This is a genomic window from Pararhizobium sp. (genome assembly GCF_965279435.1).
Taxonomy (GTDB): domain Bacteria; phylum Pseudomonadota; class Alphaproteobacteria; order Rhizobiales; family Rhizobiaceae; genus Pararhizobium.
In genome coordinates this window covers 226,411-341,753 of the sequence record NZ_CBDIHY010000003.1, presented here as the reverse complement: position 1 = coordinate 341,753, position 115,343 = coordinate 226,411, and the positions used below count along the sequence as shown (strand labels likewise).

96 protein-coding genes, 1 tRNA gene and 2 rRNA genes (2 of these 99 only partly in view) are annotated in these 115,343 nt (G+C 60.4%); 73 read left to right on the top strand and 26 right to left on the bottom strand.

The features are described from left to right. From ACQY8Q_RS07265 to ACQY8Q_RS07255, 3 genes are all read left to right on the top strand, one after another. Window positions 1-1,174, top strand: a 23S ribosomal RNA gene (locus ACQY8Q_RS07265) (it extends 1,633 nt beyond the left edge of the window). A 248-nt stretch (window positions 1,175-1,422) separates the two neighbouring features. Then, window positions 1,423-1,537: ribosomal RNA gene (gene rrf / locus ACQY8Q_RS07260) — 5S ribosomal RNA — on the top strand. A gap of 407 nt (window positions 1,538-1,944) precedes the next feature. Beyond that, window positions 1,945-2,021 (top strand) — tRNA-Met (locus ACQY8Q_RS07255). A gap of 356 nt (window positions 2,022-2,377) precedes the next feature. On the opposite strand, the gene ACQY8Q_RS07250 is transcribed toward ACQY8Q_RS07255, so the two are convergent. Next, window positions 2,378-2,941: a dual specificity protein phosphatase family protein gene (locus tag ACQY8Q_RS07250; protein WP_428429696.1), complete on the bottom strand. Its 564-nt coding sequence runs from the start codon at window positions 2,939-2,941 to the stop codon at window positions 2,378-2,380. Window positions 2,942-3,279: 338 nt separating this feature from the next. Here ACQY8Q_RS07250 and ACQY8Q_RS07245 point away from each other — a divergent pair, with 338 nt between their 5' ends. The 9 genes from ACQY8Q_RS07245 to ACQY8Q_RS07205 all read left to right on the top strand — a co-directional run bounded on the left by ACQY8Q_RS07245 (window position 3,280) and on the right by ACQY8Q_RS07205 (window position 14,962). Beyond that, window positions 3,280-4,308 carry a substrate-binding domain-containing protein gene (locus ACQY8Q_RS07245; protein ID WP_428426000.1) on the top strand — a complete coding sequence of 343 codons (1,029 nt, stop codon included), beginning with the start codon at window positions 3,280-3,282 and terminating at the stop codon, window positions 4,306-4,308. Between the two features lie 167 nt (window positions 4,309-4,475). Next, window positions 4,476-6,014 (top strand): sugar ABC transporter ATP-binding protein, encoded by a 1,539-nt coding sequence (locus tag ACQY8Q_RS07240; RefSeq protein ID WP_428425999.1) that lies wholly within the window; start codon window positions 4,476-4,478, stop codon window positions 6,012-6,014. Window positions 6,015-6,042: 28 nt separating this feature from the next. Continuing rightward, a complete protein-coding gene (locus ACQY8Q_RS07235) occupies window positions 6,043-7,035 on the top strand; it encodes an ABC transporter permease (protein WP_428425998.1) in 993 nt (330 codons plus the stop codon). A gap of 1 nt (window position 7,036) precedes the next feature. Beyond that, window positions 7,037-8,041: a sugar-binding transcriptional regulator gene (locus ACQY8Q_RS07230; protein ID WP_428425997.1), complete on the top strand. Its 1,005-nt coding sequence runs from the start codon at window positions 7,037-7,039 to the stop codon at window positions 8,039-8,041. After that, window positions 8,038-9,033, top strand: coding sequence for an aldo/keto reductase (locus ACQY8Q_RS07225; protein WP_428425996.1), 996 nt, complete (start codon window positions 8,038-8,040; stop codon window positions 9,031-9,033). Before ACQY8Q_RS07230 ends, ACQY8Q_RS07225 begins: the two co-directional genes overlap by 4 nt. 12 nt (window positions 9,034-9,045) lie before the next feature. Then, entirely contained in the window at window positions 9,046-10,794 is a 1,749-nt protein-coding gene (locus ACQY8Q_RS07220; RefSeq protein ID WP_428425995.1) for an FAD-dependent oxidoreductase, read from the top strand. Beyond that, entirely contained in the window at window positions 10,767-11,609 is an 843-nt protein-coding gene (locus tag ACQY8Q_RS07215) for a class I fructose-bisphosphate aldolase (RefSeq protein ID WP_428425994.1), read from the top strand. The genes ACQY8Q_RS07220 and ACQY8Q_RS07215 overlap by 28 nt, the downstream gene beginning before the upstream one ends. Window positions 11,610-11,810: 201 nt before the next feature. Beyond that, the gene (locus tag ACQY8Q_RS07210) at window positions 11,811-13,340 is read left to right on the top strand and encodes an FGGY-family carbohydrate kinase (RefSeq protein WP_428425993.1); all 1,530 of its coding nucleotides are present in this window, start codon (window positions 11,811-11,813) and stop codon (window positions 13,338-13,340) included. A 2-nt stretch (window positions 13,341-13,342) separates the two neighbouring features. Beyond that, complete coding sequence (locus ACQY8Q_RS07205) at window positions 13,343-14,962, top strand: GMC family oxidoreductase (RefSeq protein WP_428429695.1); 1,620 nt, start codon at window positions 13,343-13,345, stop codon at window positions 14,960-14,962. A 378-nt stretch (window positions 14,963-15,340) separates the two neighbouring features. Here the strand turns inward: ACQY8Q_RS07205 and ACQY8Q_RS07200 are convergent, their stop codons facing one another. The 3 genes from ACQY8Q_RS07200 to ACQY8Q_RS07190 all read right to left on the bottom strand — a co-directional run bounded on the left by ACQY8Q_RS07200 (window position 15,341) and on the right by ACQY8Q_RS07190 (window position 17,513). Continuing rightward, window positions 15,341-16,204, bottom strand: coding sequence for an SDR family NAD(P)-dependent oxidoreductase (locus ACQY8Q_RS07200; RefSeq protein ID WP_428425992.1), 864 nt, complete (start codon window positions 16,202-16,204; stop codon window positions 15,341-15,343). 68 nt (window positions 16,205-16,272) lie between these two features. Continuing rightward, window positions 16,273-16,845: a TetR/AcrR family transcriptional regulator gene (locus ACQY8Q_RS07195; RefSeq protein ID WP_428425991.1), complete on the bottom strand. Its 573-nt coding sequence runs from the start codon at window positions 16,843-16,845 to the stop codon at window positions 16,273-16,275. 56 nt (window positions 16,846-16,901) lie between these two features. Then, window positions 16,902-17,513, bottom strand: a complete 612-nt coding sequence (locus tag ACQY8Q_RS07190) for a TetR family transcriptional regulator (RefSeq protein WP_428425990.1) — start codon at window positions 17,511-17,513, stop codon at window positions 16,902-16,904. 156 nt (window positions 17,514-17,669) lie between these two features. Between ACQY8Q_RS07190 and ACQY8Q_RS07185 the strand changes: the two genes are divergently transcribed. Then, entirely contained in the window at window positions 17,670-18,497 is an 828-nt protein-coding gene (locus ACQY8Q_RS07185; protein ID WP_428425989.1) for an NAD(P)H-binding protein, read from the top strand. Further along, window positions 18,497-18,979 carry a DUF1772 domain-containing protein gene (locus ACQY8Q_RS07180; RefSeq protein ID WP_428429694.1) on the top strand — a complete coding sequence of 161 codons (483 nt, stop codon included), beginning with the start codon at window positions 18,497-18,499 and terminating at the stop codon, window positions 18,977-18,979. Before ACQY8Q_RS07185 ends, ACQY8Q_RS07180 begins: the two co-directional genes overlap by 1 nt. A 3-nt stretch (window positions 18,980-18,982) precedes the next feature. On the opposite strand, the gene ACQY8Q_RS07175 is transcribed toward ACQY8Q_RS07180, so the two are convergent. Then, window positions 18,983-20,209, bottom strand: coding sequence for an ROK family protein (locus ACQY8Q_RS07175; protein WP_428425988.1), 1,227 nt, complete (start codon window positions 20,207-20,209; stop codon window positions 18,983-18,985). Between the two features lie 236 nt (window positions 20,210-20,445). Between ACQY8Q_RS07175 and ACQY8Q_RS07170 the strand changes: the two genes are divergently transcribed. From ACQY8Q_RS07170 to ACQY8Q_RS07135, 8 genes are all read left to right on the top strand, one after another. Further along, complete coding sequence (locus ACQY8Q_RS07170; RefSeq protein ID WP_428425987.1) at window positions 20,446-21,684, top strand: extracellular solute-binding protein; 1,239 nt, start codon at window positions 20,446-20,448, stop codon at window positions 21,682-21,684. Between the two features lie 117 nt (window positions 21,685-21,801). Continuing rightward, the gene (locus ACQY8Q_RS07165) at window positions 21,802-22,686 is read left to right on the top strand and encodes a carbohydrate ABC transporter permease (RefSeq protein WP_428425986.1); all 885 of its coding nucleotides are present in this window, start codon (window positions 21,802-21,804) and stop codon (window positions 22,684-22,686) included. Next, window positions 22,686-23,531, top strand: coding sequence for a carbohydrate ABC transporter permease (locus ACQY8Q_RS07160; protein WP_428425985.1), 846 nt, complete (start codon window positions 22,686-22,688; stop codon window positions 23,529-23,531). Before ACQY8Q_RS07165 ends, ACQY8Q_RS07160 begins: the two co-directional genes overlap by 1 nt. Window positions 23,532-23,533: 2 nt before the next feature. Continuing rightward, complete coding sequence (locus tag ACQY8Q_RS07155) at window positions 23,534-24,550, top strand: SIS domain-containing protein (RefSeq protein ID WP_428425984.1); 1,017 nt, start codon at window positions 23,534-23,536, stop codon at window positions 24,548-24,550. Window position 24,551: 1 nt separating this feature from the next. Then, the gene (locus ACQY8Q_RS07150) at window positions 24,552-25,487 is read left to right on the top strand and encodes a PfkB family carbohydrate kinase (protein WP_428425983.1); all 936 of its coding nucleotides are present in this window, start codon (window positions 24,552-24,554) and stop codon (window positions 25,485-25,487) included. Next, the gene (locus ACQY8Q_RS07145) at window positions 25,484-26,563 is read left to right on the top strand and encodes an ABC transporter ATP-binding protein (RefSeq protein ID WP_428425982.1); all 1,080 of its coding nucleotides are present in this window, start codon (window positions 25,484-25,486) and stop codon (window positions 26,561-26,563) included. The genes ACQY8Q_RS07150 and ACQY8Q_RS07145 overlap by 4 nt, the downstream gene beginning before the upstream one ends. An 84-nt stretch (window positions 26,564-26,647) precedes the next feature. After that, window positions 26,648-27,751, top strand: coding sequence for a glycosyltransferase family 4 protein (locus ACQY8Q_RS07140; protein WP_428425981.1), 1,104 nt, complete (start codon window positions 26,648-26,650; stop codon window positions 27,749-27,751). Beyond that, window positions 27,741-28,502 (top strand): polysaccharide deacetylase family protein, encoded by a 762-nt coding sequence (locus ACQY8Q_RS07135; protein WP_428425980.1) that lies wholly within the window; start codon window positions 27,741-27,743, stop codon window positions 28,500-28,502. The genes ACQY8Q_RS07140 and ACQY8Q_RS07135 overlap by 11 nt, the downstream gene beginning before the upstream one ends. Before the next feature lie 6 nt (window positions 28,503-28,508). Here ACQY8Q_RS07135 and ACQY8Q_RS07130 read toward each other — a convergent pair whose 3' ends face one another. Next, window positions 28,509-29,339 (bottom strand): MBL fold metallo-hydrolase, encoded by an 831-nt coding sequence (locus ACQY8Q_RS07130; RefSeq protein WP_428425979.1) that lies wholly within the window; start codon window positions 29,337-29,339, stop codon window positions 28,509-28,511. A 228-nt stretch (window positions 29,340-29,567) separates the two neighbouring features. On the opposite strand from ACQY8Q_RS07130, the gene ACQY8Q_RS07125 reads away from it, so the two are divergent. Continuing rightward, window positions 29,568-31,334, top strand: coding sequence for a metallophosphoesterase family protein (locus ACQY8Q_RS07125; RefSeq protein WP_428425978.1), 1,767 nt, complete (start codon window positions 29,568-29,570; stop codon window positions 31,332-31,334). Here ACQY8Q_RS07125 and ACQY8Q_RS07120 read toward each other — a convergent pair. From ACQY8Q_RS07120 to ACQY8Q_RS07110, 3 genes are all read right to left on the bottom strand, one after another. Next, window positions 31,331-31,792: a cyclic nucleotide-binding domain-containing protein gene (locus ACQY8Q_RS07120; RefSeq protein ID WP_428429693.1), complete on the bottom strand. Its 462-nt coding sequence runs from the start codon at window positions 31,790-31,792 to the stop codon at window positions 31,331-31,333. The two genes, ACQY8Q_RS07125 and ACQY8Q_RS07120, sit on opposite strands and share 4 nt — an antisense overlap. A gap of 123 nt (window positions 31,793-31,915) precedes the next feature. After that, a complete protein-coding gene (locus ACQY8Q_RS07115) occupies window positions 31,916-34,633 on the bottom strand; it encodes an ABC transporter transmembrane domain-containing protein (protein WP_428425977.1) in 2,718 nt (905 codons plus the stop codon). Window positions 34,634-34,640: 7 nt separating this feature from the next. Next, window positions 34,641-35,240 carry a hypothetical protein gene (locus ACQY8Q_RS07110; protein WP_428425976.1) on the bottom strand — a complete coding sequence of 200 codons (600 nt, stop codon included), beginning with the start codon at window positions 35,238-35,240 and terminating at the stop codon, window positions 34,641-34,643. 38 nt (window positions 35,241-35,278) lie between these two features. On the opposite strand from ACQY8Q_RS07110, the gene ACQY8Q_RS07105 reads away from it, so the two are divergent. Beyond that, window positions 35,279-35,956, top strand: a complete 678-nt coding sequence (locus ACQY8Q_RS07105; RefSeq protein WP_428425975.1) for a class I SAM-dependent methyltransferase — start codon at window positions 35,279-35,281, stop codon at window positions 35,954-35,956. A 7-nt stretch (window positions 35,957-35,963) separates the two neighbouring features. On the opposite strand, the gene ACQY8Q_RS07100 is transcribed toward ACQY8Q_RS07105, so the two are convergent. The 8 genes from ACQY8Q_RS07100 to ACQY8Q_RS07065 all read right to left on the bottom strand — a co-directional run bounded on the left by ACQY8Q_RS07100 (window position 35,964) and on the right by ACQY8Q_RS07065 (window position 47,221). Next, window positions 35,964-37,109 carry a glycosyltransferase family protein gene (locus tag ACQY8Q_RS07100; RefSeq protein WP_428425974.1) on the bottom strand — a complete coding sequence of 382 codons (1,146 nt, stop codon included), beginning with the start codon at window positions 37,107-37,109 and terminating at the stop codon, window positions 35,964-35,966. Further along, entirely contained in the window at window positions 37,106-38,353 is a 1,248-nt protein-coding gene (locus tag ACQY8Q_RS07095; RefSeq protein ID WP_428425973.1) for a glycosyltransferase family 4 protein, read from the bottom strand. Before ACQY8Q_RS07095 ends, ACQY8Q_RS07100 begins: the two co-directional genes overlap by 4 nt. After that, window positions 38,350-39,570 (bottom strand): glycosyltransferase family protein, encoded by a 1,221-nt coding sequence (locus tag ACQY8Q_RS07090; protein ID WP_428425972.1) that lies wholly within the window; start codon window positions 39,568-39,570, stop codon window positions 38,350-38,352. Before ACQY8Q_RS07090 ends, ACQY8Q_RS07095 begins: the two co-directional genes overlap by 4 nt. Before the next feature lie 72 nt (window positions 39,571-39,642). Then, on the bottom strand, window positions 39,643-40,818 hold the full coding sequence (locus ACQY8Q_RS07085; protein WP_428425971.1) for an ABC transporter permease: 1,176 nt from the start codon (window positions 40,816-40,818) through the stop codon (window positions 39,643-39,645). Next, window positions 40,815-41,813, bottom strand: coding sequence for an ABC transporter permease (locus ACQY8Q_RS07080; protein WP_428425970.1), 999 nt, complete (start codon window positions 41,811-41,813; stop codon window positions 40,815-40,817). Before ACQY8Q_RS07080 ends, ACQY8Q_RS07085 begins: the two co-directional genes overlap by 4 nt. 2 nt (window positions 41,814-41,815) lie before the next feature. Beyond that, entirely contained in the window at window positions 41,816-43,717 is a 1,902-nt protein-coding gene (locus ACQY8Q_RS07075) for an ABC transporter substrate-binding protein (RefSeq protein WP_428425969.1), read from the bottom strand. Next, window positions 43,714-45,615 carry an ABC transporter ATP-binding protein gene (locus ACQY8Q_RS07070; RefSeq protein WP_428425968.1) on the bottom strand — a complete coding sequence of 634 codons (1,902 nt, stop codon included), beginning with the start codon at window positions 45,613-45,615 and terminating at the stop codon, window positions 43,714-43,716. The genes ACQY8Q_RS07075 and ACQY8Q_RS07070 overlap by 4 nt, the downstream gene beginning before the upstream one ends. 256 nt (window positions 45,616-45,871) lie before the next feature. Then, window positions 45,872-47,221, bottom strand: coding sequence for an adenylate/guanylate cyclase domain-containing protein (locus tag ACQY8Q_RS07065; protein WP_428425967.1), 1,350 nt, complete (start codon window positions 47,219-47,221; stop codon window positions 45,872-45,874). 281 nt (window positions 47,222-47,502) lie between these two features. On the opposite strand from ACQY8Q_RS07065, the gene ACQY8Q_RS07060 reads away from it, so the two are divergent. Then, on the top strand, window positions 47,503-48,828 hold the full coding sequence (locus ACQY8Q_RS07060) for a nucleotide sugar dehydrogenase (protein WP_428425966.1): 1,326 nt from the start codon (window positions 47,503-47,505) through the stop codon (window positions 48,826-48,828). A 6-nt stretch (window positions 48,829-48,834) separates the two neighbouring features. On the opposite strand, the gene ACQY8Q_RS07055 is transcribed toward ACQY8Q_RS07060, so the two are convergent. Beyond that, window positions 48,835-50,013, bottom strand: coding sequence for a DUF3095 domain-containing protein (locus ACQY8Q_RS07055; protein WP_428425965.1), 1,179 nt, complete (start codon window positions 50,011-50,013; stop codon window positions 48,835-48,837). Window positions 50,014-50,214: 201 nt separating this feature from the next. On the opposite strand from ACQY8Q_RS07055, the gene ACQY8Q_RS07050 reads away from it, so the two are divergent. After that, window positions 50,215-50,697 (top strand): class I SAM-dependent methyltransferase, encoded by a 483-nt coding sequence (locus tag ACQY8Q_RS07050; protein ID WP_428425964.1) that lies wholly within the window; start codon window positions 50,215-50,217, stop codon window positions 50,695-50,697. A gap of 38 nt (window positions 50,698-50,735) precedes the next feature. Here ACQY8Q_RS07050 and ACQY8Q_RS07045 read toward each other — a convergent pair whose 3' ends face one another. Continuing rightward, complete coding sequence (locus ACQY8Q_RS07045; RefSeq protein ID WP_428425963.1) at window positions 50,736-51,599, bottom strand: FkbM family methyltransferase; 864 nt, start codon at window positions 51,597-51,599, stop codon at window positions 50,736-50,738. Window positions 51,600-51,682: 83 nt separating this feature from the next. Further along, window positions 51,683-52,759 carry a LacI family DNA-binding transcriptional regulator gene (locus ACQY8Q_RS07040; protein WP_428425962.1) on the bottom strand — a complete coding sequence of 359 codons (1,077 nt, stop codon included), beginning with the start codon at window positions 52,757-52,759 and terminating at the stop codon, window positions 51,683-51,685. A gap of 177 nt (window positions 52,760-52,936) precedes the next feature. Between ACQY8Q_RS07040 and ACQY8Q_RS07035 the strand changes: the two genes are divergently transcribed. The 17 genes from ACQY8Q_RS07035 to ACQY8Q_RS06955 all read left to right on the top strand — a co-directional run bounded on the left by ACQY8Q_RS07035 (window position 52,937) and on the right by ACQY8Q_RS06955 (window position 72,971). Further along, window positions 52,937-53,920 (top strand): ABC transporter substrate-binding protein, encoded by a 984-nt coding sequence (locus tag ACQY8Q_RS07035; protein WP_428425961.1) that lies wholly within the window; start codon window positions 52,937-52,939, stop codon window positions 53,918-53,920. A gap of 84 nt (window positions 53,921-54,004) precedes the next feature. Continuing rightward, window positions 54,005-55,501, top strand: a complete 1,497-nt coding sequence (locus ACQY8Q_RS07030; protein ID WP_428425960.1) for a sugar ABC transporter ATP-binding protein — start codon at window positions 54,005-54,007, stop codon at window positions 55,499-55,501. 1 nt (window position 55,502) lies between these two features. Then, window positions 55,503-56,501, top strand: a complete 999-nt coding sequence (locus tag ACQY8Q_RS07025) for an ABC transporter permease (protein ID WP_428425959.1) — start codon at window positions 55,503-55,505, stop codon at window positions 56,499-56,501. 6 nt (window positions 56,502-56,507) lie between these two features. Next, on the top strand, window positions 56,508-57,491 hold the full coding sequence (locus ACQY8Q_RS07020) for an ABC transporter permease (protein WP_428425958.1): 984 nt from the start codon (window positions 56,508-56,510) through the stop codon (window positions 57,489-57,491). Window positions 57,492-57,949: 458 nt separating this feature from the next. Further along, window positions 57,950-58,915, top strand: a complete 966-nt coding sequence (locus ACQY8Q_RS07015) for a sugar-binding transcriptional regulator (protein WP_428425957.1) — start codon at window positions 57,950-57,952, stop codon at window positions 58,913-58,915. Between the two features lie 202 nt (window positions 58,916-59,117). Further along, the gene (locus tag ACQY8Q_RS07010; protein ID WP_037099260.1) at window positions 59,118-60,554 is read left to right on the top strand and encodes an extracellular solute-binding protein; all 1,437 of its coding nucleotides are present in this window, start codon (window positions 59,118-59,120) and stop codon (window positions 60,552-60,554) included. Between the two features lie 154 nt (window positions 60,555-60,708). Further along, window positions 60,709-61,632, top strand: coding sequence for a carbohydrate ABC transporter permease (locus tag ACQY8Q_RS07005; protein ID WP_426126472.1), 924 nt, complete (start codon window positions 60,709-60,711; stop codon window positions 61,630-61,632). Window positions 61,633-61,642: 10 nt separating this feature from the next. Continuing rightward, complete coding sequence (locus tag ACQY8Q_RS07000) at window positions 61,643-62,500, top strand: carbohydrate ABC transporter permease (protein WP_428425956.1); 858 nt, start codon at window positions 61,643-61,645, stop codon at window positions 62,498-62,500. Window positions 62,501-62,503: 3 nt separating this feature from the next. Then, window positions 62,504-63,622: an ABC transporter ATP-binding protein gene (locus ACQY8Q_RS06995; protein WP_428425955.1), complete on the top strand. Its 1,119-nt coding sequence runs from the start codon at window positions 62,504-62,506 to the stop codon at window positions 63,620-63,622. Beyond that, the gene (locus ACQY8Q_RS06990; RefSeq protein WP_428425954.1) at window positions 63,619-64,743 is read left to right on the top strand and encodes an ABC transporter ATP-binding protein; all 1,125 of its coding nucleotides are present in this window, start codon (window positions 63,619-63,621) and stop codon (window positions 64,741-64,743) included. Before ACQY8Q_RS06995 ends, ACQY8Q_RS06990 begins: the two co-directional genes overlap by 4 nt. After that, a complete protein-coding gene (locus tag ACQY8Q_RS06985; RefSeq protein ID WP_428425953.1) occupies window positions 64,743-66,305 on the top strand; it encodes an FGGY-family carbohydrate kinase in 1,563 nt (520 codons plus the stop codon). Before ACQY8Q_RS06990 ends, ACQY8Q_RS06985 begins: the two co-directional genes overlap by 1 nt. A 10-nt stretch (window positions 66,306-66,315) precedes the next feature. Further along, window positions 66,316-67,353 carry a 2-hydroxyacid dehydrogenase gene (locus ACQY8Q_RS06980; RefSeq protein ID WP_428425952.1) on the top strand — a complete coding sequence of 346 codons (1,038 nt, stop codon included), beginning with the start codon at window positions 66,316-66,318 and terminating at the stop codon, window positions 67,351-67,353. Window positions 67,354-67,363: 10 nt separating this feature from the next. After that, window positions 67,364-68,035, top strand: coding sequence for a class II aldolase/adducin family protein (locus ACQY8Q_RS06975; RefSeq protein WP_428425951.1), 672 nt, complete (start codon window positions 67,364-67,366; stop codon window positions 68,033-68,035). 207 nt (window positions 68,036-68,242) lie between these two features. After that, complete coding sequence (locus ACQY8Q_RS06970) at window positions 68,243-69,757, top strand: glycerol-3-phosphate dehydrogenase (protein WP_428425950.1); 1,515 nt, start codon at window positions 68,243-68,245, stop codon at window positions 69,755-69,757. Window positions 69,758-69,772: 15 nt separating this feature from the next. Then, window positions 69,773-70,828 (top strand): class II aldolase/adducin family protein, encoded by a 1,056-nt coding sequence (locus ACQY8Q_RS06965; RefSeq protein ID WP_428425949.1) that lies wholly within the window; start codon window positions 69,773-69,775, stop codon window positions 70,826-70,828. Further along, window positions 70,825-72,114, top strand: a complete 1,290-nt coding sequence (locus tag ACQY8Q_RS06960) for an FGGY-family carbohydrate kinase (RefSeq protein WP_428425948.1) — start codon at window positions 70,825-70,827, stop codon at window positions 72,112-72,114. Before ACQY8Q_RS06965 ends, ACQY8Q_RS06960 begins: the two co-directional genes overlap by 4 nt. Next, window positions 72,111-72,971, top strand: coding sequence for a TIGR01459 family HAD-type hydrolase (locus ACQY8Q_RS06955; protein WP_428425947.1), 861 nt, complete (start codon window positions 72,111-72,113; stop codon window positions 72,969-72,971). Before ACQY8Q_RS06960 ends, ACQY8Q_RS06955 begins: the two co-directional genes overlap by 4 nt. A gap of 33 nt (window positions 72,972-73,004) precedes the next feature. Here the strand turns inward: ACQY8Q_RS06955 and ACQY8Q_RS06950 are convergent, their stop codons facing one another. Beyond that, window positions 73,005-74,738, bottom strand: coding sequence for a chemotaxis protein (locus ACQY8Q_RS06950; protein ID WP_428429691.1), 1,734 nt, complete (start codon window positions 74,736-74,738; stop codon window positions 73,005-73,007). 375 nt (window positions 74,739-75,113) lie between these two features. Between ACQY8Q_RS06950 and ACQY8Q_RS06945 the strand changes: the two genes are divergently transcribed. The 9 genes from ACQY8Q_RS06945 (at window position 75,114) to ACQY8Q_RS06905 (ending at window position 84,623) form a co-directional block, all read left to right on the top strand. Beyond that, complete coding sequence (locus tag ACQY8Q_RS06945; protein WP_428425946.1) at window positions 75,114-75,443, top strand: STAS domain-containing protein; 330 nt, start codon at window positions 75,114-75,116, stop codon at window positions 75,441-75,443. Next, the gene (locus ACQY8Q_RS06940; RefSeq protein WP_428425945.1) at window positions 75,440-75,808 is read left to right on the top strand and encodes a response regulator; all 369 of its coding nucleotides are present in this window, start codon (window positions 75,440-75,442) and stop codon (window positions 75,806-75,808) included. Before ACQY8Q_RS06945 ends, ACQY8Q_RS06940 begins: the two co-directional genes overlap by 4 nt. Further along, window positions 75,805-77,850, top strand: coding sequence for a chemotaxis protein CheA (locus ACQY8Q_RS06935; RefSeq protein ID WP_428425944.1), 2,046 nt, complete (start codon window positions 75,805-75,807; stop codon window positions 77,848-77,850). The genes ACQY8Q_RS06940 and ACQY8Q_RS06935 overlap by 4 nt, the downstream gene beginning before the upstream one ends. A 14-nt stretch (window positions 77,851-77,864) precedes the next feature. Further along, window positions 77,865-78,353: a chemotaxis protein CheW gene (locus tag ACQY8Q_RS06930; protein WP_113312508.1), complete on the top strand. Its 489-nt coding sequence runs from the start codon at window positions 77,865-77,867 to the stop codon at window positions 78,351-78,353. A 55-nt stretch (window positions 78,354-78,408) separates the two neighbouring features. Beyond that, entirely contained in the window at window positions 78,409-80,103 is a 1,695-nt protein-coding gene (locus tag ACQY8Q_RS06925) for a methyl-accepting chemotaxis protein (protein ID WP_428425943.1), read from the top strand. 196 nt (window positions 80,104-80,299) lie between these two features. Beyond that, the gene (locus ACQY8Q_RS06920) at window positions 80,300-82,120 is read left to right on the top strand and encodes a methyl-accepting chemotaxis protein (protein ID WP_428425942.1); all 1,821 of its coding nucleotides are present in this window, start codon (window positions 80,300-80,302) and stop codon (window positions 82,118-82,120) included. Between the two features lie 2 nt (window positions 82,121-82,122). Beyond that, complete coding sequence (locus tag ACQY8Q_RS06915; RefSeq protein WP_428425941.1) at window positions 82,123-82,617, top strand: chemotaxis protein CheW; 495 nt, start codon at window positions 82,123-82,125, stop codon at window positions 82,615-82,617. A 10-nt stretch (window positions 82,618-82,627) separates the two neighbouring features. Beyond that, window positions 82,628-83,482 (top strand): CheR family methyltransferase, encoded by an 855-nt coding sequence (locus tag ACQY8Q_RS06910; protein WP_428425940.1) that lies wholly within the window; start codon window positions 82,628-82,630, stop codon window positions 83,480-83,482. A gap of 52 nt (window positions 83,483-83,534) precedes the next feature. Continuing rightward, on the top strand, window positions 83,535-84,623 hold the full coding sequence (locus ACQY8Q_RS06905; RefSeq protein ID WP_428425939.1) for a protein-glutamate methylesterase/protein-glutamine glutaminase: 1,089 nt from the start codon (window positions 83,535-83,537) through the stop codon (window positions 84,621-84,623). A 201-nt stretch (window positions 84,624-84,824) separates the two neighbouring features. On the opposite strand, the gene ACQY8Q_RS06900 is transcribed toward ACQY8Q_RS06905, so the two are convergent. Further along, window positions 84,825-85,988: a dihydrodipicolinate synthase family protein gene (locus ACQY8Q_RS06900; protein WP_428425938.1), complete on the bottom strand. Its 1,164-nt coding sequence runs from the start codon at window positions 85,986-85,988 to the stop codon at window positions 84,825-84,827. A 332-nt stretch (window positions 85,989-86,320) separates the two neighbouring features. On the opposite strand from ACQY8Q_RS06900, the gene ACQY8Q_RS06895 reads away from it, so the two are divergent. The 5 genes from ACQY8Q_RS06895 to ACQY8Q_RS06875 are packed head-to-tail and all read left to right on the top strand — an operon-like array spanning window position 86,321 to window position 92,275. Continuing rightward, on the top strand, window positions 86,321-87,370 hold the full coding sequence (locus tag ACQY8Q_RS06895) for a LacI family DNA-binding transcriptional regulator (RefSeq protein ID WP_428425937.1): 1,050 nt from the start codon (window positions 86,321-86,323) through the stop codon (window positions 87,368-87,370). After that, window positions 87,367-88,368 (top strand): Gfo/Idh/MocA family protein, encoded by a 1,002-nt coding sequence (locus ACQY8Q_RS06890; RefSeq protein WP_428425936.1) that lies wholly within the window; start codon window positions 87,367-87,369, stop codon window positions 88,366-88,368. Before ACQY8Q_RS06895 ends, ACQY8Q_RS06890 begins: the two co-directional genes overlap by 4 nt. 10 nt (window positions 88,369-88,378) lie before the next feature. Further along, a complete protein-coding gene (locus tag ACQY8Q_RS06885; RefSeq protein WP_428425935.1) occupies window positions 88,379-89,992 on the top strand; it encodes an acyl CoA:acetate/3-ketoacid CoA transferase in 1,614 nt (537 codons plus the stop codon). Continuing rightward, entirely contained in the window at window positions 89,985-90,764 is a 780-nt protein-coding gene (locus tag ACQY8Q_RS06880) for an enoyl-CoA hydratase/isomerase family protein (RefSeq protein WP_428425934.1), read from the top strand. The genes ACQY8Q_RS06885 and ACQY8Q_RS06880 overlap by 8 nt, the downstream gene beginning before the upstream one ends. Further along, window positions 90,764-92,275 (top strand): aldehyde dehydrogenase family protein, encoded by a 1,512-nt coding sequence (locus ACQY8Q_RS06875; RefSeq protein WP_428425933.1) that lies wholly within the window; start codon window positions 90,764-90,766, stop codon window positions 92,273-92,275. The genes ACQY8Q_RS06880 and ACQY8Q_RS06875 overlap by 1 nt, the downstream gene beginning before the upstream one ends. A gap of 281 nt (window positions 92,276-92,556) precedes the next feature. On the opposite strand, the gene ACQY8Q_RS06870 is transcribed toward ACQY8Q_RS06875, so the two are convergent. Further along, window positions 92,557-93,600, bottom strand: coding sequence for a LacI family transcriptional regulator (locus ACQY8Q_RS06870; RefSeq protein WP_428425932.1), 1,044 nt, complete (start codon window positions 93,598-93,600; stop codon window positions 92,557-92,559). A 372-nt stretch (window positions 93,601-93,972) separates the two neighbouring features. Here ACQY8Q_RS06870 and ACQY8Q_RS06865 point away from each other — a divergent pair, with 372 nt between their 5' ends. The 10 genes from ACQY8Q_RS06865 to ACQY8Q_RS06820 all read left to right on the top strand — a co-directional run bounded on the left by ACQY8Q_RS06865 (window position 93,973) and on the right by ACQY8Q_RS06820 (window position 104,585). After that, the gene (locus tag ACQY8Q_RS06865) at window positions 93,973-95,196 is read left to right on the top strand and encodes an ABC transporter substrate-binding protein (RefSeq protein WP_428429690.1); all 1,224 of its coding nucleotides are present in this window, start codon (window positions 93,973-93,975) and stop codon (window positions 95,194-95,196) included. A gap of 84 nt (window positions 95,197-95,280) precedes the next feature. Continuing rightward, window positions 95,281-96,162, top strand: coding sequence for a carbohydrate ABC transporter permease (locus ACQY8Q_RS06860; RefSeq protein WP_113245089.1), 882 nt, complete (start codon window positions 95,281-95,283; stop codon window positions 96,160-96,162). Then, window positions 96,159-97,040, top strand: coding sequence for a carbohydrate ABC transporter permease (locus tag ACQY8Q_RS06855; RefSeq protein WP_428425931.1), 882 nt, complete (start codon window positions 96,159-96,161; stop codon window positions 97,038-97,040). Before ACQY8Q_RS06860 ends, ACQY8Q_RS06855 begins: the two co-directional genes overlap by 4 nt. Window positions 97,041-97,044: 4 nt before the next feature. After that, window positions 97,045-98,157, top strand: a complete 1,113-nt coding sequence (locus ACQY8Q_RS06850; RefSeq protein WP_428425930.1) for an ABC transporter ATP-binding protein — start codon at window positions 97,045-97,047, stop codon at window positions 98,155-98,157. 8 nt (window positions 98,158-98,165) lie between these two features. Beyond that, complete coding sequence (locus tag ACQY8Q_RS06845) at window positions 98,166-99,665, top strand: FAD-dependent oxidoreductase (protein ID WP_428425929.1); 1,500 nt, start codon at window positions 98,166-98,168, stop codon at window positions 99,663-99,665. After that, window positions 99,662-100,435, top strand: a complete 774-nt coding sequence (locus ACQY8Q_RS06840; protein WP_428425928.1) for a 3-ketoacyl-ACP reductase — start codon at window positions 99,662-99,664, stop codon at window positions 100,433-100,435. The genes ACQY8Q_RS06845 and ACQY8Q_RS06840 overlap by 4 nt, the downstream gene beginning before the upstream one ends. A gap of 171 nt (window positions 100,436-100,606) precedes the next feature. Beyond that, window positions 100,607-102,262, top strand: a complete 1,656-nt coding sequence (locus tag ACQY8Q_RS06835; RefSeq protein ID WP_428425927.1) for a GMC family oxidoreductase — start codon at window positions 100,607-100,609, stop codon at window positions 102,260-102,262. A 9-nt stretch (window positions 102,263-102,271) separates the two neighbouring features. Continuing rightward, window positions 102,272-102,586: a Dabb family protein gene (locus ACQY8Q_RS06830; RefSeq protein WP_428425926.1), complete on the top strand. Its 315-nt coding sequence runs from the start codon at window positions 102,272-102,274 to the stop codon at window positions 102,584-102,586. A 6-nt stretch (window positions 102,587-102,592) separates the two neighbouring features. Beyond that, window positions 102,593-103,861: a glycerate kinase type-2 family protein gene (locus tag ACQY8Q_RS06825; RefSeq protein ID WP_428425925.1), complete on the top strand. Its 1,269-nt coding sequence runs from the start codon at window positions 102,593-102,595 to the stop codon at window positions 103,859-103,861. A 325-nt stretch (window positions 103,862-104,186) separates the two neighbouring features. Then, window positions 104,187-104,585, top strand: a complete 399-nt coding sequence (locus ACQY8Q_RS06820) for a response regulator (RefSeq protein ID WP_428425924.1) — start codon at window positions 104,187-104,189, stop codon at window positions 104,583-104,585. 19 nt (window positions 104,586-104,604) lie between these two features. Here ACQY8Q_RS06820 and ACQY8Q_RS06815 read toward each other — a convergent pair whose 3' ends face one another. Further along, the gene (locus ACQY8Q_RS06815; protein ID WP_428425923.1) at window positions 104,605-106,362 is read right to left on the bottom strand and encodes a sensor histidine kinase; all 1,758 of its coding nucleotides are present in this window, start codon (window positions 106,360-106,362) and stop codon (window positions 104,605-104,607) included. A 579-nt stretch (window positions 106,363-106,941) separates the two neighbouring features. Between ACQY8Q_RS06815 and ACQY8Q_RS06810 the strand changes: the two genes are divergently transcribed. The 4 genes from ACQY8Q_RS06810 to ACQY8Q_RS06795 all read left to right on the top strand — a co-directional run bounded on the left by ACQY8Q_RS06810 (window position 106,942) and on the right by ACQY8Q_RS06795 (window position 111,280). Continuing rightward, window positions 106,942-107,859, top strand: a complete 918-nt coding sequence (locus tag ACQY8Q_RS06810) for a transglutaminase-like domain-containing protein (protein WP_428425922.1) — start codon at window positions 106,942-106,944, stop codon at window positions 107,857-107,859. 175 nt (window positions 107,860-108,034) lie between these two features. After that, window positions 108,035-108,184 carry a hypothetical protein gene (locus ACQY8Q_RS06805; protein WP_428425921.1) on the top strand — a complete coding sequence of 50 codons (150 nt, stop codon included), beginning with the start codon at window positions 108,035-108,037 and terminating at the stop codon, window positions 108,182-108,184. Between the two features lie 406 nt (window positions 108,185-108,590). Further along, the gene (locus ACQY8Q_RS06800; protein ID WP_428425920.1) at window positions 108,591-110,024 is read left to right on the top strand and encodes an aldehyde dehydrogenase family protein; all 1,434 of its coding nucleotides are present in this window, start codon (window positions 108,591-108,593) and stop codon (window positions 110,022-110,024) included. Window positions 110,025-110,371: 347 nt separating this feature from the next. After that, window positions 110,372-111,280, top strand: a complete 909-nt coding sequence (locus tag ACQY8Q_RS06795; RefSeq protein WP_428425919.1) for a DMT family transporter — start codon at window positions 110,372-110,374, stop codon at window positions 111,278-111,280. Window positions 111,281-111,292: 12 nt separating this feature from the next. On the opposite strand, the gene ACQY8Q_RS06790 is transcribed toward ACQY8Q_RS06795, so the two are convergent. Both ACQY8Q_RS06790 and ACQY8Q_RS06785 read right to left on the bottom strand, forming a co-directional pair. Further along, window positions 111,293-112,471, bottom strand: a complete 1,179-nt coding sequence (locus ACQY8Q_RS06790; RefSeq protein ID WP_428425918.1) for an aminotransferase — start codon at window positions 112,469-112,471, stop codon at window positions 111,293-111,295. A gap of 34 nt (window positions 112,472-112,505) precedes the next feature. Further along, a complete protein-coding gene (locus ACQY8Q_RS06785) occupies window positions 112,506-113,552 on the bottom strand; it encodes a LysR substrate-binding domain-containing protein (protein ID WP_428425917.1) in 1,047 nt (348 codons plus the stop codon). Window positions 113,553-113,808: 256 nt separating this feature from the next. Between ACQY8Q_RS06785 and speB the strand changes: the two genes are divergently transcribed. Further along, entirely contained in the window at window positions 113,809-114,870 is a 1,062-nt protein-coding gene (gene speB / locus ACQY8Q_RS06780; protein ID WP_428425916.1) for an agmatinase, read from the top strand. A gap of 217 nt (window positions 114,871-115,087) precedes the next feature. Then, window positions 115,088-115,343, top strand: partial view of a transporter substrate-binding domain-containing protein gene (locus ACQY8Q_RS06775; RefSeq protein WP_428425915.1) — the 5' end (the start) only. The gene runs 551 nt beyond the window's last position; only the first 256 of its 807 coding nucleotides appear in the window; it begins with the start codon at window positions 115,088-115,090; its stop codon lies beyond the right edge, outside the window.

Genomic DNA, 115,343 nt, shown 5'->3' with positions numbered 1-115,343 from the left:
TAACTTCGGAAGAAGCGTGACCTCTTCGTACGCAAGTATGGAGGGGTGGCACAGACCAGGGGGTAGCGACTGTTTATCAAAAACACAGGGCTCTGCGAAGTTGCAAAACGACGTATAGGGCCTGACGCCTGCCCGGTGCTGGAAGGTTAAAGGGAGAGGTGCAAGCTTTGAACTGAAGCCCCAGTAAACGGCGGCCGTAACTATAACGGTCCTAAGGTAGCGAAATTCCTTGTCGGGTAAGTTCCGACCTGCACGAATGGCGTAACGACTTCCCCGCTGTCTCCAGCATAGACTCAGTGAAATTGAATTCCCCGTGAAGATGCGGGGTTCCTGCGGTCAGACGGAAAGACCCCGTGCACCTTTACTATAGCTTTACACTGGCATTCGTGTCGGCATGTGTAGGATAGGTGGTAGGCTTTGAAGCGGGGACGCCAGTTCTCGTGGAGCCATCCTTGAAATACCACCCTTATCGTCATGGATGTCTAACCGCGGTCCGTTATCCGGATCCGGGACAGTGTATGGTGGGTAGTTTGACTGGGGCGGTCGCCTCCGAAAGAGTAACGGAGGCGCGCGATGGTGGGCTCAGAACGGTCGGAAATCGTTCGTCGAGTGCAATGGCATAAGCCCGCCTGACTGCGAGACTGACAAGTCGAGCAGAGACGAAAGTCGGTCATAGTGATCCGGTGGTCCCGTGTGGAAGGGCCATCGCTCAACGGATAAAAGGTACGCCGGGGATAACAGGCTGATGACCCCCAAGAGTCCATATCGACGGGGTTGTTTGGCACCTCGATGTCGGCTCATCGCATCCTGGGGCTGGAGCAGGTCCCAAGGGTTTGGCTGTTCGCCAATTAAAGCGGTACGTGAGCTGGGTTCAGAACGTCGTGAGACAGTTCGGTCCCTATCTGCCGTGGGTGTAGGAATATTGACAGGATCTGTCCCTAGTACGAGAGGACCGGGATGGACATATCTCTGGTGGACCTGTTGTGGCGCCAGCCGCATAGCAGGGTAGCTATATATGGAATGGATAACCGCTGAAGGCATCTAAGCGGGAAACCAACCTGAAAACGAGTATTCCCTTGAGAACCGTGGAAGACTACCACGTTGATAGGCCGGGTGTGGAAGTGCAGCAATGCATGAAGCTTACCGGTACTAATCGTTCGATTGGCTTGATTGTTCTCATTGCTTATGTTCATCGAAGATGAACTTAAGCCATCTGTTTTGTCCTCACGCTGTCGCCGCAAGGCGGCTGCGCTGCGGACGGCGCGCCAAACGATTGGCGACGCGCTCTGCGCTTGCGGTCTTCGACCGGAAGAAGAGCAACAAAACGTGTTCAAAGACTAAAAAGGAGAGAGGCAACGCCTCCCTCGCCAGCTTCTCATTTGGTTTTGCTCCGTCGCCGGAGCAATTCTTGCCCTTAGTTGACCTGGTGGTTATTGCGGGGTGGCTGCACCCGTTCCCATTCCGAACACGGCCGTGAAACGCCCCTGCGCCAATGGTACTCCGTCTTAAGACGCGGGAGAGTAGGTCGCTGCCAGGTCTATTAATGGCAAGAATTATACCAAATACACTATCTTCTCAGAACAAAACCCGGCCAAAGCCGAACAGCAGGCCGCCCTCAAGCGGCCTTTTTGCTTCGGTATAATGCCGGAAAATATACAAACCGGCTGTCTTTCGATCGAAAAACAGCCGGTTCCGCTAAAGGCCTCTGCCTGATACGGAACATCAAGGCGACAAATTCTGCGAATTTGCGCTGAAATGAACAAGGGAAGGCAAATACAGCCCAACCTGTAAGCGACAAACCTTCGGTTTGCGCTATTGACGAAAACCGCCAGAAGGCGGTTTCCTTGTCGCGATATTCGGCTTCGCCGAATACGCTGGTAACGCGACAAATCCTAACGGATTTGCACGGTTCCGACATTCGGCTAAAGCCGAATGCAGAGATAACGCGGGGTGGAGCAGCCCGGTAGCTCGTCAGGCTCATAACCTGAAGGCCGCAGGTTCAAATCCTGCCCCCGCAACCAAACTTAAAACCAAAAAAACACCCAAAAGCCCGCGATCCGGAAACGGATGCGGGCTTTTCCACGTTCAAAGGGGGATGGAAAAGCGGGACGGCAAGCGGCAGGAGCAAAGGCTACCTCAAGCCGTTGAACACGCATAACGCCCCGCACCCGTCTCTCCGTCAACACCCGATAAGCCAACGGCGTAACCCCACAAATGCCACGCGTGGCCAAGAAGGACGTTCAGCCGGGTAGGGCACGGGCACGTTAGCAGTGGCTGGTTGCCGAAGGGATGATGACGTCGCCCAGTCGCAGCGCTGTGTCCCGAGCTAAACAACGGAACGACGCTAGTTTTCGATGTATCCTGGCTTGTGCGATGTTCAGCCCGAAAGACCGTAGACCTTTTCGAGGGTTTCCCAGTTTTCGTCCATGGCATAGGTGGGCGAGAAGAATGGGATGCTGAAATGGCCGAAGCGGATCGACAGTTGCCGTTCGGCGGCGTCGGCAGTCTCGCCGGCGATCTGGTTGAGATAGAGCACGGCGGCAAGGCCGGTCCGGTCGGCGCCGGATTTGCAGTGGATGAGGATAGGTTTTGGGGCGTCGCGCAAAAGGGTGACGAGGTTGTTTGTTTCCTCGAGTGTTAAAGCCTTGGTTGCCGACATCTTGAAATCGATATGTTTGATACCGAGGTCGCGGGCCGCTGTGACCTCGTCCTTATACCAGGCAGCATCTTGGCTGCTTCCGCGCAGGTTGATGATGGTCTTGATGCCGTAACGCTGGGCATAATCGGCCACCTGCAGGGCTGTTGGCTGGTTCGAACGATAGAGCGCGCCCGGCACGACTTCGGCAAAATTACCGGTGATCTGAATAGCGAACAGATAGGTTCCAAGCCCGACAGCTGCTGCGCAGCCGACCAGTCCAACCCGCTTCAAAAATCTGCGCATCATGTCACCAGCGATCTCTTCGATGAGATCACTTTTGACGTTTTGGCTGACAACAGCCTGAACAGCATGCGATGATGGTCGAGGGAATGATCCGGCAGTGTCTCGTACAGTGAGGAGGGTGTCCACAGCGAGTGAGCCCGGTTTCCTACTTCGAACGGCTTTGGCACTTGATTGTGTGAAATATATTTCATAGCATGAATTATATTGACAGTGCTCTGCCATTGCGATTATCTGCCCATACCGGACTTCGAGGAGGAACTCCGGTCTTCATTGGATCATCGGCCGCCGTTCAGGCGCCGCCGGGTATTTGGGAGGGGCTTCGGCCTCAAGGAGGAATCTTGCGCAAATTTCTAAGCACGACCGCATTGGCGGTCCTTGCATCCACGCTCTTCGCCGGTGCTGCCAGCGCCGAAACGGAAAATCCGTTCCGCTGCAAGCCGGGCGAAAAATACGTCATGAATGTCATGGTTTCGGGCGTCGAATACTGGTTCCCGGTCTATGAAATGTTCAAGCAGGCGGGCCAGCAGCTCGGTTGCGAAACCGCCTATACCGGCACGCCGGAATACGACGTCAACAAGCAGATCGCTACCTTCGACCAGGCGCTGGCCCAGAACCCGGCCGGTATCCTCGTTCACCCGATGAACTCCGATCCGTTCATCGAGCCGATCAACCGCGCCATCGACCAGGGCACGGCCGTCGTTACCTTCGCTGCCGATGCGCCGCTCTCCAAGCGCATCTCGTTCATCACCTCGGACAATAGCCGCGAAGGCACCTACGCTGCCGATGCGATTGCCGAAAAGATGGGTGGCAAGGGTGAATATGCCGTTCTGGAAAACCCCGGTCAGGACAACCACGACAAGCGCATCGCTGCCTTCATCGCACGCATGACCGAAAAATATCCGGACATGAAGCTGGTCGGCCGTGCTGCGTCCAACCAGGATCCGACCAAGGCCTATCAGGCGCTGTCGAGCCTCATCCAGGCCAATCCGAACCTCGGCGCTGTGTTCATGCCGGAGGCCAACTCGGCCATCGGCGCATCACAGGCCAACAAGGAAAACGGCGGCAAGATTCTTGTCATGTGCGCCGACGTCAACGCCAACATTCTCGACATGATCAAGGCGGGCGAAGTGTTCGGCTCGATCAACCCCAACCAGGGCATGCAGGGTTATATGGGCTTCATGCTGCTCTGGCTTGCAAAACATCCGGAACTGATCGATCCGATGAATGACGCCAAGCGCGTCGGCTTCAATCCGATGAGCATTCCGTTCGTCGACAACGGCCTGTCGATCGTTACCGCCGACAACGCCGACGACTTCTACTGGGACAAGTACCTGAAGCGGCGTGGTACGAAAGGCATCGAGGAGTAAGCCCACTGCATAATCCTTAAATCGATATCGATTTAAGGACAAATTATGCAGCAGGCCAAAGCGTACAGCGACCTTTGCGCGTCTGAAAGACGCGCGGCGCTGTAGGTGCCGGCTGTCCGGGGCATTATGCTCCGGGCAGCCACCGCAAGCGTATGAGGGAGCATGTCATGGCGGCAGTGCCGGTCTTGGAAATTCGCAATGTCAGCAAGCACTTCGGTGCGGTGAAGGCATTGACGGATGTGAGCTTCCGCCTGGAGAAGGGCGAGGTTCATGCGCTTTGCGGCGAAAACGGCGCGGGCAAGTCGACGCTGATGAATATCATTGCCGGTGTGCTGCAGCCGACCGAAGGCGAAGTGCTCGTCGATGGCGCGCCTGTAAAAGTGACGTCGCCGGCCGTGGCGCAATCGCTTGGGCTTGGTCTGGTGCACCAGGAAATCGCCCTCTGCCCCGATGCCACGGTGGCCGAGAACATGTTCATGGCGGCCACCAACCGCCGCCGCTCGCCTTTCATGAACTATGGCAGGCTGGAGCGGGAGGCTCAAGGTGTGATGAACCGGCTGGCGCCGATCGACGTGCGCCAAAAGGTGGCCGAGCTGCCGATTTCCAGCCAGCAGCTGGTCGAGATCGCCAAGGCGCTGACACTCGACTGCCGCGTGCTGATCTTCGACGAACCAACAGCGGCGCTGACGGAAGCCGAAACGCAGGTGCTGTTCGGGATCATCCGCGATCTGAAGGCACAGGGCATCTCGATCATCTATATCAGCCATCGCATGGCTGAAATTTTCAGCCTCTGCGACCGGGTCACCGTGTTTCGCGACGGGCGTTATGTTTCAACGGAGAATGTCGCCGATCTGACACCGGACGATATCGTCCGCCGCATGGTCGGCCGCGAGATCACGCAGCTCTATCCGGAAAAGCAGGTGCCGGGAGAGCAGACGGGTGAGACCATTTTGAGCGTCCGCAATCTTGGTGACGGCGACCGATTTAAGGATGTCAGCTTTGAATTGCGCAAGGGCGAAATTCTCGGTGTCGGTGGGCTGATCGGCTCGGGCCGTACCGAGATTGCCGAGGGTATCTGCGGATTGCGGCCGGTGAGGGAAGGCGAGGTGCAACTGCATGGACAGCGGCTGCGGGCGCGGTCCTATGCGCAGGCCGTGCAGGCCGGCGTCGTCTATCTTTCGGAGGATCGCAAGGGTTCCGGCGTCTTCCTGGAGCTGTCCATCGCCCAGAATATTGCCGTTCTCGATCTGAAATCGCTGACCGGGCCACTGGGCCTGTTGAATTCGAAGGCCGAGGCGGATCGTGCGCGGGATTTGACAAAGCGGCTTGGTGTGCGGATGGGCGGAATCGATATGCCGGTCTCGTCGCTGTCGGGCGGCAACCAGCAGAAGGTGGCGATTGCCAAGCAGCTGGCGGTCAATCCCAAGGTTATCCTGATGGACGAGCCGACACGCGGTATCGATGTCGGTGCCAAATCGGAAATCCACAGGTTGCTGCGCGATCTCGCGCGCTCCGGCATCGGCATTGTCGTCATCTCGTCGGAGCTACCGGAGCTGTTAGGTCTCTGCGACCGGGTGCTGGTGATCCGCGAGGGCACGGTTGCAGGCGTGGTCGAAGGTGAGACGATGACGGAAGAGGCGATCATGCGGCTCGCGTCGGGCGTCGGCGGTCACAATAATTCGAAGGCATCAGAGCATGCCGCGTAAAGAACAAGCAGGGGCAGGAGACAAGGTCATGGCGGACGCTACAGTGGCAACGGCACATCAGGCACGCGCGCCGGGCTGGAAACGGTTAGGCACGATGCGCGAGGCGGGACTGATCGCGATCATCCTGGCGCTCTGCATCGCCATGAGCTTTGCCTCGCCGCATTTCCTGACGCTCGGCAACTTCCGGGCCATGCTGATGTCGTTCTCCGTCGAAGGCATCGTCGTGGTTGGCATGACTATCCTGCTCATCGTCGGCGGCATCGACCTGTCGGTTGGCTCGGTCGTCTGTTTCTCGATGGTGCTGTCGGGCTCGCTGTTCCTGATGGGGCTTGATCCGTGGAGCGCATCGCTGATCGGCATCATTGCCAGCGGCCTGATCGGTTGTGTCATGGGCTTCTTCGTCACGGTGGTGGGGCTCAACCACTTCATCACATCGCTGGCAGCCATGGTGATCGTGCGCGGCATCTGCCTGATCATCACCAAGGGCACGCCGTTGTCGCTGTTCACCTTGCCGCCCTCGTTCAAGGCGATCGGACAAGGTACTTTCAATGGCGTCCCCTATGTGATCCTGATTTTCGTTGCCATCGTCGTGCTGTTTGATTTCCTGCTGCGCCGGGCAACGGCCTTCCGCAAGGTGTTCTATACCGGTAGCAACGAGAAGGCGGCGCTCTATTCCGGCATCAAGACCAACCAGGTAAAATTCTGGGTGACGGTACTCTGCGCCACGCTATCGGGTGTTGCCGGCGTCATCTACATGTCCCGCTTCGGTGCTGCGACCCCGACCTTCGGTGTCGGTATGGAACTCAACATCATCGCAGCTGCGGTGATTGGCGGCGCCTCGCTGAACGGCGGCTCGGGTACGATCCTCGGCGCGATCCTCGGGATTGCCCTGCTCTCGGTCGTCACCAGTTCGCTGATCCTGCTCGACGTCTCCGTCTATTGGCAAGACATGATCAAAGGTTGCATTCTTCTCGCTGCCGTCTCAATCGACCATTTCCTGCACAAGCGGAAGGCTGCCTGATATGCCCATCGTCAAGCTCAAACCCGCCAATGCGCCGCGCGAGGAAATCGTCATCGCCCGGCAGATGCACCAGGCCCTGGTCCTGCATTTCCTCGAAGGACTGACGCAGGCGCAGATCGCCGATCAGCTCGGCCTCTCGCACGCCACCGTCAACCGGCTGATCAAGCGCGGCCGCCAGCTGGGCCTTGTCGAGATCAAGATCAAGTCACCGGTCGAGCCGCTGGTGGATATGGAAGAACGGCTTCTGGCGCTCGGCGGCATCAGCCGCGCCGTGGTCGTGCCGACCGTGTCCGACAATCCGCAGACAGCGCTTCAGGCCGTCGGCGAAGCAGCGGCAAGGCTGTTGCTCGAAGAGATCACGGATGGCGATACGATCTGCATTACCGGTGGCAAGGGCGTCAGCGCCGTGGTGGCCGGACTGCAGGCGCAGCGCCGCTTCGATGTCGAGGTCATCCCGGCAACCGGATGCGTCCAGGGTAAACACTATACCGACGTCAACCACGTTTCGACGATGATGGCCGATCGGCTCGGTGGGCGGTCCTATCAGATCCATGCGCCGCTGTTTGCCGATAGTGCGGCGGAACGCGGCATGCTGATCAACATGCGTTCCGTCGCCGACGTCTTCAAACGGGCGCGCGAGGCGAAGATCGCGGTGGTCGGCATCGGTTCGATCCTGTCGGATGACTCGAGTTACTACGACCTGCATCCGTCTTCGAGCACCGACCGTGCCGCCATCGAGCGCTCCGGCGCATCCTGCGAGCTGCTGGCACATCTGCTCGATAACCAGGGGCAGGTCTGCGACTACAGCCTCAACCGCTCGCTGGTATCGCTGACCCTGCCGGAGTTTGCCTCGATCCCCACCAAGATCGGTGTGGCGAGCGGGCCGAATAAGGCCGGGCCAATCCTCAGCGTTCTGAGGGGCAATCATCTGGATACGCTGGTGACCGACGAGGCGACGGGTGCGCGCGTGCTGGCATTGGCGAATGGCGAAGGAAAATGGGCATGAGCGGACAACAGTTGACACGCGAGATCGGCAAATCCGGCGTTTCCGCCTCGGCGGTCGGGCTGGGAACCTGGGCGATTGGCGGCTGGATGTGGGGCGGGACGGACGAGAAAGAGTCCATCGCCGCGATCCAGGTCTCGCTTGAGGCGGGCGTGACGCTGATCGATACAGCACCGGCTTACGGGCTGGGGCGCTCGGAAGAAATCGTCGGCAAGGCACTGGCTGGCCGCCGCGACAAGGCTGTCATCGCCACCAAATGCGGACTTGTCTGGCATACGCAGAAGGGCCAGCACTTCTTCGATCAGGACGGCAAGCCGGTCCACCGTTATCTCGGCCGCGATGCGATCCTGCACGAGGTCGAGGAAAGCCTGCGACGGCTCGGCACCGACCATATCGACCTCTACATCACCCATTGGCAGGACCCGACAACGCCGATCGAGGAGACGATGCGGGCGCTGGAAGATCTGCGCACATCCGGCAAGATCCGGGCGATCGGCGCGAGCAATGTCAGCAAGGACGACCTCGACGCCTATATTGCGGTTGGTGGTCTCGATGCCATCCAGGAGCGGTTCAGCATGATCGATCGCGAGATCGAGGTGGATCTTCTGCCGCTGACCCAAGCCAATGGCATTGCAACGCTCAGCTACTCGTCGCTGGCGCTGGGGCTGTTGTCCGGCGCCATCGGCCCGGACCGGGTGTTTTCCGGTGACGATCAGCGCAAGGACAATCCACGCTTTTCGGTCGGCAACCGTGAGAAGGCAACGGCGCTTGCCGATGCCATTCGGCCGGTCGCTGAAAAACACGGCGCAAGCATTGCCCAGACCGTGATTGCCTGGACGCTGGCCCAGCCGGGGGTGACCTTCGCGCTCTGCGGAGCGCGCAATCCGGCACAGGCGATCGACAATGCCCGGGCCGGGACCATCCGGCTGGATGCAGCCGACCTTGCCGCCATCGATACGGCCATAACGGCGAAACTGACTGATATGGACAGGTAGCGGATCGCCATCATGGAACGTCAAGAGATATTGGACGGGCTGCGCCAGAGCCCGAAGGTGGATGTGTGTGTCATCGGCGGCGGCATCAACGGCATCAGCGTCTTTCGGGAGCTGGCGCTGCAGGGGCTGAATGTACTGCTCGTCGAAAAGCACGACTACTGCTCAGGCGCCAGTTCGGCCCTGTCGCGCATGGTGCACGGCGGGCTGCGCTACCTGGAAAACGGCGAATTCAAGCTGGTGCAGGAATCGCTGGTCGAGCGCGACCGGCTGTTGCGCAACGCCCCGCATTATGTAGCGCCGCTGCCGACGACGGTGCCGGTGTTCGATATCTTTTCCGGTCTCGGCAATGGTATCGTCCGGTTTTTGGGCCTCAGCCGCCGTCCAAGCCGACGGGGTGCCGTCGCCATCAAGGCAGGGCTCAGCATCTATGATTTCCTGACGCGCAAGCGGGCGATGATGCCGCGCCATCAGTTTCGTGGACGGCGCACAACGCTGGAAAAATGGCCGGCCCTGCATCCGGGCATCAAGAGTTCCGCCACCTATTTCGATGCCTGGGTCAGCCATCCGGAACGGCTGGGTATCGAACTGCTGCAGGACGGTCTTTCGTCAAAGCTCGGAGCGGCAGCATTGAACTATGCGGAGCTGCGGCGCACGGAAAATGGCCAGTATCGTGTCGAGGACCAGCTTGGCGGCGCGTCCGTGGCCGTCGAACCGGCGCTGATCATCAACGCCACCGGCGGCTGGATCGACATCGCCAATCAAAGCCTGTTTTCGCCGGACGCGCGTCCGGCGCCGCTGATGGGCGGTACCAAGGGCTCGCATCTGATCATCGACAATGACGCACTGCGCGACGCGCTCGCCGATCACATGATCTACTACGAGAACGAGGACGGGCGGATCTGCATCCTGTTTCCCTATCTCGGCAAGGTTTTGGTCGGTTCCACCGATATTCGCGTCGATGATCCGGAAACGGTGCGCTGCGAGGCGGACGAGCGCGATTATATCCTGCAATCGCTCGCCTTCGTGCTGCCGGATATCAAGATCAAGCCCGAGGAGATCGTCTTCCAGTTTGCCGGCGTGCGGCCGCTGCCCGCTAGCAATGATAGCTTCACCGGCCGCATTCCGCGCGATCATTTCTGCACGGTCGTGGAACCCAAAGATGGTGGTCCGCCGGTGCTGTGCATGATCGGCGGCAAGTGGACAACGTTCCGGTCGTTTGGTGAACTGGCAGCCGACATGGCGTTGGAAAGACTGGGCAGGAAGCGTCGTGTTACGACAACCGACCGGCCGATGGGCGGCGGGCGGGCATTTCCCACGAACGCGCCGGTCTGGCTTGCCAGCGTGGCAACTGCCAAGGGCCTTTCCGGCCTGCGTATGGCTGAGCTGTTTTCCCGCTATGGCACGGATGCTGAGGTGGTTGCCAATTTCATCATCGCAGGCGCAGATATGGCGATGCCCCATGCCGGTTACTCGGTGCGCGAATTGCTGTTGCTGATCCGCGACGAGGCCGTCGAACATCTCGACGATCTGCTTTTGCGGCGCACGACGCTGGCCGTCTCGGGCGAACTCTCGCTCGACATGATGGACGCGGCGCTCGATCTTCTGGCGCAGGAAAAGCGCTGGGCACCCGCGCAGCGCGCCAGCGAGCGCGACCGGTTTCTCACCCTTCTCACCGGGCGCCATGGCGTCGATGAAGACATGCTTTCCGCAAGGAACGAACCAAGGAGTACAGAATGCGACACAACAGCAAAGTCCGGATGAACCGGCTGTTCGGCAACGGCCGCTGCCTAGACGTGGCGATCGATCACGGCGTCTGCAACGAACCATCTTTCCTTAACGGGCTTGAGGACATTCAGGTGGTCGTCAAGGCGTTGGTTTCGGCCGCGCCAGATGCGATCCAGATGAATTACGGCCAGGCGGACCTGTTGCAGGACGTTCCCGGCAAGGACAAGCCGGCGCTGGTCATGCGCATCGACATGGGCAATCCCTATAACCGTATCCGCCACCGCGACATGTGGGCGGTGCTGCAGAACGAGGCCGAGCCGCTGATCGGCGCGCTCGAAATGGATGCGGCCTGCGTCGTCGTCAACCTGTTCATGCTGCCGGACGAGCCGGACCTGTTTCGCCAGTGCGTGCAGAACATTTCCCGGGTGCGGGCCGATTGCGACAAGTATGGCATGCCGCTGATGATCGAGCCGCTGGTGATGCAGCCGGTCACCGAAAAGGGTGGTTACATGGTCGATGGCGATGCCGACAAGATCGTCACCTTGACGCGGCTTGCCCGCGAGATGGGTGCCGATATCGTCAAGGCCGATCCGACCGACAATGCCGAGGATTTCCATCGGGTAGTGGAAGCAGCCCGCTGCCCGGTTCTGGTGCGCGGCGGCGGCAAGGAAGATCTGCGCGCAGTGTTCGACAAATCTGCGGCCTTGATGCGTCAGGGCGCAATGGGCATGGTCTACGGACGCAACATCTATCAGCACGCCAATCCGAGTGCCGTGGTGCGCGGGCTGATGGCGATTATCCATGAGAACGCCAGCGGCGAAGAGGCTTTTGCTGTTTATCAACAGGGTTGATTGAGGCGCATTCCCTCTTCTCCCCGGCGGGGAGAAGTGCCGAGCGTATGCGAGGCGATGAGGGGGCGGCGAATTCGAAGCCTGCCGCCCCCTCATCCGGCCCTTTGGGCCACCTTCTCCCCGTTGGGGAGAAGAGGAAGTCAGGTCTGTGCTTTCGGCCCGAACCGCGCAAAACTGTCAGAGCCTTGGGAGGGGTTGAGAATGAAACACTATCTTTTGGGGCTCGACGCCGGAAACACTGTCATCAAGGCAGTGATTTTCGACCGTGAGGGCAACGAAATCGCGGCTGCGGCCGAAGAGGGACATAGCCGCATGCCGAACCCGGGTCATGTCGAGCGTGGTCTGGACGAGCTCTGGACCAATGCGCGGCAGGTTATTCGCGCCTGTATCGAAAAGGCAAAGATCCGGCCGGAGGAGATTGCCGCGATCGGTTGCGCAGGGCATGGCAATGGTCTCTATGCGCTCGATCGCGACGGCGCCCCGCTGCTCGGCATTCAGTCGATTGATACGCGGGCGACCGGCCTCGTCGAGCAATGGGCGGCGGAAGGCGTGGGCGAACGCACCCAGCCGATCGCCCGGCAGCGCCCGTGGCCATCGCAGACGCCGACATTGCTGGCCTGGCTGAAGCGCAACAAGCCGGAACAGTTCAGCCGGATCGGCACGGTGTTCTTCTCCAAGGATTTCATCGTCAACCGCCTGACCGGCGAGCGCGTCAGCGAAGTCTCCGACATGTCGGGTGCCGGGTTGCTCGATCTTGCGGCGCGCCGTTACGACAAGGCGCTGATGGAAGCCTACGGTCTTGGCGATTGTTTGGACCTCCTGCCGCCACTGATCGAAAGTGCTGATATTGCCGGTACGGTGACGGAAGAGGTCGCCAAGCAGACAGGGCTCGCTGCTGGCACGCCAGTGGTTGGCGGGTTGTTCGACGTCGTTGCCTCGGCGCTTGGCTCGGGCGTTACGCGCACCGGCAGCGCCTCGATCATCGCCGGGACCTGGAGCATCAACCAGGTGATCATCGACGGCCCCGACCTCGATGGACCTGTCTTCATGTCATCGACCTTCGATCGCACCCGCTACATGGCGATGGAAAACAGCGCCACTTCGGCCGCCAATCTCGAATGGCTGGTCAGGGAGTTCTTCGAAGGCGAGCATGCGGAAGGCGTTTCGCCCTTCGATGCAGCTTGCGCGCTGGCAGGCGCAGTCGAGCCCTCGGCAGACGATCCGCTCTACCATCCCTATCTCTACGGCGCCCAGCAGGACGGCCATGCGCGCGCTGGGTTCTACGGTATTGCCGGCTGGCACACCAAGGGGCATCTTGTTCGAACGCTGCTCGAAGGCGTTGCCTTTGGTCATCGCGCTCACATCGAGACGATCCGCAAGGCGGGTGCCGTGTTCAACGAAGCGGTTCTTTCCGGAGGCGGGTCTCGCAGCCTGATCTGGCCGCAAATCTTTGCCGATGTGCTCGGCGTTCCCGTGACCGTTGCCCGTTCGCGGGAAACCGGCGCGCTGGGGGCCGCGATTGCGGCCGGAACCGGCGTGGGTATCTTCGCGGATTTTGAAGCCGGTGCGGCGGCCATGGTGCAGACCGATCGGCATTATCGTCCGAACGTCTCGCTTGAGGCGCATTATGCGCGGCGCTACGCTCTCTATACCGATATTGCCGAGGCGATGGGCCCGCTCTGGCGGCGTCTGACGGCGGTGCAGCCTGTTGTTGCTGGAGTGGCGGCGTGACCATGCGTGTGAATGATGCAGCGATTGATGCGGGAACCTACGATTTTATCGTCGTCGGGGCTGGATCGGCGGGATGTGTTCTGGCCAACCGGCTCTCCGCCGATCCGAAGAACCGCGTGCTGTTGCTCGAGGCCGGCGGCAGCGACCGGTATCATTGGGTGCATGTGCCGATCGGCTATCTCTACTGCATGGGCAATCCGCGTACCGACTGGATGATGAAGACGGCGGCAGAAGCTGGATTGAACGGCCGGTCGCTGCCTTATCCGCGTGGAAAAGTGCTCGGTGGCTGCTCGTCGATCAACGGCATGATTTATATGCGCGGCCAGGCGGCCGACTACGACGGCTGGCGGCAGGCGGGCAATTCCGGCTGGGGCTGGGACGATGTGCTGCCCTATTTCCTGAAATCCGAAGACAATTATCGCGGTAGGTCTTCGATGCATGGGGCAGGCGGCGAGTGGCGGGTGGAAAAGCAGCGGTTGTCCTGGCCGATCCTCGACGCCTTTCGCGATGCCGCCGAAGAGCTGGGCATCCCGAAAACCGACGATTTCAACGACGGCGACAACGAGGGCTCGGGCTATTTCGAGGTCAACCAGCGCGGCGGCCTGCGTTGGAACACCACCAAGGCCTTCCTGCGCCCGGCGATGAAGCGGGCCAATCTGCGGGTGCTGACAGGCGCTGAAACCGAACGGCTGCAGTTCGATGGTAGAGTGGTGACCGGCGTGCGGTTCCGGTTAAACGGACAGACCCATGTCGCCCACGCCAGCCGCGAGGTCGTTCTGTCGGCGGGGGCGATTAATTCGCCGAAAATCCTGGAGCTTTCCGGCGTCGGCCGTCCCGATGTGTTGTCCCGTGCCGGAATCGAACCAACCCATGACCTTCCGGGTGTCGGCGAAAACCTGCAGGATCATCTGCAGATCCGCACGGTGTTCCGCATCGAGGGCGCCAAGACGCTGAACCAGCTCTATCACAACCTGTTCACCCGGGCGGGCATGGGCCTCGAATATATGCTGCGCCGGTCCGGACCGCTGTCGATGGCGCCGAGCCAGCTTGGTATCTTTGCCAAGAGCGATCCGGCCGTTGCCACCGCCGATCTCGAATATCATGTGCAGCCGCTCAGCACCGACCGGCTGGGCGAGCCGCTGCACAAATATCCTGCCGTTACGGTGTCGGTCTGCAATCTGCGGCCGGAAAGCCGGGGAACGGTGCATGTCGCGGGGGCGGAGCTTTCCGCCGCCCCGGAAATCCGCCCGAATTATCTCTCGACCGCAGGCGACCGGATGGTTGCGACCAACTCGATCCGTCACGCCCGCCGCCTGATGGAGGCCGGCGCCATCGCCAAATACCGGCCGCAGGAGATACTGCCCGGCAAGGAATACCAGAGCGAAGAGGAGCTGATCCGCCGCGTCGGCGACATCGCCACGACGATCTTCCATCCGGTCGGCACCTGCAAGATGGGTAGCGACACGATGGCGGTGGTCGATCCGCAGTTGCGGGTGCATGGGATCGCGAAATTGCGGGTGGTCGATGCCTCGATCATGCCGACGATCGTCTCGGGCAACACCAACTCGCCGGTGATCATGATTGCAGAGAAGGCTGCGGAGAGCATTTTGTCGGGGCCCTAGCGCAGGGCAGCCGTCCTTTTCTTCTCCCCAGCGGGGAGAAGGTGGCGCATAGCGCCGGATGAGGGGGCCAGACGTTCAGAGTGTGCCGGGCCGCCCCCTCATCGCCTCGCATCCGCTCGGCACTTCTCCCGCTGGGGAGAAGGGGGAGATCATTTCCAGGCCCCCCTTTCCACAGTGGATAGTCCTGAGGTCCGTAGGGTAAAAAGACCTTTCAGCCCAATAACTTGGGCTGACTGGATCTCTGTGACAAGCACAGAGATGACGGAGATTTTGGTGATCGCCTGAGCTCCCAAATAATCTCTCGATTTAGGAACGCCCTTCTCAGCTTATTTGACGGCGCGGACTTTCATCCGCGCCACAGTGTTCGAATGTTTAGCCCTAGACGTGCTCAGCGAAAACCGAGAAATCGCTGCCCTCGAAGTCGGTCGAGGCGCTGACGGCTGCCCAATCTTCGGCGGCTTTGCTGCGTGCTGCTTCGGTCTGCTTGTACATGTAGAGGGCATCGCTGCCGAGCAGCAGGTGCGCCGGAAGATCGGTGCGGCCGGCGAGGTCGATGATCACCTGCGCGATCTTGTCTGGATCGCCGAACTCCTTGCCGACATAGGCCGCGAGCAGGGTCGTTATTGCCCCAACGCTCGGTTCATAGTCCGGCAGGATCGCTGGAACGTTGCCGCGCGCCACTTGGCCCCAGTTGGTGCGCATGCCGCCGGGCTCAAGCGCGATGACCTTGACCCCGAAGGCTGCCGCTTCCATCGCCAGGACTTCGGTAAAGCCGCCGACCGCCCATTTGGCCGACTGGTAGGCGCTGAGGCCGGGTGTGCCGACGCGGCCGCCGACCGAGGAGATGTTGATGATATGGCCGGAGCGCTGGCCGCGCATGACGGGCAGGGCGGCGCGGGCGAGGTTGACGACGCCATAGAAATTGGTGTCGATCTGCGCCTTGAAAGCCTCGGCCGTGGTCTGTTCGAACGGTGCGACATTGCCGTAGCCGGCATTGTTGACGAGCACGTCGAGAGTCCCGAATGTATCGACGGCGAGCTTTACAGCCGCCTCTGCGGCGGAAGCGTCGGTGACATCGAGTGCTGCGGTCACGACCTGATCGCCGTACTTGTCCTTGAGGGCGGAGAGGCGTTGCGGGTCGCGGGCGGTGGCGACGAGGCGGTCGCCGTGTTCAAGGACTGCTTCGGCGATGTTGCGGCCAAGGCCGTTGGCGCTGCCGGTAATCAACCATACTTTCGACATGTCGTTTTCCTTCGTTGTTAAAATAATGAATGATTAATCACTCATTATTGAGATGAAAAATAAGGGTGCTATCGGGCCGCGATGGCCCCCCAGAAAGCGTCGAAGCCGGCGCTCTTGTAGGTATCCGTTTTGACCGGATCACCGGCGATGAATTCGAGGACCATTTCGGCGAGGGATTCGATGATGCCGCCGACGAAGGCGATCGGCTGGGGGCGCAGAACACCGGTAGAAAAACCCTCGTTCAGCATGGCTTCCATATCGCGAAAACCGTCTGCACCGGCCTTGCGGGTGGCTTGCGTGATCTTGCCGGACACTGCCAGCTGCCGCATTGCCTTGCGTTTTGCCGGGCTGATGGCGCCCCAGTCGATGGAGCGGCCCCACAGGTGACGGCAGCGATCCTTGACGCTGGCACCATCCGGATAACCGTCGATCAGCATCGTCCTGAACTCGGCCTTCAGGTGAAGGTAGAGATGGTTGAGCAGATCGTCCTTGTTGCTGAAATAGGTAAACAGCGACCCCTCGGCGACACCCGCGCCCTTGGCGATCCCAGCGGTTGACGCACCGGTGCCGAGGGCAGCCACGGCTTGCGTAGCGGCATTGAGGATGGCGTTGCGTTTGTCTTCGCTTAAGGGGCGGGCCAAGGAATTATCCAATGAGTGAGTACATACTCAGTTATATGGGAATGGATATTCCGGAGTCAAGGGCTGCGCAGAGTGGGAGCATCATCGAAGCTTCGATAGGCCATGCGCTTATAGGCCTCGATGAGGACGCGCCCTTCCGGCTCGCCGGTCGAGATCGCTAGCCGCATGACGCATTCGCAGAAATACATCACCAGCAACGCCGACGCCTGAAGCTTGCCGAGGTCTTCATCCGGCAACGCGCGCTTCAGCGCAGCAGTGAGAAGGATGGCATTCTGCCGGCTTGCCTCAAGCTCGATCTCCCGCAGTGTCTTGTCCGCCTGCATCGCCGACCAGATGTCGCGGATCACCGGTTCGGCCAGGAAGATCCCGTAATATTCGTCGATCAGAGCCGAGAAGGCCTGCTGCAGGCCTTCGATCGTCTTCACCTCAGTGAGGCCATCGGTGATGCAGGTGCGCGAGATGGCATTGTAGCGCTCGGCCAGCGTCCGGATGATCGCCGCCTTGTCGGGAAAATACTGGTAGAGCGAGCCGATCGAGATGCCGCTCAACTCGGCGACTTCGCTCATCCGCATCGTGTCGCTGCCACGCTCGGCGATCAGCCGGGAGGCGCTCATCAGAATATGCTCGACCCGTTCACGGCTGCGCTTCTGCATCGGTGATTTGCGCATCGCTCCGTCCTCTTCCGGTGCCGGCGAGGGGGCTGTCTGATCCAGGGCCAAGATTCGTCCTTTCGAAATTTCACTTGACGGCTAAAATACGAGGGTTTATCACATTTAGCAAATGTGAGGACTGCTCATATTATGGATATCAACCGGAGCGCGACAATGAGCAACGAAATTTTGATCCTGGGTGGCAGTGGCAAGACCGGACGCCGGGTGGCCGAACGTCTGGCGGCGAAGGGAAAAAACGTGCGGCTTGCGTCGCGATCGACCGTTCCGGCGTTCGACTGGACGGATTCGTCGGGCTGGGCAGTAGCGCTTGAGGGCGTTGACGCCGCCTATGTCAGTTACCAGCCGGACCTAGCTGTGCCGGGTGCTGTCGAGGCGATCGGTACGCTGTCGCGGCTGGCGGTTGAGAAGGGTGTCAAGCATCTGGTTCTGCTCTCGGGCCGCGGAGAAGACGAGGCCCTGGCGGCGGAAGAGGCATTGAAGCAGTCCGGGATTGGCTACACCATCATCCGCGCCAGCTGGTTCTTCCAGAATTTCAGCGAGGCATTCCTGCTCGACGGTATCCAGTCGGGCGAACTGGTTCTGCCGGTCGGCAATGTCAAGGAACCGTTCATCGATGCAGATGATATCGCAGATGTTGCGGTTGCCGCCTTGACGGAACCGGGACATGCCGGAAAAACCTACGCGGTGACGGGGTCGCAGTTGATGACATTCGGCGAGGCGGTGGCGGAGATCGCCCGGCAGACCGGACGCGATATCCGCTTCACGACGGTCGAGATCGGCGATTATGCCGCCATGCTGGAACAAGCGCAGATTCCGGCAGATTATATCTGGCTTGTGCGATACCTTTTCACCACCGTGCTGGACGGCCGCAACGAGAGCGTGACGGATGATGTCCTGCAGGTGCTTGGCCGCCCGCCGCGCGGTTTTGCTGATTTTGCGCGTGAGGCCGCTGCAACCGGTGTCTGGGAGGGCCTGAAATGATTGCCGCACTTTTCCCCTGGCTGATCTTTTCGGCCGTGATCGGGGCCGGGCTGAATGCGGGCCTGTTCTTCATATTCTCGGTCTGCATCATGGCGGCGCTCGCCCGTTTACCGGCTGAGCAGGGCATTGCCGCCATGCAGGCGATCAATGTGGTGATCCTCAATCCCTGGTTCCTGCTCGCCTTCATGGGAACGGCGGCGCTGTCGCTTGTCCTCGTCGCCGGCGGTTTCATCCATGGCGGCCCGGCGCGGTTTTATCTGATTGCAGGCGGGCTGCTGTTTCTGGGCGGCGTCATCCTGGTGACGATGATCGTCAACGTGCCGATGAACAATGCGCTCGAGGCGTTGCAGCCGGGCAGCGAAGAGGCTACGCGCCTTTGGACATCGACCACTCTTGTCGATTGGGTCTGGTGGAACCACGTGCGGACGCTGTCGTCGATCGGTGCGCTGGGCTGCTTCGTCATGGCCTTTCGCGCGGCCTGACCGTCAGTCCAGCGCATTGGCCCGCGTCTTGAGGATGGCTGAAAAACGTGGGTCGAAGGCGCGGCTGATCGGTTCGGCGGCCGCGCCGAGTGCCACCGACCACGGATCGGTCATTCCAAGTTGAAGGCGCGGTATCGAGCGTCCCGGACGGTTTGCGTTGGATGGAAGCAGCGGATGGATGGCCTGCAGAAGCTTGCGGGTCAGCGCCTCCGGGCCTGTGGAGCAGAGGATAACGGTCTGCGGATCGAAGATCGTCTCAATGATCTGCACGCCCCAGCGCAGTTCTTCGGCGGCCGCATCGATCCATGATGCCATCGTGGGATCGCCACTGTTAACCAGCATATTCAGGTGTTCCGGCAGGCCGGGATCGGACGGGTCGGCGCCGAGATGCTGGTAGAGTGAGGCGAGCGATGCGCGGTGTTCGAGTGACGTCTGGTCCGGGCGCCGCAGGGTCGGCGGCAAAAGCACCATGCCGATCTCGCCGGCATTGCTGTTGGCGCCAGCGTAAAGTTCGCCATTCAGAATGAGGCCTGCACCGATACCGAAGCCGACATAGAGGCAGACGGCGTGATCGATGCCGTGGGCCGCACCGACCATGCGTTCGGCGGTGGCGCAGGCGGCGGCGTCGTTCTGCAAGGCGACTTCCAGCCCGGTGCCCGCCGCCAGCGTTTCCAGCAGCGGAAAGTTCTGCCAGGCCGCCATCATCCACTGGTCGTCATTGTCTGTCGCAAGGCCAAACGGACCCGGCATGGCGACGCCGAGGCCGACGAGCCGTTTTTCGGCCTGTTCGGCACTGTTGGCGAGCTCCGTGCGGACCTGTTCGATCAGGTCGAGAATGACCTTGGCGCCATTGGCCGGGCCGCCCGGCGGCAGGTTGGCCTGGGCGCGTACCAGAACGGTGCCGACGAGATCAACCGCGATGGCGCGGGTGACGTGGCGGTCGATCTGCAGGCCGATGGCAAAGGCACCGTCCGGGACGAGGCGATAGGGTGTGGAAGGCTGGCCACGGCCGTTGCGCACGGCTGCAAGCGATACCACCAGCCCATCCCGCTCCAGATCCTCGATAATGTTGGATACGGTCTGCTTGGTCAGCTTCGTCGCCCGGGCGAGATCGGCGCGTGACAATTGCCCGTTCAGCCGCAGCGCATCGATCATGACGCGGCGGTTATGGGCACTGGTGCCCTCCTGATTGGTGCCGCTTTTTGCCCGGATCGGTCGCATCTCATTCATCCCGCGAAATCCTCTTGACACCATTAGAATATTGAACAAGAATTAAGTCAACGCAATTGACTTAATAAAAAGAGCCGCAGAGCTTTTAGGGAACAAACGGCGGTACAGGATCAGTCCTAGTGACCGCACAACACTTCGACAAGGCATGCCGGAGGCCGCTTTCAAGCGGTTTTGCGGAAGGCGCGTGTTTTCGCGGGCCGACGAGACGACCGTTGTTATCACTGGAGGGAAGAAAAATGCTGAAAGCCAAACGCAATGCGCTGATGGGGGCTGCCCTGGTCGGCGCCTTTTTTGCAACCAATGCCTATGCCGAAACGACGCTCAATGCGTTGTTCATGGCGCAGGCCGCCTATAGCGAAGCCGATGTTCGCGCCATGACCGATGCCTTTGCCAAGGCCAATCCGGACGTCAAGGTCAATCTCGAATTCGTGCCTTACGAAGGCCTGCACGACAAGACCGTGTTGGCGCAAGGGTCCGGCGGCGGCTACGATGTCGTGCTGTTCGACGTGATCTGGCCGGCCGAATATGCCAGCAACAAGGTTCTGGTCGACGTGTCCTCGCGCGTCACCGACGACATGAAGAAGAACGTGCTGCCCGGCGCCTGGACCACGGTGCAGTATGACGGCGCCTATTACGGCATGCCGTGGATTCTCGATACGAAATACCTGTTCTACAACAAGGAAATCCTCGAGAAGGCCGGCATCAAGACGCCGCCGAAGACCTGGGACGAGCTTGCCGAGCAGGCCAAGACCATCAAGGACAAGGGCCTTCTGGCCACCCCGATCGCCTGGAGCTGGTCGCAGGCGGAGGCTGCGGTCTGCGACTACACCACGCTGGTCAGCGCCTATGGCGGCGATTTCCTGAAGGACGGCAAGCCCGACTTCCAGACCGGCGGCGGCCTCGATGCCCTGAAATACATGGTGTCGAGCTACACGTCGGGCATCTCCAACCCGAATTCCAAGGAATTTCTGGAGGAAGACGTCCGCAAGCTGTTCGAGAACGGCGAGGCCGCTTTCGCGCTGAACTGGACCTATATGTACAACCTCGCCAATACCGGCAAGGACAGCAAGGTTGCCGGCAAGGTCGGCGTCGTTCCGGCACCGGGCGTTGCGGGCAAGAGCGAGGTTTCGGCTGTCAACGGCTCGATGGGCCTTGGCATTACCGCGACCAGCAAACATCCGGACGAGGCTTGGAAATACGTTACCTTCATGACCTCGCAGGCCGTGCAGAACCAGTATGCCAAGCTCAGCCTGCCAATCTGGGCATCGTCCTATGCGGACCCGGCCGTCAGCAAGGATCAGGAAGAGCTGATCGCTGCTGCCAAGCTGTCTCTGGCTGCCATGTATCCGCGCCCGACGACGCCGAAATACCAGGAGCTTTCGACAGCGCTGCAGCAGGCCATTCAGGAAGCACTGCTTGGCCAGGCCAGCCCGGAAGATGCGCTGAAAACCGCTGCCGAGAATAGCGGTCTCTAAAGCGCCGGGGTTTTCCCCCTTCGCTTACATCCACCGATCTCCGGGCGGCGCTATCGCTGCCGCCCGGAAGTTCGCATCACCCTTGCATCCCATGATTTTTTCAGGAAGAGTTGCCCCATGTCCGGGACATCGATGACCACACGTGCATGGCTGCTGATGCTACCGCTGCTCGCCGTCATGATCGCCGTCATCGGCTGGCCGCTCGCCGATACCGTCGGGCTTTCCTTCACCGATGCCAAGCTTGTCGGTACCGCCGGCAATTTCGTCGGCATCGACAATTACGTGAAGATGCTGACCAGCTCCAATTTCCAGCGCACGCTGACGACCACCACCATCTTTGCCGTTATCTCGGTCTTTGCCGAAATGGTTCTGGGCGTTCTGGCTGCCCTTCTGCTCAATCAGAAATTTTACGGCCGCACCGTGCTGCGCGGACTGATGATCCTGCCTTGGGCATTGCCGACCGTGGTCAATGCCACGCTCTGGCGGCTGATCTACAATCCGGAATATGGCGCGCTGAATGCGGCACTGACCCAGATCGGCATGCTCGATGCCTACCGCTCGTGGCTTGGCGAACCGGGCACCGCGCTGGCATCGCTGATCATCGCCGATTGCTGGAAGAACTTTCCGCTGGTGGCGTTGATCGCGCTGGCAGCCCTGCAGGCGGTGCCGCGCGATATCACCGCCGCATCGCTGGTCGATGGCGCGGGACCCTTTGCCCGCTTCCGCTTCGTCATCCTGCCTTATCTTGCCGGCCCGCTGATCGTTGCGCTGGTGCTTCGAACCATCGAAGCATTCAAGGTCTTCGACATCATCTGGGTGATGACCCGCGGTGGGCCTGCCAACAGCACGCGCACACTGTCGATCCTTGTCTATCAGGAGGCGTTTTCCTTCCAGAGGGCGGGATCCGGCGCTTCGCTGGCGCTGATCGTCACGCTCCTGGTGGCGGTGCTTGCTGCGGTCTATGCCGTTCTTGTCCGGCGCACGGCGGGGAGTACGGCATAATGGAACGCAAGACCTTCCTGTTTTCGTTCTTCATTCACGCCTGCGCACTTCTGCTTGCGGTGATCATTCTTGCGCCGGTGGCCTGGCTGTTCATCATGAGCATCTCGCCTGCCGCCGACCTGACGGCCCGGCCGCTTGTCTGGTGGCCGCAGACGGTTGATTTTTCGCGCTATGGAATATTGCTGTCCAGCGTCGAAAACAGCGCCGGTGCCGCCTTCGTTGCGTCGCTGACCAACAGCATTTTGGTTGCCGGCATGGCCACCATCGCGGCGTTGGCGCTTGCCATTCCGGCTGCCTGGGCCGTGTCACGGACGCCGTCGGTCGGCTGGTCGCTTTACATGGTGATTGCCACCTACATGCTGCCGCCGGTGGCGCTGGCGGTTCCGCTCTATTTCGGGCTTGCGCATCTCGGCCTGCTCAACAGCGTTTTTGGTCTGGCGCTGGTCTATCTGACTATCCTTGCACCGTTTACCACCTGGCTGATGAAATCCGGCTTCGATGCCATTCCGAGAGAAATTGAGGCGGCGGCGATGATGGATGGGGCGGGGCTGTTTGCGACGCTGCGGATCATCACCCTGCCGCTGGCAGCACCAGTGATGGCGACGTCGGCGCTGTTTGCCTTCCTGCTCGCCTGGGACGAATTCTTCTATGCGCTGCTGTTCACGTCCGACCTGCGTGCCAAAACACTGACCGTCGCCATCGCCGATCTCGCCGGTGGCCGTGTTTCCGATTACGGACTGATCGCAACCGCGGGCGTGCTTGCCGCCTTGCCGCCCGTGGTGATCGGTCTTGTCATGCAACGCGCCCTGATTTCCGGGCTGACCAGCGGCGGCGTCAAGGGATGACCATGGCTTCAAACGATTATCGCCCGATCGGACTTCAGGCGATCGACCGCGAAATGGCCCGCCAGAATGCCGACGCCATCGCGTCTTTCGAAGGCAATGGCGAGAGAGCCAAGGCTATCGCAACGTCGTTGCGCGAAACCGGTGGTCTGCTTTTGCTCGGGATGGGTGGATCGCATGCGGTCAACCGGGCGGTCGAGCCGCTTTACCGGGCGCTCGGCATCGAGGCGATTGCCGTCACCCTCTCCGAACAGCTCGGTATGCCGCTTGCGATCGAGGGCCGTACTGTTTTGATTACCTCGCAATCTGGCGAGAGTGCCGAGGTTCTGCGCTGGTTTTCGGAAACCGGCGGGTCTGAGGACACATTCGGTTTGACGCTGGAGGAGGCATCCTTTCTTGGCAGGACGGCGCCTTGCCTCGTTGGTGCGGGCGGCACGGAGCTTGCCTTTGCCGCGACGCGCAGCCTGACGGTGAGTTTTGCGCTGCATCTGGCGATCCTGTCAGCGCTTGGCGAAGACCCGGCACCGGCGCTGGCCGTGCTTGCAGCGCCTGCCAACAACGACATCAGTGCAGCGCTTGCCGTTTTTGACAGCGCCGCAACCGTAGTGACCTCCAGCCGGCGTCTGCAGGGACTGGCGGAAGCACTGGCGCTCGGGCTGACCGAGCTGTCGCGCTATCCCTGTTTTTCGCTGGAGGGCGGACAGCTTCGGCATGGCCCGATGGAAATGCTCGGTCCGAAGGTCGGCGTCGTGCTGTTTCGCGGCAATGACGTGACCGCCGATCTGGTGACGGCGATGGCGGTGTCAGTGGTGGAGACCGGGGCTCCGGTTGTTGTTTTCGATGCGTCCGGTCACGCGCCGGTGGAAGGTGCAACGACTCTACGCTTTGCGCCAGCAACGGGGCTTGCAGCCATCTTCTCGATGCTGCCGGTTGCCCAGCGTTTCATGATCGCCTTTGCCGAAGCCCGCGTCGACAATGCTGGAACGCCGGTGCGTTCCAGCAAGATTACCCGGAGCGAATGACATGCGTCCGCTTGCCGTGATCGGAAACGTCAATGTCGACCTGATCCTCGGTCCGGCGGAGCCCTGGCCGAAGGCGGGCACCGAGATCATCGTCGATCACGACGAATTGCGGGTCGGCGGTTCGGCCGGTAATGCCGCATTGGCCTGGAAGGCGCTTGGGGTTGATTTCGATATCGCCGCCAATACCGGTACCGACGAATTCGGCCGCTGGTTGCGCGAGGCCTTTGGGCGCCGGGCGGAAAAATGGCCGGTTCGGCCGGAGGGGACGACGCTTTCGGTCGGCATTACCCATCCCGATGGCGAGCGGACGTTCTTTACGACGCGCGGACATCTGCCGCGTTTTTCGCTCGATTGTGTCTTTGCCGCCCTCGACGGTGTCCGGCTGTCCGGCGGCTACGCGCTGCTCTGCGGCTCGTTCCTCACCGACGATCTGACGGCGGATTACCCCTCTCTGTTCGATTGGGCCGACACGCATAACATAACGCTGGCGCTCGATACCGGTTGGCCGCTCGATGGCTGGACGGAGACAAACCGGCAGGCGACGAGCGGCTGGCTTTCCCGCTGCGGCTGCGCGCTGTTGAACGAGGTGGAATCGACGACGCTGTCCGGCCTTGCCGATCCCGTCGAGGCCGCCCGCGAACTCAAGCGCCATATGCCGGCGAATGCGATCGTCGTGGTCAAGCGCGGCCCGGACGGGGCGCTGGCGATCGGTACCGATGGCACGCTGGTGTCCGCTGCGGCGCCGCGCGTTGAAGTCGTCGATACCATTGGTGCCGGTGATGTCTTCAATGCAGCGTTTCTGGCGGCGCTGGCAGACGGCAAGCCGCTTGCAGACTGCCTGGCAGCCGGAACCACAGTTGCCTCACGTGCCATTTCCACGCTTCCCCGCAACTATGGTGGCCCTTTGGCGACTGCTACCGGAGAGACCGCATCATGAGCGCGCTCGAAATCGAGAATATCCGCAAGACCTATGGCGCCCTCGAAACCCTGAAGGGCATCGATATCTCGCTGGAAAGCGGCGAGTTCCTGGTGCTGCTGGGATCATCGGGCTGCGGCAAGTCGACCTTGCTCAACATCATTGCCGGTCTTGCCGACGCTTCGGGCGGCGATATCCGGATCGGCGGGCGGTCGATCCTCGGCGTGCATCCGAAGGATCGCGACATCGCCATGGTGTTCCAGTCCTATGCGCTCTATCCGAACCTCTCGGTCCACCGCAATATCGGCTTCGGGCTGGAAATGCGCAGGGTTCCGGCCGCAGAGCGGGAAAAGGCGGTGCAGGAAACGGCCAAGCTGCTGCAGATCGAAAACCTGCTGGATCGCAAACCCGGTCAGCTTTCCGGCGGCCAGCGCCAGCGTGTGGCGATCGGCCGGGCGCTGGTGCGCAAGCCGCAGGTCTTCCTGTTCGACGAACCGCTTTCCAACCTTGATGCCAAGCTGCGCATGGAGACGCGCACCGAGCTGAAGCGCCTGCACCAGATGCTCGGCACCACAATTGTCTACGTTACCCACGACCAGATCGAGGCGATGACGCTGGCGACCCGGATCGCGGTGATGCGCAACGGCCGCATCGAGCAGCTTGGCACCCCCGAGGAGGTCTATGATCATCCGGCCACACTCTATGTCGCCGGTTTCGTCGGCTCGCCGCCGATGAACGTGCTGGACGGCGTGGTCGCGGGCGAGGGCGTAAAATTGGATGGATCAGATGCCATCATCGCCCTGCCGGCGCGGTTGAAAAATGCGGCGGCTGCAGGACGGCGGGTCAAGCTCGGTGTGCGCCCGGAAGCGCTTCAGCTGACGGGGAATGTGAGCCAAACGCCTGCGCTTGACGTCGAGATTGAGGTTGTCGAACTGACCGGCCCGGAACTGGTCGTCACCGGCCGGGTCAGCGGACAACGGGTCACCGCCTGCCTGCCGCCGCGCACCAAGCTGACTGTGGGCATGAAGCGCGCTTTCGGCTTTGACGAGGATGCGCTGCATCTGTTCGATGCGCAGACGGAACTGGCACTTGGCTGAGCGGGGTGGCCGGTCCGCGCTGGTTGCAAACAACAGCGCAGGACCGGTTCCCAAGGACGGGGCTATGTTCTAGAAACGCTTCTGATGAAGATCGCTTTTTATAGTCCGCTCAAATCCCCCAATCATCCCGTTCCTTCCGGCGACCGGTTGATGGCGCGCCTGTTGATGGCGGCGCTGGTTAAGGCGGGGCATGAGGTGGAGATCGCTTCGGAGCTGCGGGCTTTCCTGCCGGATGCTTCGGCGGATGCCATCGCGGTTCGCTCCGTGGCGATGGAGGTCGAGCGATCGCGGATTTCGGCGCTGTGGCGCGCGCGCGGCGCGCCGGATCTATGGTTTTGCTACCACCTTTATTACAAGGCGCCGGATCTGCTTGGCCCGGCGCTCGCCCGCGAATTTGGCCTTGGTTATGTGACGGCGGAAGCATCCTATTCGGCCCGCCGCAATACGGGGCAGTGGGCGGACATGCAGCAGCAAGTTCTGGATACGGTTCAGCAGGCTTTAGTGAATATCTGCCTGACCCGCCGGGATTTTGACGGGCTTGCAGCAGTGGCGCCCGAGGCATGTCTGGCGTTGCTGCCGCCTTTCATCGATCCGGCTCTGTTTCTGGAAAGACAGCCCGAACCCGAACCCGGGCGATTGATCACCGTGGCGATGATGCGGTCCGGTGACAAAATGGACAGCTATGTCATGCTGGCTGAGGCCCTGTTGCGGCTGACGCATTTGCCGTGGCAGTTGTCTGTCGTTGGCGACGGGCCGCGTGGTGCCGATGTGCGGGCGCTGTTTGCTGGGTTCGATGAAGGCCGGATCCTCTGGCACGGCGAAAAGACGGCCACCGATATCGCCAACCTTCTGTCGCAATCGTCGCTCTATGTCTGGCCGGGGTGCGGCGAGGCTTATGGTCTGGCCTATCTCGAGGCGCAGGCGGCCGGATTGCCTGTTGTCGCGCAAGAGATCGCTGGGGTGCCGGAGGTGGTGATGCACGGAAAAACGGGCCTGTTGACCCCGCCGGGGGATGCCGATGCCTATGCACAGGCGGTCGAGCGGCTGCTGACGGAGGATGATGAGCGGGCAACGTTTGCCCGTGCGGCAAGGTCCTTGGCAGGCGAGGAGCGCTCGCTCGCGCGGGCGGCGGTGCGGTTGAGTGCCATTCTGGACGCATACATAAAACGGGCGCGGCATGATGGATGAATTCAAAGCAGTGATTTTTGGTGAACTGGACCGCTGGCAGCGGGCGGGCAAGGTCGCGCAGTTCTGGCTGCGGGATGACGACGCCATTGAGCCGACTGAGCCGCTTGACCGGTTGCTGGAGATATCGGCCGCGTTTACGGTGCCGCTCACCCTTGCTGTCATTCCGGCCCATACCGGCGAGGCGCTTGCCGACAGGCTGCGGCGGGAGCCGTTGTGTTCCGTCGCCGTGCATGGCTGGTCGCACCGGAACCATGCAGGACCGGATGAAAAGAAGCAGGAGCTTGGCCGGCATCGTCCGGTGGCCGACGTACTTGCGGAATTGAAGCGGGGTTTTGACCAGCTCGCTGCGCTTTATGGCGAGCAGTTCGTGCCGATGCTGATCCCGCCGTGGAACCGGATCGATGCTGCGCTACTTCCGCAACTGGCAGGGCTCGGCTATCAGGCGCTGTCGGTCTATGGCCCGGAAAAGCCGGCAGCCTTGCCGCTGATCAATACCCATGTGGATGTGATGGACTGGCATGGAACGCGGGGAGGGCGTGATCCGCAGGCGCTGGCTGGCGAGATCGCCGCGCGCTTGCGGTCGATGTTCGAGCATGGCGGGGCGATGGGGCTTTTGACCCATCATCTGGTCCATGATGCCGCAGTCTGGGATTTCATGAAGGCGCTGTTTACCGTTACGGCGGATCATCCCGCCTGCCGCTGGACGGCGGTTACGGATATCCTGCGCGAACAGCAAGCGTCAGCCGGATAAGGCAACTCAGAGATCGATGACCTGGCCGTCGCGGGCGGTGATGGCGCCGTTGAATTCCCGGCCGGCGAGCCGCTGGATGTCGTCGAGTTCATTGTCGGTGCGCAGCGGCGAATGATGGATGAAGGCGACCTGCTTGGCTTTTGCAGTCTTGGCGAGCCGGATGCCTTGCTGCCAGGAGGAATGGCCGTAGCCGACATGGCGCTGCATTTCGTCATCGGTATACATGCAGTCATAGAGGAAGAGATCGCAGCCATCGATCAGGTCGAGCACGGCGGGATCGAGCGTGCCGGGTTTGTGTTCGGTATCCGTGACCAGCGCCACCGCGCGGCCGCCCCATTCGACGCGGTAACCGATGGCGCCGCCCGGATGGTTGAGACTGCCGGTGCGGATCGTGACGCCGGGATGAGGAACCAGCGTGTCGCCGGAACGGAAATCACGACAGTTGATCGAGGCGCGGCAGATATCCGGTTCGACCGGGAACCACGGCGGGCGCATGAATTCGCCGATCATCTGGCGGGTGGACATGCGCCCGGCCAGATGTCCGGACCACAGGGTCACCGATGCATGCGGATCGAACAGTGCCGGTAGATAGGGCAGGCCGACGATATGGTCGTAATGGCAGTGGGTGAAAAACAGGTTGAAATCGGAAACGCCTTCGGACTTCAGCGTCTGGCCGGCTGGCATCAGGCCGGAACCGGCATCGAACAATAGCCTGTGCGGTCCGCATTGCATCTCGATGCAGATGGTGTTGCCGCCATAATTCTGGAACTCGGCGCCTGACACCGGGAGGCTGCCACGCACTCCCCACAACCGCACCCGAAACACGTTTTCGTTCACTCTCTCGCCTCAGTCACGGAAAACTACTTTGCCTTTCCGTCTGCAACTGTCCCACTTAACTCTTAAGGTCGTCTTTTTGTCTTGCTTGATTAACCAAGCCGCATTTCGGCCATGTTAGCTAAACTGCTTGGGTTAAGCGAGACTTCAATTCGCTTTTTCTTTCCACATATGCGAGAGACGAAGAGAAACGAATCCGGTTTGAACGTGCAGACGGAAAATACCGACAGAATGCCGCCCGTAAACCACCCGCGCATCGCAATTATCGCCGACGCGCATTTCCATGATCTTTATGCCGATTACGGCTTTCCCGGCATTGTCCAAGATGATCGCAGGCTGACCTTCAGGCTGCTCGCCGACACGGCCCGCTCGACGCGTGTATTCAACGAGAGTTACTTCGCATTCCATCACGCGCTTGACGATATCGCCAAACGCGGCATCCGCCATGTCGTTCTGCTCGGCGACTACTCCGACGACGGACAGGTGGAGACCGTCAAGGGCGTAAAGCGGGTGCTCGACAGTTATGCGGCACGGTTCGGCATGCGGTTTTATGCCACCACCGGCAATCACGATATCTTTGGGGCGGACGGGCGTCACCGCTCCAAGCGCTTCCTCAACGAAGATGGTGGCTACAGCATTCTCAGCAGCGATCCGCACGTGCGTGATCGTGGTGCCCATAAAGTCATCGCCAGTGATCGGATGTATTGCCAGGGCTATCCGGACGGGCTCGATGCCATGGCGGATTTCGGGTTTTATCCGCGCGCCGGCGATCTGCACTGGGAAACACCGTTCGGCACCGATGGCGATCCGGCAACGAGGCTCTATAAGGTCCATTCGCCGGACGGGAAAACCACGCGCTCGCTGATGGACGCGTCCTATCTGACCGAACCCTTTCCCGGCGTCTGGCTGCTGATGATCGACGCCAATGTTTTCGCGCCCGTCGACGGCGTGGTGCCTGGCGAGGAGGGTGATCTCACTGACAGCACCAGTGCCGGCTGGAACGCGATGCTGGTTCACAAACGGTTCGTTCTCGACTGGATGGCGGATGTTTCCCGGCGTGCCTCGATCAAGGGCAAATGCCTGTTGGCATTTTCACACTATCCGGTTCTCGATCCGCTCGACGGGACAGTCGAGGACGAGGTGGCTTTGCTTGGCCGGACGGGCATGGCGGAGCGTATTCCGCAGGCCGATGTTGCCGAGGCGTTGATCGCGGCGGGTATCGATATCCATTTCAGTGGGCACCTGCATGTCAACGATACGGCGCAGTACCGCAGCGGCGATCATTTTCTGACCAATGTCGCCATGCCGTCGCTTGTTGCCTTTCCCGGCGCTTACAAGGTGCTGACGATCGGTGAGCAACGCATCGATGTCGAGACGGTTGGGATCGAGACGATGCCGCTCGACGACGATTTGCGGCAGGGCTATCAGCAGGAGATTTTACCGTCGCGGCTGGAAGCGGGTGGTTTGCTCGAGGTTGATGATTACGGTGGTTTCCTGTTCGAGCATCTCGGGCATCTGGTTGGACGGCGCTATCTCAAGCGGGAGTGGCCGAAGGATATCACGGCGATGATCCGCAGTCTGGATCTTGCTGATCTGGCAGCGCTGGCTCTGGTCCAAGAGCCGGTGACAGCGGCGGACGCGAGGGCGGCACTCGCCGCCGCCCGCAACGATCCGGCATTGCAGCAGCGGCTTACGGACGCAGGGCTTGATAGTGCAGGGCTCGCGGGCATCTCCGCGATGGCATTTCTGGCTGACTGGTATCGGCTGCGGATGGGCAGCGAACTGGCGCTTGACTGGATCAGCGAGCAGAAGATCGCGTCCTACTTAGCCGTCGGAAAATTGTTTGCCGAGCGCGATAGCCAAGCGCCGGGCGCGGTACAGGCGCAGTTTACGCTGATATTCCGGATGTTTTCGAAATATCTCTCAGGTCTTCCGTCACGCAATTTCGGCATCGACCGCATCACCGGGGTGATCGAGCCTATCTTGGCGAAATCCTAATCGGCCTTGCGGGCGCGGCTGCGGGCTTCGGACAGTTCGCTGGTCGTGTGGCTGAGGCGATCGGCCAGCACCCGCATGATCTCGATGGTGATCTCGGGAAAATCGGTGAGCAGCTTGAGGAAATGTTCCTTGCGGATGCGCAGGGCCTCCACATGTGTCGTCGTCTGCACCGTGGCTGTTCGTGAAACGTCGCAGAGGATGGCGATCTCGCCGACAATGGAATTGGTTTCGACTTCGGCGATCTTGATCGGACCGGTCGAGGAATCGACCAGGATATCCGCCTTGCCGGCCAGGACGACATAGGCTGCGTCGCCGGTATCGCCCTGATGGAACAGCGCTTCGCCCGGATCATAGCTGACACGGTCGGACGTAAACGCGAGAAGCTTCAGCTTGCCCGGTTCGACATTCGAAAACAGCGGCACGCGCCGCAGCATTTGAACTTCATCCTTCAGAAGCATAATCGTGCCCATTCCCCATTTTCTTCCTCCCGGGTCATTCACTGGCAATAGTCACCAGCACGGTCATCGGAAAGATCGTCCCTGCCTGCATCCCCGTCGCACGCATGGACTTCTCCACTGACATTATGATGACACAAGCTCCTTAAAGATACCGTTATTCTCGACCAGTGCCGCATGTGTTCCTTCTTCCACAAGCAAGCCCCTGTCGAAGACCAGAACACGGTCGAACAGGCTTGCGAGGCCGGTATTGGACAGGACCCAGACCACTGCCGGATCTCGTCCATCCCTGCGCACGAGTTTCAGCACATCGCGGACGATCTCGTCCTGCAGGCGGTGGTCGAGGCCGGGCAAAGGCCTGTTGAAGATATAATACTCCGACCGCCGGATCAGCGCGCGTGCCAGATTGAGTTTCTGGCGCTGGACCGCCGTCAAGCGCTTGCCGCCGGCGCCGAGATTGAAATCGAGACCGATATCGATGACGCGCTCCAAAAGGCCGAGCGAATTCAAAAGCGATGTGACGATGGAGCGAATACGCTTGGATCCATCGGTGTGCTTGTGGCTGATGCGGCCGAACAGGATGTTGTCCATCAGGCTTGCCGACGCCAGATAGTGTTCCGGATCGTAGCGCTCGATATCGCCACGCATATTGTCCGGCAGGCCGTCATGGAACTGGCGGCGGACATCGACGATCTTGGCCATCAGTTCGTCGGTCAAAAGACCGAAACGATGCCGTGGCTCGATATAGCGGAAACTCAGGCGAATGATCTGGCCGCGGTCATCTTCGGATGCCGCGTCAAAGCCCTTGCCCTTCAGCTTCTGCAGCAGCAGCTGGTAGTCGGGAATGTCATCCGCCGTCATGAAGGTCAGCTGCTGGAAGAACGGATGGTCCGGTGGCAGGTCGGCGAACAGTTCGACCGCGTTTTCGGCGATGCTGTAGCCCATGTCGAATAGGATACGGTCGAGGCCGGAGCGGCCGACGACGGAGCGGAAATAGGCATTCTTGCCGATGGCCTTGCCGATCAGTGCCGGGCCGGTCGCCGTGCCGAACAAAAGGTTTTCGCCGACCGTCGCTTCGGTGTTGTAGGCGCCCGGCTCGAACGACACGACGAGGCTGCTGAGGCCCGCTTCTTCCAATTCCTCGCGAAGGGCGTGGCGCATCTCGACGATGCCCTCGGTCAGACCCGGATGTTCGCTCGGAGATACGGTGCTGCGCAGGGCAAGATCGAGAATGTCCTTGGACAATTGAACTGTATCAAGCACCGAGAGAACCGGCGCGAAGAGATCGTCGCTGTTCGTTGCATTGGCGGCGTCGTAGTCAATCCAGTCGCTGTTGACGTCATAGTCCGGATTTCCGGCCAGTTTCGCCTCGTTGATCTGCCATTTGCGATGCGCAGCGCCGCTGCCCTCGTAAACGGCTTCCTTCATCGGCGCATGTTTGAGGCCGTAAAGCAGGTTGTCACGCAAGGTTCCATAGAAGAAGTAGGCGTCGGAAGACACATAGGAGATCGCGCGTCCGGTCACCGATTCCGGCAGTTCCAGAAGATCCTCGCCGCCCGCCGTTACCTTGCCGCTCTCCGGCCATGTCAGGCGCGCAAACGCTTCCGCCAGCATATCGCCGCCGCCGGCAGCGCCGCCGACGATGGCAACGGTTTCGCCGGGATGGATCTGTACCGATACGCGCTCCAGAAGCTTGGCGCCACTATCGTCGGAAAGCGACAGATTGACTGCAGCCAAGGGGTGTTTCAACGCGCTGGTATTCTTGATGGCAATGGCCTGGATGGCAGGGTCAATGGTGTTGTCGACGCTGAACTGCTCGACCACCTGGACATATTTCACCTGGACGTCCTGGCGGGTCTGGTCCCAGTCGATCAGGTCCTTCAGCGGGCCGGGCAGGTCCTTGTAGGCGCTGATGACGGCGATCAGCTGGCCGATATCGAGACGGCCCTGCAGCGCCAGATAACCGCCGATGCAATAGAACAGAAAGGGGGTCAGCTGGGCGAGGAAATTGTTGATGAACTTGACCAGGAATTTCCACTGGTAGAGGTCGTAGCGAATCTTGAAGATGCGGCCGAGGCGTGAGGCGATATCGGCGCGCTCGAAGTTGGACGTGTCATAGGCGTGGATGGTGCCGATGCCGTCGACGATCTCGCTGACGCGGCCGGCCAGTTCGCGGGCGGTGATCTGGCGTTCGCGGCCAAGCACCAGCAGGCGCCGGCGCATGCGCGGAATGATGATCGCCTGGACGCCGACCATGAAGGCCGCGATCAGGCCGAGCCAGGTATTCTGCATGAAGATGAAGAACAATGCAGTCAAAGCCTGCCCGCCGAGCAGTGCCGGCTGGACGAAGGCATCGCCGGTGAAGCCGCCGAGAGGCTCGACCTCATCCTTGACCATGCTGGACACTTCCGCGCCCTTCATGCGCTTGAACTGGCCGGGCGGGAAACGCAGGATGCGGTCGACGAGCTCGAAGCGGATGCGGCGCAGCAGGCGCTCGCCGAGCCGTCCCTTGTAGGTATTGATATAGAATTTGAAGAGGCCGTTGATAATCACCAGCAGCAGGAAAACCATGCTGAGGGCAAACAGGGTCTGCATGCGGGTCAGATCGACCCCGTTGAACAACGTCACGGTTCCGAGCCACGGCAGGTCGAAACTGATATTCATGAAGGTTTGGGTGGCACCCGGCTGGTCAAACCCCTGGCCCTGGATTGGCCCGTTGACGATCTGCTTGGGCAGGTCGAACGACAGGAAATAGGGGATCATCGAGACGGCGACAACCAGGAGGATCCAGAGTTGGTGACCTCTTGTATGCGTCCAGATGTAGCGGGCTATGCTTTTTTCCATGGGGGATTCAACTGGCCGTGTAGCGGGTGTCTAGGACGTAGAAGCGCCGGGCAGCATAGGGCGTGCCGGCGATTTCCGGGTCTTGCAGGTGAAGATCGAACTGTCCGCGGATCGTTACGGCCGGGCGGCTGACGATATGCGGCACCTGGGAGGCAGCGCGTTCGAGTTCCGGCGCGTATTCGATGACGACGGTCTTGGCGTTTTCGATCAAGGAGAACAGAAGGTCGCCAAGCGGATCCTTGCGGCCGAAGGGCTTTAGGGAATAGCCAAGCAGCACGAGGCCGTAGCTTCCGGGCTGATAATGATAGTCGATCTGCTGGAACTTGGCCGGAATGTGCCGGACATGGCATTGTTGTCCGTTCAGTTCGGTTGCTTCATAGGCCTCGGTCTTTGGATCGACGGAGGTGACCGACAGCGGATGGTGGGTCAGATAAGGAGTGATGGGCCGGATATGGCCACCGATTTCCAGAATGTGCGGGCAGTCGCGCATGAAGTGGGCGGCAAAGACCTGCCGCATGGTTGCGCCCAGTCCTGCCAGATGCGGTATATCCTTACCCGCCTCCAGAGGCGGTGAAGCGGAGGCGGCATCCTTCAGGTTGACTTGCATTCCTTGCACTCCAGAAAAGTCCAGACTACAACACGCGCATGATGAAAACTACCCGATCAAACGAAGCAAACACAACAGATTGGCACGAGAGTGCCTTCGATATTATCCGCGGTATGTCCGCCTATACGGGAAGCTCTCTGATAGAAGGCCTTGCGAAAGTGATCGCCAAATATCCGGATGCGGACCTCGGCACGGCCTTCAACCACAAGCAGGTTGGAAGCAAGATATGGGCACGCGAAAAGCTGTTTGAAAGCCTCGGCGGAAAATTTAAACACATTGTCCTGCTCGGTGGCTGGTACGGCGTGCTTCCGGCCATGTGTTTCGATGACAACCGTTTCGACATCGACCTGTTCGAGAGCATCGATATCGACCCGCATGTCGGCGAAATTGCCGAAACGCTGAATGCCAGGGCCGGAGAGCGTTTTCGCACAGTGACGCAGGATATGTACGCGCTGGATTACAGCACCCGCAGTGCCGATCTGGTGATCAACACCAGCTGCGAACACATTGCCGATCTGCCGGCATGGCTGTCGCTTTTGCCGCGTGGGACACAGGTGCTGCTGCAGTCGAACGACTATTTCAGCGAGCCGACCCACATCAACTGCGTGCCGTCGCTGGAAGCCTTCAAGGAGCAGACAGCGCTCAGCCATCTGGCCTTTGCCGGATCGCTGAAGATGAAGAAATATACCCGTTTCATGGTGATCGGTACGGTTTGACCGGCGGCTACAGCAGCCCGCGCAAGATTTCGGCGGTGCGATGGGCGCCGTCGAGATCGAGGCTGTGGGGCGGACGATCCGTTGCTGCGAGCGCTGTTTCGATTGCCCGCGTCATGCTGTCGGCCGACAGGTCGTCTTCGATGAGCACATGCGCCAGCCCAAGCTTTTCAAGACGTTCGGCCCGCACCGTCTGCTCGGTTTCACCACCGGCGGTGAAGGGGATGAGCAGGGCATGGCACCCGGCGCGCAGGATGTCGCAAACCGTGTTGTAGCCCGCCTGTGATACCGACAGCTTGGACCCGGCCAGCAGGCTCGCGAAGTCGGGTCGGAAGCGGTAGACGCTGACATGGGCGGGCGCATCGGCCGAGATCGCATCGAAATCGGACTGCGGCAGATTGGGACCGGTGATCAGGGTCCAGGACAACGACTTGCCGATATTCTTTGCTGCTTCCAGTGCTGCGCGGATCAAGGCATTGCCGACGGCACCGCCACCGGCCGAGACGATGACGTCGAAACGTTCGGTTGGCTGTACGGGCGCGGGGGCTGCCACCAGCCCGGTGTAGATCACCTTGTCGGTGATATCGGCGGCCAGCGGAAACGTATCTTCCAGCCGGGCAAAGGCCGGGTCGCCATGAACCAGCACCCGGTCGAAATACTGCTTCACCAGCGCGACCGTTTCCTCGTCGCGGCCGGGCTTGGAGCGTTCCTGCAGGATATCGCGCAGCGAGGTGACGACCAGCGGCTTGTTGTCCATGGCCGCAATCGCCTCAAGCAGCGGCAGAAGTTCGAAACGGACCTGGCGGCGGCCGAAGGGGAAGGCCTCGATGATGACGATATCAGGTTGGCTTTGGTGAAAGGCAGCCAGCAGCCGTTCCTTGCGATTGTCCTTGAAGGCATCATCAACCGGATTGCCGTCGATGTCGGCGAGCCCTGAAAACCCAGCATCACCGGCGGTGATCGGCGGCAGGGCGACGTGATGAACAAGCGGGCCGGGAAAACCGGTGACCGGTGTTCCTCCCGTGACGACCGTCACGTCGAAACCGTCTTCGGCCAGCGCGCGGGCGATGCGGCTTGCCCGGGCAAGATGGCCGATGCCGAGCAGGTGCTGGACGTAGAAAAAGGCGCGAGGGGCTCTGGGCTGGCTATCGGTCATTGAACAGTCCGCCATTCATTTTCGAACAGGTCCTTCAGCTGACGGATGCTGGTTTGGTGATCGAAATGGCCGCGCACCTTGCGTTCGGCCGCTTCCCCAAGACGCTTGCGCAGCGCCGGTTCACGGATGGCTTTTTCAAGTGCCGCGGCCAGCGCCTTTGGGTCTTCCGGCGGCACGACAAAACTGTTCTCACCATCGGTGAGAAGCTCCGGTATCCCGGAAATATTCGTCGATATGCAGACCAGCGCCTGGCTCGATGCCTCGACGATCACGTTCGGCAAGCCATCACGGTCGCCATCGGCGGTGATGCGGCAGGCCAGCGCAAAGATATCGGCATCGCGATACTGTTGCAGCACTTCGGTTTGCGACAGTGACCCATGCCAGACAATTTTCTCTGCGATGCCGAGTTCGGATGCCAGTGCCTGCAGCTTTTTCAACAGGTCGCCGCCGCCGATATGGACGAACCGCCAGTTGAGATCGGCAGGCAGAAGGCTCAGCGCCCGTAGCAGGATATCGAAACCCTTCTTCTCGACCGCGCGGCCAACGCTGACGATGGTGACCGGATGGGCAGGATCGGACCCGTCATAGCCTGGGCGGTTACCCTCGAACGGCCCGAAACGGCTGAGGTCGAGGCCGTGATAGCTCAGGTGCACATGCGGTTTGCCGCCGGCAAGGTGGCGCAGGTGTTCAAACCCGGTCTGCGTGCAGGTCACGATCCAGCGGGTGCTGTCGAGTTTTCCGGCCAGTTCCCATTCCGGCGACGTCCAGATGTCCTTGGCATGGGCCGAGCAGGTCCAGCCGATGCCGGTGATCATGCTGGCATAGCGGGCAACGGAGGCCGGGGTGTGTATGAAATGCGCGTGTAGCCATTCGCCGCCCTCTGGCCACTCGGCTGAGAGCACCATCGCTTGGCCGAAACGACGCACCCGGTTGCGGGTCGGATCGCGCCAGAGATCGCTGAACAATGCAGGCAAGGCGCGCCAGAATCCGGGCTTGGACAGGCAGCGGAAGAGCGCACGGGTGACCCGGGCCGGCTCCTCGTGCAGGTATTCAGGCAGGTAATGGACCGGCGCTTTGATTTCGTCATGGATCGGATGCCGCTTCTTGTCCGTCGGCTTGCGTAGCGCCACCAGTTCGAGGTCGAAGCCTGCCCGTTCCAGTCCAAGCAGTTCCTGGGCGATGAAGGTTTCCGACAGGCGCGGATATCCCTTCAGCACCACGACGATCTTGCGGCGCTCAGTCAATTCTGGCCCGATCCGTTGACGACCGTCAGGTGTTCACGGTTGCGGCGGCCGAGCCATTCACCGACGATCTGCGATATGTTCGCCAGGCCTTCGAGCGTCATGCCCTTGGCGCTCTTGGAGGGCGGGTCGCGATCCGGCAGTGCCTTGAGTGCGGCGGCAAAGCGCATGGGATCGGCTGCCTCCTCCGGCAGAAGCATGTCGATCAGTCCAAGCTCTGCAGCGCGGCTAGCCCTAATAAGCTGCTCTTCGCGCGGCATGACCCTCGGGACAATCAGTGCCGGCTTGTCGAAGGACAGGATCTCGCAATAGGTATTATAGCCCCCCATCGCCACCACGGCTTTGGCGCCGGCTATCAGTTCTTCCATGCGGTTGTCGAATTCGATCACCTCGAGATAGGGGATTTTCGCACATTTCATCAGCAGCTTGTGGCGCTGCTTGGCCGGCATATAGGGGCCGAGCACGATCAGCGACTTGTGCGTCAGGGTCGGGTCTTCCTGGTATGCATCGACGACATCGTGGATCAGGTCGGAGCCGTCACCGCCGCCGCCGGTGGTGATCAGGATATAGTCACCTTTCGGCTTGTGTTCGGATTCGACGTCCTGCGAAACGCTTCTCTGCAGGAAGCCGACGAAATCCATTTTGGCACGCACGGCCGGCGGCACGTCGAGGCCGACCAGGGGATCATAGAAATCCGGCGGGCCATAGACCCAGACGCTGTCGTAGAACTGGCCGATCTTGCGCATCACGTCATTGCGCTTCCATTCCGCATCCAGCAGATGCGGCGCGTCCATCACCTCGCGCAGGCCGAGAACCAGGGTCGTTCCCTGTTTTTTGAGATAGGCGAGCGTCTCCTCGACTTCACCCTGAAGGCCCATCGGTTCCTTGTCGACAATGAAGATGTCGGGCTGGAAGGTTTCCGCCGTGTGGCGGATGATCGAACGGCGCATTTTCATCGTCTCGTGCAGGTCAATATGCCTGTCCATCGACGTGTATTCGCCGTTGCGCAGCTTGATGACGCTGGGGATTTTGACGAAATCGACGCGCGCGCGGTAGTCGAAGGCACCGGCGATGGTCGCACCTGAAATGATCAGGATATTGACGCCGCGATAATCCTCGACCAGCGAATGCGCGATGGTCCGGCATCGCCTGAGATGCCCAAGGCCGAACGTGTCATGGCTGTACATCAGGATGCGGGCGTCTTCGATCCGGCGGGTCATGAGCGAAGCCTCTTATCTCCCATGGCGCTGCCAATCTCCGTAAGGAGTGTCCTTAACATATCGGTATCCACTTCACTTGTACGGATCGGCAGCGTCACGCAGCCCGTCGCCCAGAAAATTGAACGCCAGAATCACGAGAATGACCGGAATGGTTGGAAACAACAGCCAGGGATAAAAAGCAATGACACTGACGCTGCGGGCTTCGGTCAGAAGAATGCCCCAGCTGGTGATTGGCGGGCGAAGACCAAGCCCGAGGAAGCTTAGCGCCGTCTCGCCGAGGATCATGCCGGGCACAGCCAATGTCGCGGTGGCAATCAGATGCGACATGAAACCGGGCACGAGGTGGCGGCCGATGATGCGGCTGGAACCGGCGCCCATCAGTTGTGCTGCCAGAACGTAATCTTCCTCGCGCAGGGCAAGCAGTTTCGAGCGCACCGCGCGCGCAAGCCCTGTCCAGTCGAGCAGGCCAAGAATGGCGGTTATGCCGAGATAGATCAGGATTGGGCTCCAGGTGACCGGCATGATCGCTGCCAGTGCCATCCATAGCGGAATACTCGGTATCGATTGCAGCACCTCGATGATGCGCTGGGTAATGAGATCGAAGACGCCGCCGTGATAACCGGCAAGTCCGCCAATGGTGATGCCCAGCACGAAGCTCATGGTGATGCCGAGCAGGCCGATGGTCAAGGATATCCGGGCTCCATAAAGGATACGCGACAGCACGTCGCGGCCGAGGCGGTCGCTGCCGAGCAGGAAGAGCTGCCCATCCTTGGCCGGGCAGGCGAGGTGAATGTTTGTCTGGAAGAGGCCCCAGAATTTATAGCCATCGCCGCGGCAGAAGAAGCGGATTGGTTCGATCTTGTCCGGTTTGTCGGTGTAGATGCGGCGCAGGGTATCCATGTCGAGCGTCATTTCGCGGCCATAGACGAACGGTCCGACGAATTTGCCCTTGTCGAACAGATGCACGCTTTGCGGTGGCGAATGGATGAAATCGACGTTGCGGGTGTGCAGATTGTAGGGCGCCAGGAACTCGACGATGGCAATGGTGGCGTAGAGGAAGACGAGGAAAAACAAGGAAAACAGCGCAAGCCGGTGTTTCTTGAATTTCCACCACATCAGCCGCAGTTGTGAGGCCTGGTAGATCTTTGACTGTTCCTCCGTCATCACATCGACGGAATGCGGATCGAACGGTGCCGTCGAAACGTAGTGCGAAAGCGGCTCGCCGGATTTTGGAAGGGATACCGTCACTTGGTGCTACCGCCTTGCAGTCTGATGCGCGGGTCGAGGAATGCGAGCGCGATGTCTGAAATCAGCACGCCGATCACGGTGAGGAATGCCAGGAACATCAGGAACGAACCAGCCAGATACATATCCTGACTTTGCAACGCTTTGATCAGCATCGGTCCCGTCGTTTCGAGTGAAAGCACAATCGCCGTGATTTCGGCACCGGAAATAATCGCCGGCAGGATCGAGCCGATATCGGAGATGAAGAAATTGAGTGCCATGCGCAGCGGATATTTGACCAGTGCCCGGAACGGATGCAAGCCCTTGGCGCGGGCAGTCACGACATATTGTTTCTGCAACTCGTCGAGCAGGTTGGCGCGTAGACGGCGGATCATGCCGGCAGTGCCAGCCGTGCCGACGATCAGCACAGGAATCCAAAGATGCTCGAGGATCGACTTGGCCTTTTCCCAGCTCATCGGTTCGGCCAGATATTTCTGGTCCATCAGATGGCCGATCGAGGTGCCGAACCAGATATTGGCGAAATACATCAGGATCAGCGCGAACATGAAGTTCGGAATGGCGATGCCGATCAGACCGATAAAGGTCAGACCATAGTCACCCCAGCTGTATTGATGGGTGGCGGAATAGATGCCGATCGGAAAGGCGATCAGCCAGGTGAACAGGATGGTGACGAAGGAGACCAGCACCGTCAGCCAGAGACGGTCACCGACGACTTCGTTGACCGGCAGCTGATACTCGAACGAATAACCATAATCGCCCTGCAGCAAGCCTGCGGCCCAATGGAAGTAGCGGATCACCGGCGGTTGATCGAAGCCGTATTCCTTGCGCAACGCGTCGATCTCGGCGGTGTCGACGGCTTCGCCTTGGGCGCGTAGTTCGGCAATGTAGCTCTCGAAATAATCGCCAGGCGGCAGTTCAATGATGGTGAAAACCAGCGCGGAAATGATGACGAGGGTCGGGATCATCGCCAGGATACGCCAGAAAATGTAACGCAACATAGTCAGCTAACCTCTTCGCTGTACCAGAACGTGTCTGGCATGTAGACCCCGAGATAACAGGTCGGGACGAAGCCGTAGAGGCCTTTTTCGGGAATGTTGCGAATATAGGCGGAATGCATGACAGGCTGCAGCGTTGCGTTGACGATGCCGATCGAAAAGACGCTCTGCGTATAGATTTCCAGCATTTCGTGCCAGATGCGTGTCCGCTCTGCGGTATCGACCGTCTTTCGCCATTGCTTGACCAGATCGATCAGCTTGATCGCTTCCGGTAATTCCGGCGCAGCCCCGTTTTGTTCTATGGACAGATAGTACATGCCCCAAACGGGCCATTGAAACTGGTCGTCCCTGCTCGGCGCCAAATCGCCGGGGTTCATGTCGGCTGTGGGCACGCCATTTTCGATGCCCGACCACATCGACATCATGATGTCGCCACTCATCGTCCGGCTGCTGAAAACGTCGCGTTGCGAAGTCTTGATAAACAGCGCCAGGCCGATTTTAGCCCAGTGATCCTTGACCAGTTCCAGCACGTCGGTTTCGAGCGTGCTCTCGCCAGAGGTCTCGACGACGATCTGGGCTTCCCGCCCGTCGGGCAAAAGCCGTATGCCGTCGCTGTTGCGCTGCGTCAGTCCGGCCTCGTCAAGCAGCCTGTTGGCCTGATCTGGATCGTGGCTTGCCCAAGCGGCCGCATATTCCGGCTTGAACAGCGGGCTCTCCTCCAGGATCGTGTCCGAGCTTTCCTTGGCAAGCCCGTAGAAGCTGACCATATTGATTTCGTGCCGGTCGATCGCCAGTGACAGGGCGCGACGGACCCGCACGTCCCAGAACAGGTCGCGCCACACCTTGTCGCTGCAATTGAGATTGGGCAAAAGGGCGAGGCGAGAGCCTTGTGTCCTCTTCCAGAGATTGACCTTCACCGGATAGCGTTTTTCGGCATCCTTGAAGAAGGCGTAATCGGAGAAATCAACGCCGGTGGATTGCAGGTCGGTTTCACCAGCGCCGGTCTTCGCCGCGATGATTTCCGATGAGCTGATATTGAGCAGCCAGCGGTCGATATAGGGCAGCTGCAGACCGTTTTCATCGACCCGGTGGAAGAACGGATTGCGCTCGAACACGAACTGTTCGGCCGGCGGCGCGGTGCGTGGAATCCACGGGTCCAGCGATGGCAGGTCGGGGTTTTCCGGACGGTACTGGCGCGACATCTTGATGTGCAGGTCGGCCCATTTCTTGACCCGGTACTGTTTCATCAGCGCCGACAGCCGGAAATCGTCCTGATACTTTTTGTGGAAGTGCCGCATATAGGCTGACGGCATCAGGATGACGACAGGAGAGGCGGCGGCAAGGCCCGGAAGGAAGTCCGGATTGGGGGTTTTCCAAGTGTAGCGGACGGTCAGCTCGTCGATGATCTCGAATGCCGGTCCTTCGCCATCGGCGAGGAGCTCGCGCTGGATACCGCCTTTGCGCAGGTCCTTGTTGAGGATGACGTCTTCCCAGGTATAGCGGAAATCCTCCGACGTCAGGTAGCTGCCGTTCGACCAGCGGTGGCCGTCACGGATCTTGAAGGTGAAAATCCGGCCTTCCTGCACATCGAAGCTTTCCAGAATATCGGGCTGGAATTGAAGGCCTTCGGTATAACCGATCAGACGGGCATAGCCGTTGATCGTCATCATCCGAATGTCTTTCTGGCTGCCGATCAGCATGCGGACGGTGCCGCCATACTTTCCGGGTTGCCGGCCCATGGCGGCGAGATTGATGCGCCGTGGGTTTTTCGGCAGGCGGTCCGGCAGGTCCGGCAGCGCCTGAGCCCGCAGATAGGGTCGCAGGAACGGCGGCTCCGGCGTCGCCCGGGCGATGCCGGGAACGAGAGCGGTGGCAAGCAGGCCAAGGGTAGTGCGTCGTGTAATCATGGTACGAGCTCCCTGACATCGGCGGTTTTGCGCGCCAGAACAAGATGGCCATTGCCGAGGTCTGCCGTCCCCAGCACGTCCGCGTCGCCATCATCGGAAAAATGCTTGCCCCAGCTGCGCTTGTCGGCAGCGCCACTCGGGTTGAGCATGGAAAAATCAAGCGGCCGGTCGAGATCGGGGAAGGGCACGGCGGCAAGCAGCGATTTCGTATAGGGGTGTACGGGTGTTTCCATCAGCGTTTCGCGCGGGGCGATTTCCACAATGCGTCCACCGCACATCACGGCGATCCGGTCGGCCATGTAGTCGACGACAGCCAGATTGTGGGAAATGAACAGATAGGTGAGACCCAATTCCTTCTGCAGATCCTTGAGCAGGTTGAGGATCTGCGCCTGAACCGACACGTCGAGCGCCGACACGGGCTCGTCACAGATCAACAGGTCAGGCCCGAGTGCCAGTGCTCTGGCGATGCCGATACGCTGGCGCTGGCCGCCGGAAAAACTGTGGGGATAACGATTGAGGTGACGTTCGTTGAGGCCGATGGCCTTGAGCAGGGCCGTAACTGTCTCGACCCGCGACTTGCCGTTGCCGCGTCCATGGATTTCCAGCGGTTCGCTGAGAATATTCTGCACCGTCATGCGCGGTGATAGCGAGGAGACGGGATCCTGGAACACCATCTGGACCTTGGTGCGCAGGTCCTGCAATCCGGACCCTTCCGCGTTCAGAACATCGATCGGGCCGCCGCTGCCGTTGAGCATCACTGCACCTGTGTCCGGTGTCACGGCGCGCATCAGGATCTTGCTGAGCGTGGTCTTGCCGCAACCGCTTTCGCCAACCAGCCCAAGACATTCGCCGCGCATGATATCGAAACTGACGCCATCGACGGCCTTGGTTGCGGGGGACGTATCCTTGCTCAGCCAGCTGGACTTGCGGGTGGTGAAGGTCTTTGAGACATCGCGCACGGAAAGCAGAACTTCCGGGTTCGAGGCTTTGTCTGCCGCGACGATCTTCTTTTTGCCCAGCAGGCTGCTGGTGTTGACAGGAACTTCGCGCAGCGCCTTCAGGCGTTCGCCGGGCTTCATGTCGAAATGCGGAACGGCAGCCATCAGGCCCTTGAGATAGGGGTGCGAGGGATTGCGGAAAATCGTCTCGACCGGGCCGGCTTCCATGATCTCGCCGTGATAGATGACGACGACCTCGTCTGCGACATTGGCGACGACGCCAAGATCATGGGTGATCAGAAGCATCGCCATGTTCAGCTTGGTCTGCAGTCCACGCAGCAATTGCAGGATCTGCGCCTGGATGGTGACGTCAAGGGCAGTCGTCGGCTCGTCGGCGATCAGAAGCGATGGATTGCAGATCAGCGCCATGGCGATCATGGCGCGCTGGCGCATGCCGCCGGACAATTCGAACGGGTACATATCGTAAGCGCGTGACGGCTTTTGGAAGCCGACGAGGCCGAGCATTTCCTCGGTGCGATCGCGCCGCTCGCGGCTCGACATAGGGGTATGGATTTTCAGAGATTCACTGATCTGGTTGCCGATCGTGTGCAACGGCGACAGCGAGGTCATCGGTTCCTGGAAGATCTTGCCGATGCGGTTGCCACGCAGGTTGCGGATTTCACGTCCGTCGCGCGGCATGGCCAGAAGATCAACCGGCTGCTCGCCATGGGCCGGATCGCAAAACAGGATGCGGCCGCCGCAACTGGCGGACTTCGGCAGAATGCCCATCACCGCCTGGCTGATCACCGATTTTCCGGAGCCGCTTTCGCCGACCAGCGCAGTCACCTTGCCTGGCAGGACGCGCAGGCTGGCATTGCGGACGGCATCGATCTGCCCACCGAGCATCGCGAACGAGATACTCAAATTCTCGATCCGCAGCAGGTCCGCGCCTGATTCCATGCCAGCAAGTATCCCTGTTTCATGGCGGCCCGCGATCCTGCGGAGCACGCTTCCGGGTTAACGCCCGGTTTCTTGAAAAGGAGACTATCCCACGGAAATTGACGTGTCCATGACCTGCGACTGGTAAAGTTCGCACGGATATACTCGCAGCGGCGGCCGGCCGGCGCGATGGGGAAATGTCAATCATTCGAGCGGGATGGTTCTGTTCTCTATCCCGCCTGTCAATCGCTGCGGATACGCATCCGCAGGGCGATCTTTACTGCAGCAGCTTGTTCCAGAGCGGATCGCGCGGCTGTGGTTTCTTGCTGTTACGATAGAGCAGCATGACCTGCTCGGCCTCGGATCGCGTCTCCATTGCGTTGTTGCGAATAGCCTCGCCGTCGTCGAGCTTCATATTGTCTTCCCCCGGTAGAAGCACGGTGATCTTCTGGCCGACGCCGCGCAGCTTCTCCTGACCGAGCGTTACCCAGTCGCCACCGCAATAGGTGGCAAACGCCTGGCTTGCGACGATCGGCTGGGTATATTTCTTCGTCAGCCCCTGCAACCGTTCCACCTCGTTGACGGCAGCGCCGAAGGCTGAGAAGGTCAGGCGGTCGTTGAGGCCGACATTGCCGAACATGACATTGCCGACGTGCAGCCCGATACCGTATCTGACTTCGGGAAGGTCCTGCCGCTTGCGGCCTTGATTGAGTTCGGCCATGTGCGCTGCTGCCTGGCGGACGGCAGCCATTGCCGCAAGTGCTGCGACCTGCGATGGCTCGCGGTGGCGGCCGCAGGGGTAGACGGCAAGGAAACCGTCGCCGACAAAACTCAGAATTTCGCCGCCATTGCGGCTGAACGGGGTGGCGATCGCATCGAAGAACTGGTTGAGCGTATCGATATAGACCTGCCGGCCTTCTTTTTCGGCAAGCACGGTCGACTGGCGCATGTCTGCCATCACCAAGGCTGCCCGGATGGTTTCGCCATCACCGCGCCGGGTTTGGCCGGAGAGCACCCGCTTGCCGGCATTGGCGCCGAGATAGGTGGTCAGCATATTGTCGGCGAGCTTGCCGAGAACGGCCATCTTGGCGGCGACGGCCAGATTGTTCTGGATGCGCAGCAGTGCCTCGATGACGCTGTCGCTGAACCCACCATAAGCATCGGTGGACCAGGAGCCGACCATGCCCTGGCCGGAGGTCTCGCCGAAAGACTGGACGAAGGCGAGATAATCAGTGACGCCCATCTCTTTCAATTCGTCGAAAATCGGAAATTCGGACGGGCCCGTGGGATCGATCTGGCGGCGCATATACTCGAGATTGTTGCTCAGCAGATAATAGTAGGGGCTGAGCAGAAACCGGTCCGGCTTGTCGTCGGTCGGGTCGGTGCGGTAACCCTCGACGGTGACGCCCTGACCGCGCAGCCAGGTAAAACCCAGCGCGTCGTAGAGTGGATGCAGCATCGAAAAGCTTAAGTGGACACGATTGAGCGGCAGGCCAGAGGCTGCCAGTCTTTCGCAAAAGCCGGTAACGACGGTCTCCAGCGTTTCGCCGTTGAGGGCGGCTTGCTGAAGCCAGTTCGATACGCGATCCAAAAGGTGGGTGGAAACGGTGGTTTTATGGATATTCATCGCGTGGGTGTCGCTTTCTCAACGAAATCCCGGCGATGGCCGGATGTCCGGTCTGCGTCTCGATAGATCAGGCGTCTGCACCCTCTGCATATAAGGGGTGAAAATGGCAAAACCAGATTCGAGGTCGACAAAAATTGGAGAATTGTTCCGGCTGTGGCGGGCGGTGCAATCGGTGCGGTCCTTGACTTCAGGCCAGTTTATCCTCAACTGACCCCTATCCGCAAAGGCGCTTCAGCGCGTCACGATCAGTCGAGAACACGCATTTGACCGTCCATTCTTCCGTGAGCGAGACCCTCCTTTCCAAGATCGCAGACCGTACCGCCCGCGCCGGTGTGATCGGTCTCGGCTATGTCGGCCTGCCGCTGGCGATCACCGCAGCCCGCAACGGCTTTACCGTCACCGGCTTTGATATCGATCCGCAGAAGATCGTCGCCATCGATGCCGGGCGCTCCTATATCGACGCGGTTCCCGATGCTGTTCTGGCAACCGAGACGGCGGAAGGCCGTTTTCATGCGACAACCGATTTCAACCAGCTTTCCGCTTGCGACGTCATCGTCATCTGCGTTCCAACGCCGCTGACCAAGCACCGCGACCCGGATCTGTCATTCATCACCCACACCTGCGACCGCATTGCCGAAACACTGAAGCCCGGCCAGTTGATTGTGCTGGAATCGACCACTTATCCCGGCACGACCGATGAGGTGGTTCGCCCTATCCTGGAAAAGACCGGCCTCAAAACGGCGAGGGATTTCTTCCTTGGTTTTTCGCCGGAACGCGAGGATCCGGGCAACCGCGATTTCCATACATCAAGCATCCCGAAGGTCGTGGCCGGTGACGGCGAGGCGGCTGCGGAGTTGATGAAGGCTTTTTACGGCGCCGTCGTTCAGACGGTCGTTCCGGTGTCGTCACCGGCAACGGCCGAGGCTGTGAAGCTGACCGAGAACATTTTTCGCGCCGTCAACATTGCCCTCGTCAACGAATTGAAGGTCGTCTACGAGGCGATGGGCATCGATATCTGGGAAGTCATCGACGCGGCCAAGACCAAGCCGTTTGGCTATATGCCGTTCTATCCGGGTCCCGGTCTTGGTGGCCATTGCATCCCGATCGATCCGTTTTACCTCACCTGGAAGTCGCGCGAATACGAATTGCCGACCCGCTTCATTGAACTTGCCGGTGAAATCAACTCGGCGATGCCAAAGCACGTGGTCGGGCGGCTGGCCGAAGCACTGGATATCCGTCTCGGCAAGGCTCTCAGCCGGTCGAAGGTGCTGGTGATCGGCCTCGCCTACAAGAAGAACGTGCCGGATATCCGCGAAAGCCCGTCGCTGAAGCTGATCGAACTGATCGAGGAGCGGGGCGGGCGTGCTGACTATCACGATCCGCATGTCGCCGAGATTCCAAAGACGCGCGAATATATGGCGTTGAAGGGGCGGACCTCGGTGCCGCTGGACGAACAATCGGTCAAAGGCTTCGATGCGGTTTTGATCGCCACCGATCATGATGCTGTCGATTATGCAGCACTTGCCCGCTGGGCGCCGCTGATCGTCGACACACGCAACGCCTTTGCCCGGCGAGGCATCGAAGGCGCCAATATCCTGAAGGCCTGAACGGTTTCAGGGTGCCGCAGCGATGGCGGCGGTGCCGGACATATGCTTCTTCATCCGGCTGGCGGCCATGGCATAACCGCCGGACGCGCCATCGATGAAGTGCATGTGATCGCGGCTGAGCGGTGTCGGCACGATGCAGGTCATCAATGCCGAATCCTGGCGGTGCAGCCCGAAGCGGCAGATGCCGGCTCTTGCTGCAGCCTCAAGCCGGGCCTCGATCTGGCGGAACCTGTCCGGATCGACGTCGATGGTCATTTTCAGGCCGTCATCGAATTTGCGAAAATCCGTGTTGCGGGCAACGTCCTGCCGGTAGGCCTTCGGATCGAAACGGCCGAGTGTCAGGCCGAAACGAAAAAGACCGACCGTCAGCAGATATTGGGCCAGAATGAACAGCCGATGCGTGAAGCGTTTTCCTTTCGGAGCCGTTTTGGTTTCCGCTGATAGCCCTGCAGCCGACAGTCCGATCTGTGGTCCCTCCGCCGCAACCGGATGCCCCTCCCGTTCTTCGCTGGCAGCCAAGGTGACGATGTCGGAAATCAGCGTCTGAAAAGCATCGGCATTGCCTGTGCCAGTGGGAACCGCGATGATCGAGACGATGTCGCCATGGCGGGACTGGATCGGGTTCCACCGGCAGGACAGGCCGGCAAGATCAGGTTGGGCACCCGGCGGAGCGGCCGGAACGGCAAACAAGCCTTCCTTCATGCGCGCTTCGGCCCAGCTAGAGCCACCACCGGCAAACATCGCATAGGACACGTCCGCATTGACCTGGAACCGGGCGACACGCACTTCAAGTCCAGCGGCGATGACATCGGCAACCGGAACAAGGGCGGCGCGCAGCGTCAGCTGCAGCTCTTCGCCGACCCAGGCTTGCACGGACGAGAGCGCGTCGCGTGCCTTGTCCACGCCCGACGGCGGAACCGCAACCATGGCGCCATCGCCGCCGAAGACGAAGGGCAGGTCGTTATTGCCCAGCGCATTCAGGATCGCCGAGATGACACTGGCGCCGGCCATGTTGACGGCCTTGTAGCGCCCTGCCTCGATCGCGCCGGTCGAATCGACAATATCCGCCGTCGCCAGCGCCCAATCGGCGGGCAAGGCCCGATAATTGTCGCTGTTGGCGACGCCTTCAAATTCGACGAAGACCGGAAGTGCTGCAAAGAATGTTTCACTCGAAAGCTGGCTCATGCCGTGAGGCTAACATATTCGTGCAGGGCAGGCGAAGGGGTTTGACAATCTGCGGCTGGAAAAGCCCTGGCAAAAACAGCCTGATCACGGTCCATCACAGATAGGAGTTTGGAGCAAAATTCCTGCCGTCGCGGTCGACCCATCGCTGTGTCTCGTGTTAAGCGATGCAACCAGCATGATTTGAATGAATGGATGAAATAGATGAGTCGCCTTGATGGTTTTATCTCCCGCATGCACTCGCAGCGCGCTGTTCTCAACCATATCAAGGAGGCTTCGATGGTCGCGCCCGATGGCGTGATTCTGGAAATCGGGCTTGGCAACGGCCGGACCTACGACCACATCCGTGAACTTTTTCCAAACAACAGGATCATCGCTTTCGACCGGGCCGTCGGCTCGCATCCCGGCTCGACGCCACCGGAAGCCGATCTGATCCTTGGCGACATCAAGGAGACAATTGCGCAGTTTTCAGGCCGCGACGTTGCGTTTGCGCATGCCGATATCGGGACGGCCTATCCGGAAAAGGATGCCAAGACTCTGACCTGGCTGCCGCAGTCGCTCGCCGCAGCCTTGAAGACCGGCGGTGTTGCGGCAAGCGGGTTGCCGCTTGAACATCCCGAGCTTGAACCCTTGCCGCTTCCGGCCGGTGCCGATCCGGGCAGGACCTATTTTTACCGGAAGCGCTGACCGGCTTGCCGGTCGCCGCCGGTGTTGGCAGGCACTGATCAGGGTAACAGCAAAATGTCGAACTGGTCCTGCCCGATGGGCAGGGCAGTGACCTTCATTTCGACCTGGCTGTCTTCGTAAAAGACGATGCAGTCCTCGTAGAAACCTGCGAGATAGTCGACGAAGGCGTGCGATCCCACTGGTCCATAAAAGACCGGCGAAAACTCCATGTAGAACGGCACGCGCCGTTGCAGCAACGGCGCCATCGAGCGGGATGCCACCGGCTCATAGCCCTCGATATCCATCCAGATCAGCCCGATGTCTTCCGGTGTGACACCGGTTTCAGCCAGCATGGTGGTGACCGGCTTGACCGGAACCTTGATCTCGATGTCCCGGTCGCTCTGGCGTAGCGCACTGCTCTTACCGTGATTGTCCCGGTGCATAAAGAAATCGAGCGTGCCTTCGCTTTCACCGGCGGCCGTGTTGATCGCGGTGATTTTTTCGCTCAGACCGTTCTGGTCGATATTGGTGCGCAGAAGCTTGAAGTTGCGCGGATCCGGCTCCACGGTGACGATGTGGCGGAAGGTCTTGCTCAGCGCAAAATAGACGGTCTGGGTGCCGATATTGCCGCCGAGTTCGAGAAGGATTTTTTCCGGTTGCAGCAGCCCTCTTTGCCGCAGGACGGAGAGGAGCCGCTCGACATTTTCGCGCTGGAAGTGACCCTTGCGATAGATTTTCCGGCCGATGTAGTCATGCGGTGAGAAGGTCATCAGATGATCGCCGCAATCGGCGGTCATCGACAGGATTTTCGGGCTGACAGCGTTGACGAGCATTTCTCGGCCGATGCGCGTGGCCAGAAATCGCTTTGCCATGCGATTGCGCCATTTGCGCAGCCGGCGCTTCCAGGATTTCGTCACTTGCATGCCTTGCCGGTCTCCATCATGTGCTGATCTTCTTCAACACGAGATTGAGCGGGAAATGAAGGCGTTTCTGCGAATAGGACAACCTAAGCCGGTTTTGCCGTCGTGCCGCGCCGTACCAGCGGGCCATCGACCTTGATGGTCATCGGCCGCGGCTGCTTGCCGTGGATGGCCATGTCGATAAGAATTTCGGCGGCCTTCTGGCCCATCTCGTAATTGGGCAGCACGAGCGTCGAGAGGGGCGGGTGGGTGTAGCGGGCCAGTTCCTGGTCGTCATAGCCCATGACGGACAGGTCTTCCGGCACCCGCAGGCCTTTTTCAGCAGCCGCCTCCATGACGCCGATCGCCATCAGGTCGTTGCCGCAGAGGATCGCCGACGGCGGATTGGGCATGGAGAGCAGATCGAGCCCAGCTTCATAGCCGCGCAGCGGCAGCCAGTCGCCGTCGCGCACCAGTGTTTCGTCAAACGCGATATCGGCGGTGGCGAGCGCCTGCTTGTAGCCTTTGAGGCGATCCATCGCCGCATCCATCCACGGCTCGCCGTTGATGAAGCCGATGCGTTTGTGGCAAAGGCTGGTGAGATGCGCGGTTGCCGTAAAGCCACCCGCGACTTCGCCGGGCACGATCGCCATATGCTGGCGCGGCTCGGAATAGCAATTGAGCAGCACCGTCGGGATGCCCTTCAGTTGCGGCGGCACGGTAACTTTGCGGGTGAAGATCGTCGCATAGATGACGCCGGCGATGGAGCGGTCGCGCAACACCGAGCGCAGCACCGCATCCTGCAGGTCCGGGTTGGAACGGGTCGCATGGGCGGAAACCAGAAGTCCCTGTTCGAACGCATAGTCGCGGATACCGTCGAGGCTGACGACAGGGTGGGGGCTGGTGGAGATTTCGTCGACGATGAAAGCGATGGTGTCCTTTTCCACATGCGGGGTAGTGTCCACCTCGTTGCGGGTCATTGGTAATTTATAACCAATTTTATGAGCAGCCTCTCTGACCCTCATCTGGGTCTCGGGCGAAATGCGTGCTCCGGACATCTCGTTGAGGATGAGCGAGACGCTCGATTGTGAGACGCCGGCAATTCTTGCAACGTCGGTCATGGTTGGCCGGCCTGCGTCTCCCTGCTTTTCGGAAGCGCTGTTTCGCCCGTTTCCTCTTGCCATCGTCCTGTCTCGCTTCCATCCCGGTTTCTGCTGCGATGCAGAATTATTTTTTGTGCGCGTGCTAATAAATTAGCGCTTGACTGATAATAATATTAGCGCAAGATTTAAGGATGTGAAGCGGAAAATGCTCACTGCCCGGTAGAGGAGTACCGGTAAATTTCGGAGGAGAAAATACCGATGTCCACGATTTCACGTCGCATGTTCCTGGCTGCCGCAACGGCCATGGGTGCCATCGCGCTTGCCGGCACGGCTGCCTACGCTGAGATGCCAGCTTTGGCCAAGAAAGACACCTACAAGGTCGGTTTCGCGCAGACCGAATCCAACAATCCCTGGCGCATCGCCCAGACCGAAAGCATGAAGGCCGAAGCCGCAAAGCTCGGCTATCAGCTGGTCTATACTGATGCCGCCGGTTCCGCCGCCAAGCAGGTGGCCGACGTCAATTCGATGATCGCTCAGGGTGTCGACGTTATCTTCCTCGCTCCGCGCGAAGAAAAGCCGCTGATCCCGGCCGTCATGGCCGCCAAGAAGGCCGGTATTCCGGTCATCCTGCTCGACCGCAACGTCGATCAGTCGCTGGCCAAGGCCAGTGAGGACTATCTGACCTTCATCGGTTCGGATTTCATCGACGAAGGCAAGCGCGTTGCCGAGTGGCTGGCAAAAAATGCCAATGGCAAGTCGAAGATCATCGAGCTGGAAGGCACGACCGGTTCGTCGCCGGCCAACGACCGCAAGAAGGGTTTTGACGAAGCGATCAAGGCTGCCGGTGGTTTCGAGATCGTCGCATCGCAGACTGGCGACTTTGCCCGCGACAAGGGCCGTCAGGTTGCCGAAGCCCTGTTGCAGGCACATCCGGATGCGGACGTGATCTACGCGCACAATGATGAAATGGCGATCGGCGCCATTGCAGCCATCGAAGCTGCTGGCAAGGTGCCCGGCAAGGATATCCTGGTTCTGTCGATCGACGGTGGCAAGGAAGCCGTTCAGGCTGTCGTGGATGGCAAGATCAATGCCGTCGTCGAATGCAATCCGCGCTTCGGGCCGAAGGCTTTCGAGACGATGACGCGTTATGCAGCCGGTGATAAGATCGAGGCATGGGTCATCAACACCGACAAGTTCTACGATGCATCCAACGCATCGGCTGAACTGTCCAGCGCCTACTGATTTCCCAAGACTGTCGCTTCCGGCCGGGGTGGCATTGCCATTCCGGCCGGCTTTTCATGTCTGCTTATTGAGGATGGATGGAACATGCTGCTGTCCATGCAGGATATTTCCAAGGCGTTTTCCGGTGTCCCCGCCCTGCGCTCGGCTTCGCTTGAGATCGCCGCGGGCGAGGTCATGGCGCTGGTCGGCCAGAATGGCGCCGGAAAATCGACGCTGATCAAGATTTTGACCGGCGCCTATCAGCGCGACAGCGGAACGATCCGTTTCGAGGATGAAGACGTTGCCTTTGCAACGCCCGGCGCCAGCCAGGCGAGGGGCATCGCAACGATCTATCAGGAAATCAATCTGGCGCCGCAACGTTCGGTCGCCGAAAACATCTATCTGTCGCGCGAGCCGAGAACGGGTCTCGGACTGCTCGACCGGCGGGCGATGCGCGACGGTGCCGCCGCTGTTCTGAAAACCTTCAATCTCGATATCGACGTGGATATGCCTGTCGGTCATTTCAGTGCGGCAACCCGCCAGATGATCGCCATTGCCCGTGCGGTCACGCAAAAAGCCCGGCTGGTGATTATGGACGAGCCGACTTCGTCGCTGGATGAACGTGAGGTCGGCATCCTGTTCGAGACGATCCGTACACTGAAGAAGAATGGCGTCGCCGTGCTGTTCATCGGCCACCGGCTCGATGAACTCTATGAGATCTGCGACCGCGTCACCATCATGCGTGATGGCCAGACGGTGGCGCAGAGCGCGATGGCTGCGATGCCGAAGATGGAGCTTGTTCGCAACATGCTCGGCAAGGAGCTCGCCGCCTTCCAGGCGATTGCCCGCGATATCGGCGATGACGAGGCAAAATCCGTGCGTCTTTCCGTCGAAAGTGCCGGGTCCGGTGTACGGGTTCGCGATGTCAGCGTGACCGTGCGCGAAGGCGAGATTTCCGGGCTTGCCGGTCTGCTTGGCTCCGGCCGCACGGAAACCGCGCGGATCATTTTCGGCGTCGACAAGCTGGAAAAGGGCTCGATCCGCATCGATGGCAAGGAGCGTAACTACTCCGAGCCGGCCGACGCGATTGCCGACGGTATCGGGCTGGTTTCCGAGGATCGCAAGATCGACGGTATCATCCCCGACATGAGTATCCGCGAGAACATGACGCTGGCGCTGCTGCCGAAGCTGAAAAAGGCCGGCATTGTCGACCGCCCCCGCCAGCAGGAGATCGTCACGCGCTATATCAAGGCGCTTGGCGTCAAATGCGCCTCGCCGGATCAGCCGATAAAGGAGCTGTCGGGCGGCAACCAGCAGAAGGTGTTGCTCGCCCGCTGGCTCTGCACCGATCCGCGAATCCTCATTATCGACGAGCCGACGCGCGGCATCGATATCGGCGCCAAGGCGGAAATCCTCAAGCTGCTGCGCAGCCTGGCCGACGAGGGCCTGAGCGTCCTGATGATCTCCTCCGAACTGGAGGAGCTTCTGGCGGCGGCAGACCGCGTGACGGTGCTCAGCGACGGCAAGTCCGTTGCCGTTCTGAAACGTGACGAACTCAGCGAGACGGCGCTTCTTTCCGCCATGGCCCATCAGGTGAACTGACATGACGACGATCGACACATCCGCTCCAAGCGAGCGCGCCGCCCGCCCCAACATGGCGCAGTTTCTCAGCCGCTACGGCACATTCGCAGCCTTCATCCTGCTTGTCGTTTTCAACCTGATCGTCACGCCGAATTTCCTCTCCTGGCAGACGCTCAACGTTAATCTCACCCAGGTCGCGACCATCGTCATCGTTGCCGTCGGCATGACCTTGGTGATTGCCACCGGCGGCATCGACCTGTCGGTCGGCTCGCTTATGGCGATTGCGGGTACTGCAGCGCCGATGATCTTCATGGGCAAGCTGCTGCCGATCGAGAACATGGGTATCCTGATCATTCTCTCGTTCATTCTGCCGGTGTTGCTCGTCATGGCGTTCGGTTGGTTCAACGGCATGCTGGTGACGCGGTTCTCGATCCAGCCGATCATCGCCACGCTGGTGCTGTTCATTGCCGGTCGCGGCATTGCCCAGGTCGCCACCAACGGCAATCTGCAGGTGTTCAAAAACCCGGATTTCCAGTTCATCGCCATGGGCCGCATCGCCGGTATTCCAGCGCAGGTGATCATTATGATCATCGTCGCGGTGCTTGCCCATTGCCTGATCCGCTACACCGTCATCGGCCGCCAGATCATCGCCGTCGGTGGCAACGAGAAAGCGGCGCGGCTGACCGGCATTCCGGTCCGGCGGGTCAAGACCTTCGTCTATATCGTCAGCGGCGCCCTTGCCGGTGTCGCAGGTCTGATCGTCGTTGCCCGCAATTCGGCGAGCGATGCCAATCTGGTCGGGCTCGGCATGGAGCTCGATGCGATCGCCGCCGTTGCGGTCGGCGGTTCGCTTCTGACCGGCGGCCGGGCTAACATTATCGGTACGGTGCTCGGCGCCTTCGTCATTCAGTTGGTGCGCTACACACTTCTGGCCAATGGCGTGCCGGATGCGGCGGCACTGATCGTCAAAGCGGGGCTGATTATCATCGCCGTGTTCATCCAGCAACGTGCCAAGGGGTAACGGACCATGCTCAAAACCCTCTCGCGGCTCTTTGTTCCCAAATCCTCAGGCGATTTCGCCCGTCTCGGCGTGCTTCTGGCGCTGGCCGGCCTGATCCTGTTCGGCGCCCTGCGCTACGACAATTTCATCTCGCCGTTCAATATTTTGAGCTTCCTGCGCTACAATTCGATGTTCGCGCTGATCGCGCTTGGCATGGCCTTCGTCATCATCACCGGCGGCATCGATCTTTCGGTCGGCGGCGTGGCGGCGATGGCCAGTGTAGTGGCGGCCTATCTGTCGCCCTATGGCTGGATTCCGGGGCTTGTCGGCGGCATGATCGCCGGGCTGATTGCGGGTTCGATCAATGGCCTGATCATCACGAGGATGCGTATCCAGCCGTTTATCGCGACGCTGGCGATGATGCTGGCGGCTTACGGCACGGCGCTGCTTTTGGCCAACAACCAGTCGGTCTCGGTGTCTTATGATACTGGCTTTACCACCATCGGGCAGGACGATTTTCTCGGCTTTCCGATCCCGGCCTGGATTGCCGCTCTCGCCTATGTGCTCGGCTGGATCTTTCTCGAACGGCATCCGGCAGGACGCCATGTGCTGGCGATCGGGGATGGCGAGGCGACGGCCAACCTGATGGGGTTGAAGGTCGAGAAGACGCTGTTTGCCGTCTATGCGTTGTCCGGGCTGCTTGCCGGTCTGGCCGGCGTCATCCTTGCCTCGCAGTTCGGCGCAGGGCAACCGACCGAGGGTGTGGGCTGGGAACTGTTCGCCATCGCCTCCGTCGTCGTCGGCGGCACGCTGTTGACCGGCGGTGCCGGCTCGGTTGGTGCGACACTGGCAGGCGCGCTGCTGCTCGCCATGGTCTTCAACATTCTCAATTTCGAAAACGGCCTCGGCTGGATTTCGCTCTCTGCCTATTGGCAGTCCGTCATCCGTGGTGCCTTCCTTCTGGTCGTCGTCGTGTTGCAGGCTCGGTTGATGAAGAAAACCGAGGCGTAAGCTTATCGGACTGTTGATCTGGACCGTCTGTTCATCATCTGGGTACCTCATTTCCTCCGTCATGCTCGCCCTTGTGGCGGGCATCCAGCCAGCTCAAGTCCTTGAGCTGAAAAAAGTCTTTTGACCCGACAGACGTCGGGTCGCTGGATCCCCACCACAAGGGTGAGGATGACGGAGTTTGAGGTTGCCGCTCTGCCAGAAAATGCACGGTGGAGTTTGTCAGAAAATTGAGAGGCTTAAAGCTTCTCCTTCATTCCTTCTCAAACCAGGCGCGTCCGGGCAACCGGGCGCGTTTTGCGTTTGTCCATAGTCCGGTCCGGTCGTGCCGCAAGCGCATATCGAATTGGTGCGCCGCCGCATCGATCCCGCTTGACAATTTTTTCAGCTCATGAAAATTCTTTCAGCAACGGATAAAAATATCATGCTGTGAAAAAAATAGCAGAAACGAGGGCGGAGACATGGTTCTGGGCGGAGGTTCAATTCGGGACGACGAGTCGAGCATGGCAACGCGTGCGGCCTGGCTGCACTATGCCGGCGGGCTGACCCAGTCCGAAGTCGCCAAACGCCTCGGCCTGACATCGCTTAAAGCACACCGCCTGATCACCAAGGCCAACCAGGAAGGTCTGGTGAAGGTCTATATCGACGGCGAAGTCTCCGAATGCGTCGAGCTGGAGCAGAAGCTGTCGGCGCGCTACGGCCTCGACTATTGCGAAGTCGTCCCGGATTTTGATCCGGAAGAGCTACCGCTGAAGGCGCTCGGTATTTCCGGCGCGCAGTTCCTCAAGCGCGAGATCGAGAAGGAAGGGTCGCTGCTGATTGGCATGGGGCATGGCCGGACGTTGGCTGCCTGTGTCGAATATCTGCCGCGCACCACCAACAAGGACGTCCGCTTCGTCTCGCTGCTCGGCGGCCTGACGCGGCGGTTTTCCGCCAATCCGCATGACGTTATCCACCGGCTTGCCGAGCGCACCGGCGCCGAAGCCTATGTCATGCCGGTGCCGTTCTTCGCCAATTCGGTCGAGGATCGTGACGTGTTGTTCAACCAGCGCGGTGTGCGGGAAATCTTCGATCTCGCCAGCAGCGCGGATCTGCTGCTTGTCGGTATCGGCACTGTCGAGCGGGAAGCCTCGCTGGTGGCGACCGGCATGATCGAAAAGGGTGAACTCGAGGAAATCAAGAACGGCGGCGGTGCCGGTGAGTTGCTGGGGCATTTCTTCGACGACAGGGGCCAGCCGATCGAGACGGCGCTGTCCAACCGCACGTTTACGCTGAGCCGTGAGGCTTTGAAAAACCGCCGTACGGTCGCTGTTGCCGGCGGCAAGGTAAAGGCCCGCGCCATTCGCGCCGTGCTGGAAAGCCGGTTTCTCAGCGGTCTGATCACCGACGAGAAGACGGCGCAGACATTGATGGAGGATGCCGCCTGAAACGGCGCTGTCCCGGCCTAGGGAATGACGGCTGAAGACCGGACCGGGGAGTGGTTCGGTTCAAGCCTTTCGCAGCAACAGCATCCCGTCCGGCCATGTGCTGCGGGATGCCTGCGCTGCGATCTGGAGGAAATACCGGTCGGGTAAGCCGGTACGGCTCAATGGGTTGAGCATGTTTTGCCCGTGAAGGAGGAGAAGACCAATGCATGAGAAAGAAAAAGACCTGATCAGTGCATTCCTGCGTGGAGAGGTGGACCGCCGCGGAATGCTGAAGGGCCTGGGCGCCATGGGCGTTACGGCCGGTGCTGCTGGCACGCTGCTCAACATGATGTCGACCAGAGCGATGGCTGCCGATTTTGACTGGAAGAAACATTCCGGCAAGACGGTCAAGCTGCTTTTGAACAAGCATCCCTATGCCGACGCGATGATAGCCAACCTGCAGTCGTTCAAGGATTTGACCGGCATCGACGTCAAGTATGATGTGTTTCCGGAAGACGTCTATTTCGACAAGGTGACAGCCGCCCTGTCGTCCGGCTCCACCGAATATGACGCGTTCATGACCGGCGCCTACATGACCTGGACCTATGGTCCGGCCGGCTGGATCACCGATCTGAAGGAATGGATCAACGATCCGGAAAAGACCAACCCGAACTATGCCTGGGACGATTTCCTGCCCGGCGTGAAGAATTCCTGCGCCTGGAACGGCCAGCCCGGCGGCGCGCTCGGCTCCGACGATGCCAAGCAGTGGTGCATTCCGTGGGCGTTCGAGCAGAACAACATCACCTATAACAAGGCGATGTTCGACAAGGCCGGCGTTTCCGTTCCGAAGAACCTCGATGACATGATCTCCGTTGCGGCCAAGCTGCAGAAGGATGTCGGCGGTATCTACGGTATCGGTGTTCGTGGCTCGCGCTCCTGGGCGACGATCCACCCGGGCTTCCTGTCGGCCTATTCGAACTTCAACGAAAAGGACCTGAACGTCACCGATGGCAAGCTGTCGGCGGCGATGGGAACGGCAGGCTCCAAGGCCTTCCACGCCAAATGGGTGCAGATGATCCAGGAAAGCGGCCCGAAGGACTGGTCGACCTATACCTGGTATCAGGTCGGTACCGATCTTGGCGCCGGCGCCTCGGCAATGATCTTCGACGCCGATTGCCTGGGCTACTTCATGAACGGCGGCGACAACAAGATGGCCGGTCAGCTGTCCTATGCCGCCTTCACGGCCAACCCGGATGCGACGGCCTCGACGCCGAACATCTGGATCTGGTCGCTCGCCATGTCCAACTTCTCCAAGGACAAGGATGCCACCTGGTACTTCCTGCAATGGGCCACCGGTCCTGAGCATGCGATCTTCGGCGCCACCAAGATGGACTTCGTTGATCCGGTCCGCCAGTCGGTCTGGAAGGATGAAGCCTTCCGCACCAAGCTCGACAAGTATCCGGGCTATGTCGACATGTTTGATGCGTCCGCTGCCGGTGCCTCGATCAAGTTCACACCGCAGCCATTGTTCTTCGACGTCACCACCGAATGGGCGGCGACGTTGCAGAAGATGGTCGCCAAGGAAGTGCCTGTCGACGAAGGTCTTGACCAGCTGGTCGAGAGCATCGATCGCCAGCTGAAGGAAGCCGGCCTCGGCTGATCTGCCTCCCAAGCAGAGCCCGGCGCTTGAGAGAGCGCCGGGCACCCACACACCGGCCGACAGCCGCCTTGAGACAACCTGAGATGCCGATGGACTGGCGCGGGATGATCCGCGTGCCGCGCGCTTTCTTCAAAGACAAAGAACGGAGCTCGACATGGCTTCAACAGCCCCCCTCCGCAAACCGGCTTCAGGTTTCCGCATCAGCCGGAAGATGCTGCCCTATGTGCTGAGCCTGCCGGCATTGCTCGTCTGCATCGGTATTCTGATCCCCTTCTTCACTGCGGTGATCTATTCCTTCCAGCGCTACCGCTTGAGCCAGCCCTGGGCGCGGCAGTTCAACTGGGGTGAGAACTACCTCAACTTCTTCACTGACCCCGCCTTCTGGAACACGCTGAAAGTGTCGCTGCTCTATGCCGGCATTACCGTGACGCTGGAGCTTTTGCTCGGGCTCGGCATCGCGCTGCTGTTGCAGCGCCGCTCGACCGTCAACAACTTCATCTCGATCATGCTGCTTCTGCCGCTGATGATTGCGCCGGCGCTCGCCGCGCTGATGTGGAAGCTGATGACCAATCCCAGCTTCGGTATTCTGAGCTACCTTGCAAGCCTGATCGGGCTGCACGATTTTCGCTGGGCCTCGTCGCCGAGCACGGCGCTTTTAACCGTCGTTCTCGTCGATATCTGGGTCTATACGCCCTTCATCATGATCCTGCTTCTGGCCGGTCTGCGCTCGCTGCCGACCCAACCGTTCGAGGCCGCCGCCCTTGATGGCGTGCCGAGAACCTTCGTGTTCTTCCGCATCACCCTGCCAATGCTGACGCCCTATATCCTGACGGCGACGCTGTTCCGGTTGCTCGACAGTATCCAGCAGTTCGATATCATCTATGCGATGACGCAAGGGGGACCGGGCAATACGCTGACCGTTTTCCAGGTGGAAGCCTATCTCAACTTCTTCCAGTCGACCAATGTCGGACGCTCTGCAGCGTTGATGGTCATCCTCTGGGCGATCACCTACTTTCTGTCGAATATCTTCATCAAGAACTGGCTGCGGCTGCGCGAACGCGCCCGTGGCGAAGCGTGAGGGGAAAACCATGGAAACCACATCCACGCTCGAAAAAACGCTGCGGCTGATCGCGCTGACGCTCGTCGTCATCTTCTTCATGTTCCCGATCTTCTGGATCTTCCTGATGTCGTTCCAGACCAACGAGACGATCCTGACGATCCCGCCTTCGGTGATCTTCACGCCGACGCTGTCCAACTATGCAGCCCTGATCACCGGCAAGCTGACGACGGCGGCCGGTACGCTCGATATCGCCTTCATGCGCAATCTCGGCAACTCGATCTTCCTGTCGGTGACATCGGTTGCGCTGGCGCTCGTCCTTGGTGTGCCCGCCGCCTATGCCTTTGCCCGCCACAAGTTCAAGGGTTCGGAAGATATCGCCTTCACGCTCCTGTCCTTCCGCTTTGCGCCACCGTTGCTGGTGCTTTTGCCGCTGACCCAATATTTCCAGTGGCTCGGCCTGGCTGACACCTATTTCGGCCTGATCTGGGTCTACCAGTTGATCTGCCTGCCGCTCATTCTCTGGATCGTCCGCGGCTATTTCGAGGATATCTCGGCCGATGTCGAATATGCCTATCGAATCGCCGGTCATTCCTGGTTTGCCACCTTCCGCAAGATCGCCCTGCCGCTGGCGGGCCCCGGGATTGCGGCTGCCGGCCTGCTTGCCTTCATCTTCGCGTGGAACAACTTCGTTTTCGCGCTGGTGCTGGCCTCGGCCGACAAGCAGCCGGTGACCGTCGGCGCGCTTGCCTTCGTCACCTCGTCCGGCATCCAGTACGGCCAGATTGCGTCCGCCATCGTGCTTTCGGTGACGCCGACGCTTGCACTTGCACTCTACGCCCAGCGCTACCTCGTCGAAGGCCTGTCGCTCGGCGCGGTAAAGGGATAAAACATGACGACGCTTCAGCTTAAAAATATTGTCAAACGCTACAAGACCAACACGGTTCTCGACAACCTGTCGCTGGATGTAGCCGATGGCGAAACGCTGGTCCTGTTCGGCCCATCCGGTGCCGGCAAGACCGTGTTGCTGCGGCTGGTCGCCGGTGTGATCGATCCCGAGGAGGGACAGATCCTGATCGGCGGCGAGGATGTTGCAGATATCGACGCCGAATATCGCGGCATCGGCATGGCCTTCCAGAATTTTGCCCTGTTCCCGCATATGAGCGCCTTCGACAATATCGCCAGCCCGCTGACGGCGACGAGTGCGACGAAGGATGCGATCTCGGCAGGGGTACACAAGGTCGCCAAGCTTTTGAAGATCGACCATGTTCTGTCGCATCACCCGAAAGCACTGTCCAACGGCCAGAAACAGCGCACGGCTCTGGCCCGCGCCCTTGCCGGTTCGCCACCGCTGCTTTTGCTCGACGACCCCTTGCGCAATGTCGATGCCAAGCTGCGTTTCGAGATGCGGCTGGAACTGCCGCGCCTGCTGGCCGCACAGGGTGCAACGGTCGTCTATGTGACGCAGGACTACAAGGAAGCCATGGCGCTCGGCGACCGGATCGCTGTGATGTCGCAAGGCCGCATCCGCCAGATCGGCACGCCGGAGGATATCTACAATGCACCGGCGGATATCGAGATCGCCCGTCTGTTCGGCGATCCGACGATCAATCTTCTCGACGTGACGCCGAAATCCGGGCCGGATGGCGTCTATGTCGAACTTTCTAATGTGAAGGTGGCACTGCCAGGCATGCCATCCGATGTAATCGGCAAGACCTGCGTCATCGGTCTGAGGCCCGAGACAATCGCCTTTACCTATGCCAGTGCTCCAGGTGCTATTCCGGTGACGGTGGAAGCTGAAACACCGCTGAACGAAAAGACCGTCACGCTGGTTCTGACGGCACGCGGCCGGGAAATTCTGGTGTCGCGACCGGCGGGAACGCCAGGCCCCGTGTCCGGCCCCGCCCATATTGCCGTCAATGGTCAGGCGGCCTTCCTGTTCGACAAGGAGACTGGCGGGCTGATCCGGTCCGCCGCCACCCCGATGACACGCAATGGAGAAGCGGCATGAGCGAGACCGCACTGTTCATCAAGGGCGTCGACAAGTTCTATGGCCCGATCGATCACGGCGTCCATGCCGTCAAACAGCTCAGCATGGATGTGAAGAAGGGCGAGATCATCGCGCTTCTCGGCTCGTCCGGCTGCGGCAAGACCTCGACTTTGCGCATGGTCGCCGGTTTCGAGGCCGTGTCGCGCGGCACGATTGCGATGAAGGGACGCGAGGTCCAGACCTTTGCACCGGTCAAGCGCAATGTCGCCATGGCGTTTGAGGGCTACTCACTCTATCCGCCTTTGACGGTGCGCGAAAACATTGCCTTTGCGCTGAAGGCCTCGAAGCTTTCCCAGAGTGTTGTTGACGAGAAGGTCGCCAGCATCGCCAAGCTGCTGGAGATCGAGGATATCATGGGCCGCTATCCGAGCTCGATCTCGGGCGGCCAGCAGCAGCGCGCCTCGCTTGGCCGGGCGTTGATCCGTGATGCCGACCTGCATCTGCTCGATGAGCCGATGGGGCAGCTGGAGCCGCAGTTGCGTGCCCTTTTGCGCGGCCGCATCAAGCATTTCATCAAGGAGCGCGGCCTGACCGCCATTCTCGTCACCCACGACCAGACGGAAGCCAATGCGCTGGCCGACCGGATCGCCGTCATGGAAGGCGGTGTGCTGCAGCAATTCGATACGCCGCAGATGATCAAGGAACGTCCAGCCAACCTGTTTACCGGCACCTTCGTCGGCGAGCCGCCGATGAACGTGTTTTCGGCGGGGATTTCCGGGACCGGTGATACTGTATCCTTCGGCCTGAACGAGGGCGTGAAGCTCGACTACAAGGCGTCTGACTTTTCCCATGAGGTGCGGGCCGAACTGATGAAGCGCAGCAAGGTCGTGCTCGGCATCCGGCCCTATGCCGTTCGCCGCAGCGAAGGTGGGGTTGGTGCCAAGGTGGCAGTGAACCAGTGGCTCGGCGACCAGACTCATATCGCCACCGATTTTGCCGGCGGCACGATGGTGCTGGTCGAGCATGACCGCACGAACCTGGCGATCGGCGAGAATGTCGGTATCCGGCTTGATCCCTCGAGCCTGCACGTGTTCGACGGCGAGAGCGGCCGGGCCGTCAGCCATGGGCAGGAGCTTGCCTGATGCGTGATATCCTGATCGGGATCGATGCGGGAACTTCCGTCATCAAGTCGGTCGCCTTCGACCTTGGCGGCAAGCAGATTGCGGCTTGCGCCATCGCCAACAGCTATGAAAGCGAGGGCGGCAAAGGCGTCGTGCAGGATCTTGACCGCACCTGGGCCGATACCGCCAAGACGCTCGCCGATCTCGCCGGCAAGGTCGAAAACCTCGCCAGCCGGGTCGCGGCAATTTCGGTGACGGGCCAGGGCGACGGCACTTGGCTGATCGACAAGAATGGCGATCCCGTCGGCAAGGGCTGGCTCTGGCTTGACGCCCGCGCCGGTGATACCGTCGAACGCCTGCGGGGCGACAGCGGTGATGCCGCCCGTTTTTCCCATACCGGCTCCGGCCTTGCCGCCTGCCAGATGGGTTCGCAGCTCAGGTGGATATTGGAAAACGCGCCGGAAATGATCGAAGGTGCTACGACCGGATTTCATTGCAAGGACTGGCTTTATTTCAAACTGACCGGCCAGCGGGCAACCGACCCTTCCGAGGCAAACTTCACCTTCGGAGATTTTCGCACGCGGCAGTATTCCGAGGACGTCATCGACTTTCTCGATCTGCGCAAACAACGCTACCTCCTGCCGGAGATCGTCGATGGCGCGGTGACGCGGCATGCGCTTGATGACAAGGCAGCGGCGTTGACCGGGCTTCTGGCCGGAACGCCTGTCGTGCTCGGCTATGTCGATGTCGTCTGCACCTCGCTCGGGGCTGGGCTTTACGAGCCGGGCACCGATACCGGCTGCTCGATCATCGGATCGACCGGCATGCATATGCGGCTGGCGAAAAGCCCCGATGATGTGCAGCTCAACAAGGATCTGACCGGCTACACCATGTGCCTGCCGATATCAGGCCACTATGCGCAGATGCAGTCGAACATGGCGGCGACGCTGAATATCGACTGGATCCTGTCTCTGGCGGGCAGCGTGCTGAAGGGCGTGGGCATCGACAAGAGCAAGTCCGAACTGCTCGGCCATGTCGAAGGCTGGCTGTCCGAGGCCAAGGAAACCTCGCTGCTGTTCCATCCCTATATTTCCGAGGCGGGAGAGCGCGGTCCGTTCGTCGATGCGTCTGCACGGGCATCCTTTATCGGGCTTGATCTCAATCACGGCTTTGCCGACATGGTTCGTGCCGTCTTCAATGGTCTCGCCATGGCATCGCGCGATTGTTACGTCGAGATGGGGCCGCTGCCATCGCGGGTGCGGCTGACCGGAGGGGCAGCGCGCAGCGCATCCTTGCGGCGCATTCTTGGCGGGGCGCTCGGCTCATCGGTGCAGACCAGCGAGCGCGAGGAGGCGGGGGCTGCCGGCACGGCGATGATCGCCGCCGTCTCGCTCGGCATTTACGGCTCGATGGAAGATTGCGTCAAGGAATGGGTCACCCCCTACCAGCGGCCGGCGGAACCGGCCGACAAAGCCATGGCGGCGCGTTTTAACGCGGCGTTTCCACTCTACAGGCAATCGCGCCTGTCCCTTCGCCCGGTTTGGCACGCCCTTTCCCACGGCGCCGCCCCGGCATCTGAATAGGAAGACTGAAATGAAGAAAATCGCCATCATCGGAGACCGGTTCATGCTGCCGACGGTCTTTCGCGACAAGGTCGTGGAAGCCTGTGGCGACGGGCATGATATCCGTCTCCTCGAACAGCCCTGGCCGGATGAGCCGATGGAGCATGGCTATGCGGTGGAGGGCATGGACGGCCTGAAGGAATATATGGGCAAGGCCGATGATATCATCGAATTTGTTGGTGATGCCGAGATGGTCATTACACAGCTTGCGCCGTTTTCGCGCGGTATGTTTTCCAGGCTGCCGGACCTGAAATTCGTCGCGGTTTCCCGCGGCGGACCGGTCAATGTCGATATGAATGCCGCCCGCGATGCCGGTGTTCTGGTGGTCAACACCCCCGGCCGCAATGCCAGTGCCGTTGCAGAATTCACACTCGGCGCCATCCTTGCCGAAACCCGGCTGATCCGTTCCGGCCATGAATCCCTGCGCAAGGGCGAATGGCGCGGCGAGCTTTACCGTGCCGACAAGACCGGCCGCGAGCTGTCGGAAATGACCGTCGGCGTCGTCGGCTACGGCAATATCGGCACCAAGGTGGTGCGCTTGCTGCGAGCGTTCGGAACAAAGGTTGTGGTCTACGATCCCTATGTCCAGCTCTCCGCCGATGACCGCAATGCCGGTGTCGAGCATGTGAGCTTCGACGACCTGCTGTCGCGCTCCGATGTCGTGACGCTGCATTCGCGGGTGTCGGACGAGACACGGCATATGATGAATGCCGAGAGCTTCGCGAAGATGAAGCCGGGCGCGATCTTCGTCAACACGGCGCGCGGACCGCTTTGTGATTATGATGCGATGTATGAGGCTTTGGTGAACGGCCCGCTCGGGTCTGCCATGCTGGAGACCTTCGCCGTCGAGCCGGTTCCAGCCGACTGGCCGCTGTTGCAATTGCCGAACGTGACGCTGACGCCGCATATTGCCGGGGCTTCGGTGCGCACCGTCACCTATGCTGCCGAGATGGCGGCTGAAGAGGTGCGGCGTTACATCGCCGGCCTGCCACCGGTCAATCCGTGCTGAGGGCTGAACGATGACGGAGAATTACGTTCGCCAGTCGATCATCGACCATTGCCGCAAGATGAATGCGCTTGGCATCAATCAAGGCACCTCCGGCAATATCAGTGCGCGCTATGAAGACCGGATGCTGATCACGCCGTCGGCAGCGCCCTATGACGAGATGACGCCGGACATGATTGCCTCGGTGCCGCTGGAGGGCGAATACGGCGCCTGGGACGGCCCGCGCAAACCCTCGACCGAATGGCGCTTTCATCTCGATATCATGCGGAGCCGCCCCGAGGTTCACGCGGTCATCCACACACATGCGATCTATTCGACGATCCTTGCCATCGCCCACAAGCCGATCCCGGCCTGCCACTACATGATCGCCGCCTTCGGTGGTGACGATGTGAAGGTCTGCGATTACGCGCGTTACGGCACCAAGGAGCTTTCGGACAATATCCTCAAGGCGATGGAGGGCCGCACTGCCTGCCTGATGGCCAATCACGGCATGCTCGCCACCGGCGCCAGCCTCGAAAAGGCGATGTGGGCGGCGGTGGAGCTCGAGACCATTGCCAAGCAATATTACCATGCGCTGCTGATCGGCGGCCCGGTCGTGTTGCCCGCAGAAGAGATTGCCGGCGTCCGCAAGGGCTTTGCGAGTTACGGATTGCAAGACGGTGCGAAGAAGGCCGCGAATGGATGACCACATGCGCTTCCAGTTTTCTTCCGTCATTCCTGTGCTTGTCACAGGAAACCAGTCACGCGACGTCTGTCGCGTGGAGAGGCTCTTTGGCACCGCAGACGCGGTGCCGCTGGATCCCCGGCACAAGGCCGAGGATGACGGAGACTGTGGAACCTGACGTGCGATTGATCGAAACAGAAGCAGTGCCGCAGGACAAGAGAAACGAGCGTGAGTGCTGAAGCCGGCGTCATCGACCTGTTCATCATTGGCGGCGGCGTCAATGGCGCGGGCATTGCCCGCGATGCAGCCGGGCGTGGCATGTCGGTTGTTCTGTGTGAAAAGGACGATCTTGCGCAGGGGACCAGCTCGCGCTCCGGCAAGCTTGTACATGGCGGCTTGCGCTATCTCGAGTATTACGAATTCCGGCTGGTGCGCGAGGCGCTGATCGAGCGCGAGGTGCTGCTTCAATCCGCGCCGCATATCATCTGGCCGATGCGTTTCGTGCTGCCGCACAGTTCGTCCGACCGGCCGGCGTGGCTCGTGCGTCTCGGGCTGTTTCTCTATGATCATCTCGGTGGCCGAAAGCGCCTGCCGGGCACGCGCGCGCTGGACCTACGCACGGCACCGGAAGGGGCGCCGGTCAAGACGAATTACCGCAAGGCGTTCGAATATTCCGACTGCTGGGTGGACGATGCCCGCCTGGTGCTGCTCAATGCACTAGACGCCCAACAGCGCGGGGCGAAGATCCATACCTGCACCGCCTGCACCTCGGTGCGCCGCAATGGCGATCTCTGGGATATCGAGATGACCGAGGCCGGGACGGGCCGCAAGAGCGAATTGAAGGCGCGGTGCGTGGTCAATACTGCGGGGCCATGGGTCAACGATGTCATCGGCCGCGTTGCCGGGCTGAATTCCCGCCGCAATGTCCGCCTCGTCAAGGGCAGCCATATCATCGTGCCGAAATTCTGGGAGGGGCGGCAGGCGTATCTGGTGCAGAACCCGGACAAGCGGGTGATCTTTATCAACCCTTACGAAAACGACCTGGCGCTGATCGGTACCACTGACATTCCCTATGAGGGGCGCCCGGAAGATGTGAAAGCCGATGCCAACGAGATCGACTACCTGATCAAATCGGTGAACCGCTACTTCAAGCAGCAGTTGACGCTGAGCGATGTCGTCCACAGCTTCTCAGGCGTGCGGCCACTCTATGACGACAATGCGGAAAACCCTTCCGCCGTGACGCGCGACTATATTTTCGAGGTGGATGCTGAGGGTGGCAAGGCGCCGCTGCTTTCCGTGTTCGGCGGCAAGATCACCACGTTCCGCAAGCTTTCGGAACATGCGCTGGAAAAGATCAGGCCGTTCTTCCCGGCGATGAAACCGGGCTGGACCTCCAAGGGAATTCTGCCCGGCGGTGATATGCCAAAGGCGGATTTCGAGCAGTTTCTCGGCGATCTCCGGGCGAAATACCGCTGGCTGCCGGCCGATCTCGCCAAGCATTATGCAAGGCTTTACGGCACACGGGCGTATGATCTGCTTGGCAACGCGGCGTCGCTCGATGATCTCGGTGCTTCCTTCGGCAAGCTGTTGCGCGAACGCGAGGCGCGATTCCTGATCGAGACCGAATGGGCGCAGACGCCGCAGGACATTCTGGAACGCCGCACCAAACATGGATTGCACATGACACCGGCCGAGCGCGAGGCTTTTGCGTCCTGGTGTCTGCAGCAATCGCAGGCGGCTTGAGATATATCGGAGACAATGGTGAAAAGTTCTGAATTCGAAGCCCTTCTGGATGTTTCGGCCCGCGTCGGTGCCGACCCGGCGCTGGTGCAGGCGGCCGGCGGCAATACCTCGATCAAGGAAGGCGGCACGCTCTGGATCAAGGCATCGGGCCTCTGGCTGATGCAGGCAAGGCAGCGCGATGTAATGGTGCCGGTGGCGCTCGACGCTTTGCTCGATGCGCTGGAACGCGACGATCCCTCCACTGAGAAGGCGCAGGATTTCGTCATCAAGGATCGCAACCCGTCCGGCTTGCGGCCATCGATCGAAACGACCGTGCACGCGCTGATGCCGCAGAAAGTGGTGATCCACGTTCATTGCGTCGAGACCATCGCGACAGCGGTCCAGGTCAACGGCGAAACCATCGCCGCATCGAAGCTCGCCGGAATTCCGCACGTGTTCGTGCCCTATGCGCGGCCCGGTCTTCCGCTGGCAAAAGCGATTGCGGCGCGGATCCGCCCGGATACCAGCGTACTGATCCTCGGCAATCACGGCCTTGCCGTTGCCGCTGAAACGGTGGCGGAGGCTGAACTGTTACTCGCCGAGGTTTCCCAGAGGCTCGCCTTGCCGCGCCGAAAGGCGCCGGATGCGGACCTCACGGCCTTGTCGCGGCTTGCTGTCGGCAGCGGTTTTGTGCTGTCGGAGGACAATCTGATCCACGATGTCGCCACGGATCTCGCCAGCTGCCGCATTGCTGCCGGTGGCAGTCTCTATCCGGACCACGTTATCTTTCTCGGGCGCGGCTCCTTTGTGGCGGCACCCGGCGACACGGCAGCCTCGATCGAGGACCGGCATAGGGGTGAAGGATTGCCGTTACCGCCGGTACTGCTGTTTCCGGGCAAGGGTGTGCTGGTTTCGAAGGAAATCACGGCCGGGGCGCTTGCGATGGCACGCTGCCTGTCGGATGTGCTTGGCCGGATCGGTGAGGGCGCGCGGCTGCGCTACCTGACGGATGCAGAGAATGCCGAGCTGCTCGGCTGGGACGCGGAAAAATACCGGCAGGAACTGAACCGGGCCGGGAAGGCGTTACAATGACTTCTGCCGCAGACAAGCCGCTGGTGATCGGCATCGATATCGGCACATCCGGCGCCCGCGCGGTGGCGATGGATGCTGCCTTCAACATAGTCGCCTCCGGCTCGTCGAAGCTTGCGGATTTTTCCGCCGATCACCGTGATCCGATTGTCTGGTGGCAGGCGGTGCAGACGGCGTTGGGGCAGGTGCTGGACGCGATCGACCGCAAACAGGTCCGGGCGATTGCGATCGACGGCACCTCCGGCACCATGCTGCCGGTCAGCGCCGACGGCGCGCCGCTGGCTGTGCCGATGATGTATAACGATCCGGTCGAGGAAGCGGATATCCTCGCGCGCATCAAGGCGCATGCGTCGAAGGAAAGTGCTGCCCATGGGGCGACATCGGGGCTGGCGAAGGCGTTGTTGTTTCAATCCGTGCCGGGTGTCTTCCGGATCATTCACCAGGCCGACTGGCTTGCCGGGCATTTCACCGGGTTCTACGATGTCTCCGACGAGAACAATGCCTTGAAGACCGGCTATGATCCGGTGTCGCGCTCCTGGCCGGACTGGATTGCCGCGACAGGCATGCGGCTCGATCTGCTGCCGGATGTCCTGCCCGCAGGATCGCCGATTGCTGGAATTTCCGAGGATGCGGCAGATGCCTTTGGTTTTGCGGATGATGTCGTCATTGTCGCCGGGACCACGGATGGCTGTGCCTCGTTTCTGGCGACGGGTGCGGATCAGCCCGGCGACGCTGTCTCGGTGCTCGGGACGACTCTGACAGTGAAGATGCTCTCCGACCGGCAGCTGTTTGCGCCGGAATACGGTCTCTACAGTCACCGGATCGGCGATATGTGGTTGGCGGGTGGCGCCTCCAATACCGGCGGCGTGGTGCTGGCGGCACATTTCGACAATGAGCGGATTGCAGCGCTTTCAGCGGAAATCGATCCCGCCACAGATACAGGGCTCGACTATTATCCGCTGGTCAAGGACGGGGAGCGGTTTCCGGTCAACGATCCGGCGATGAAGCCGCGTATGACGCCACGGCCGGAAAGCGATGCCGAATTTCTGAAGGCGATCTTCGAGGGCATCGCCGGTGTCGAGGCATTGGCCTATCAGCGGCTTGTTTCGCTTGGCAGCCCGGCCTTGCGTTCCATCCGCACAGTTGGCGGTGGTGCGAAGAACACAGTCTGGACGGCGATCCGCAATCGGAAGGTTTCGGTTCCGTTTCTACCGGTGGCTTCGGAAGAGGCGGCTGCCGGAACCGCGCGGCTCGCCTTGATCGGCGCGAAATCGGCGGGTGTGTTATGACGTATGGGCCACTGACAATTTCCGGTCTGGATGAGATTATTGATCGGTTCGACGCTTTCCTGATCGACCAGTTCGGTGTGCTTCGGGATGGCAAGGGGCCGTATCCGCACGCTGCGGACACGCTTCTCCGGCTGAAGCAGGCAGGCAAGACGATCATCATCCTGTCCAATTCCGGCAAGCGTTCGGCGGAGAATGACCGGCGTCTCGCAGCCCTTGGTTTCGATCCGAAGAGCTGGGACTGGTTTTTGACATCCGGCGAGGTCGCCTGGCGTATCCTGGAAAAGGAAAGCGGGCAGGGAACAAGCGGAGTTGCCCGCAAATGCCTGCTGATCAGCCGCGATGGTGATACCTCGCCGCTGGATGGACTTGATCTGACACGGACTGATAGCGGCGAGGATGCGGACTTCGTCCTGTTGGCTGCCAGCGAAGGCGATGTGCATCCGCTGTCGTTCTACGAAACGCCATTGGCGCCTGCAGCCGTTCGCGGCGTGCCATGCCTCTGCACCAATCCGGACAAGATCATGCTGACGAAGAACGGCACAGCCTTCGGGGCAGGGCGGATCGCCGAGCTCTACGAAAAGCTGGGTGGCACGGTGCGCTGGATCGGCAAGCCGTTTCCGGACATCTATGCGACGGCGCGTGAATTTCTCGGGGACGTCTCCCCGGAGAGAATCTGCTGCATTGGCGACAGTATCGAGCACGATATTGCCGGTGCTGCGGGTGCCGGTTTGAAATCGCTCCTGGTGACGACCGGTATTCTGGAAACCGCGTCGGATGCGGAGCGTCAGGCGCTGTTTACCGAGCATGGCGCCACGCCCGACTTCATCCTGCCGGCATTTGTCTGGTCAGAGATTTAAGGCTCGCCGCGTTCACGCCGTCTGAACTTTTGCTCAAAACAGCGCGTCGGCGAAAAGGTCGTCGTCATTGGCCGCAGCGGCGGCGACCGGCGCTGCTATGAGGGCACCGGCTGGAATGATGGCCTGGTGGACCGTGCGCTCCTGCGCCATCGTGTAGAGCTTGAAGATGCGTGGGCCAAGGCCGCCCAAAACGTCCCCGAGATCGTCGATATCAGGCAATGTGTCGCCGGCCAGATCGCAGAGATCGTCGGCGCAGGTGGCGAGAACTTCGCCAAGATCGTTCTGGAAATCCAGCTTGCTGATCGACACACTGATTTTGCTGGCGACTTCCCGGCCATGTTCCGAGAGAATCGTCAGTTCGGTTTCCATGGCGTTGGCCGCCGCGCGGATATTGCCGACGGCGTCGCTCAAGCGTTCGGCAAGGCCCGGCTCGCCGGAGCTGTCAGTGGCGGCAATTGCGGAGGCTGCCTCTTCGAAACCCGTCAACCCGTTGACAATCGCATCGGCGGATTCGTCGAGCTTGGCGGCAAAGACGCGCAATTCGCCAGTGACCACGTTGATCGACCGGCCTTCCTCGCCCATGCGGCTGCAGCGCAGGTTGGTGTTGAGCGCCATGTAATGGATGTCCATCTTGACGGCGCGGATATTCTCGATGCCCGTCAACAGGTTGGCGGCGGTGGCCGTTGTCGACTGGCTGACATGGTTGGCCTGTAGGCTGGCTGTTTCCACCTGCTTGACGATGGCGTGCGCTGCAGAAACGCTTTCCTCCAGCGCCCGCATGAAATTGCCGCCGTTGGCATCGTCCTTGCTCTGCATCTCGGCCCGCAGATTGAGAATGTCCTGCGTATCGTGGCTGAAACTGGCGATGGTTTCGACGACGCTGCGGGAATCGCGCTGGAAATTGTGGACCATGTCGACCATCTGCGCGGCGGCGAGATGATGGACGAGGTTTTCCAGCCGCACCTGCGCATCGCGCTCCAGAGTACGGCCTTCGTCGCTGCTCAGGAATTCATCCAGAATCGTCAGTGTCGACTGCACATGCTCGATACGCTGGCGGGTGGCGTCGCCGATCTGCAACGCTGACAGCGTGGTGGCAACCTTGCCCTGGACGCCACGGGCGAGGATGCCGACCTGCTTGGCGATCTCGCCGAGTTTTTTGCGATGTTCGCTGATCGTCAGGGCGTCGCGCTGCAGGGCGCTGACCACGGCCGGGACCGTCTGCTCATAGCGTTGCGCGATGCCGGAACCGAAGGTCTGGGCGACCTTCAGTTCTTTCTCGAGTGAATTGAGCTGGCCGGCGAAATTGTTGACTTCGCTGGTTCCCGAACGGATGCGGTCAAGGATTTCCTCGGCAAATCCGGCGAATTCGGCAATGCCCGCTCCGGTGATCTTCACCGTCACGGCGAAGGTCTGCAGATAACGCATGGTCTCCTGCATGTCGGCCACGTGCGTGCGTAGCCCGGCACCGGAAGCGGAGAGAACCTGAAGGTTGCTCTGGCGCATGTTTTCCAGCTGCGGCAGCTCGGAGAGGCTCTTCACGGTCGCCAGCAGATCGGCCGTGGTGTCGCTGGCAGCGCCCGCGTCAAGCGTCCGTGTGACATTATCCAGCGAAGCAAGCAGGCTGTTGAGAACGTCCATGACGGAAAGCAGAACGCTGCCGCCCTCGAGAAAGCGCTTTTCGACCTGGGTGCGCGCCGCTTCCAACTTGCGGCCGATATCGGTGACGTTGGCAACGCCGGTTGTGTAGGTGCCGGTCTGGTGGGCCAAAGCTGTGCTGTATGTCAAAATAGCCCTCAACTCGAAACATGTGCGATCTTGCTTGCATCGATAGGGCAAGGATGGAAATGTCTGGTTAAGTGCGGGACTCGCCTGCGTTGTAACGGTGCCGTCGATATCAGGCGCAACTATTACGGGAATTGTCGAAATTTGTCCCGTCGCTCAGGATGGCCGCAATTCAAGCTATTGAATTCATCTGATTTTTTATCATTAAAATGATTGCCTATAAAAACTCTCAGGTAAGAATTCATAGTGAACAGACTCGTAATAAGTGCAGAATCTCACAACCTGAATTTACCGGGCGTTAAGGCTGGCGTGAGATTCCATGGGGGAAGAAAGTAGTATTAATCGCTTCAGAGGACTGCAATGCCCCCCTTAATCGATGAATATATTTTGGTCGAGTTGCCAGATAAATTGAATATTAGAAATATATCTAACGTATATGATCTAATTTATCCTGAAATGGAATCCGGGAAATCACTATTGATTTCTATTCCTAAGGGCGTTGATGCGGATTTAAGCTTTATTCAGCTTATAGAATCCGCAAGAATACGTGCGAAAACTGCCGGAACTCACATTGTAATGTCAAGTCCGGCCGAAGGTTCCGTTCTCAACGTCCTGGAGCGCGGTGGCTTCGCACAAACGTTCTCTCCCGAAGACAAGAAATTCTGGTTGCATGAAGAGGCAATACAATGACCGCGAGAATATTGACCGTCGATGACTCCGCCAGCATCCGTTTGACGACGAAGGTTACCTTGTCCAATGCGGGCTACGAGATCATCGAAGCCGTCAACGGCGCCGAGGGCCTGGAAAAGGCAAAGTCGGGGCAGTTCGACCTGATCGTCACCGACCTGAACATGCCGGTCATGGACGGCCTGACGATGATCGAGGAACTGCGCAAGCTGCCCGCTCATACCGGCGTGCCGATCATCTTCCTGACGACGGAATCCGATGCCGATCTGAAGGCGCGGGCAAAGGCTGCCGGTGCCACCGGTTGGCTGACAAAACCGTTTGACCCGGAAACCCTGGTCAAGATCGTCAGGAAGGTTCTCGGACGATGAACATGACCGATCCCATTGCAGTGTTTCGAATGGAAGCGGCGGAACTGTTCGAGCAGATCGAGTCCGGCCTGCTCGACTTGACCCACCGCCTGGACGACAAGGACCAGATCGACGCCGTCTTTCGCGGCCTTCACACACTCAAGGGATCGGGGGCGATGTTCGGCTTCGATGCGCTCGCAGCCTTTACCCATCACTGCGAAACGGCCTTCGACCGGGTCCGCAAGGGTGAAAAGCCAGCAACGAGTGAATTGATTGCGGCCGTTCTAGCCGCACAGGATCATATGCGGGCGCTGGTCGACCGTCCGACGGACGATCACGGCAATATTGGCGACATTCTCTTGAGCCAGTTGCAGCGGGCGGTCGAAGGCGATGCGCCGGTGGTAGCTCCCGCGCAGGCCGTGGCTGTAGAGCCGGTGACGAAAGCGGTGAAAAGCGGCGCCAACACCTGGCGCATTCGCTTCAGCCTGCCGGTCAACTCCATGGTCAACGGGACCAATCCGCTGGGGCTGCTGGACGAGCTGCGCGATCTCGGCGAATGCTGCATCGCTGTGAATACGTCTGCCGTTCCATCGCTGGATGTGCTGGTCCCGACCGACCTGCATCTGTCCTGGGATGTCACGGTGACGACCGACCAGCCGCATTCGGCAATCGATGATGTCTTTATCTTTGTGCTCGATGATATGCAGCTTGATGTCGAGACGCTGACGGATGGGGTACCCGCCGCTGTCGAGCCAGTGATTTTGGCCGAACAGCCCGCGCCGGTCGCGGCCATCGTTCCTGCCGTGTCAGCCGCACCTGTTTCCGCACCGCCGGCTCCTGCCGTCGAGCGTGAAACGCCGAGCGCCAATGATGCGCGCCAGGCGAAGGCCGCCGAAAACGTCCGTGTTCCCGCCGAACGTCTCGATGAATTGATGGACCGGGTCGGCGAGCTGGTGATTGCGCAATCGCGGTTGCGGCAGCTTGCAAGCTCAAGCATGGACCTGCAGCTGCGCTCAGTCTCCGAAGAAATCGAGCGCCTCTCGGGCGAATTGCGCGACACGATGATGGTCCTGCGCATGGTACCGGTCGGTAGCCTGTTCGGGCGTTTCCGGCGGTTGGTGCATGATCTCGCCCGCGAAACCGGCAAGGTCATCGAGCTGGTTACCGAAGGCGAGACCACAGAAGTCGACAAGACCGTGATCGAACGGCTGGCCGATCCGCTGGTGCATCTGGTGCGCAACTCGATAGACCACGGTCTTGAAACTCCGGAAGAACGCCGTGCGGCCGGCAAGGACGAGGCGGGCAAGATCATGCTGTCGGCCCGCCAGGCCGGTGGCGAGGTGATCATCACCATCAAGGATGACGGCCGTGGCATCAACCGAGAGCGGGTGCGGGCCAAGGCGGAATCCTCCGGCCTGATCCAGCCTGGTGCGGTGCTGTCCGATCAGGACCTGCTGCAATTGATCTTTGCTCCCGGTTTCTCGACGGCAGCGCAAGTCACCAACCTTTCCGGCCGTGGCGTCGGCATGGACGTGGTCAAGAAAACGGTCGAGACCCTGCGCGGTGCGATCGACATTACCAGCCATGCCGGCCAAGGCTCGGACGTGTCGCTGCGCATTCCACTGACATTGGCGATCATCGACGGCCTTTTGGTGCGCGTCGGCACCGGGCGTTATGTGATCCCACTGTCGGCTGTCGAGGAATGCCTCGAACTGTCACTCGAGGAAGATCTGCGCTCGCGTGGCCGCAGCTTCATCTCGCTGCGTGACAGCCTGGTGCCGTTCCTGCGGCTGCGCGATCTGTTCCGCACCGGCACCAAGCCGGATGCGCATCAGAAGGTCGTGGTCATTTCGACCGGCACCGAGCGCGTCGGCATGGTCGTCGACCAGATCATCGGCGACCACCAGACGGTGATCAAGTCGATGTCGAAACTGCATCATGACGTCGCGACCTTTTCGGGCGCGACCATTCTTGGCGATGGCAGCGTCGCTCTCATTCTCGATGTCGCCCATCTAGTGGCGGCTGGTCAGCAACAGGAGGCGCAGGTGCGCGCGGCAGGATGATCGAAGCGGTTCAGATGAACGACAGGCAGCTGCAATCCGACACGCATTGGAACAGCGACGGCGAACTGGAAGTGCTGACATTCGACCTTCACGGCGAGACGTTTGCGCTCGAAGCGACGATGGTTCAGGAAATTCTCGACCTGTTGCCGGAAACGATGGTTCCAGGCGCCATGCCCTTTGTCGGCAGCGTCATCAATTTCCGCGGCAAGGTCATCCCGCTTGCCGATATTCGCCTCGCTTTCGGCATGGAAGCGGCGGAAACGACGATCGACAGCCGCATCATCGTGATCGAGCTCGATCTCCAAGGCGAGCCGACACTGGTCGGCCTTCGAACAGACAAGGTGAATGAAGTCACCACGCTTGCCAAGACATCCAGTGAGGCGCCTCCCAGCGTCGGGATGCGGTGGCGGCCGGACTACATCAATTGCCTGGTCAAGCGGGGAGGCCAATTCATCATCCTTCCCAACCTGCAGGCAATTTTCTCATTCAGGAAAGAAACCTAGCGCCGCGCAGGCTGCTTACGGATTGCGCGCAGGTTCATATTCAAGGAATTTGACAATGCGATTTACCATCAAGCTCAAATTGGCGATCGCCTTCGGGTTCGTCATAACCCTTTTGCTCGGAACGGCCGGTTACGGCATCCTCAGCCTCGGCAACCTCAACCAGACGGTCGAGGATGTATTGCAGGGCCCGGCCGAGCGGCTCAAGCTCGCTCAGCAGATCAATATCTACCAGCTGCAGGCGATCCGCCAGCAGAAGAACCTTCTGGCTGCGACGTCGGAAAAGGAATCCATGGATGCGCGCACCAAGGGCGATCACAATCGCAAGCTTTTTGACGAAACGCTGACCGAAGCTGCGGCCAAGGCGACCGAGCAGGGCAAGCCGCGCTGGGTGAAACTGCAGACGCTTTCGGTTCAGGCCAACGAGGCCGAAGGCCAGATCCGCAAGTTCCTCGATGTCGGCAATGCGCCGGCAGCCCAGAGCATTTCCGTCACCACCGCGCGCCAGAGCGCCAATGATATGGACGCTATCCTCGAAGAGATCGTCAAACTCGAAGAAACTCGTCTTGCCGAAGCACAGGCCGCCGCCGACGCACTGTATCAGGATACGCGGTTCATGATGACCGCAGCGGCAAGCCTTGCCGTGCTGATTGCGATTGCCGCCGCCATCTGGATTTCCCTGACGATCAGCAAGGGCCTGCGCCGTGCAACGGTCGCCGTCGCCGATGTCGCCGATGGCGATCTGACCAAGCTCGCCGAAATCACCAATCAGGACGAGATCGGTGCACTTCTTGGCAACGTCAACGTGATGATCGAGCGCCTGCGTGGCGTCGTTGCCGATGCGCTGTCGGCCTCCGACAATGTTTCGGCCGGTAGCCAGGAACTGTCTGCAAGCTCCGAACAGGTCAGCCAGGGCGCGACCGAACAGGCAGCCTCTGCCGAAGAAGCATCCGCTTCGATGGAAGAGATGGCCGCCAATATCAAGCAGAACGCCGACAATGCGGCGCAGACCGAGAAGATTGCCCGTCAATCGTCGAAGGATGCCGAAGCCAGTGGCGAAGCTGTTTCCCGTGCCGTCAGCGCCATGCGCACGATCGCTGAAAAGATCGGCATCGTCCAGGAAATCGCCCGCCAGACCGACCTTCTCGCTCTGAACGCCGCTGTGGAAGCAGCCCGTGCCGGCGAACATGGCAAGGGTTTTGCCGTGGTTGCTTCCGAAGTTCGCAAGCTCGCCGAACGCAGCCAGTCGGCTGCCGCCGAAATCGGCCAGATGTCGAGCGATACGGTCAAGGCTGCTGCCGAAGCCGGCGACATGCTCAACCGTCTGGTTCCGGACATCCGCAAGACCGCCGAACTGGTCTCGGAAATCTCGGCTGCCTGCCGCGAGCAGGATATCGGCTCGAGCCAGATCAACGAAGCGATCCAGCAACTCGACAAGGTGACGCAGCAGAATGCCAGCGCATCCGAGCAGATGTCGGCAACCTCGGAAGAACTCGCAGCCCAGGCGGAAGAATTGCAGGCATCGATCGCCTTCTTCAAGGTCGATGGCGCAAGCCACGGTACCAGCGTCCGGAAGGTTGTTGCCCCGAAGGCGATAACCAAGGTGTCTACGACAAAGCCGGTTGCAAACCGCCGGCCGGTGGCTGCCGGACATTCGGTCGCCTCCCAGCAGGCGCGGGCCAAGGGTTTTGCTCTTGATCTGTCGATGGGTGGCCCGGATGCCGAGGACCAGAATTTTCGCGAGAGCGCATAACCAATCACTATCCGGCGGCCTTTATGGGGCCGCCGCAGTGCCCGCGTGTGTAGGCGCGGGCAATATCCCTCCGAAACTACCGGTTTCGCGGACGTGAATCACTCACCGCACCGCCCTGCTGGCTCGGACACTTCTCCAATTGGGTACCCGTTCGGGATGCCCATGTGTTTCCGACCTCAATGTAAGGACCTTTACGGTGCGTTTAACGATCAAACTGAAGCTCGCAGTCGTGTTTACTGTCATCATCCTGTTGACCGGCGGAATGGCCACTCTGTCCATTCTCAACCTGTCCTCGCTCAACGCAGCTGTTACCCAGATGGTCACTGGACCGATCGTCGATATGAAGACTGTCGCCGATCTCAGCGCCGCCTTCAACGGAACGGTACGTGCAGAAAAGAACGCGATCCTGAGCTCCAATCCGTCGGAGATTGCCGAGTTCGTCAAGTCGATGAAGGATCGTCAGGAACAGCTAGAAGGCTTGCTCGGTTCGCTCTCCAAGTCTGCGGATCCGGATGTGCAGGCCAAGGCGACCGAAATTCGCGCCATCTATGAAAAGTACATGCCGCTTCAGCTGCGGGTGGCGGACCTTGCGACCCAGAACACCGTGGATTCGAACAATCTCGCATCGACCCTGACCATGGGCGAAGGCCGTGCGATGATGAACGAGGCGCTGAAGGTCATCGATGAAGTCAACGTCGTCGTCACCGGCAATGTTCAGGAAACCGACGAAGCGACCGATGTTCAATATCTGAACTCCCGCATGCTTCTGATTGCAGCGACCATCGCGCTGACGTTGTTTTCGCTTGCTGCCGCGGTCTGGATTTCGCTGAATATTTCGCGCGGACTGCGCCGTGCCGTCGATCTCGCCGATGCCGTCAGCATTGGTGATCTCAACTATGAAATCGCCCACAAGAGCAATGACGAGATCAAGGATCTGGTCAATTCCATGCAGGTCATGACCGCCAACCTGCGCAACACGGCAAGCCTGGCCGACAAGGTTGCCGACGGCGACCTGACGGTCGAGCCGACGCCGCTGTCGGAAAAGGACACGCTGGGTCTCGCCCTGCAGCGCATGGTCGAACGTCTTCGCGGCGTCGTTGCCGATGCCCTGTCGGCTTCCGACAATGTCTCGGCTGGTAGCCAGGAACTGTCGGCAAGCTCCGAGCAGATTTCGCAAGGTGCGACCGAACAGGCGGCCTCTGCCGAAGAAGCCTCCGCGTCGATGGAAGAGATGGCGGCCAATATCAAGCAGAACGCTGATAATGCTGCCCAGACGGAAAAGATTGCCCGCCAGTCGTCGAAGGATGCCGAGGCCAGCGGCGAAGCGGTTGCCCGCGCCGTCAGCGCCATGCGCACGATTGCTGAAAAGATCGGCATCGTCCAGGAAATCGCCCGCCAGACCGACCTTCTCGCTCTGAACGCGGCTGTGGAAGCAGCACGCGCCGGTGAGCATGGCAAGGGCTTTGCTGTCGTCGCCTCGGAAGTCCGCAAGCTTGCCGAACGCAGCCAGTCGGCTGCCGCCGAAATCGGTCAGATGTCCGGCGATACCGTCAAGGCTGCTGCCGAAGCTGGTGACATGCTTAACCGACTGGTTCCGGATATCCGCAAGACTGCCGAACTGGTCTCGGAAATCTCGGCTGCCTGCCGCGAGCAGGATATCGGCGCCAGCCAGATCAACGAAGCGATCCAGCAGCTCGACAAGGTGACCCAGCAGAATGCCGGTGCCTCCGAGCAGATGTCGTCAACCTCTGAAGAGCTTGCAGCCCAGGCTGAAGAACTGCAGACCTCGATCGCCTTCTTCAAGGTCGATGGCGCCGGTGTTCGCGTCGGCAACAAGAAGCAGTCGCAGAAGCCTGCTGCCCGCACCTTTGGTCATACCGCTGCCCGCAAGTCGCCGGCTCCTGCCACATCGAACAACAGCATCTCCGCCCAGCAGGCCCGTGCCAAGGGTTTTGCGCTCGACCTGTCGATGGGCGGGCCGGATGCAGCTGATGCCGATTTCCGGGAAAGTGCTTGATCATGGCAACAGCGTCGCTGGAATCGCAATTCGTCACGTTCAGCCTCGGCGAGGAGGTCTTTGCCGTCCCCGTCGAGGTGGTCCGGGAAATCCTCGACTACGAGGAAGCCTTCAAAATCCCGAACGGTCCCGACTATCTGCTCGGCCTGCGCGACGTGCGCGGGCAGGGCGTGCCGACCATTGATCTCAGGCTGAAACTCGGCCTGTCGAAAACCGTGCCAACATCCCATACACGGGTGTTGGTGATGGATATCCCGCTGGAAAGCCGCACCCTGTCGCTCGGCCTGGTTGCCGACCGCGTCTTCGAAGTCACGCCGTTCCGGCGTGACCAGATCGAGGCGGCACCGGATATCGGCATTCGCTGGCGCTCGGGCTACATCGCCGGCGTGGTGCGGCGGGAAGGCGGGTTCGTCGTCATCATCGATCTTGCCAGCCTGCTTTCGAGAGAAGAGACGGCCTTGCTGACCCTGCCGGGTGCGGCAGGGCACGCCGCCTGAGGTTACCAGCATGAATGTCGCCGTCCGTCAGACCCAGTCGCTTTCCGATCACATCAGCAAGCGCAATTTCGATCGCCTCGCGCGGTTCATCTATGACTATAGCGGCATCAAGATGCCGCATAGCAAGCTGACGATGCTTGAAGGCCGCCTGCGCCGGCGGCTTCGGGCAACCAATATCGGCAGTTTCGACGATTACTGCGATTTCCTGTTCAACGAGGACGGGATCGAGCAGGAAGCCGTCTACCTGATCGACGCCGTGACGACGAACAAGACGGATTTCTTCCGTGAATCCAAGCATTTCGATTTTATGCGCGATGTGTCCCTGCCAGGGCTGGTCAACAAGGGACACCACAATCTGCGGGTCTGGAGTTCGGCCTGCTCGACCGGTGCCGAGCCCTATACGATCGCCATGGTGATGGCGGAGTTTGCCGAAGGGCGCTCTGATGTCGACTACTCTATCCTCGCCACCGACCTTTCCACGGAAGTTCTGCAGGTTGCTCGCCAGGGCATCTATTCCGACGACATCGTTGCACCGGTGCCTGCCGCCTTGCGGCGGAAATATGTGATGACGGCCAAGGAACACGGGCGGCGCGAGGTTCGCATCGCCTCAAGACTGCGGTCCAGGGTTGGCTTTGGCCGCATGAACCTGATGGATGCCAAATATCCGGTTGGCAATCCCATGCACATCATCTTCTGCCGCAACGTGCTGATCTATTTCGACAAGCCGACGCAATCGGATGTGTTGACGCGGCTGTGCGATTGCCTCTTGCCCGGCGGCTACATGTTCATCGGCCATTCGGAATCCATCACCGGTATCGATCTGCCGCTGAAGCAGGTCTCCAATACGGTTTTCCAGCGCACATGATCCGCAATCCCGGAACAGTCTTCCGGTCCATCCTCTGAAGAGACAGGCCGATATGGGAAAGAAAGTCCGCGTTCTGATCATCGACGACAGCGCCAGCGTCCGCCAGACTTTGACGGCGGTTCTGCAGCAGGATCCCGATATCGAGGTGATGGGGTCGGCATCCGACCCATTCATGGCGGCGCGCAAGATCGCCGAGGATATCCCCGACGTCATCACGCTTGATGTGGAAATGCCGCGCATGGACGGCATCACCTTCCTGCGCAAGCTGATGGCGCAGCATCCAATCCCGGTGGTGATGTGCTCATCATTGACCGAGGCCGGATCGGAAACGTTGCTGCAGGCGCTGGAAGCCGGTGCCGTCGATATCATTCTGAAGCCGAAGATCGGTGCTGCCGATCATCTGGCGGAGAGCGGCATGCGGATTTGCGAAGTCGTCAAAAGTGCCGCTCAGGCGCGCGTCACCGGGGCTCGGCGATCGGCGGCCCAGGCAGGTTCCTCTAATCCGAATGCCAGGCTGACGGCGGATGCCATGCTGCCGCCGCCGACTGGCCGGGCGATGGCCAAGACCACCGAAATGGTCGTCTGCGTCGGCGCATCCACGGGTGGGACGGAAGCGCTGAGAGAAATGCTTGAGGCGTTGCCGGCCAATGCGCCGGGTATCGTCGTCGTCCAGCACATGCCGGAAAAATTCACCGCCGCCTTTGCCAAGCGGCTGAACAGCCTGTGCGAAGTCGAAGCCAAGGAAGCCGTCGATGGCGATCCGGTGCTGCGCGGCCATGTGCTGATTGCTCCGGGCGACCAGCATATGCTGTTGGAGCGGCAGGGCGCGCGCTACTACGTTTCGGTCAAGACCGGTCCGTTGGTCTCGCGCCACCGGCCGTCGGTCGATGTGCTGTTCCGCTCGGCCGCCCGCGCCGCCGGTGGCAACGCCATGGGCATCATCATGACCGGCATGGGTGATGACGGCGCGCGGGGCATGGAGGAAATGAAGCAGGCCGGCGCCTTCACGGTGGCACAGGACGAAGCGACCTCGATCGTCTTCGGCATGCCCAAGGAAGCAATCGCCCGCGGCGGCGTTGACCGGGTCGTGCCACTCGACCAGATCGCCCGCGAGATCTTGATGGCGCAGTCGCGGTTTTAGGGGCAATCCGTGCGGCTGCCGCGTATGCTCTGAGTTCGCGGCGGCTTACCCCCCTCTGTCGGCGACGCCGACATCTCCCCCACAAGGGGGGAGATCAACCGCCAACTTTTGTGTCTTCAAGGGAAAAGAACAATCTCCCTCCTTGTGGGGGAGATGTCACGCAGTGACAGAGGGGGTAGGCGTCCGCAAACTCGGAATCTCTCAAGTCCCCTGCGTCACCAGAAACGCCTTCATCCGTTCCACTGCCATATCCGGCATATCCAGCACATTGGCCTGATCGGCGAGGCGAAAAATATCCGCATAGTGCAGCACACCGCGAGCCGACTGCATGCCGGCCGGCATGGTGAAATGCCGTTGATGACCGTTCAGCCAGGCGAGGAAGACCACGCCCGCCTTGTAGTGTTGCGTTGGCGCTTCGAAAATTTTCCGTGACAGCGGCACTGTCGGCTCGATTACCGCGCGGAACGTTGCGACATCGCCTGATGCCAGTGAGGCCAGCGCCTTCGAGGCGGATGGCGCGACGGCGTCGAAGATGCCGAGCAGGGCGTGGCTGTATTTCCGGCCATCGCCTTCGATCAGTTCGGCATAGTTGAAATCGTCGCCGGTGAAGCAGAGCACATCGTCCGGCAGGCGGTTGCGCAGGGCGACTTCACAGGCATTGTCGAGCAGCGAGATCTTGATGCCTTCGACCTTCGCCTTGTTCTCCTCGATGATCGACAGGACGGTATTGAGTGCGGTGTCGAAATTCTCCGAACCCCAATAGCCTTTCAGCTGTGGATCGAACATGTCTCCGAGCCAGTGTAGCACGACCTTGTCCTTGGTCTGCGACAGGATGCGGCCATAGACTTTGCGGTAATCATCCGGCGATTTGGCGATGCGTGCGAGCGCGCGGCTGGCCATCATGATCGACCGGCCGCCTTCCTTTTCGACGAAACCGACCTGGGTTTCATAGGCGCGGATCACGTCGTCGGGCGAGCGGGTATCGGCGGGTGAAAGGTGGTCGGTACCGGCGCCGCAGGCAAGATCGGCGCCCGGCACGGTGCGGGCCTCGGTCAGCGACCGGCGGATCAGCTCCTGCGCGCCTGCCCAATCCAGCCCCATACCGCGTTGCGACGTATCCATTGCCTCGGCGATCTTGAAGCCCAGCGCCCAGAGATGATGGCGGAAAGCCATCGTCCGCTCCCAGTCGATCGCGGGGCAACCCCATGGGTCGAGATCGCGCAAGGGATCGGAGACGACGTGGGCAGCCGCATAGGCGATACGGTTGAAGACCGGGGCCGTTTTCGGCCGCGCGATCGGCGTCCCCGTCAAGCGGTAAATCTCAAGCGAACCATCGGCGCGCGGCAGCGACAGGGTGGCGGACATGCGGGCTCCTCCTTGGGTATTGCAAGCCGAATAATTTAGATCGTTCCAAATTTCAAGGGATAATTTGGTGGATAAGTGCGGCTGTGGTACCGGTTGAAGGGCATAATAACGCGCGCATCAGGCCTTGTTACTCGCTCATGTTAAGTGTCTGTAGGGATAAATTTCATTCTATATCAACGAATTATGTTGATTTTGCCTTATCCAAGCGCCTTGTTTTCCGATCAAGGTGATTGCATCACGGCATATTTTACGAAACCCGCTTGACAAAATTGGAACGTTCCAATTATTTTGCAGATAGCGCTGAGGCAAGAAGACCTCGCCGGGAGGGAAACGTGGGTAAAGAACGGGTGACAGTCATCGATATTGCGCATGCCGCCGGCGTGTCGAAATCGACCGTGTCGCTCGTGCTGCAGGCAAGCCCGCTGGTCAACGAGGTCACTCGCGCCAAGGTCAATGCCGTCATCCGCGATCTTGGCTATGTCTATAATCGCGGTGCTGCCAACCTGCGCCAGTCCAATTCCAAATCGAAAATCATCGGCATCGTCGTCAATGACTTGACCAACAGCTTCTTTGCCGAGCTTGCCGTCGGTGTCGATATGGTCGTTCAATCGGCCGGCTACGTGCAGTTCCTCGCCAACACAGCCGAAAGCGTCGATCGCCAGCGTGAGGTCATCGCCTCGATGCGCGAGCACGGCATTTCCGGGCTGATCCTGTCGCCGGCGCGCGGTACGGATGCTTCAGACCTGAAGCCGCTGGTGGCGAGCGGCATCCCGGTTGTCAATGTCGTCCGGCAAGTTGCCGGTGCAAAGGTTTCGTCGCTGGTTTCCGATAATCATGCGGGCATGCGCGATGCGGTTCGCCATCTGGCCGGGCTTGGCCATCACCGCATCGCCTTTCTCGGCGGCTTTCCCGATACGGCTGTTTTCGCTGAGCGGCTGCAGGGCTATCGCGACGCGCTTTCGGATATGGACCTGGCTGTTCACGACGAACTGGTCGTCAGTTCGGCGCCATCGCGGGCAGGGGGCGTCGCCGCCATCGAGCGGGCACTGATGTTGCGCGAGCGGCCGACGGCGGCCGTTTGTTTCAACGATGCGGTTGCATTTGGTGTCTGCGATGGTCTGCGCGCCCATCGGCTTAATCCGGGCGAGGATTTTGCCGTGATCGGTTTCGACGACGTGATTGAGGCGCAGACGGCGGTGCCGGCGCTAACGACGATTTCGGTCGACCCGCAGGGCATGGGCCGCCGGGCAGCACAGCTTCTTTTGAAACAGATCAACGCCGGACGGGCGGACGCTGAGGCGATCGTCAGTTCGGTGCGGCTGGTCGTGCGCCAAAGCTGTGGCGCCGCCATCGATAAGCGCGAAAGGCTATCCTTGTTATGACACGTTGGGGTTTGATCGGGGCAAGCACGATTGCCCATGAATGGGTGATTGACGCGATCCGCGCCGTCGGCGGCGAGATCGTTTCGGTGATGAGCACCAGCGCCGAGCGCGGTGCCAAATATGCTGCGGACCATGGCATCGCAAAATCGGTGACCAGTGTTGCCGAGCTTGTCGGTGATCCCGACGTCCAGGCCGTGTATATTTCGACCACCAATGAATTGCATCGCGACCAAGTGTTCGCGGCGGCCAAGGCTGGCAAGCATATTTTGTGTGAAAAGCCGCTGGCGATGAGCCTTGAAGATGCCCATGCCATGGTCAAGGCAGCACGCGATGCCGGCGTTGTCTTGGCGACCAACCATCATCTGCGGGGCGCGGCCACCCACCGGGCAATGCGGGACGCGATCGCGGCTGGCAGGATCGGCAAACCGCTGGCGGCCCGCGTCTGCCATGCCGGTTATCTGCCGGCGCATCTGCAGGGCTGGCGTCTCGACAGACCGGAAGCGGGCGGTGGCGTCATTCTCGATATTACCGTGCACGATACCGATACGCTGCGCTTCGTGCTCGGAGACGATCCGGTCGAGGCGGTGGCGCTCGGCCAGTATGGTGGCATGGCCAAGGCCGGGCTCGAAGATGCGGCGATGGGTGTTCTGCGCTTCAAATCCGGCCTGATCGCCCAGTTCCATGATGGTTTCACCACCAAATATGCGGTCACCGGCTTTGAGGTTCATGGCTCGGAGGGATCATTGATCGCCCGCAACTGCATGACCCAGAAGGCTATTGGCACGGTCACCTTGCGCAACGCCGATGGCGAGACGGAGTTGCCGCTCGACCACCGCAATCTCTACGAAAACACGCTGATCGCCTTCGACGACGCGGTCGCCGGAAAGGGAAAGCCACTCTGCGGCGGTGAGGACGGTGTCTGGTCGTTGGCCACTGGGCTTGCGGTGATGCAGGCCGCCGCAAGCGGCAATGCCGTCGCGATTGACACGGGACTTTGAGAGCATTTCCATGAGCAAGCATATCACCCCGGCTGAGGCAGCCGCTCTGATCCCCGATGGCGCGACCGTATCGGTGTCGTCGTCGAGCGGACTCGGCTGCCCGGACCTGATGCTGAAGGCGATCGGCGAGCGCTTTGACGCAACCGGCCATCCGCGCGACCTGACAACGCTGCATCCGATTGCCGCCGGCGACATGAGCGGCATCAAGGGCATCGATCACATCGCCAAGAAGGGTCTTTTGAAGAAGATCATCGGTGGGTCCTACCCTTCCGGGCCTTCCACATCCGAGCCGCCGCTGATCTGGCAGATGATCGGTAATGACGAGGTGGCCGCCTACAACATTCCGTCCGGCGTGCTGTTCGACATGCACCGCGAAGCGGCGGCCAAGCGCCCAGGTGTTTTGACCAAGATCGGCCTCGATACGTTCGTCGACCCGTCGCGCCAGGGCTGCGCGATGAATGCGTCGGCGGCGGCCGAACCGGTTGTCAAAAAGATGGAATTCGAGGGCGAGGACTGGCTCTATTTCAAGGCGATCGTGCCGCAGGTGGCGATTATCCGGGCGACGACCGCCGACGAGCGCGGCAACCTGACCTATGAACATGAGGGCGCCTATCTCGGGGGCCTCGACCAGGCGCTAGCTGCCCGCAACAATGGCGGCATCGTCATTGCGCAGGTCAAGCGCATCACCAAATCTGGTTCGATGAAGCCGCATGATGTGCGCGTTCCCGGCATGCTGGTTGACTATGTCGTCGTCGATCCTGATCAGAAGCAGACGACGCTGACGGAGTACGATCCGGCCATCTCCGGCGAGATCTTCCGGCCGCTCGACAGCTTTCGCGTGCCCGAATTCAATATCCAGAAGGTCATTGCACGCCGCGTCGCGCAGGAGCTTCAGGGCGGCTCTAGCGTCAATCTCGGCTTCGGCATCTCGGCCAATGTGCCGCGTATCCTGCTCGAAGAAGGCCTGCACGGCTCGGTTACCTGGGTGATCGAACAGGGTGCGGTCGGCGGCGTGCCGCTGCTAGATTTCGCCTTCGGTTGTGCCTCGAATGCCGACGCCTTCATGCCGTCACCCTATCAGTTCACCTATTTTCAGGGCGGTGGCTTCGATGCCTCGCTGTTGTCCTTCCTTGAGATCGACAAGTCGGGTTCGGTCAACGTTTCGAAATTGTCCTTCCGGCCGCATGTGACGGCAGGTGCTGGCGGTTTCGTCGATATCACTGCGCGGGCAAAGAAAATCGTTTTTTCCGGCATGTTCAATGCCGGTGCGAAGCTCTCGATGGCGGATAGCAAGCTGGTGATCGAGAAAGAGGGCAAGCTGAAGAAGCTCGTCAACGAGGTCGAGCACGTCACCTTCTCCGGCCGCCGCGCCGTCGAGCAGGGGCAGGACATCACCTATGTCACCGAGCGTTGCGTGATGAAGCTGACGCCTGATGGCATCGTGCTGACAGAGATCGCGCCGGGCGTTGATCTGCAGGCACATATTCTCGATCAGTCGGAATTCCCGTTGATCGTTTCCGATACGCTTAAGGTCATGGATGCCGCGCTGTTCCATGAGGCGCCGATCGGGCTGACGCTGCCGCAAAAGCCGATCCGCACGCTGCAAGGAGCGTCGCATGGCTGATGAGCGGATCAAGATCGAGATCGACGGCGCGATTGCCACCCTCACGGTTGCGCGGCCGGACAAGCTGAACGCGTTCGATATCGACATGCTGAAGGCGCTGTCTTCTGCCTGCGATACTGTGGAGGCCGATGCCAATGTGCGCGCCGTCATCCTGACGGGCGAGGGCAAGGCCTTTTCCGCTGGTGGCGACATCAAGGCCTGGGGGGCGATGAGCCCGAACGAATTCGGCCATCAATGGGTGCGCTTCGGCCATCGGGTGTTCGAGCGGCTGGCGACCCTGCGTATGCCGGTGATTGCTGCGATCAACGGCCATACGCTTGGCGGCGGGCTGGAACTGGCGGCGGCGGCGGATATCCGCATCGCGGAAACCCAGGTGAAGATCGGCCTGCCGGAAACGAGCCTTGGCATGGTGCCCGGCTGGTCGGGCACACAGCGTCTGGTCCGGCGGTTTGGCGCGCAGATCGTGCGCCGTATGGTGCTCGGTGGCGAGATGTTTACGGCCGATGAGGCGCAGGTTCTCGGTTTGGTCGATGCGGTGGTTGAGACAGGAACGGTTCTGGATGCGGCCAGGGATTATGCCCAGCGCGTCGCCAAGCGCGGTCCGGCGGCGCTGGAAATCTGCAAGCTGATGATCGCGTCTGCCAATGGCGAAGACAATGGAACCGCCGTCGAGGCGCTGGGTTCGATCCTGGCCGCCAAGACCGGCGACATGAAAGAGGGCGTTGCGGCTTTTACCGGCAAACGCCCCGCAGAATTCAAGGGAGAATGGTAATGACGGTTTTGGTGAGGCCCAAGGCTTTGACTGACACAAAGGTGCGCGAATACCAGATGCTGATCGACGGCAAATGGGGAAATGCGGCCGAGGGCAGGACGCTGGAGCGCGTGGCTCCCGGCCATGGCGTCACCGTCAGCCGCTATCAGGCCGCGACGAAAGCCGATGCCGAGCGGGCGATTGCTGCTGCACGCAAGGCCTTTGACGATGGCCCCTGGCCGCGGATGACGGCGTCGGAGCGTTCGCTGGTCCTCTTGAGGGCCGCCGACATGATCGCGGCGCGTGCGGATGAACTGGCCTATCTCGATTGCATCGAGAGCGGTAAGCCGATCAGCCAGGCCAAGGGCGAACTTGCCGGTGCTGCTGATATCTGGCGCTATGCTGCAGCACTTGCCCGCGACCTGCACGGTGAAAGCTACAACACGCTCGGCGATGGCACGCTCGGCGTCGTGCTGCGCGAAGCCATCGGCGTCGTCTCGATCATCACGCCGTGGAATTTCCCGTTCCTGATCGTCAGCCAGAAGCTGCCGTTTGCGCTGGCTGCCGGCTGCACCACGGTGGTGAAGCCGTCGGAGCTCACCTCCGGCTCGACGCTGGTTCTTGGCGAAATTCTTGAGGCGGCCGGTGTTCCCGCCGGGGTCGTCAACATCATCACCGGCACCGGCCCGGATGTCGGCGCGGTCATGACCTCGCATCCCGATGTCGACATGATCTCCTTCACCGGTTCGACCGGCGTTGGCAAGCTGACGATGACAAATGCGGCGCAGACGCTGAAAAAGGTGTCGCTGGAACTTGGCGGCAAGAACCCGCAGATCGTCTTTCCGGATGCCAATCTTGATGATTTCATCGATGCGGCGGTGTTCGGCGCCTATTTCAACGCCGGAGAATGCTGCAATGCCGGTTCGCGGCTGATCGTCCACAAGGAGATCGCTAAGGACGTAATTGCCCGCATCGCCGCGATGTCGGCCAAGGTCAAGGTCGGTGATCCGCTTGATCCCGAAACCCAGGTCGGCGCAATCATCACGCCACAGCACCTGGAAAAGATCGTCGGCTACGTCTCTGCCGCTTCCGGCAATGGCGCGACGGTCTCGCATGGTGGCACAGCACTTGATCTCGGTTCCGGCCAGTTCATGTCGCCGACCATTCTGTCTGCCGTCACGCCCGACATGGCCGTGGCACGCGAAGAGGTTTTTGGCCCGGTCCTGTCCGTGCTGACTTTCGAGACCACCGACGAAGCTATCCGGATTGCCAATTCCATCGACTATGGCCTGTCGGCCGGCGTCTGGAGCCGCGATTTCGATACCTGCCTGACTGTCGGCCGTAAAGTGCGAGCCGGAACGGTCTGGATGAACACCTTCATGGATGGCGCTTCGGAATTGCCGTTCGGCGGCTATCGCCAGTCCGGCCTTGGACGTGAACTCGGCCGTCATGCGGTCGAGGATTACACCGAGACCAAGACACTCAACATGCATATCGGCGGCCGCACCGGCTGGTGGATGCCGCGCGGCTAAGGTGGATTGAGGCGATGAGGGGAAAGGAGGGCGTGATGCGGATGTTGAATTTTGTGGAGCAGGGCGTTTCCTCTTCCGTCAGTGATGGCCAAAATCGAACCGAGATCGGGGACACGTACCCCCCTCTGTCACTGCGTGACATCTCCCCCACAAGGGGGGAGATTGTTCTTTTTCCTTGTGGCGACAAAGCTAGCGGCCGATCTCCCACCTTGTGGGGGAGATGTCGGCGTCGCCGACAGAGGGGGGTAAATTTCAAGCGGACCGGTCATGTCCTCAGCACTTCAGCCTCCCGAAAAATCAATCTGCGGCTGGAGCAGGACCTGCATCCCGGTCGTTTCGTCGCCGGCGATGCGGGCCAGGAGAACCTGGCCCATTCGTTCGCCGGTGTCGGTCAGGTCCTCGTAGATCGTCTCGACCTTCGGCTGGATCTGGCTGAGCAGCTTGGAAGTCCGCTTGGCAACGATGTCGTATTCGAGCCCAAGAGTGAGCCCATGATCGCTCATGCCGGTGATGGTTGCGAGCGCCGAGACTTCGCCGCCGCAGGCAAAACCGTCGGGGGCATCGGGCTGGCCAGCACGGCGGCTCATGTAGTCGCGGATCTGTTCGACGGGACAGTCGAGGTCGATTTCCTCGGGGATTTCGTAGGCGACGCCGGCTTCGCGCACGGCAGTCATGAAGCCGTGCAGCAGGTGCTGCGAGAACGTCATGCGCTTGGGCGGCAGGATGATCATCGGCTTGCGGCGGCCGCGGGCGATCAGCCGTTTGGTCGCCTCATAGGCGAACGAGAAATTGTCGTAGTCGACATACGGATGCGGCGTGGTGAATTCGGTCCGGCCATGGGTGACGAACGGAAAGCCGTTTTCCAGCAGCAGCCGCACGCGCGGATCGAAGGGTTCGGTGCGCGAAAAGATCAGGCCATCGGCCATGCCGTTGCGCACAATATGGCTGATGGCATCGATATTGGCGCCGTCGATGAAGTTCGGCATGACGATCAGATGGTAGGGCGTGTCCTGCAGTGCCTTGGCAAGCCCGTGCATCAGCGAAATGCCGTAACCGAGGATTTCCTCGTGCGGATCGAGCAGGACGCAGACGACATTGGTGCGGCCGGTCTTCAGGCGCTGGGCGGCGCGGTCCGGCAGGTAGCCGATCTCGGCCGCCACCTCGTGGACGCGCTTGCGGGTCTCTGCCGAAATCTGCGGGGCATTGCTCAGCGCGCGCGATACCGTTGTCACGGCAAAGCCTGTCAGGTCGGCAATGGTACGCAGGGTCGGCTTGCCGCTTTTCAGCTTAGTGTCGGTGGTGGTGGATTTGGGAGTGTCAGCCAATGAAATACTCCCTTGGGGTGATGACCAGACGCTTTTGTAGCGGCAGACATACGCGGGTGCAATGTGTTTGTGCAAACGTTTTAAATCGATGATCGTTGCGCTTTTTTGTTGCAGTGCGAAATCGGTTTTCTGGCGTATAAATGCTTAAATTCAGCATGTTAAGTCTGGTATCAGGCGCGTGTTGTGCAGTGCTTGACTTGATCCGATTTATAACGTTTTAAATGAACCGGCGGTAAATACCGCAAACCAATTGCTTCCCTGTTTTGGCGGGGAGGGCATTCAACGGCGGGGGAGGAGTTTCCCGCTATTCGACTTGCAAACGGGAGGAATACGATGCGCAAGTTTATGACGACGACGGCAATTGCAGCATTGATGATGACGGGCAGCACGGTCATGGGCGGCACGGCCGCACATGCTGCTGAAAATGTTGAAGTTCTGCATTGGTGGACATCCGGCGGCGAAGCGGCTGCTCTGGATGTTCTGAAGAAGGATCTGGAAACCAAGGGCATCTCCTGGACCGATATGCCGGTTGCCGGTGGTGGTGGCACGGAAGCCATGACCGTGCTGCGCGCTCGCGTCACTTCGGGCAACGCCCCGACGGCCGTTCAGATGCTCGGCTTCGACATTCTCGATTGGGCCAAGGAAGGCTCGCTCGGCAATCTCGACGAAATCGCTGCCAAGGAAAACTGGGACAAGGTCATTCCGGCTGCCCTGCAGAAATTCTCCAAGTATGACGGTCACTGGATTGCTGCTCCGGTCAACGTCCACTCCACCAACTGGATGTGGATCAACAAGGCAGCGCTCGACAAGGCCGGCGGCAAGGAGCCGCAGAACTGGGACGAGCTGGTCGCTCTGCTTGATAACTTCAAGGCGCAGGGCATTACCCCGATCGCAGCCGGTGGCCAGCCGTGGCAGGATGCAACGCTGTTCGATGCCGTCGTTCTGTCGCTTGGCACCGATTTCTACAAGCAGGCCTTTATCGATCTCGATCCGGCCGCTCTTGGCGGCGACAAGATGAAGACGGCGTTCGAACGGATGACCAAGCTGCGTTCCTACGTGGATGACAACTTCTCCGGCCGCGACTGGAACCTGGCATCCGCTATGGTCATCGAAGGCAAGGCCGGCGTGCAGTTCATGGGCGATTGGGCAAAGGGCGAGTTCGTCAAGGCCAAGAAGGTGCCCGGCACCGACTTCGTCTGCATGCGCTACCCGGAAACCCAAGGCTCCGTGACCTTCAACTCCGACCAGTTCGCGATGTTCAAGGTTGCCGCCGACAAGGTACCGGCTCAGATGCAGATGGCGGCTGCGATCGAAAGCCCGACTTTCCAGTCGGCCTTCAACGTGGTCAAGGGCTCGGCTCCGGCCCGCACCGACGTGTCGAACGAAGCGTTTGACGCTTGCGGCAAGAAGGCAATCGCCGATCTCGCCGATGCCGACAAGAACGGCAAGCTGTTCGGTTCCATGGCGCATGGCCATGCCAATCCGGCTGCTGTCAAGAATGCGATCTATGACGTCGTGACGCGCGAATTCAACGGTGAAATCACTGCTGACGAAGCCGTCAAGGAACTGCCGGCTGCTGTTGCAGCTGCACAATAAAAACGTTGTGCCTGTCCGGGGTGCTTGAAACACCCCGGACATCACTCCTTACAGACATTCATCTTTGAAACGGTGGTATTCGCTATGGATAGCCGAAGCCGGCTGCAGGACCTTGTGCCAAAACTGGTGCTCGCTCCCAGCTTTCTGATCGTCATTGTCTTTGTGTATGGCTTCATCGCCTATACCGGCTATCTGTCGGTCACCGACAGCAAGATGCTGCCGTCCTACAATTTCGTGGGCCTCAGCAATTATTCCAAGCTCTGGGCTTTGCCGCATTGGTGGCGGGCGATTTCCAACCTGGCGATCTTTGCGACGCTCTACATCGTCATCTGCTCGGTGCTGGGTCTTGGGCTGGCCATTCTGCTCGACCAGAAAATCCGCGCCGAAGGTTTGCTGCGGCCGATCTATCTCTATCCGATGGCGCTGTCCTTCATCGTCACCGGCACTGCCTGGAAATGGTTTCTCGATCCGGGCATCGGCCTTGAAAACACCATGCATCTCTGGGGCTGGGAAAGCTTTCAGTTTGCCTGGATCAAGGACCGCAACTACGCGATCTATTGCGTTGTCATCGCTGCTGTCTGGCAATCCACCGGGTTCATCATGGCGATGTTTCTTGCCGGCCTTCGCGGCGTCGACAACGAGATCATCAAGGCGGCGCAGATCGATGGAGCGTCGTCGACGACGATCTACCGGCGGATCATCATTCCGCTGATGCGTCCCGTGTTCCTGTCGGCCTTCGTCGTGCTCGCCCATCTCGCCATCAAGGCCTATGACCTTGTCGTCGCGCTGACAGGCGGCGGGCCGGGGCAGGCGACCGAACTGCCGGCGACCTTCATGTATTCCTACACGTTTACCCGCAACTCGATGGGCATCGGCGCCTCGTCGGCGATCATCATGCTGGCGATGATCTTCTCGATCATCATCCCCTACCTCTATTCCGAAATCAAAGGGGAGAAGCGCACATGAGCGTCCAGAGCCCTGACAACGCCATTTCTTCCAGCCGCCTGACGCGGGCGCTGATCTATACCGTGCTGATCCTGTTTGCGGCCTATTCGCTCTTGCCGCTCTACGTCATGCTGGTCAATTCCTTCAAGCCGCTGGATGAAATCCGCCAGGGCGGAATGCTGAACATTCCGCAGACCTGGACGCTGGATCCCTGGCGCTCAGCCTGGTCGACGGCGCAGATCGGTGTCCAGCCGACGGGCTTGAAACCGTTCTTCATCAACTCGATCCTGATGGTCGTTCCCGCCGTCGCTATTTCGACGATCATCGGCGCGCTCAACGGTTATGTGCTCACCAAATGGCGCTTTCCGGGCTCCGGCATCTTCTTCGGCATGCTGCTTCTGTCCTGCTTCATCCCGTTCCAGATCGTCTTGATCCCGATGGCGCGCATGCTCGGCATCTTCGGACTGGCCGGCACGACGAGCGGTCTTGTCTTTGTGCACGTCGTCTATGGTCTCGGCTTCACGACGCTATATTTCCGCAACTATTATGAGGCGTTCCCAACCGAACTGGTGCGGGCAGCCCAGATCGATGGTGCCAGCTTCTTCCAGATTTTCCGGCGCATCCTGCTGCCGTCATCCGGTCCGATCATCGTCGTCTCCGTCATCTGGCAGTTCACCAATATCTGGAACGACTTCCTGTTCGGAGCCTCGTTCTCCGGAGCCAATTCGACGCCGATGACGGTGGCGCTCAACAATCTCGTTTCCTCCTCCACCGGGGTGAAGGAATACAACGTCCATTTTGCAGGCGCGATCCTTGCCGCCCTGCCAACGCTTGTCGTCTACATCGTTTCGGGCCGCTACTTCGTCCGTGGCCTGATGTCCGGCGCCGTGAAGGGTTAAAGCCATGTCCTTTCTGAAAATCACCGATCTGCGCAAGTCCTACGGCTCGCTGGAAATCCTGAAGAACATCAATCTGGAAATCGACGAGGGCGGCTTCCTGGTGCTGGTGGGGCCATCCGGTTGCGGCAAGTCGACCTTGCTCAACACTATTGCCGGGCTTGAGCCGATCACCTCGGGCGAAATCTCGATCAACGGCAAGTCGGTGGCGGGCCTGCATCCCTCCAAGCGCGATATTGCCATGGTCTTCCAGTCCTACGCGCTCTATCCGAACATGACGGTGGCTGGAAACATCGCCTTCGGCATGGAAATCCGTGGGGTGCCGAAGGACGAGCGCGAAAAGGCGATCAAGCAGGTTGCCGACATGCTGCAGATCGGCCATCTGCTCGACCGCAAGCCGAGCCAGCTTTCCGGCGGCCAGCGCCAGCGTGTCGCCATGGGCCGGGCGCTGGTGCGTAATCCGCAGGTCTTCCTCTTCGACGAACCGCTGTCCAACCTTGATGCGAAATTGCGCGTCGATATGCGTACCGAGATCAAGCGCCTGCACCAGCGGATGAAGACGACGATCGTCTACGTAACGCACGACCAGATCGAGGCGATGACGCTGGCGACCAAGATCGCGGTTTTAAAGGATGGCACGCTGCAGCAGTTCGGCACGCCGGCTGAAATCTACAACAATCCCGCCAATCTGTTCGTTGCCGATTTCATGGGTTCGCCGGCAATGAACCTTCTGACCGCTACGGTCGAAGGCGGCGGCAACGATCTGCGTGTCTCGCTGGTGCGACCGGATGCCGAGCCCCTGCATCTGCCGGTCGCCCAGGTCGCCGGTCTCGCCGCCTATAGCGGCAAGCAGGTTGTCTTCGGCATCCGGCCGGAAGCGTTGACCGATCCCGACGGCGCCGATCGCAACGCCCGCCTGCTGGTCGAAGGTGATTGCCTGATTGAGGTGGTGGAACCGGCCGGTTCCGACACGTTCGCGGTCACCAAGCTTGGCGGCAAGGAAGTGGTGGCGCGCCTGCGCGCCGACGCGCGCATCGCCCCCGGCCAGAATACGCGGTTGGCGTTCAATCTGGACAAGGCGGTGTATTTCGATCCGCAAAGCCAGCAGCGTATCGGCTGAGTTCCGTCATGGTCAAACAGCCCGATATCGTCATCATCGGTTCCGGTATTGGTGGAGCAACCGTCGCCTCCGCTCTTGCCGGATCCGGAGCACGCGTCGCGATCCTCGAGCGGGGTGAGCACCTTCCGGACACGCCGGAAACGCGCAGCTACCGTTCCATCTTCGTCGATGGCCACTTCCGGCCGAAGGAGATGTGGCGCGAACCGGACGGCACGGCGTTCAATCCGGGAAACTTCTACTTCGTCGGCGGCAATTCCAAGCTTTTCGGCGCGGTATTGCTGCGCTATCGCGCCGAGGACTTTACCGAGATGCAGCATCTCGGCGGCATCTCGCCGGCCTGGCCCTTTCCCTACGAGGAACTGGAGCCATGGTACGGCAAGGCGGAACGGCTGTTCGAGGTACGCGGCGAGCTTGGACAGGATCCGACGGAGCCTACCCACTCGACGCCTTATTCTCACGGTCCCGTGCCGGACGAGCCCGCCATTGCCCGCGCCCGCGCAGAACTGAAATCGCAGGGGCTACATCCGGCGACATTGCCGCTCGGCGTTGACATCGACGCCTGGCTGGCCGGCGGACGCACGCCCTGGGACGGGTTTCCCAACACCGGCAAGGGCAAGAAGGATGCGGAGACCGCGTCGCTCGCCGTCGCGCTGAAAGACCCGAACATCGAGCTGATCACCTCCGCTTATGTCGAGACGCTGGAGGCCGGGCCGGGCGGGCGGATCGAGGCTGTCCACTACACCCACAAGGGCGAGAGGAAACGGCTGTCCCCGAAGCTGGTGATCCTGTCGGCCGGCGCGATCAATTCCGCCGCGATCCTGCTGCGCTCCGGCGGCGGCAAGGGGCTTGCCAACCACTCCGATCAAGTCGGCCGCAACTTCATGAACCACAATTGCAGCGCCATGCTGGCGATCAACCCGTTCCGCCGCAACGACAGTGTTTACCAGAAGACGCTGATGCTGAACGACTATTACCTGACCGGTGGCCGCGATGGCCTGCCTCTCGGCAACGTCCAGCTGCTCGGCAAGATCAACGGAGATATCCTCAAGGCCAATGCGCCGCGTTACGCGCCGCGCTTCGCACTCGACTTCATGGCTGGCCACGCCGTCGACTGGTACATGATGACGGAGGACCTGCCGAACCCCGAAAGCCGCATCATGGTCGATGGCAAGGGCATCATCATGCAATGGCGGCGCTCGAACATGGAGGCGCTGTCCGGGCTTGAGGCGAAGATGCGCGGGCATTTCAAGGCGGCAGGCTATCCGATCGTGCTCTCCCAGCCTTTTGACAAACGCACGCCGTCGCACCAGTGCGGCACAGTGCGGATGGGCAACGACCCGGCGACCGCGCCGCTCGATATACACTGCCGTGTGTTCGATCATCAGAATCTGTTCGTCGTCGATGCCAGCTGCCTGCCGACGTCTGCGGCCGTTAACCCGGCCCTGACGGTGGCGGCGCAGGCGCTGCGGGTTGCCGATCACATTGTAACGAAGGATCTGGCGGCATGAGCGATCATAAACGCCCCATTGCCATCGTCACCGGCGGCCGCCGCGGCATCGGCTTGGGCATAGCGCGGGCGCTGGCGAAAGACGGGTTTGACATTGCCATCACCGGCATCGGCGATGCCGATCAGGTTTCGGGCGTGCTGGAAGAGTTGGCGGCACTCGGCGCCAAGGCGATTTTCCTGAAGGCAGACCTTTCCGATCTTTCCGGCCATCAGGCAACGGTCGATGCGGTTCTGGCGCAGCTAGGCTCAATCGCTTGCCTCGTCAACAATGCCGGCATGGCATCGGTGCTTCGTGGTGATTTTCTCGATCTCGAGCCGGAAAACTTCGACACGATCATCGGCACCAATCTGCGTGGGACGGTGTTTTTCACGCAAGCCGTGGTCAAGGCCATGCTGGCAGGCCCCTCCAACGGGCCTCGCTCGGTCGTCAACATCACCTCCGTTTCGGCGACGATGAGTTCGCCGGAACGCCTGGATTACTGCATCAGCAAGGCCGGGCTCGCCGCCTTTTCACAAGGGCTAGCGCTGCGGCTCGCCGATACCGGTATCTCGGTGTTCGAGGTGCGGCCCGGCATCATCCGCTCCGATATGACGGCCGGTGTTTCGGCCAAATATGACGCGCTGATCGACGGCGGGCTGGTGCCGATGAAGCGCTGGGGCGAGGCGGATGATATCGGCCGCATGGTTGCAGCATTGGCAAATGGCAGCTTCGGTTTTGCCACCGGAACAGTTGTTAATGCCGACGGTGGGCTGTCGATCGGAAGACTTTAGGAGAGTGATTTTCTGAGGATTGCCCCTCACCCTAGCCCTCTCCCCGTAGACGGGGAGAGGGGACTACGGAGCTTGCGGCAAGGTCCTTCTCCCCGTGGGCGGGGAGAAGGTGCCCGACAGGGCGGATGAGGGGCAATCCACCCTCGACGTTTGGATTTTGAGGACGACGACATGACCTACGACTATATCATCACAGGTGGCGGACCGGCCGGTTGCGTGCTGGCCAATCGCCTGACCGAAGACGCTGACGTCAAGGTGCTGTTGCTCGAAGCGGGCGGCAGCGACTGGAATCCACTGTTCCATATGCCGGCCGGTTTTGCCAAGATGACCAAGGGTGTGGCCAGCTGGGGCTGGGAGACCGTGCCGCAGAAGCACATGAAAAACCGGGTGCTGCGTTATACGCAGGCCAAGGTGATCGGCGGCGGCTCGTCGATCAATGCGCAGCTTTATACGCGCGGCAATGCGGCGGATTACGATCTCTGGGCAAGCGAAGACGGCTGCACCGGCTGGGATTATCGCAACGTGCTGCCCTATTTCAAACGTTCGGAGGACAACCAGCGTTTCGCCGATGACTACCATTCCTATGGTGGGCCGCTCGGCGTTTCCATGCCGGTATCGGGCCTGCCGATCTGCGATGCGTATATCCGCGCGGGACAGGAACTCGGCATTCCCTACAATCACGATTTTAATGGCAAGCAGCAGGCGGGCGTCGGCTTCTATCAGTTGACCCAGCGCAACCGCCGCCGCTCGTCGGCCTCGCTCGCCTATCTCAATCCGATCCGGGATCGCAAGAACCTGACGGTGCGGCTCGGCGCGCGGGTGACGCGGATCGTGCTGGAGGGAACACGCGCCGTCGGCGTCGAGGTTGCCACCGCAAAGGGGCTGGAAATCGTCCGGGCCGAGCGCGAGGTTCTGGTTTCTTCCGGGGCCATCGGCTCACCAAAGCTATTGCAGCAGTCAGGCATCGGCCCGGCCGATCACCTGCGTTCTGTCGGTGTCGAGGTGAAACATGACCTGCCGGGTGTCGGCAGCAATCTTCAGGACCATCTCGATCTGTTCGTCATTTCCGAATGCACCGGCGACCATACCTATGACGGCGTCGCAAAGCTTCACCGCACCCTGTGGGCCGGCCTGCAATATGTGCTGTTCCGCTCCGGCCCGGTCGCCTCGTCGCTGTTTGAGACCGGCGGCTTCTGGTATGCCGATCCGAATGCGCGCTCGCCCGACATCCAGTTCCATCTGGGGCTCGGCTCCGGCATCGAGGCGGGCGTCGAGAAATTGAAGAATGCCGGCGTGACGCTGAACTCGGCTTACTTACATCCGCGCTCGCGCGGCACGGTCCGGCTCTCGTCTTCCGATCCTGCCGCAGCTCCGCTGATCGATCCGAATTACTGGAGCGATCCGCATGATCGCAAGATGTCGCTGGAAGGCCTGAAGATCGCCCGCGAAATCTTCCAGCAGCAGGCGCTGAAACCCTTCATCATGGCCGAGCGCTTGCCGGGGCCGAATGTGATGACCGATGACGAACTGTTCGACTATGGTTGCGCCAATGCCAAGACCGATCATCATCCGGTCGGCACCTGCAAGATGGGCACGGGCGCCGATGCGGTCGTCGGGCTGGATCTGAAGGTGCACGGACTGCAAGGCCTGCGCGTCTGCGATAGTTCGGTCATGCCGCGCGTTCCCTCTTGCAATACCAACGGGCCGACGATCATGATGGGTGAAAAGGGTTCTGACATCATCCGCGAGCGGCAACCGCTGCCCGCCACCATTTTCAGCCATGAGCGCAACGACCAGCGGCCGCGTGCGCGCGCCGATATCCGATAGGAACCTGCCATGATCCGCCATTGTGTCTTCATCCGTTTCCAGTCAACCGTTGCCGATGCCGAGCGGCAATCGATCCTGGCAGACATCGCCGCGCTGCAGCAGCTGGTTCCCGGCTATCTCACCTTCACTGCCGGAGCCAATGTCAGTCCAGAAGGCCTTGGCAAGGGTTTCAATAGCGGCTTCATCATCGATTTCGCCGATGTCGCGGCGCGCGACGCCTATCTCGTTCACCCGGCGCATGAAAAGGCCGGTGGTCGGATCGTTGCGGCGACCGAAGGCGGGATCGACGGCGTTTTTGTCTATGATTTCCAGATTGCGGGCTGATTTTTGATGATCGTTGAACCACGCGCCTTCCTGACGAGCCTGTTTGAGGCTGCCGTTGAAGCTGCCGATCCATTGGCGGCGATCCGTGCCCACCTGCCGGAAAAGCCCAAGGGACGCACGATCGTTGTTGGAGCAGGCAAGGCGGCAAGCCAGATGGCGGCGGCGTTCGAAAGCCTGTGGGATGGGCCTTTGGAAGGTGCCGTGGTGGCGCGGCATGGCCCGGTTTCGGCCTGCGAGCGGATCGGCGTGCTGCAGTCGGCCCATCCGGTGCCGGACGAGGCCGGGCTTGCGGGATCGGCGGAATTGTTGCGGCTGGTCAAGGGGCTGACACCTGATGATCTGGTGGTGGCGCTGGTTTCCGGCGGGGGCTCTTCGCTTTTGCCAGCTCCGCCGCAGGGGCTGACGCTCGCGGATGAAATCGCCGTCAACAAGGCGCTGCTAGCTTCCGGAGCGCCGATTTCGGCGATGAACGTGGTGCGCAAGCATGTCTCGCGCATCAAGGGCGGACGGCTGGCCTTTGCTGCCGCGCCGGCGCGGGTCGTCAGCCTGATCGTTTCCGATGTGCCCGGCGACAATCCAGCCTTCGTTGCCTCCGGCCCGACAATTGCCGATCTCTCCACGCCTGCGGATGCTCTGGCGATTGTCAGCCGTTATGGGATGAACCTGCCGGAAGCGGTCATGCGACACCTTGGGTCGGAACATTCGGCAGCGTCAAAGCCGGATCATCCTGCTTTCGCAAACCAGCAGCACCACATCATTGCGTCGGCTGCAGTCTCGCTGGAAGCCGCGGCGGCAAAAGCGCGGGCACTGGGTGTCGAGGCCGTGATCCTGTCGGATGCGATCGAAGGTGAGGCTCGCGATATCGGCCGGATGCATGCGGCGATCGCCCGGGAAACCGCGCAACGCAACCGGCCATTCTCAAAACCCGTTGTCATTCTTTCTGGCGGCGAGACCACGGTGACGATTTCGGGCGATACCTATGGCAAGGGCGGCCGCAACAGCGAGTTTCTGCTTTCCTTAGCGCTGGATATCGATGGTGTCGAGGGCGTTCATGCACTGGCCGCCGATACCGACGGGATTGATGGGTCGGAGGACAATGCCGGCGCTTTTGCCGACGGTTCCACTGTAAGCCGTATGCGGGCGGCAGGCGCCGATCCCCGCGATCATCTCGCCCGCCACGATGCCTGGAGCGCATTCAATGCCAGCGGCGATCTGTTTGTGCCCGGCCCGACCGGCACTAATGTCAATGATCTACGGGCACTGCTGATTCTTTAGTTCACGGTAAAACGGGTTTGAACGGGCATCCGGCGACGCTTACCGCCTTTGCATCACCACAAGCTGTGGATACTGCGTATATTGCGCATGTGGCTTGGAACAATCCGGAAGGGCGGGCGTTTGCCGAGTTCGAAGGGTTGATATGGCTGTATCCGGCGGATGCCGGGAATTCAGAAATATTTATCCTGTACGCACGACGATGGGGCTGGTTGGCCGATAAAAACGATCCATATCTCTTTGACCGGGCCGGAAAACCGTGCGGACAAGGGGCATAATCGTGGGGAAGTCCCTTCGCACAACGCACATGATGGACGAGAGTTTTGGAATGAGTTGCAAAATCCTGGTGGTCGAAGACGAAATTTTCGTGGCGACTGAAATCGAATATCTGGTGGCCGAACTTGGGCATAACCCGATCGGTATCGCGGCGGACAAGGCGTCGGCGTTCAATCTTGCCCCTTTTGCCGATATAGCGCTTGTCGATCTCAATCTTCGCGATGGACCGACGGGGACGGAAATCGGCCGCACGCTTGCCGAAAAGCATGGCGTCACGGTTCTGTTCATGACTGCAAACCCGTCCCAGCTCGCTGATGGCGTTCCAGGAACAGTCGGTGTTATTTCCAAGCCGGTTGGTGAGGATGAGCTTCGCCAGGTCGTGAGCTATGCCGTCGCCAAGCGCCATTCGCTTGCTGCCGACGTGCCGCCGCGTTTGCGGGTCTTTCAGTAATCATCCTTGACGCGCGGCATCACGACCGCGCCGCCAGCTTGCTGCTGCGCAGGATCGAGGCTACCGGTACCGACACGCGCACACGCACCCCGTCCTCATCCCATTGACGCTGGAATTGCCCGCCGAGCTGGCCTTCGACACTGATCTTCATCAGCCGCGACCCAAACCCTTCCTGCTCCGGTTGGCGCACGCAAACAGGGTTGCCGCTTTCCTTCCATTCCAGCACGTAATTTTCCGCGTCGTGATGACCGGCAATGGTCAGGCGGCCGGCCGCGTGGGACAATGCTCCGTATTTGGCCGAGTTTGTCGCCAACTCATGCAATAGAAGCGCCAGCGGCGTGGCAGAACTGTCGCCGATGATGGTATCGTCGCCGGCAAAGACGATGCGGTTGTCCGTCTCCTCAAGACCATAGGGCTCAAGCAGCCGCTGTGAGAGGCCGAAGATACTGGTTTCCACATCGACCGGCCGTGAGGTCCTGCTGTGCGGGCGCACAAAATCATGGGCGCGACCCATGGCTTCGATTCGATTGCGCAGCAGATCGGCAAAATTCCGAGATTCAGGCGCTGAACGGGCAGAAAGGCTGATGATGCCGCTCAGCACCGAGAATATGTTCTTGATCCGGTGGCTCAATTCATGGGCGACAATCTCGCGCTCGGCCAAGGCCATCTTGGTGTCGTGGATATCGGTGCAGGTGCCGTACCAGCGGGTGATCCTGCCCTTCTCGTCGCGGATCGGCAGCGCCCGTCCCAGCACCCAGCGATAGACACCGGTGTGATGCCGCAGCCGGTACTCGATCTGGTAGGCGTCGCCCGTTTGCAGCGAATGTCGCCAGGCATCCCAAGCGCGATCCTGGTCCTCCTCGTGGAACATGCCGTTCCAGCCTTCGCCATCGGTCGATCCGGCCGGAACGCCGGTGAATTCATACCAGCGGGCATTGTAATAGTCGTGAAAACCATCCGGCAGTGTCGACCAGACCATCTGCGGCATGGCGTCGGCGAGGGTGCGAAATCCGATCTCCGAGCGGGCGTGGGCCTCGACGGCTTCCTTTTGCGCGGTAATATCGACGGACACACCGGGAAAGCGGGTGCATTGTCCGTTCTGATCGATCAACGGCTGCCCTTCGGCAAGGACCCATTTGATGCCGCCGCCATCCTGAACGAGGCGATATTCCATGGAAAAACGGCCGCCCGTTTCCATCGCGCTCTGCATGGCGGTGGAAACCGATTGAAGATCGTCCGGGTGGATGGTTCTGACGAAATCCGCGATGGGTGTGCCATGAATGGCAATCTGCGGATCAACACCGTAAAGCCGTGCGAATTTCTCGTCGGAATAGACCAGATCTTCCCGGACATGCCAGTCCCAGGTGCCGACGACGGCAGAGCTGCCCAATGCCAGCGAAAGCTGCTCCCGGCTCTGCACAAGCTCCTGTTCGGCCACCACCCTTTTCGTCGTCTCAACGACGAGGGCGAGTACGGCGACAACGCTGCCGTCGTCATCCAGGATCGGGCTGTAATCGAGATCAAGCCAGACGTTTTCGGCAGTTCCGTTGCGATGGAAGGTGAAGTTCTGGTCTTCGTAGGAGAGGCTTTCGCCGGAAAAGACATGGCCGATGATATCGGCGTTGAATTCTGCGACCTCCGGCCAAGCGGAGAGGACGGACGCTGCAAAACAGTCCGGGTGCCGCCCACCGGCAATGGCGATATAGCCGTCATTATAGAGCATGATACCCTCGCGCCCGGCCAGCAAGGCCATCGGGATTGGTGACGCGAGCATCATCCGGCAGGCTGCCTTCAGCGCATGGGGCCAGGTTTCCGCTGCGCCCAGGCTCGTCGTCCTCCAATCGGTTCGATTGAAACGGCCCAGCATTTCGCTGGCTGCGAGTTTGGCTGGGATTTTTCCCCCGGCAAGGGGAAACAAAGGCGACTGACTGTCCATACGCTCTCAAATGTTATGACGGGCGGGCTCAACGAGATGCATCATATAGAGAGGGGTTACGGGAAGTCATCCGGCGCAAGGCAGATTTCTCTCGCAGTCTGTCGCAGTCTGTCGCAGTGATCGGCGAATATTTCAGTGCATAGGCGGTGCAACTATGTCTGCAGGCGTTGATGATTTTGCAATTTCAACTAGTGTATTGGTCTGTCACACACGTAAAGCCAGTGCAAACGCCGGAACCTTGGTAACGGTCATCTATGCCACTTTCGAGTGCTTCCATTTGCCGAATTGACTGCTCTTGTATGCGTCAGGCCTGACAGCACCGTACCCAGCGTCCGAGGCTCGTCCGGCCATTATTTTACCGACATGAAACCGGAACAAATCCGCAGGATGCCCGTTCCTGCCGTGTGGTGGAGGTAGCACATGTTCATTCGGTTGGGTTACGAGATAGGCATCAGCTGCAGTCAGCCGACCCCGATGATGACCTTTCTGTCCGTCGATCGTGCACGACGACACGATATCGTCAGCGAACACGGGCCGATTTCCGATCCTGTGGTCAAAATGGGAGAGGTGACCGATCCTTTCGGCAATGTCTGCATGCGGATGGTGGTGCCTGCAGGCGGCCTGCGTCTCACCTATGACGCGGTGATCAAGGATAGCGGACGGCCGGATCCGGTGAGCCGCAACGCTCAGGCTGTGCCTGTCGAAAAGCTGCCGCCTGAATGCCTGTCCTATCTTTCTGCCAGCCGTTACTGTGAAACCGACCGTTTTGGTGCCCTTGCCTGGCGTCTCTTCGGTGAGGTGGAGCCGGGCTGGGCGCGTGTGCAGGCGATCTGCGATTATGTGAACCAGCGATTGACCTTCAGCTATGGTTACACTGCAACGCTGCGCACCGCGATGGAGGCGCATGAGGAACGGGCAGGAGTGTGCCGCGACTATGCGCATCTCGCCGTCACATTGTGCCGGGCCATGAATATGCCGGCGCGCTACGTCAACGGCTACATGGGCGATCTCGGCGAAGCGGACAATCGGGCGCCGATGGATTTCAATGCCTGGTTCGAAGTGTTTCTCGACGACCGCTGGTACACGTTCGACGCGCGCCACAATGTTCCACGCATTGGCCGCATCGCTGTTGCGCGGGGCCGCGACGCTGCCGATATCCCGCTGATCCAGACATTCGGAAAACACGAATTGACGACTTTCAAGGTTTGGACCTCAACCGAAACCGACAGTGCGCTGACCAAGCGACATAGCCAGGCGGACGTCTCTCTTCTGACGCCGTGGTTCAGTGAGCGCTGGTCCCGGCTGGTCCAGCAGAGGGAACTCGAGCGGGAGCATTAAGCGCTTGAGGATGTTTCACCGGGTGGAGATGAGCCCCTAGGTTGGTTTTTCCCCGCAGGCCGCCAAAAGCAGAAAATAATATCTATAAACTTGGTGTAAAATAGCGGAGAAAAGGACAGCGGACTGCAGCCTTGATGGTTGCAGGCCATCTGCAGCAACTACCGTGGAGGACAGAATGCAAGGTTCGAAACCAGTCATGCAGAAAAGCCCGGTGAGCTATGGCGTGCATTCGGTGCCGCAGTTTTCCTGGGCGATGGCCGCGCAGGCCACCGCGTTGGCCGCCGCCTTCCTGTTCGTCACAGCCATGGTCTGCGGCGCGATCTGAGTTTAAAGACGCCCTATCGTCGATGTTTTCATCAAGCCCCTGATCCTTCCGGATGCAGGGGCTTTGGTTTTTCTGGGTGTGCGGGAAAGATGCTCATGGACAGCAAGCCAAGCATTGCCGCTGTCATCTGACACCCGCCAATTCAGCCGATTTGGCCTCGTGGCGCATATGCCGCAATTGACGGCGGCGGTGGACGGCCAGATCATCCCCCTTGCCGTCAGTCTCTGCGATATCGTAGCCTTGCCTCTGGAGGTCTAGCTCTTCCACGAAAGGGAGGGAGTTGGCTGCGGCCGCAGCAATCGCTGCTGCGTCTCAAACGGATTTTCAGCGGTAAACGCTAGCGCCAATCAATCACCGATTGGCTCACCGAAAAACAGAAGACGATATGACGGGAAGGACAAGAAGCATGCTCGACAAACGCAAGTTCTACATCAACGGCGAATGGGTCGCCCCGCTCATTGCCAACGATCTCGAGGTTTTGAATCCGGCGACGGAAAAGCCGGTCGCGGTGATTTCCATGGGAAGTGCTGGCGATATCGACCGCGCCGTTGCTGCCGCCAAGAACGCTTTTGCCACCTATAGCCGGACCACGACGGAAGAGCGTCTGGCGCTTCTGGAAAAGCTGCTGGCCATCTACAAGCGCCGCTATGAGGAAATGGCGCAGACGATCACGCTCGAGCTTGGTGCACCCCTGTCGATGAGCCGCGAACAGCAGGCCGATGTCGGCGTTGGCCATCTCCAGGGTTTCATCGATGCGCTGAAGCGCCTGCACACCCGCGAAGTGCTGCCGAACGGCGACGTCATGCTGCGCGAGCCGGTCGGCGTCTGCGGCCTGATTACGCCTTGGAACTGGCCGATCAACCAGATCGCTCTGAAGGTGGTGCCAGCACTTGCGACCGGCTCGACCTGCGTCTTGAAGCCGTCGGAATTCACGCCGCTGAACGCAATGCTCTATGCGGAAATGGTGCATGAGGCCGGCTTCCCGGCGGGCACGTTCAACCTTGTCAACGGCGATGGTCTGAATGTCGGTGCCGCTCTTTCCAAGCACAAGGACGTCGACATGATGTCGTTCACGGGCTCGACCCGCGCCGGCATCGCCGTCAGCAAGGATGCGGCCGAAACAGTCAAGCGCGTGACGCTCGAACTTGGCGGCAAGTCGCCGAATATCGTCTTCGAAGATGCCGATCTTGAAGATCGGGTTGCCGGCAGCGTGCTGGAATGCTTCAACAATTCCGGCCAGTCCTGCGATGCGCCGACACGTCTTTTGGTGCAGAAGTCGGTCTATGACAAGGCCGTCGAGATCGCCACGCGGGTCGGTAAAGAGGCCAAGGTTGGTGATCCAGCCAAGGAAGGCAGCCATATCGGGCCGCTGGTCAGCGATGTGCAGTTCGGCCGGGTGCAGGCTTTGATCGAGGCGGGTATTGCCGAGGGCGCGCGTGTTCTCGTCGGCGGTGCCGGCAAGCCGGAAGGTTTTGAGACCGGCTATTTCGTCAAGCCGACAATCTTTGCCGACGTCAACAATACCATGCGTATCGCCCGCGAAGAGGTTTTTGGCCCGGTGCTCGCCATCATGCCGTTCGAGACGGAAGAGGAAGCGATCGAGATCGCAAACGACACCAATTATGGTCTCGCAGCTTACGTCCAGACCGGCGACCCCAAGCGGGCAGAACGTGTCGCATCGCGGCTTCGCGCCGGTATGGTCCATATCAACGGTGGTGCACATCGCTATGGCAGCCCGTTCGGCGGCTACAAGCAATCCGGCAACGGCCGCGAAGGCGGCATGTTCGGGCTTGAGGATTTCCTCGAAGTGAAGACGGTTCACCGGCCGGACGCTGCCTGAGATCGGTCGAACTGAGCACGCCAGAAAAATCGAAATTCTTGCCGCCGGACGTATGGCGGCGGCAAGAAAATTCAATGGATCTTTCTCACACTGGTAGCGCTGCTTCTCAACGGTAGAGCTTGCCCAAGAAACGCTCGACCGATTGTCCCGAAGGGTGTTTCATGAGCGAGGCGAGGGTTGGCGAGGCCGTGACCAAGTGCATCGAACGGCCGCATCTTCGGGCCTCAGTTCACCGTTTCTGATCATTCCATGCACGGAAGTTGATGTTTCCCCGCGAAACGTTCTGATAGCTTCGATGCGTTATCGCGGCATACAAATGTTGCGCCCGCTTGTATTGGACAGCATTCGTGTCGGACACCGCACTCCCTTCATCGTCGAAACCAGCGTCGTCTTCCGCCAACCGGCTTGCGCTGATTGCGTTATTGATCGGTGGTGCTGCCATCGGCGGTTCCCCCATCTTCGTGCGGCTGTCGGAAGTCGGGCCGATGGCGACGGCGTTCTGGCGGGTGGCGCTGGCGCTTCTGCCGCTGCTGATCTGGTCGAGGGCAACAGCAAATACTGTCACGGATCAGCGTCCGGCCGGATGGGTAGATTACGGTCTGCTGGTGTTGCCCGGTGTCTTCCTCGCGATCGATCTTGCTGCCTGGCATCTGGCGCTGCACATGACCTCGGTTGCCAACGCGACGCTGCTTGCCAATCTGGCGCCGATCTTCGTGACGCTGGGCTCGTGGCTGTTGTTTCGCGCCCGCGTCAGCGGCGTGTTCATCACGGGTCTGGCGACAGCGTTGGCGGGCGTGGTGATCCTGAAGGGCGGGCCGATGGCGCTGGGCGACGGTCAACTCGCGGGTGACGCGACGGCAGCGCTGGCTGCGGTTTTCTATGCCGGTTATATCCTGTCGATCGGCCGTTTGCGCAGCCGCTTTTCCACCAATCGCATCATGATCTGGAGCACGACATCGGCCGCGATCTGCATGTTGCCGATCGCCTTCTTCTTCGAGGCCAGCTTCATGCCGACAGCCCTATTCGGCTGGGCAATGCTGTTCGGGCTTGCCTTCATTAGCCATGCTGGCGGGCAGGGGCTGATCATCTATGCGCTCGCTTTCCTGCCGCCGGCGTTTTCATCGCTGACGCTGCTGTTGCAGCCGGTTGTGGCAGGGATCCTCGCGTGGCTGCTGCTCAGCGAACCGGTCGGGCTGATGCAGGCCATCGGCGGGGCAATCGTGCTTGCCGGTATCCTGATCGCCCGCCGAGGCTGATGTTGTTGGAGACTAGATACCCGGCAGATTGAAGCCGGAAAGCCGTTCCTCAAGCTTCAGGATCGTCGGCGCATCGGCGTTGGCAAAGGCGAAACGCAGGTAACCTTCCTGTCCCTCACCAAAATAATCGCCGGGCAGGCAGACGATACCGGCGATCTTCGCCAGCTTCTCGGCGACGAATTCCGAGCGAATATCCGGATAGGGATGGCGGATGTAAGCGAAATAGGCGCCGATCGCCTGCAGCTTCCAGCCTGTCAGCCTGCTCATGACGTGTTTCAGCGCATCGGCGCGGTTGGTGATTTCAGCGCGATTGCCCGCTCTCCATTCGCCAAGCGCCGGAATGGCCTTGGCAACAGCCGTCTGCGCCGAGCGCGGCGCGCAGATCTGCAGGTTGTCCATGATCTTCGCGACCTGCTCGACGACGGCCGGTCCCGCCGTGATGGCGCCCAGCCGGTGGCCGGGAATGCAGAAGGATTTGGAGAAGCTGTAGAGGCAGACGAGACTGTCCTGCCACCCTTTGATGGACAGAAGATCATGCGGCGCGCCGCTGCCTTCGGGCAGGAAGTCGCGATAGGTCTCGTCGAGGATCAGCCAGGTGCCGTTGGCGCGGCAAAGATCATAGATCCGGCGCAGCAGTGCTGGCGGATAGACGGCGCCGGTCGGATTGTTGGGCGTGACCAGCGCCAGGGCGCGGATGCCGGGCTTCAGCGCCGCGGCAATGGCATCGACATCCGGCAGGAAACCATCGGCCGCGTCGCAAGGCACCAGCTCGATGCCGATGCCGAGCATTGCCAGTGTCGTCTGCTGGTTGAAGTAGAACGGATTGGTCATCAGCACCGTATCGCCTGCACCGGCAATCGCCATGACCGTGCAGATGAAGGCCTGGTTGCAGCCGGACGTGACGTGGATGTTTTCAGCTTTGACCGGGGCGTTGTAGAGCCCGGAGACATGTTCCGCATAGGCGGTGCGCAACACCTCTTCGCCTTCGATCGCACCATAACCGGTGAAGGCGGGGGAGGAGGCTGCCTCACCCAGCCATTGCAGCATATCCGGATGGGCGGGATAGCCGGGCACGGCCTGGCTGAGGTCGATCAGCGGTCCGCGCGACCCATCATAGGCCTTGGCCCAGGCGAGGACGGAAGGCACTGGCGGCGGCGAGAGCTTGGCGATCAGCGGATTGAAATGCGGCATCGGCTTGTCCTGTGGTTCTAAAGCTTTGGTGTTCTTACGATTTGGCGCGGCGTTTCGGCGTCGGCTCCGGACGCCTGGTGCGGGCGGGAGAGGAGACGGGCTGGAAGCTGTCCTTGGCGGGTAGGCGTTCAGGCGCGCTGACCTTATGAGTCCGGGCGCGGATGATGGTGCGTGCCGAGGTCTGTAGCTCCGGCATGGGGTCATTTTCAAGGGCTGAAAACAGCCAGTCGATGAAGACCTTGACGATAGGTGCCGCACGGACCTCGTTGCGGCAGGCGACGTAGAAGGCGTCATTGGCCGGAACCGTCAGATCGAACGGCGCAATCAGTTCGCCTTTGGCAATCAGGCTGCCGGCGGTAATCGTATCGCCGAGCGCCACGCCCTGATTGTGCAGGGCTGCCTCTGTGGACAGCCGGGCGTCGCTCATGAAATGCTGGCGGCCACGCTGGATGCCGATGCCGTCGGCGGCGGCAAGCCAGGTGTTCCACTCGCGCCCGTCATCGCCATGCAGGATGACATGATCGCGCAAGTCGCGCAGCGAACGCAAAGGCCGCATGTTGAGGAGCGTCGGGCTGACGACCGGAAACAGTTCAAGCCGGCTCCACAGCCGCGCCCAGCAATCCGGCCAGTTGCCGTCGCCATAGAGCAGGCAGATATCGACATCTGCGGAAAACAGATTGGCCGCATCGTTGGAGGCGATCAGGGTCAGCTGCACGTCGGGAAACTGTTCGGTGAACTGATGCAGGCGCGGGATCATCCAGAAGGACAGCAGCGCGGGCACGCAGACGATGCGCAATTCGCCGCTGGTGGTTGGCCTCGTCATTGCGGCAGTGGCGGCGGCGATGCCTTCGAAGGCATGCGTGACGGCGGGCAGAAGCAGGGCACCCTGCGAGGTCAGTTTCAGCCGCTTGCCACCACGCTCGAACAGGGCGGCGTTGAAGGAGAGTTCCAGCGCTCTTATCTGATGGCTGATGGCCCCATGCGTGACATTGAGCTCGCGGGCGGCGGCCGAAACCGAACCACGCCGGGCGGTCGCCTCAAAGGCGCGCAAGGGGTTCAGCGGGGGCAGGCGGCTGGACAAAATGTACGCTCCGGGGCGTCGACAACGATGTTAGTTTTTCTCACATCAAACGCTATAACAATGTCAATTGATTTTCCAATCAATTTGTTTGCTAATAGGATCAACAAGAGGCAAAAGCCTGGGGAACATGCATCCGGTACCATCTCTGGCAAACAGGGGCGGTTTTCCGGCTTTTGGCGGCAAGAGCATCTCACTTTACGCTCGACAACCACCTGAAATCGCACGTCTTCCAGGCCCAACATGAGGTCAAGCGGATATGGCGTGGGATGACAGCAAGCTCAACGAATTGAAGGCGAAGTACGGCGAAGCCCATGGCGGCGAGATGTTCGACCCGACCTTCCGCAAGGTTGCCGACAAGATCTTCTCCAAGAACGGCACGCGCCTTGCTCCTTACTCGGGCATTCCGACATTTTTGATGGCGCCGTACGTGCCTGTCGATGCCAATGAGCCGGATTTCGGCAATCTGCAGGTCGCCATCGTCGGCATACCGATGGATCTGGGTGTCACCAACCGTCCGGGCTCGCGTTTCGGGCCGCGCGCCATGCGCACTATCGAGCGGATCGGTCCCTATAATCACGTGCTCGGTTGCGCTCCGGTGCACGATCTGCGCGTCGCCGATATCGGCGATGTGCCGTTCCAGAGCCGCTACCGGCTCGAACTCAGCCATGACGATATCGAAAAGCGCATCAACCAGATCGTCGATGCCGGCGTGGTTCCGCTTTCTGTCGGCGGCGATCACTCCATCAGCCACCCGATCCTGAAAGCCGTCGGCAAGAAGCGCCCGGTCGGCATGATCCATATCGATGCCCATTGCGATACCGGCGGCGCCTACGACCTCACTAAATTTCATCACGGTGGCCCGTTCCGCAATGCGGTTCTCGACGGCGTGCTCGATCCGACCCGCACCATCCAGATCGGTATTCGCGGCTCCTCGGAATATCTGTGGGAGTTTTCCTACGAGTCCGGCATGACCGTTGTTCACGCCGAGGAAGTCACCGGCATGGGCATTCCGGCGATCATCGAGAAGGCCAAGAAGATCGTCGGCGATGGTCCGACCTATCTGTCCTTCGACATCGACAGCGTCGACCCGAGCTTTGCGCCGGGCACCGGAACGCCGGAAATCGGCGGTCTCACCACCCGCGAAGTGCTGGAGCTGATCCGCGGCTTGAAGGGGCTGAACCTGGTCGGCGGCGATGTCGTCGAAGTCGCGCCGCAGTACGATTCGACCACCAACACGGCGCATGTCGGCTCGCAGGTCCTGTTCGAAATCCTCAGCCTCATGGTGTTCAGCCCGTTCGTCAATGGCACGCGGGATTAGGGCAGCGTTGCCCCTCATCCGCCCTGTCGGGCACCTTCTCCCCGCCTGCGGGGAGAAGGATGTGAGGCACGCTCCGTTCCTCCCGGCAATTTAGGGGAGATAGCGGCAAATTCGATCGTCCCCTCTCCCCGTTTACGGGGAGAGGGCTAGGGTGAGGGGCAGGTGCCCAATCCAATTTCCGTGCTTATCGCAAACAAAAATCAACAAGGGGAATACAATGGCCAAACTCTCAAGCTTTAAATCCGGTCTTACTGCTGCCCTCATGCTCAGCGGTGCCGTTCTCGGTTTCGCATCGGCCGCCAATGCGGATGCCATCGATGACATCACCAAGGCTGGCGTGCTCAACGTCGGCGTCTTTGCCGACTTCCCGCCGTTCTCTTCGGCCAGCGCCGATATGAGCCTTAAGGGCTATGACATCGACGTCGCGCAGTACATTGCAGACGCCCTCAAGGTGAAGCTGGTCCCGGTTCCGG

Excerpts from the sequence above, each read along its gene's own strand:
- ACQY8Q_RS07250 (WP_428429696.1), bottom strand. The coding sequence starts at position 2,941 with ATGCGCAGATTTTTGAAGCGGGTTGGACTGGTCGGCTGCGCAGCAGCT.
- ACQY8Q_RS07240 (WP_428425999.1), top strand. The coding sequence starts at position 4,476 with ATGGCGGCAGTGCCGGTCTTGGAAATTCGCAATGTCAGCAAGCACTTC.
- ACQY8Q_RS07235 (WP_428425998.1), top strand. The coding sequence starts at position 6,043 with ATGGCGGACGCTACAGTGGCAACGGCACATCAGGCACGCGCGCCGGGC.
- ACQY8Q_RS07230 (WP_428425997.1), top strand. The coding sequence starts at position 7,037 with ATGCCCATCGTCAAGCTCAAACCCGCCAATGCGCCGCGCGAGGAAATC.
- ACQY8Q_RS07225 (WP_428425996.1), top strand. The coding sequence starts at position 8,038 with ATGAGCGGACAACAGTTGACACGCGAGATCGGCAAATCCGGCGTTTCC.
- ACQY8Q_RS07220 (WP_428425995.1), top strand. The coding sequence starts at position 9,046 with ATGGAACGTCAAGAGATATTGGACGGGCTGCGCCAGAGCCCGAAGGTG.
- ACQY8Q_RS07215 (WP_428425994.1), top strand. The coding sequence starts at position 10,767 with ATGCGACACAACAGCAAAGTCCGGATGAACCGGCTGTTCGGCAACGGC.
- ACQY8Q_RS07210 (WP_428425993.1), top strand. The coding sequence starts at position 11,811 with ATGAAACACTATCTTTTGGGGCTCGACGCCGGAAACACTGTCATCAAG.
- ACQY8Q_RS07205 (WP_428429695.1), top strand. The coding sequence starts at position 13,343 with ATGCGTGTGAATGATGCAGCGATTGATGCGGGAACCTACGATTTTATC.
- ACQY8Q_RS07200 (WP_428425992.1), bottom strand. The coding sequence starts at position 16,204 with ATGTCGAAAGTATGGTTGATTACCGGCAGCGCCAACGGCCTTGGCCGC.
- ACQY8Q_RS07190 (WP_428425990.1), bottom strand. The coding sequence starts at position 17,513 with ATGCGCAAATCACCGATGCAGAAGCGCAGCCGTGAACGGGTCGAGCAT.
- ACQY8Q_RS07185 (WP_428425989.1), top strand. The coding sequence starts at position 17,670 with ATGAGCAACGAAATTTTGATCCTGGGTGGCAGTGGCAAGACCGGACGC.
- ACQY8Q_RS07175 (WP_428425988.1), bottom strand. The coding sequence starts at position 20,209 with ATGAATGAGATGCGACCGATCCGGGCAAAAAGCGGCACCAATCAGGAG.
- ACQY8Q_RS07170 (WP_428425987.1), top strand. The coding sequence starts at position 20,446 with ATGCTGAAAGCCAAACGCAATGCGCTGATGGGGGCTGCCCTGGTCGGC.
- ACQY8Q_RS07165 (WP_428425986.1), top strand. The coding sequence starts at position 21,802 with ATGTCCGGGACATCGATGACCACACGTGCATGGCTGCTGATGCTACCG.
- ACQY8Q_RS07160 (WP_428425985.1), top strand. The coding sequence starts at position 22,686 with ATGGAACGCAAGACCTTCCTGTTTTCGTTCTTCATTCACGCCTGCGCA.
- ACQY8Q_RS07155 (WP_428425984.1), top strand. The coding sequence starts at position 23,534 with ATGGCTTCAAACGATTATCGCCCGATCGGACTTCAGGCGATCGACCGC.
- ACQY8Q_RS07150 (WP_428425983.1), top strand. The coding sequence starts at position 24,552 with ATGCGTCCGCTTGCCGTGATCGGAAACGTCAATGTCGACCTGATCCTC.
- ACQY8Q_RS07145 (WP_428425982.1), top strand. The coding sequence starts at position 25,484 with ATGAGCGCGCTCGAAATCGAGAATATCCGCAAGACCTATGGCGCCCTC.
- ACQY8Q_RS07140 (WP_428425981.1), top strand. The coding sequence starts at position 26,648 with ATGAAGATCGCTTTTTATAGTCCGCTCAAATCCCCCAATCATCCCGTT.
- ACQY8Q_RS07135 (WP_428425980.1), top strand. The coding sequence starts at position 27,741 with ATGATGGATGAATTCAAAGCAGTGATTTTTGGTGAACTGGACCGCTGG.
- ACQY8Q_RS07125 (WP_428425978.1), top strand. The coding sequence starts at position 29,568 with ATGCCGCCCGTAAACCACCCGCGCATCGCAATTATCGCCGACGCGCAT.
- ACQY8Q_RS07120 (WP_428429693.1), bottom strand. The coding sequence starts at position 31,792 with ATGCTTCTGAAGGATGAAGTTCAAATGCTGCGGCGCGTGCCGCTGTTT.
- ACQY8Q_RS07115 (WP_428425977.1), bottom strand. The coding sequence starts at position 34,633 with ATGGAAAAAAGCATAGCCCGCTACATCTGGACGCATACAAGAGGTCAC.
- ACQY8Q_RS07110 (WP_428425976.1), bottom strand. The coding sequence starts at position 35,240 with ATGCAAGTCAACCTGAAGGATGCCGCCTCCGCTTCACCGCCTCTGGAG.
- ACQY8Q_RS07105 (WP_428425975.1), top strand. The coding sequence starts at position 35,279 with ATGATGAAAACTACCCGATCAAACGAAGCAAACACAACAGATTGGCAC.
- ACQY8Q_RS07100 (WP_428425974.1), bottom strand. The coding sequence starts at position 37,109 with ATGACCGATAGCCAGCCCAGAGCCCCTCGCGCCTTTTTCTACGTCCAG.
- ACQY8Q_RS07090 (WP_428425972.1), bottom strand. The coding sequence starts at position 39,570 with ATGACCCGCCGGATCGAAGACGCCCGCATCCTGATGTACAGCCATGAC.
- ACQY8Q_RS07080 (WP_428425970.1), bottom strand. The coding sequence starts at position 41,813 with ATGTTGCGTTACATTTTCTGGCGTATCCTGGCGATGATCCCGACCCTC.
- ACQY8Q_RS07075 (WP_428425969.1), bottom strand. The coding sequence starts at position 43,717 with ATGATTACACGACGCACTACCCTTGGCCTGCTTGCCACCGCTCTCGTT.
- ACQY8Q_RS07070 (WP_428425968.1), bottom strand. The coding sequence starts at position 45,615 with ATGGAATCAGGCGCGGACCTGCTGCGGATCGAGAATTTGAGTATCTCG.
- ACQY8Q_RS07065 (WP_428425967.1), bottom strand. The coding sequence starts at position 47,221 with ATGAATATCCATAAAACCACCGTTTCCACCCACCTTTTGGATCGCGTA.
- ACQY8Q_RS07055 (WP_428425965.1), bottom strand. The coding sequence starts at position 50,013 with ATGAGCCAGCTTTCGAGTGAAACATTCTTTGCAGCACTTCCGGTCTTC.
- ACQY8Q_RS07050 (WP_428425964.1), top strand. The coding sequence starts at position 50,215 with ATGAGTCGCCTTGATGGTTTTATCTCCCGCATGCACTCGCAGCGCGCT.
- ACQY8Q_RS07045 (WP_428425963.1), bottom strand. The coding sequence starts at position 51,599 with ATGCAAGTGACGAAATCCTGGAAGCGCCGGCTGCGCAAATGGCGCAAT.
- ACQY8Q_RS07040 (WP_428425962.1), bottom strand. The coding sequence starts at position 52,759 with ATGGCAAGAGGAAACGGGCGAAACAGCGCTTCCGAAAAGCAGGGAGAC.
- ACQY8Q_RS07035 (WP_428425961.1), top strand. The coding sequence starts at position 52,937 with ATGTCCACGATTTCACGTCGCATGTTCCTGGCTGCCGCAACGGCCATG.
- ACQY8Q_RS07030 (WP_428425960.1), top strand. The coding sequence starts at position 54,005 with ATGCTGCTGTCCATGCAGGATATTTCCAAGGCGTTTTCCGGTGTCCCC.
- ACQY8Q_RS07025 (WP_428425959.1), top strand. The coding sequence starts at position 55,503 with ATGACGACGATCGACACATCCGCTCCAAGCGAGCGCGCCGCCCGCCCC.
- ACQY8Q_RS07020 (WP_428425958.1), top strand. The coding sequence starts at position 56,508 with ATGCTCAAAACCCTCTCGCGGCTCTTTGTTCCCAAATCCTCAGGCGAT.
- ACQY8Q_RS07015 (WP_428425957.1), top strand. The coding sequence starts at position 57,950 with ATGGTTCTGGGCGGAGGTTCAATTCGGGACGACGAGTCGAGCATGGCA.
- ACQY8Q_RS07010 (WP_037099260.1), top strand. The coding sequence starts at position 59,118 with ATGCATGAGAAAGAAAAAGACCTGATCAGTGCATTCCTGCGTGGAGAG.
- ACQY8Q_RS07005 (WP_426126472.1), top strand. The coding sequence starts at position 60,709 with ATGGCTTCAACAGCCCCCCTCCGCAAACCGGCTTCAGGTTTCCGCATC.
- ACQY8Q_RS07000 (WP_428425956.1), top strand. The coding sequence starts at position 61,643 with ATGGAAACCACATCCACGCTCGAAAAAACGCTGCGGCTGATCGCGCTG.
- ACQY8Q_RS06995 (WP_428425955.1), top strand. The coding sequence starts at position 62,504 with ATGACGACGCTTCAGCTTAAAAATATTGTCAAACGCTACAAGACCAAC.
- ACQY8Q_RS06990 (WP_428425954.1), top strand. The coding sequence starts at position 63,619 with ATGAGCGAGACCGCACTGTTCATCAAGGGCGTCGACAAGTTCTATGGC.
- ACQY8Q_RS06985 (WP_428425953.1), top strand. The coding sequence starts at position 64,743 with ATGCGTGATATCCTGATCGGGATCGATGCGGGAACTTCCGTCATCAAG.
- ACQY8Q_RS06980 (WP_428425952.1), top strand. The coding sequence starts at position 66,316 with ATGAAGAAAATCGCCATCATCGGAGACCGGTTCATGCTGCCGACGGTC.
- ACQY8Q_RS06975 (WP_428425951.1), top strand. The coding sequence starts at position 67,364 with ATGACGGAGAATTACGTTCGCCAGTCGATCATCGACCATTGCCGCAAG.
- ACQY8Q_RS06965 (WP_428425949.1), top strand. The coding sequence starts at position 69,773 with ATGGTGAAAAGTTCTGAATTCGAAGCCCTTCTGGATGTTTCGGCCCGC.
- ACQY8Q_RS06960 (WP_428425948.1), top strand. The coding sequence starts at position 70,825 with ATGACTTCTGCCGCAGACAAGCCGCTGGTGATCGGCATCGATATCGGC.
- ACQY8Q_RS06955 (WP_428425947.1), top strand. The coding sequence starts at position 72,111 with ATGACGTATGGGCCACTGACAATTTCCGGTCTGGATGAGATTATTGAT.
- ACQY8Q_RS06945 (WP_428425946.1), top strand. The coding sequence starts at position 75,114 with ATGCCCCCCTTAATCGATGAATATATTTTGGTCGAGTTGCCAGATAAA.
- ACQY8Q_RS06940 (WP_428425945.1), top strand. The coding sequence starts at position 75,440 with ATGACCGCGAGAATATTGACCGTCGATGACTCCGCCAGCATCCGTTTG.
- ACQY8Q_RS06935 (WP_428425944.1), top strand. The coding sequence starts at position 75,805 with ATGAACATGACCGATCCCATTGCAGTGTTTCGAATGGAAGCGGCGGAA.
- ACQY8Q_RS06930 (WP_113312508.1), top strand. The coding sequence starts at position 77,865 with ATGAACGACAGGCAGCTGCAATCCGACACGCATTGGAACAGCGACGGC.
- ACQY8Q_RS06925 (WP_428425943.1), top strand. The coding sequence starts at position 78,409 with ATGCGATTTACCATCAAGCTCAAATTGGCGATCGCCTTCGGGTTCGTC.
- ACQY8Q_RS06915 (WP_428425941.1), top strand. The coding sequence starts at position 82,123 with ATGGCAACAGCGTCGCTGGAATCGCAATTCGTCACGTTCAGCCTCGGC.
- ACQY8Q_RS06910 (WP_428425940.1), top strand. The coding sequence starts at position 82,628 with ATGAATGTCGCCGTCCGTCAGACCCAGTCGCTTTCCGATCACATCAGC.
- ACQY8Q_RS06905 (WP_428425939.1), top strand. The coding sequence starts at position 83,535 with ATGGGAAAGAAAGTCCGCGTTCTGATCATCGACGACAGCGCCAGCGTC.
- ACQY8Q_RS06900 (WP_428425938.1), bottom strand. The coding sequence starts at position 85,988 with ATGTCCGCCACCCTGTCGCTGCCGCGCGCCGATGGTTCGCTTGAGATT.
- ACQY8Q_RS06890 (WP_428425936.1), top strand. The coding sequence starts at position 87,367 with ATGACACGTTGGGGTTTGATCGGGGCAAGCACGATTGCCCATGAATGG.
- ACQY8Q_RS06885 (WP_428425935.1), top strand. The coding sequence starts at position 88,379 with ATGAGCAAGCATATCACCCCGGCTGAGGCAGCCGCTCTGATCCCCGAT.
- ACQY8Q_RS06880 (WP_428425934.1), top strand. The coding sequence starts at position 89,985 with ATGGCTGATGAGCGGATCAAGATCGAGATCGACGGCGCGATTGCCACC.
- ACQY8Q_RS06875 (WP_428425933.1), top strand. The coding sequence starts at position 90,764 with ATGACGGTTTTGGTGAGGCCCAAGGCTTTGACTGACACAAAGGTGCGC.
- ACQY8Q_RS06865 (WP_428429690.1), top strand. The coding sequence starts at position 93,973 with ATGATGACGGGCAGCACGGTCATGGGCGGCACGGCCGCACATGCTGCT.
- ACQY8Q_RS06860 (WP_113245089.1), top strand. The coding sequence starts at position 95,281 with ATGGATAGCCGAAGCCGGCTGCAGGACCTTGTGCCAAAACTGGTGCTC.
- ACQY8Q_RS06855 (WP_428425931.1), top strand. The coding sequence starts at position 96,159 with ATGAGCGTCCAGAGCCCTGACAACGCCATTTCTTCCAGCCGCCTGACG.
- ACQY8Q_RS06850 (WP_428425930.1), top strand. The coding sequence starts at position 97,045 with ATGTCCTTTCTGAAAATCACCGATCTGCGCAAGTCCTACGGCTCGCTG.
- ACQY8Q_RS06845 (WP_428425929.1), top strand. The coding sequence starts at position 98,166 with ATGGTCAAACAGCCCGATATCGTCATCATCGGTTCCGGTATTGGTGGA.
- ACQY8Q_RS06840 (WP_428425928.1), top strand. The coding sequence starts at position 99,662 with ATGAGCGATCATAAACGCCCCATTGCCATCGTCACCGGCGGCCGCCGC.
- ACQY8Q_RS06835 (WP_428425927.1), top strand. The coding sequence starts at position 100,607 with ATGACCTACGACTATATCATCACAGGTGGCGGACCGGCCGGTTGCGTG.
- ACQY8Q_RS06830 (WP_428425926.1), top strand. The coding sequence starts at position 102,272 with ATGATCCGCCATTGTGTCTTCATCCGTTTCCAGTCAACCGTTGCCGAT.
- ACQY8Q_RS06825 (WP_428425925.1), top strand. The coding sequence starts at position 102,593 with ATGATCGTTGAACCACGCGCCTTCCTGACGAGCCTGTTTGAGGCTGCC.
- ACQY8Q_RS06820 (WP_428425924.1), top strand. The coding sequence starts at position 104,187 with ATGAGTTGCAAAATCCTGGTGGTCGAAGACGAAATTTTCGTGGCGACT.
- ACQY8Q_RS06815 (WP_428425923.1), bottom strand. The coding sequence starts at position 106,362 with ATGATGCTCGCGTCACCAATCCCGATGGCCTTGCTGGCCGGGCGCGAG.
- ACQY8Q_RS06810 (WP_428425922.1), top strand. The coding sequence starts at position 106,942 with ATGTTCATTCGGTTGGGTTACGAGATAGGCATCAGCTGCAGTCAGCCG.
- ACQY8Q_RS06805 (WP_428425921.1), top strand. The coding sequence starts at position 108,035 with ATGCAAGGTTCGAAACCAGTCATGCAGAAAAGCCCGGTGAGCTATGGC.
- ACQY8Q_RS06800 (WP_428425920.1), top strand. The coding sequence starts at position 108,591 with ATGCTCGACAAACGCAAGTTCTACATCAACGGCGAATGGGTCGCCCCG.
- ACQY8Q_RS06790 (WP_428425918.1), bottom strand. The coding sequence starts at position 112,471 with ATGCCGCATTTCAATCCGCTGATCGCCAAGCTCTCGCCGCCGCCAGTG.
- speB (WP_428425916.1), top strand. The coding sequence starts at position 113,809 with ATGGCGTGGGATGACAGCAAGCTCAACGAATTGAAGGCGAAGTACGGC.